The sequence below is a fragment of the Paenibacillus sp. J22P143 genome (assembly GCF_059692035.1).
Genome location: NZ_JCAUAQ010000006.1, coordinates 1 through 115,343, shown reverse-complemented (window position 1 = coordinate 115,343; position 115,343 = coordinate 1). Strand labels below are relative to the sequence as shown.

Here is a 115,343-nt window from a genome sequence, read left to right as displayed (position 1 = left end):
GAGTCGTTTGAAGGTGTTGAGAAATCATATGCCATTCAAGCAGGCCGTGAAGTACGCGTTATGGTGCAGCCAGAGAAAGTGGATGACACTGAAGCGTTCCGTTTAGCCCGTGATATTACGAAGAAAATCGAGGGCGAACTCGATTATCCAGGACATATTAAGGTTACGGTCATTCGTGAAACAAGAGCAGTTGAATACGCTAAATAAGAACCAAATGCGAAAAGTGGCTATCATAGCCACTTTTCCTTATTTTCAAGGCCGAATGTATACTGCAAGTACTGCTAGCCAGAACAATTTCGGTCATAAAGGAGCTAGTCTTACGTTATGAAAATTGTATTTATTGGTGACATCGTAGGTTCTGTTGGAAGAAAAGCATTGAAGAATATCATGCCAAGACTAAAGCAATTACATCCGCATGCCGTGTTCGTTGCTAATGGAGAAAATGCAGCCGCGGGCAAAGGAATTACAGCAGCCATTGCGAAAGAGATTTATGAAATGGGCATTCAGGCAATTACGATGGGAAATCACACATGGGATCAGAAAGAAATCTTTGATTTCATCGATCGTGATGATAAAATGGTCCGTCCTGCGAATTTTCCACCAGGGACTCCAGGGAGAGGCCATACGACAATTAAAGTGAAGGATCAAGAACTTCTTATCATTAATTTACAAGGACGAACATTCTTGCCACCGATCGATTGTCCATTCCGTAAAGTGGATGAAATTTTGGAAGGCGATAAGAAAAAACATAAATTTGTATTTGTCGATTTTCACGCGGAAGCGACTTCAGAGAAAATCGCAATGGGCTGGCATTTGGATGGAAGAGTTTCTGCGGTTGTTGGAACGCATACTCATGTACAAACGAATGATAACCGTGTATTGCCTCAAGGGACGGCATATGTGACGGATGTAGGGATGGTAGGGCCTCGTGATGGCATATTAGGGGTAGAACGTAACGCTGTGCTCCAGAAGTTCAAGACACAGCTTCCTGTTCGTTTCATAACGGATGAGGGGAAATGGCATTTCCATGCCGTTGTTATTGAACTAAACGATCAGACAGGATTAGCCAAAGGGATTAACTTGATTCGGTATGATGAAGATCAGGTATTCATGGACTAATGCGTAATCAGTAATAATGGGATGAGTTAGCATGTTTAATCAACCTTGCGAATATGATGGGTATTGGAAGCTATCCATCATTTCCGAGGAGGTACTATTCATGGATGTATTAAAAGTTTCAGCAAAATCCAATCCAAACTCCGTAGCAGGTGCATTGGCAGGCGTATTGCGTGAGCGTGGAGCCGCTGAGCTCCAAGCGATAGGTGCAGGCGCATTGAACCAAGCCATCAAAGCAGTAGCTATCGCAAGAGGATTTGTGGCGCCTAGTGGAGTCGACTTAATATGTGTACCAGCCTTCACGGATATCGTTATTGATGGGGAGGACCGGACAGCTATTAAATTGATTGTCGAGCCTCGGTAGACGGTAAGGCAACTGTATAAGTGTTGACTTTCATGACTGACAACCAGTTCAAACGAAATGTTATCACAGTACCTATGAAACCTCTGTATAGAGGTTTTTGTGCTGTTTAGATACCTGTTTACGAGGTCAGGAGGCGGAATTAAGATGGGAATTGTAGATGGGCATTGCGATGCACTAACGAAGCTATACAAGAATTCTAAGCTAGATTTCAACCAGGATGAGTTAGAGTTGGATGTAAGCTTTCCAAAGCTTCAGCAGGCAGGGGTTAAGGTACAATATTTTGCCATTTATCTTCCGGAATCCATTTCCAACCCAAGCTTTGATCATATTTTACAAATGATAGATGTTTTTCATCGGAAGATTATAAGTCACCCGCAAATGAGCTTTATTCAATCAGCAGCGGATTGGCTAGCATTGGAGCAGTCTCAGAAAGTTGGGGCCATTTTAACCTTGGAAGGTATGGATGCACTTGCTGGGAATTTGACCCACTTACGCATTCTATATCACTTAGGCGTTCGCTGTGCAGGACTGACCTGGAACTACGCGAATTGGGCGGCGGACGGTGTAATGGAGCCCAGGAATGGCGGGTTTACGAAAAAAGGGAAGCTCATGTTAAAAGAAATCGAAACTTTGGGTATAATAGTCGATGTGTCCCATCTTTCTGTAGCAGCATTCTGGGAGCTCGCCCAAGATTACAAAAAACCATTCATTGCTTCGCATTCAAACGCATATCACATTTGTCCCCATCCAAGAAATTTATCAGATGATCAAATTAAAGCTATCATAGAATGTAAAGGTTTGATGGGAATTACGTTTGTACCCTACTTTCTGGATAACTCAAAAACAACCATCCAGATCTCATCGATCCTGAAACATATTGATTATATCTGTGCATTAGGCGGAGAGGCCCATATTGGGTTTGGTTCGGATTTTGATGGCATCGAGCAGTGGGTGAAAGATTTAAGACATGTTGGACAATACGGAAATATTATAGAGGCTTTATGTAAAAACTATACGGAGTCGCAAGTAGAGGCATTCTTGTATGGCAATTGGCGGAATTTCATGTTGGCGAACCTTCCGCAATGATAGGAAGGAATCAATCTAATATTGATATGGATACAATCTAAAAACTCTATCTTTTAGAAACGGTTAAACCTCTTGCAATTTACTCTGCAAAGGCATAGAATTTGGATGACAAGTGAAAGAAATTTTTTATTGCATCATCTTAAAATACTATACAATTAGCTTATCAAATTTTCTTCATGCAGCTACAATTAAAAGGAGTGGACGTACGGTGATTAGTCAGTTATCTTGGAAAATCGGAGGTCAGCAGGGTGAAGGGGTCGAAAGTACAGACCGCATTTTCTCCACTGCATTGAACCGTCTCGGTTACTATTTGTATGGGTACCGTCATTTCTCTTCACGGATTAAGGGGGGGCATACAAATAACAAGATTCGCATCAGCACCAAGCCGATTCGCGCAATCTCAGACGATTTAGATATTCTTGTTGCTTTTGACCAAGAAAGTATCGATTTCAACGCACACGAACTTCGTGATAATGGTGTTATCGTTGCGGATGCTAAATTTAACCCTGTTTTACCTGAAGGAATCAAAGCTAGATTGTTTCCAGTACCGATCACTGCAATCGCAGAGGAATTAGGAACTTCCCTATTTAAGAACATGGCCGCGTCAGGCGCTTCATGGGCTCTACTTGGCTTGCCGATTGACGTGTTTAATAAAGCTGTTGAAGAAGAATTTGGCCGTAAAGGTGCCGCTGTCGTTGAGAAGAATATTGAAGCAGTTCGTAAAGGTGCGGAATCCGTTCTTGAACTCGCTGGCGGACCTATCGCTGACTTCCAACTAGAGCCTGCTGACGGACAACAAAAATTGTTCATGATCGGAAATGATGCAATCGCTCTTGGAGCTGTTGCTGCAGGTTGCCGCTTCATGCCAGCTTATCCAATTACACCAGCATCCGAAGTTATGGAATACTTGCAAAAGGTACTTCCTAAAATGGGTGGGACTGTTATCCAAACCGAAGATGAGATTGCAGCAGTAACAATGGCAATTGGCGCTAACTACGCTGGTGCTCGTGCATTGACAGCTTCTGCAGGTCCGGGACTTTCCTTGATGATGGAAGCTATTGGTCTAGCAGGTATGACAGAACAGCCTGTTGTTATCGTTGATACACAACGTGGTGGTCCAAGTACAGGACTTCCAACGAAACAAGAACAATCCGATTTGAACGCAATGGTATACGGTACTCACGGTGAAATCCCGAAAATCGTGCTTTCTCCAAGTACGATCGAAGAGTGCTTCTACGATACAATTGAAGCATTTAACCTTGCTGAGAAATATCAAGTGCCAGTTATCCTTATGACAGATCTTCAGCTTTCATTGGGTAAACAATCCGCAGAAATGCTAGATTATAATCGTATCGTGATTGACCGCGGTGCATTAGTAACAGAAGCGCCAGAACAAGAGGCTAACCAATTGTTCAAACGTTATGAGTTCACTGAAAATGGTGTATCTCCGCGTGTGATTCCAGGTGTTAAGCACGGTATCCACCATGTTACAGGTGTTGAGCATGACCAAACAGGTCGTCCTTCCGAGAGCACTGAAAACCGTCAACGCATGATGGATAAGCGTCTTGAGAAGTTGAAACACATTCAAGTGACTGATGCAATTAAATTCGATGCACCTCACGACAACCCAGATCTTCTAATTATCGGTATGGGTTCAACTGGCGGCACGATCGATGAAGCTAGACGTCGCGTTGAATTGGAAGGTATCAAAACTAACCATGCAACTGTACGTTTGATTCATCCATTCCCAGCTGACCAACTTCGCCCACTTATTGAAAAAGCGAAAACAGTTATCGTTGTTGAAAACAACGCTACAGGTCAATTGGCAGATCAAATTAAACTGCATGTTGGTCATGCAGATAAAATTAAAAATGTTCTTAAATACAATGGTAATCCATTCTTACCAGCAGAAATCGAACAAAAATGTAAGGAGTTGACTTTAGCATGGCAACATTAAAAGACTTTCGTAACAATGTAAAGCCTAACTGGTGTCCTGGTTGCGGAGATTTCTCCGTACAAGCAGCTATTCAACGTGCTGCAGCTAACGTTGGTCTAGAACCAGAAAACTTAGCAATCGTATCAGGTATCGGATGTTCTGGACGTATCTCCGGATACATCAATGCATATGGATTCCATGGTATCCACGGTAGATCTTTGCCAATCGCACAAGGCGTGAAAATGGCTAACCGCGATTTGACAGTTATCGCTTCTGGTGGAGACGGAGACGGTTTTGCAATTGGTATGGGGCATACTGTTCATGCTATTCGTCGTAACATAGATGTTACTTACATCGTAATGGATAACCAAATCTACGGTTTGACGAAAGGTCAAGCATCGCCACGTAGTGCGGAAGGCTTCAAGACGAAAAGCGTACCATCAGGTACGGTTGAGTCCGCGATCTCTCCATTGGAAATTGCAATGGCTGCAGGAGCTTCCTTCGTAGCACAATCGTTTTCCAGTAACTTGAAACAGTTAACTGCTGTTATCGAAGCTGGTCTGAACCACAAAGGTTTCTCCTTGATTAACGTATTCAGCCCATGCGTAACGTTCAACAAAGTGAACACGTATGACTGGTTCAAAGAGAACATCGTAGACTTGGATGAAATTCCAGACTACGATTACACAAACCGTGTAATGGCGATGACGAAAATCATGGAAACAAACTCCATGCTTACGGGTATCATCTACCAAAACAAAGACAAAAAGAGCTATGAAGATTCTCTTCCTACTTTTGCTAAAGAAGGTCTATCGAAACAAGATCTTAAGCTTTCCGAAGCTGACTTCAGTAAATTGCTTACTGAGTTCAAATAAACTATTACTTACAAAGGCATGCGGTGAAATTCCGTATGCCTTTTTTGCTAAGCGGTAATACTTACAGATATGATTTTAATGAGAGGATGATTTCCACAATGCACTTGATTCCAATTGGTGTTTCAGCAAGACACATACATCTTTCCCAAAAGCATGTAGTCGAGCTCTTCGGTGATGGATATGAGCTTTCGGTATTCAAAGTTCTTTCCCAGCCTGGGCAATACGCGGCACAGGAGACTGTTGCCATTGTAGGGCCTAAGGGTCAATTCGATAAAGTACGGATTCTGGGTCCGATAAGACCTCAAACACAAATTGAGGTATCACGCACAGATGCTTTTACGTTAGGAATTCAACCTCCAGTACGTGAATCGGGTCAAATTGAAAATACGCCTGGATTGCGTGTGATTGGCCCCAAAGGGGAAGTTACCTTAGAGAAAGGTGTCATTGTTGCGGTAAGACATATTCATCTGCATACTACCGAAGCCAATCAATGGGGGATACAAGATAAACAACGCCTTCGAGTTCAATTGCGTGGTGAAAGACCTTTAATTTTGGAAGATGTGATTGCACGAGTATCGGATCAATTTGCTTTGGATATGCATATTGATACAGACGAAGGAAATGCAGCAGGTGTTAAAACGGGAGACGAGGCGGAGCTTCTTCTCTAATGTTAATTGCATTAATTATTGTATGGACTAGTCATACGAATCAAAACCATCCTTTACACAAACAGGTGAAGGATGGTTTTGATTTGTATATTATACAAGAAAAATACGCGAATATGTAACTTTTGCATGTTTTCGAGTATTTTCGACATAAATGTATAGAGGCTCCATGTAAATCATGGAAAGATGGTTTTCAATATATTTAATATTTAAATGTAATGTTAGGCTTATTGAGCTGAACCAGTGACTCCTTCGGTTTGTAATTATCAATGCCTAAACTGAGGAGGCATCATTGTGGAAACTATCTCAAGTACGTATAACATCCCGCTCGTCATCTTTTCGATTCTCATTGCCATCATAGCATCATTTGCTGCATTGGATCTTGCAATCAGAATCCATAAGGCCAAAAGCTCTGCAAGGCAAGCCTGGTTAGCTGGAGGCGCTTTTGCGATGGGAATGGGCATATGGTCCATGCATTTTGTTGCGATGCTGGCATTTCATTTACCATTTTCCGTCACTTACCAATTGTCTATGGTGATTTACTCCATTATACCAGCGCTGCTTGCATCTTGGTTAGCCTTACATATCATTAGCCGATCCATTATGCACAAGTCTCACGTGTTTATCGGAGCTACTTTGATTGCCACAGGGATCGTTTCGATGCATTACATTGGCATGGAAGCAATGGTCATGGGCGCAACAATTGAATATAATCCCTTTCTATGGGCTCTTTCTGCCATCATTGCTTATGTTGTTTCATTAGTAGCACTCCAGTTGTTATTCTCAGTAAAACAGAATGCAAGCTCGCCTCGCATTTGGATGCGGAAGCTAGGTAGTTCGTTGATCATGGGGATCGCCATATGTGGTATGCATTATACAGGCATGGCGGCTGCAACCTTCAAGCATGATCATGCTCATTTGGTCTCAGAGCATACATTTGACACATCATTGTTAGCGTATTTGATAGGATTTGGCATTTTGTTTATTTTAGGGTTGACATTCATTAGCACATTTATTGATAGACGATTTGAATCGCAGCTGATGATGTCAGAGAAAAGATTTCGCTCTGTCGTGGAATCAGCCCATGATGCCATTATATTAGCAGATAGCAATGGGACTATTATATCTTGGAATAAAGGTGCCCAACTCATTTTTGGTTATGAAGAACAGGAGCTTCTCGGTGAAAAATTACATATTATTTTTCCAGATCGTTACTTAGCCTATCATCAAGAGCGTTTGGAGAGTCTCATTACCATAGCCGAGGAGAATGAGTTTGGTAAGGCGCATGAACTGCAAGGTTTAAGAAAAGATCAAAGCGAGTTGCCAGTTGAACTATCGTTAGCAGTTTGGAAAGAAGAAGGAAACACGTACATTAGCTGCATCATCCGAGATATTTCAGAACGAAAAAGGGCTGAAGAAAAAATCAATCAAATGGTATATCGCGATGCACTAACGGGGCTGCCGAATCGGCTTTTATTGAATGATCGACTCGAACTCGCTTTGGATCAAGCTCATGAAAACCAACAAAGCATAGGAATTATGTTTATTGATTTAGATCGTTTTAATATATTAATGACACGCTAGGTCATGCAATGGGCGATAAGTTATTGATAGAGGTTGCGAATCGATTCGAAACTTGCATTGGTAAAGGTGATACGGTTTCTCGGCAAGGCGGCGATGAATTTATTGTTCTTTGGGCGCACACAACCGCTGATGAAATGATAAAAAATGCTCAAAAAATTGTTCGTATATTCTCTCAGTCATTTAGCATTCTTGAACATGAGCTATTCGTTACACCTTCGATTGGTATTAGTCTCTACCCATCAGATGGTGGAGATATTGAGACATTAATTAAGAATGCAGACACTGCGATGTATCGTGTGAAAGAACAAGGTAAAAATAGTTTTCAGTTTTACACACCGGAGATGAACGAGGCAGTAACTAAAAAAATGCAGATGGAAATCGGATTGCGTAAAGCATTGGAACGAAAAGAATTTCGAGTCTTTTATCAGCCACAGGTTGATGTGAATTCGGGGAAGGTTATCGGTGCAGAAGCACTAATCCGTTGGCAACACCCGGAATGGGGACATATATCTCCGGCTGATTTCATTCCATTAGCAGAAGAAACTGGATTAATAATACCCATTGGTGAATGGGTGCTTAATGAAGCATGCCGCCAAAATAAAGAATGGCAGAACCAAGGATTTGTTCCATTGCGTATGGCAGTTAATATTTCATCAAAGCAATTTAAGCAAAGTAATTTAATTGAAATGGTGATTCATGCGTTAGACGTGACTGGGTTAGCCCCTCATTATCTTGAACTTGAGTTAACGGAAAGTATTATTCAAGATTCGAAGTACGCCATTGAGACCATGCATAAACTAAAAACGATGGGTATTTTTTTATCGATCGACGATTTTGGGACGGGCTATTCATCCTTAAATTATTTGAAGCTTTTTCCGATCGGCAGCTTAAAGATTGATCAATCTTTTACCCGAAATATGTTGAGGATGCTAAGGATGCTGCACTTGTACATACGATTATTACAATGGCGCATAATTTGGATCTGAAAGTTATTGCAGAAGGTGTGGAAACGAAGGAACAGCTTCAATTCTTATTACAACGTGAATGTAATGAAGCGCAAGGATATTTATTTAGCCGGCCTATACCTGCACAAGAGATGACAGACATTATCAAGCAGCAGTTTACCTATGGTTAAAGTAATTTCTTCAGCCTTCTCATCAGAGAAGGTTTTTTGTCCCCAAATAACGTGTTACTGAAGCCAATATGGATATACAGGTATCAGTTGTGCTATAATTTGATATTGGGTTAATACAAGTTAGAGCTATATTTATAGATAAAGGGAAGTGAATTCATCATGTCGAAGGAGAACCAAAATACATCGGATTTAAAATCCGACAAGGTTAAGGATTACTCCAAATACTTTGACTTCTCGGATGCGAAAGTGTTAAGCCAAGAAGAGGGCAAAACGACTTATCGAATTAAAGGTCGGAATATCCAAATCAATTCTGCACCCAATTATAAAGATGAGAAGCAACGTGGTAAAGAGGACATTCAGGTTCATTACGATTTTGCCATTCCGGAAGATATGCAGCAATTTGGTAAGGACAAATATTATCTAATAACAACTTATGGTTGCCAAATGAATGAACATGATACCGAGGTCATGAAGGGCCTTTTCGAACAAATGGGCTATACAGCTACGGAAGACAAGCAGATTGCAGACGTCATCTTGCTAAATACGTGTGCGATTCGTGAGAATGCCGAGGATAAAGTGTTCGGTGAGCTTGGTCATCTGAAAACATTGAAAGCGCAGAAGCCAGGACTTATTCTTGGTGTATGTGGATGTATGTCGCAGGAAGAATCCGTTGTCAATCGCATTATGCAAAAGCATGCCTTTGTCGATATGATTTTCGGAACTCATAATATTCATCGCCTGCCAAGCCTTTTGAAGGATGCCTTTTTCAACAAAGAAATGGTTGTGGAGGTATGGTCAAAGGAAGGCGATATCGTAGAAAATCTCCCGAAAAAGCGGGAAGGTATCCGTGCTTGGGTTAACATTATGTACGGCTGCGATAAGTTCTGTACCTACTGTATTGTTCCATATACACGGGGGAAAGAGCGAAGCCGTAGACCACAGGACGTTTTGGCTGAAGTCAGGGATTTGGCTCGTCAAGGCTTTCAGGAAATTACGCTACTTGGACAGAATGTCAATGCCTATGGCAAAGACTTTGAAGATATAACGTACACGTTCGCTGATTTGATGGACGATATTCGTAAAATTGATGTTCCACGTATACGTTTCACAACATCGCATCCGCGAGATTTCGATGACCGCTTGATCGAGGTTTTAGGCAAGCGTGGTAATCTCGTTGAGCACATTCATTTGCCAGTTCAAGCTGGGAATACAGAAGTCTTAAAACGGATGAGTCGGAAGTATTCGAGAGATCATTATTTGCAGCTAGCTGGTAAAATTAAGTCAACCATGCCTGATGTTGTGTTAACAACCGACATTATCGTTGGTTTTCCAGGCGAGACGGATGAGCAATTCGAGGATACGATGACACTGTACGAGGAAGTTGGTTTTGATTTTGCGTTTACCTTCATTTATTCTCCGAGAGTAGGTACGCCTGCAGCAGAGATGGAAGACAATGTTCCAATGGAAGTGAAAAAGCAACGATTATATCGTCTTAATGAGCTGGTCAATAAACTTAGCAAAGACAGCAATGAGCGATTGCTTAATCAAACCGTTGAAGTATTGGTTGAAGGTGAAAGTAAGAATAATGTGGATGTGCTTGCCGGCCGTACGCGGACGAATAAACTTATCCATTTCACAGGAGATCCATCCTTGATTGGCCAAATGGTTGAGGTTAAAGTCACTCATGCACAAACTTGGATTTTGAAAGGCGAGATTGTACATAAGCCTCTTCAAATGTCTGTATAAAATTTTGAATTGAATAAATAGGAGCGTGTTAAGATATGTCCCAATGTGATCATGCGCATGATGATAATCAGCCTCATGCATTTAAAGTAGAGGAATTTACGAATACAGAAATGATCGTCCGCGAAGATATTTTGGCGAAAGCGAAGGAACTTGCTACTTTACTTACAACTTCCAATGAAGTTCAGTTCTATCAAAAGGCTGAAAAGCAAATCGCAACAAATCCCGATATTCAAGGGTTGATTAGTGCTATAAAGAAAAAGCAAAAAGAGATTGTTGCTTTTGAAACGTTCCAAAACAAGAAAATGGTGGAAAAAATCGAGAATGAGATCGAAGTCCTGCAGGATGAATTAGATGGGATACCTATCGTTAACGAGTTCAAGCAAACTCAAGAAGATATTAACTATTTGCTTCAACTTGTCATGTCGGTAGTCAGAGATACGATTTCGGATAAAATTAATGTTGAAGCTGGCGCGGCTGAAGCACCGACTTCTTGCGATTAAGGATTACATGTAGAAGAGAAGGAAATCGCCCTCAACGAGCCGAGTAACAGCTTGACTTGAGTGGCGATTTTTTCCGAAACATAAGAATGACTAGGCTTACGTGAAGGAGAGTTGTCATGCTGACAGTTCGAAATTTAAGTAAAGTATTTCCCCCGGACAATCAGGTTCTATCGCAAATTAGCTTTCAGGTAGATGCAGGTGAATTTATCGCGGTAATCGGGAGCAGTGGAAGCGGGAAAACAACGCTGCTTAAGTGTATTAGTCACCAAGAGAAATGGACAAGTGGTCAGCTCATTTATAACTCGAATGATATTACGAAGCCAGGTCCATGGGACCGTTTTAAATTAGGTAAGGATTTCGCATACCTGGAAGAGAAGCCTTTTCTAAATCGGAATAAAAGCGCTGTCAAGAATGTGTTGATGGGGAGGGTGTATCAAGCACCGCTACGAATGATTACAGGCTTGTCGTCGAGAAATGAGAAGATCGATAGCATGGATTTCTTAGAGAAGGTTGGACTTCTGGATAAAGGTGACAAGAAGGTTGGTCAGCTTAGCGGTGGCGAACAGCAACGTGTCGCGATTGCTAAAGCGTTGATTCTTGGACCCAAGGTACTCGTCGCAGATGAGCCTGTATCCGGGCTTGATCCCAAGTCCACGGAGTACATTCTGCAAGATTTGAAGTCCCTGTGCAAAGAGCGGAACATGAGTGTCATCGCCACGCTGCATAAGGTTGAATTAGCGGAACGATTTGCAACGCGTATTTGGGGTGTCTCGGAAGGTAGAATTGTATTAGATATTCCAGCTAGACCACTTACACTCAATGAAAAAATGCTCGTTTTTGGACAAATATGATTAGGGTCTTATTCGTCTGTTTAGGTAACATTTGTCGTTCGCCCATGGCGGAAGCTGTGTTTCGGCATCAAGTGAAGGAAGCGGGACTTGAAGGAGTCATTTCTATAGATTCTGCCGGCACAGGGGATTGGCATATCGGTCATCCTCCACATCAAGGAACACGGGATATTCTTGACCGTCATCATATTGGTTATGAAGGCTTGAAAGCTAGGCAAGTACGTCCAGATGATTTCAACCAATTTACATATATCATCGCGATGGATGAAAGTAATGTTGTTAATCTCGCCTCGTTTGCTCCTGAATTGGCGGGGGTTGTGAAGAACGCTTCGATACATAAGTTGTTGGATTTCTCAAGTAATCCGGGACATTCCGACGTGCCAGATCCGTATTATACCGGGAAGTTTCAAGAAGTGTTTGAGATGGTGGAGGAAAGCTGCAGTCAATTTCTCGCATTTATCGTGGAGAAGGAAAAATTAGCTAATTAAGTGTATTGAAATTTATAAGCAAGCTGGACAAGAGTGCGCTCTTAACTAGCTTGCTTATTTGGTATGTTCAGTTTTGTTGGAAAATGATCGAACATTGCGTGCCGCGATTGAGGCTGCTTGAAAATGAAATTTTGCCGTTCATTTTCTGTATAAGACTCATGACTACGACAAGTCCAATTCCTGTTCCATGTTCTTTGGTCGTATAGAAGGGCTTACCCAACGAATTCAATTGCGTATCCGTCATTCCAACACCCGTGTCTGAAATCGAGATCTGGACAGTGCTAGGATGCTTCCAAGTGCGTAAGGACAACCGTCCACCATTAGGCATGGATTCGATTGCGTTTTTAATGAGATTGAGTAAGCATTGGCGGAGCTTTTGGGACTCGCCAAGAATATATAAGGGAGCTTCACATTCATGTGAAATATCAATTGCAACTTGAAAGTCAATCGCATAGGGTGAAATAAAACGAACGGTTTGTTCTAGCTCCTCTTTGATATCTAGTTGTTCCTCTAAGTCCGCAGAAGGCTTCGCATAGTTAAGGAAATCAGTCAATATGGTGATGGCCTGGTCTACACCTGACAGTGCAAGATCGGCATAACGTCTACGATCCAAATTCGACAGATCTGATTTTTGCATTAATTGCAGAAAACCGCGTGTCGAGGTAAGCGGATTACGGATTTCATGAGAGATTGTTGCGGATAATTCAGCGAGCATGCGATTCTTCTCTAAATGAGCGATATGTTTTCGCTGAATTTCATATTTGTTAATAAAGAAAAGTAAAGTGATCATGATCCATAGTGAGATGAAGGCAAACACAATTACGTAGCCTGTATATAAGGAAAATGGCGCTAAGACATAAGGCGCAAGTGGCGCATACAATAGTTCATACACGATGAGAATACCAGTTGCATAAGTTAGTTTTATCTTCAATGAAGCTTGGGATACGCGATTTCGAGCTAGAAAGCCAAGAATAAGCACGAATGTGCTGCTTAGCAGGGCTGGTTCCCAATAATAGTGCAGAACGAACATACAACCGATATTGAAAATGATCCATGTTAAGATGGAAGGCGCAATGCCAAGGCCTAGCGTCACGAAAAGCAAACAGACAGGTACTAATTGCAAGGAGTAAATCAAAGGGTCTATGTCGGCAAAGTTCCAATAAAGGAGGATAAAGACACCTAGAATTAATGAGAAAATGAGATATAAATGCTGTTCTTTATGAATGAAATGGTTAACAAGAATAAGATGGAGCAGCGCAGCGCTCATGAGATAGAAAAGGTTATGTAGTTCGTTGGAAATAATGAAATGAAGCAATCCCAAGCATCCTTTCCATAATTCGACAATTTGGTACTTATTTCTACATTATCTCACAAATGCGATTTGAATCAAGTGAAACAGGTTGTTTAGAATGCTAAAGATTTCATAAAGACTTATGGTCAGTGGCGTATAAAGCACTGTATAATAAAGAGAACATGATTGCAAGCGTTTACAATATTGGGGGATTTAAAGCCGAGGAGAGATGTGAATGCGGACGTGCTCACAGGTTTGCGGTGTTGTGTTTAATCCAATTGATGACGATTATGTAGACGTGTGTGAGGATTGTGAGGAAAGAAATTTGGATGCAGATGTGAATCCGGAGTCGCTCAGTTTTTATATGGGGAAATGCGGACTAATCATTGATTATTTGCTTTAAATGGCTGTGAGAAAAAAAGGTTGATTACCAGCCATTTCTTGTTACAATAATAGTAGATTTACTATTCATACTATTCACTCTTTATGCAGTTCATTTTTGAAAGGAGACCAAGCATGGTAACTTTACCTAAATTGAACGATCTCGGCTTTTTCGAGATAAGACTGGAATCCATCGGCGGTCTAGGCGCGAATCTGGCGGGCAAGATGCTGGCAGAAGCAGGAGTCGTTGGCGTTGGTTTGAACGGTGTCAGTTTCTCATCCTACGGGTCAGAGAAGAAAGGGTCTGCAGTAAAAGCACATATTCGATTTTGTGACATGGAAACGAAGATTCGGGATACATCGCCCGTTGAACGACCGCATGTTGTAGGTGTTTTTCATGAATCACTTTCCAAAACTGTAAACGTTATCAGTGGCATCTATGAGGATAGTACCGTGTTAGTAAATTCAACCAAAACACCGGATGAATTGAAGGAAAAGATGAAGCTCAGAGGTGGAACGATTGCCGTCATTGACGCAATAGGTATTTCACTCGAAGAGAAAAATCGCGTGAATATGGCGATGTTAGGAGCGATGTTCCGATTGTGTGAATTTCTGGATCCAGATGTCATGCGAGGCGTCATTCGGAAGTCGTTAGAAAAGAAATATCCGCTTGCAGTTGCTCCGGCATTACGTACTTTCGACCGCGGCTATAACGAGGTGGTTTTTCAGACGTATGTGCTTCCAGAAGGGGAATCCATGCCTGATTTTGTACGGTATGATACACCAGTTCTGGGCTTTGCTACGCAACCTATCGGGGGTGTCGTTACGAATCCCGGTAATAGTATTCTCAAAGATTTGAGCATTTCCCGTGCTGGGATGATGCCACATTTTCATGAAGATTCATGCATTCACTGCGCTTCTTGTGATAATGTGTGTCCTGACTTTTGTTTTGTATGGGATGAGCTCCCCGACAAGAAAGGCCGTCCCCAAATGTTCCTGCAAGGCATAGACTATCAATACTGTAAAGGTTGCCTTAAATGTGTACAGGCTTGTCCAACCGATGCGCTCTCCAGTGAGCGTGAAGAAGATGGCTATGCAGATCTAAATCGCATGCCGCATCGATTCAATCTAGCTATAAACTCTTAGAGAGTATTTATGGGAGAAGGGTGGAACTACTCGCATGTCCATTGATATCAAGCAGGAATTAGGGCAAGCTAAGGTCGAGCAGCGCATCGTGTATGAATCAGGGAATGAAATGGCGGCCTATGCGGCGCATCAAATTAATTATCATGTCATGGGGTACTTTCCGATATCACCATCAACGGAGGTAGCTCAGTTTCTAGATCTCATGAAATCCAATGGACAGCATGATATTGTTTTAATCCCTGCAGACGGTGAACATGGTTCAGCAGGTATATGTTATGGCGCATCAACTGCTGGCGGCCGCGTATTTAACGCGACGAGCGCCAACGGTTATTTGTATATGTTGGAACAAATGCCGGTCCAATCCGGAACCCGCTTTCCGATGGTTATGAATTTGGTTTGCCGCTCCGTTTCAGGACCACTCAATATTCATGGTGATCATTCAGACCTTTATTATGCCTTAAATACCGGATGGCCGATCGTGATGTGCCGTGACCCGCAAGCCGTATATGATATGAATATTATGGCATTAAAATTAGCCGAGGATCCTGAGGTGCGGTTGCCAGTCATGGTCGCTTCAGATGGCTATTTCACCTCTCACCAAAAGCGCAGAGTGCAAACCTTCGCACATCGGGCTGATGTGCAAGCATTCGTAGGTGAGAAGCCACAGGGCTTCCCAGATACTTTAGATCGCAATAATCCGATTACGGTAGGACCGTATATGAATGAACCGGATTATATTAATAACTGCTATCAGCAGTCGATGGCCATGTATAACGCTGAGGGTGTGTATGATCGCATTCGGCAGGAATATGCCGATCTGACGGGCCGTGACTATCCGATTCTGGAGCTATATCGGATGGAGGACGCGGAAGTCGCGGTATTCTTGATGAATTCGGCCTCCGAAATCATCAAGGATGTCGTCGACCAGCTCCGCGAGAAGGGCATTAAAGCAGGTTCGATCGCACCGAACCTGATCCGACCTTTCCCAGCGAAGCAGATCGCAGAGGCGCTGAAGAATGTGAAAGCGATCACCGTAGGCGATCGCGCAGATTCTTACGGTGGACATGGCGGCAACATGGTCAATGAAATCAAAGCGGCGCTGTTCACCAACGGGAACAGAGATACGCTTGTCATAAGCCGGATCTATGGCTTAGGTGGTAAAGACTTTTATGCCGAGGATGGGCATAATCTGTTCCAATTCGCCATTGACGCGATGGAGAGCGGCAAGGTGGACGTGCCTTTCGATTACTACGGCCACACGCCGGGGGATCCTTCGAAAGCACCGAAGCGGGTTTTGACGCCAATGAAGTATGAAGATTTGAAGACAGGTCTCATCACCGTTTCACCAGATGAGAATACAGGGAAGTTGAATGTTCGCATTCCTCCTCTACGTTCCTTAACGAAGAAGCCGAAGCGGATAGCTCCAGGTCATGGCGCGTGTCCTGGCTGTGGTATTTTCTCAGGGCTCGAGCTGTTCTTTAAGGGAATAGAAGGCGATATTGTTTCCATTTTCCACACAGGCTGTGCGATGGTTGTAACAACGGGGTATCCGTATTCAGCGCATAAAGCCACCTATATCCATAATCTGTTCCAGAATGGCGCAGCAACGCTGTCAGGCGTTGTGGAGATGTTCTGGGAGCGTAAGCGTCGCGGAGAACTCGATCATCTGGGGTTGCAGGACGATTTCACCTTCGTCATGATCACAGGTGATGGCGGTATGGATATTGGGATGGGGCCTGCCATTGGAGCTGCACTACGGAATCATAAAATGATTATTCTCGAGTATGATAATGAAGGTTACATGAACACAGGTGCACAGCTTTCTTATTCAACACCGATGGGACATCGGACATCCACGTCTAATGTTGGAAAGCATCAGGGTGGTAAAGTGTTCCATCACAAGGATACTGCGCAAATTATGGCCGCGACTCACATCCCTTATGTATTTACAGGTTCAGAGGCGTACCCGCAGGATCTGGTTAAGAAAGCAGCGAAAGCACAGTGGTATGCGCAGCATGAAGGATTAGTCTACGGTAAAATTCTCATTGCTTGTCCGCTGAATTGGCTGTCGGATGACCAAGAAGGCTCTAACATCGTTGGCGCTGCGGTTGACTCTTGTTTCTTTCCTCTCTATGAGGTAGAACATGGCGTAACATCCATCACTTATAATCCCGAGGATAAGAGTAAGAAGATTCCGTTATCCGATTGGTTGAAAACGATGGGTAAAACGAAGCATCTCACGAAACCGGAGTATGAGGGCTCGCTGAAGTCCTTTGAGACGGAAGTAGAACGTCGTTGGAACATGTTGAAAGCCAAGCATGAAAATGCGTATTTGTAACTAGCAATCATACAAACGAAGGCACATTCCCCTCGTGGTGAATGTGCCTTTCTCATTGGAGGTAGTGGAAGATGCCCTTTGTTTTGCAGCACAAAGAAACCGATCAAATTTACACATGCACGCTCATTAATCATTATGGACTCGCCTATTATGGCGTGAAATTTTGGAATGAGCTCGAGGAAGCGAATGAGGGGGCGGCGATTCTCTATTTGGAATCACAATCCGTCCATGATCCGAGTCATTGGCAGGTAATCGAACTGGGAGAAAATGAAATGAAAATAGGCAATGTAAAGCTCAAGAATTCCTCGCAGTGGCAGCTATTTTGGTCATCTTTAACAAGAAAGGCTGAAGTGCGTAAATTGGAAAATTAAACCGTGTCGTCAATAGGCTACTCGCCGTACACCATTAGGCAATAATCGCTACCTTTCACCTATATTCGTGCTTGACCCCCTCAAACTATAATAAGGGTTAGAACGAATAATCTAACATCATACCCAGTGGAGGGAAAGAATATGAGAAAGTGGACGATGGTTATTGCGGTATTAATGGTAGCTTTCATGGCTCTACTACCCATAAATACACAAGCTGAAGATGGAGTCACGACAAAGGCGCAGATTGTTGCTGGTGTAAGTTTTCGAGATCAACCTAGTACTTCGAGCAACGTGCTTCGCATGTTGAAAGCAAATGAAATCGTAACGGTGACGGACTATACAACTGTGAATTGGTTTCGAATTAAGGATGCCCAAGGTGTAAGCGGATATGTATCCACAAATAGTAAATACATTACGATTGTCAGTAATGCTCAAATCTTGTATGGCGTTAATTTCCGTACGCTGCCGTCTTCAGACGCTAGTTCAGGTTCGAAGGTGATTCGAATGCTGGGCAAAGGCGAAGAAGTTCTTGTTACCGACAAAGTGAATGATGGCTGGTATAAAGTGAAAGATGCTAACGGTATTAGTGGATATATGAGCAGCAGCAGTAAATATATAACAACGGATTTCTCGGTGATAAAGCCCAATATGCCAGTAGCCGATGAAATCGAAGCGGTGATTAACGCGGGAGAAGTGTACCTGGGGACTCCTTATGAATTTGGTTCGGAACGTAATGATCCTTCTACTTTCGATTGCTCTGACTTTGTTCAAACGATGTTCTGGGATGCGCTTCGTCTGTCCTTGCCAAGTGATTCTGCTGCGCAAGGCAGCTATGTAAAAGCATTGGGGCCAATTGTGAAGGATTGGACGAAGTTGAAACGCGGGGATCTCCTATTTTTCAGCAACTATAAAGGATCGAAGGCTTCTGATTACGATGGTATCAATGTACTGACAGAGCCGATCACTCACGTTGGTTTATACTTAGGCAACGGTCAAATGCTGCACACGTATTCCATTGAATCTGGTGGCGTTCGCGTGGATACGATTGATGGCAAGCAGTGGGAAAATCGATTTTTGTACGGCGGCCCTGTTTTAAAGTAAGTTGATGGTTCGAACAGGCAAGGATTGCCATATACTATAGAAGAGGCGGGTGCTGCCCCCAGCATCCGCCTTTTTCTATAGTTTATGGAGAAAGGGAGAGCCTTATCTTTGAAACCTTCGACGACGAACCAACCACTGGAATTTAGGAACACAACGGAAAGAGGACTTAACCTGGATACCGTGCACGAGCGTATTCTTCATTTCATGCGACTTGACCCCGTGGCCACCTATAAATTCATTATAGGCACGGATTGTCAGGTGCACACAGGTCATACGAAATTCATTACCGGCGTAGTTATCCAGCGGCTAGGGAAAGGAGCGTGGGCATGTTATCGTCAAGTGATCGTACCAAGAGCCCTTCACTCAATCAAAGAAAAACTTTCCATGGAAACCACATTAAGTGAAGAGATTGCGATGTATTTTGACGAAAACAAGCGATTAGATATGGAAAATATTATTCTTCCTCATCTGTATCAAGGTGCCACTTTCGATATGTTCATTCATATCGATGCGGGGGATGACGAGAATAGAAATCGGACGGCAAAATTCGTCCAAGAGATGGTGCGACGTGTGGAATCTGTGGGCATGGTTCCGGTCATTAAGCCTGATTGTTATGTCGCATCCGCATATGCGAATCGCTACTCCAAGAAACCATTTCGCCCCCTTTACGAGGACAACGAGGTGTTTGATGGCAGTTTATAAGCAGCGTAAAGAACCGTTAGCTCGAATGGTCAAAACGATCTAGGAGCTAACGGTTTTTATTTAATAAAGGATTTCCGATCTTTCTATCGAAATATTGCTGAATGAGGATTGTAGCATAAGGGGGGAATTCCATGAGCAAAACGTTTATTATCGAAGCTGTGATGTTAGCCGTGCATGGCCAGCTCATGCTGCCATCAAAGCCTGTGACTTATTTAATTCCTTATACGAGCATTCAAGAGCTATATGAGCTGCAGATCAGTCCTGAACCCATTATGTTAGAGCAAGATGATGATGGTTTTGTCAAACAAATGATTGGTGAGCTCATTGCCTTCTTTGAGGAATCTTTTAATAAGAAAAAAATAGAAAAAGCATTATCCATGCCATGGGGCAAAAGCCCTCCGTTACCGATTAATGAGCATGTGACATTGAAGATCGTTTATGCAATAGATAATGAAGCCTATGGTGATCAATTTGACCCGATAGAAACGGAATTAATTTTGACCGCGATCAAAGAGCAAGCCGTTTTATTAACGGATCAATTCGATTTTATTGAGCGATTAGTGGAGTCAGCTATACCCGTAGAGGCTTTTGATGTTGAGGATTTTGAGTTCGCGGTAGAAGGCGACAATCAAGTTTAAGAAGAGGAGCTGAACTTGAGCATTATGCGAGTCATTGAACAAGAGGAACAACTAGCGTTACTTCCCGCTAATTGGTTTGGGGCTCAGACATGGACGCTTCGTGTTGGTGCTGGGGGAATGAATAATACAACACGATTCGTCGAAGTCGAGGGTCGTACATATGTTCTGCGTCTCTACGAAACGCACCGTGACCAGAACAAAATTAAGTTTGAACATAGCGTTTTACTTCGATTAGCTGAAATGAAAGAGGAATTTCCTTTTGAAATTCCTATGCCTTTAGAGCTGCCAACGGGAGGAACCGTGGTGACACTTGGGAATGATGATGGGAAGCTAGCGGCCTTATTTACATTTACGGAGGGTCATAATCCAATCGAATTAACCTTGAGTCAGCTGCAAGACATGGGGAAAGCGGCAGGTCAACTATCTGCTTCCTTAGCTAGGATCACAATTGAAGGTAAGCCGGAGTATGCCCCTTATTATGAAATTGAACATATTCATCCTAGCTGTAAGCCGGATGCAATTCGAGCGTTTTCGCTGCAACCGCCCGAACCATTCATGGCCCAGAAGGAAGAACTTGCTTATATATTTGATCGCTATATGGCCTTATATGCCGCGATTCCAACCATTCGTCAGCTGCCACATCAGCTCGTACATGGGGATATTAATGGATCTAATGTGCTGGTTGATGATGAGGGGCGACTTGCCGCCATTCTTGATTTTGAATTTGTAACGATCGATGCGCGTGTTATGGAACTAGCCGTGTGTTTGTCTGATCTCATCGATCCAATGCTGTCTGAAGATAGACTCCGCGCGAATTGTAGCGCTTTCTATGAAGGGTACCGTAAGTTTGTTCAATTAGCTGAAAAAGAAATCAGCATGATACCGTTATTGGTTGAGCTTCGCAGGCTGGACGTTTTTATACATTTTCTTGGACGGTACTTAGATGGCGTGGATCCACAGGGTGTGCTGGTCGACATTATTCGAAATACGTATGAGAAAACTAAATGGCTGCAAGCGCACGATGCCTTGCTGCGCTTTGATCTGAAATAGGTTAAATTAGCGTGCTTACTAACCTTAAGGTTAGTAAGACACGTTTTTTTCAGTTCTTTTTTTGTTGTTAGGCTTCAACTATACTAGTACATAGGAAAGAGGAAACTTGTGAAAACTTTAGTGAAAACTTAGTGAAAACTTAGTGAATACATAAGTTACTTTTATCTAAGAAGGTTTTCTCAGAAATTTGAAGGAGGACAATCATGGTCTATCAAGCTAGTTCAACACGCTATGCAGAAATGAAATATAATCGTACAGGGAAATCAGGGCTTAAGCTTCCAGCTATTTCGCTCGGCATGTGGCACAATTTTGGGGGTTTAGATCTACATGAGAACGGACGTGCCATGCTACTTCGTTCATTTGATTTGGGGATTACGCATTTTGATTTAGCGAACAATTACGGACCACCACCAGGCTCCGCAGAGGAATTAATGGGACGTGTACTTAAAAGTGATCTAGGCGCTTATCGTGATGAACTCATCATCTCGACGAAATCGGGCTATCACATGTGGGAAGGTCCTTACGGCGAGTGGGGCTCCAAGAAAAACATGGTGTCCAGCTTAGACCAAAGCTTAAAAAGAATGGGACTCGACTATGTTGATATTTTCTACTCTCACAGACCAGATCCGAACACGCCGTTCGAAGAAACCATGGCGACGTTGGATTTAATCGTGCGTCAAGGTAAAGCTCTATATGTCGGTCTTTCCAACTATACAGCTGAGCAAACGAAAGAAGCAGCTTCCATTCTCAAAGGTCTGGGTACGCCGCTTCTTATTCACCAACCATCCTACAGCATGATGAACCGTTGGATCGAAGATGGCTTGCAGGATGTATTGTATGAAGTCGGCGCTGGAAGTATTGCGTTCTGTCCACTTGCGCAAGGTTTACTGACAAATAAATATATCAATGGCATACCCGCGGATTCAAGAGCAGGCGGTAAGAGCCAATTCCTGAAAGAGAAAGATATAACGGAAGAGAAGTTGAACCAAATTATTCAACTGAATGAATTGGCTAGCTCACGTGGTCAAAGCTTGGCGCAAATGTCGCTGGCATGGGCACTTCGTGGCGAGCGTCTCACATCCGCTTTGATTGGTGCTAGCCGCGTATCGCAAATCGAGGAGAATGTTGCAGCATTGAAAAACCTGGCGTTTGCTCCGGAAGAGTTGGCTGCAATCGAAAAAATCCTGAAGTAATCTTCAGGATTCCAATCGTTTATCAATCGCTTCGGACATCGTTCGATCCGTGAGATGCGCATAGATTTGCGTGGTTTCAGGGGAGGCGTGGCCGAGCTGCTCTTGCGTTTTGTATAAGTCGTTCTGTAAGTAATAATCTGTGGCAAAGGAATGTCGCAGCTTATGTACGGATAAGTATGGCTTGCCAAAACGTTTGGCATATTTGATTACTAGTTCTTGAATAGCTCGTTTGGTCATACGTTCGCCTTCTTTTTTGCCATTTGCCATGGCAATGAAGAGGGCTTTTTCTTTTTTAGTCGGCTTGTACCGGGAAGAGCGAATGGCCAAGTAGTCCGTGAGGGCTTGGATCGCTTCGAAACGGAAATACACTGGCGTTTTGAACGTGTCGTCATTTTTACCCTTACGATACACATGTGCGAGCTTCATTTTCAGATCAATATCATCGACGTTCAGGTTAAACACCTCAGAAACACGAAGCCCTGAGTTAAGGATGAGCGTTACGATGCAGGTATCTCTGATTTTATTTAACTCGTAGGCGTATAGCGCTTGTTTGTTCGTCGCAACATCATGCTCGTAGCCTTCCTTTACATAAGCAATGAACTCCACGATTTCCTCTTCCTGCAACAGTTTACCTTCGAGTTTCGCTGCACTGTCCTTCGCCTTATGGGAGCGCTTAATTTCAACCTTGGCCATCACATTCCGCTTTAGAAGCGGGTAGAAGTTATCATCCTCAGCAATTTGACTCAAATAATGAAATAAGGAACGAAGTGCGGATAGCTTACGATTAATTGTTGTTTTACCATTTGCTTGTACTTTACGGGTGGCGAGGAACATGCGAAAATTATTAATGCTGTCCATATGCAGCTTCTCTAAATCCTCAAGTGGAACCTGATTCATTATGGTCGCTGTGCTTAATCCCTCCGCAAGCAGCCAAGATAGGAAAATCTCATAATCACGTACATATTCAAGGAGCGATGAGGGTGAGAGATCAGGGAGCTTATAATTAATAAATTTCTCAATATACCACGGCATTGAAGGTACGCGACGATCTAACTCATGGCGATCTTTGATTTTAATAATATTCATATCAGTACACCTCATTAGCGTCTTGCTGTTAGTATACCAGTGGATAAGCGAAATTGGTAGGCATTGAAATCAAACTATTCAGCACCCTGAGACGTCTTAGCTACAACAAGATTCATCTCTTAATAACCGCGCGGTAAAAGGAGCGTCATCAACGACATGGCTATAAATAGGAAGCTAGAAAATGAATTAATAACCTGCATAACAGAGCACAAGGAGAACGTATATCGTCTTGCTTACAGTTATGTGAAAAATCAAGAGGATGCACTCGACATTGTGCAAGAGGCGATTCAGAAGGCTTTTGCAGCCTCTGATTCATTGAAAAGTAACGCGTCCATCAAAAGCTGGTTTTACCGAATTGTCGTCAACACCTCGCTAGATTTCTTGAGAAAGCATAAGAAGCTTACCGTCATGGATGATGTATCGATGGAAGCGATAACGCCTGGCAGTGAAGATGCCTATACGAATATTGATTTGGAAAGAGCGCTGGAGGATTTGCCGACGATGTATCGTAGTGTCATAACGCTACGGTATTTCGAAGATTTGAAGATCGATGAAATCGCGGATGTGTTAAAAGAAAATACGAGCACAATCAAGACGCGGCTCTACCAAGCACTTAAGCTTTTACGGATAAAAATGAACGATGATAATCTAGTGGAGGTAAACTAACCATGGACGAGAAGTTAGAACGAATGAAACAAACCTATATGGACATTCCTATCCCTACTGAACTCGATTTCATTGTAAATCAAGCCATTAAACAAAATAGAAAAAAGCCGAGAACGAATTTGAAATGGTCATCAGCGGCTGTTGCTGCCGCGGCTATTGTACTGGTTGCAGGACTTAATACGAGCCCAGCGTTGGCCCAAACCTTATCCGAGATGCCCGTCGTTGGCAAATGGATGAAAGTCCTGACTTTTCGAGAATATCAGTATGATGATGGTGCGCACCAAGCGAAAATTGAAGTTCCTATAATTACGAATATGGAAAATAAAGTGCTTGAAGAATCCTTAAATGCGAAGTATTTGGAGGAAAGTAAAAAGCTCTACACGGATTTCATGGTAGACATGGAGAAAATGAAAGCAAGTGGCATAGAGGGTCACCTCGGGGTAGCTAGCGGTTATGTCGTTAAAACGGACAATGATCAAATCCTCGCAGTGGGGAGATATGTCGTTAATACAGTAGGATCTTCGTCGACGACTTTCCAATACGATACGATTGATAAAAAGAATCAACTGCTCATCACCTTGCCAAGTTTGTTTAAGGATGAGGGTTATATTCAAGTCATAAGTGAGTACATTAAGTCACAAATGATACAACAGATGAAGGAGGACCCTTCCAAAATCTATTGGGTGGAGGGTGTTCCGAATAGCGTGAATTTTTTCTTTTCATCGATCAAAAAGGATCAAAGCTTCTATATCAATAAGGATGGCAAACTTGTTATTGTGTTTCAAAAATATGAGGTTACGCCTGGCTATATGGGTGGACCTGAATTCATCATTCCCACCAATCTTCTACATGATCTGTTAAGTACACATGCTTATCTTTTGCCCGAATAAAATGGGACTGTGTTGCCTACATTAATTGGGTATGCAAAACATCAGCTGGGGGTATTACCATGCCGCAACAAAAGGAACTTGGTTTAGCGCAAATCAAAGAAGTTGCCCACAAGGCAGAGCAAGCCGCAGAGCAAACGCTGCAAGTTGCACAGCAAATCTATTCACAAGCTACAGCAGCAGCCCTTACGGAGGCTGAGCAGCAGCTAGAGGATCTTCAAACCCAAATCAAGCAAGCGCAGCAAAAGACAGAAGATCTGAAGCAGGAGATCCAAACGCAGAGTGAGTCTTCGCAGTCATAGAAGTTGAAACCCCACTTTCAGTGGGGGAGTACTAAAATTGGAGTAGAACAGGAGGAAATCTATATGCCGCGACGTCAAAGTGGTCCACATACGATTGATCCGAATAAAGCGATGATCCAATCGGTGCATTATGAAGATGGGAGTATCCAAGCTGTTCAATTTCAAAATGGTCAAGTGGTGGATGTTCAGACTGCGATTGAAATGACCGAAGCTGATTTAATCGAAGATGCGAATACGGGTGTGAATCGAAAGGGCGAGAAAACCTTGCGTTCGTATCCAGATGGTGATCCAAGCAATAATCTATCGAATTTACCTCGGTTTTAAAGGTGATTGATTCAAAAGCTGTTTACCTTTCGGTGAGCAGCTTTTTTGGCATTAAAAAAGCTGCTGAGTGGTCTCAGCAGCTGTGAATGCGGTTACAGGTTTACTTTTTAAAATAGCCTCCGACATAATGGTAGACAACGCCAAGAGCACCGAGATAGTACGCAATTTTGAGAATGAAATCGGTATGATCTAGCGGCATCATGTTGGAAAGCAAGAATAAAGGGAACACAAAGTACAATAGGTCTTTCAAGTAAGACGTAACCGAAGAGCTGGAGAAAGTTCCTGCTGCAAACGATTTGAACAAATCTACTACAAAGCTAAGACCCATGACCCCTAAGACAATCCACATTGCATAAAGCATTAAACCCGATAGTGTAAGTGCCATGTCTGATTCACCTCCACATACGAAGATTTGCTTTCAATCTATCATATGCAGCAATGTGACAAGTCGTGCTAAGTAGGCGAAAATTTTTGCAGCTAAGTATGCATCGTATTTCGAAAGATGAGTGGAGAAACGCCTACATATTTCTTGAAAATCCGTGAGAAGTAGAAAACATCCTTGTAACCTAGTGAATCGGCAATTTCCTTTACGGAATTCGTCGTGTTTAATAAAATATTTTTGGCTTCTGCCATTTTCATTCTGTGCATGTACGTATTTAGTGGATAGCCGGAATATTCACTGACGATTCTGCGAAGGGTAGAAAGTGAGATATGATGCCGTTTAGCGATACTTTGTGCGTCAAACGGTTGATATAACGAATCGCTGAGTTCGTCAATAAGATGGATGAATTGCTGTGTCTTCGTCGTTTCCGTTGTAGTTTCAGCACGTTGGATGAACTCAAATAGTAATGACTCCACAAGCAAGGCTGCCCGATCAATATTGGCGGGAATGCCACTTTCCATCCCAATGAATATGCGCTCAATCCGATTATGCTGTGCAGCATCTTCATAGCCCACTTGCTTCACTTGATCTAGCTCCGTGAGCCAGCTGTTTTGCCATTCCTTTACGCGGCTGCCTTTAAGAGTGAAATAATACTCATCCCAGTAACCTCCGGGATCGGGACCAAATTGATAGACCTGATTCGGACGAAAGAAGAAGAGGCTGCCGCTTTCAACCTTTTGAACAGGTCCGTCATTGACTCGGTATGTTCCCTTGCCTCCAGCGATATAGACAATAGCAAAGTTCTCGAACGTGGCATGTTCCCGATACATAATCCGACCAGGTAAATGTCCAACATGGAGAATTCGAAGGGATTGCAGTTTTAATTTACTGGCATCGATGGGTAAAGTGATGATTCGAAGAGGATAGGGACTTATCGTATCGTCCATGAACCTAGGCATAACATACATTCCTTCCGAGCTAACTCCGTGGTATGATATTGAAAGTTAAACCGCATAAACTTTCGTCTATTTTCATTATAAGTGAGAATCCATGCCCACGTAACCTAGTTTACCAAAATTTTGTTCAGAAAGTGAGTACAACATGACGACCGCGCTAAAACGATTATTACTGATGAGTGTAAGTTCTGGGATTATCTTTAACTATATGGGGATATTTATAAACCTTTTTATTTGGGAAAAAGGAAATCAAATCTTCGACGTTGCGTGGTTCAACCTCATTATGTTTCTTGCATGGGGAGTTGCTTTTATGTTCGGTGCGAATCTCTTATCCAAGTTCACGATTGGCTCCGTGATGCGAGTTGCTGCTATTGGTGCGGGTATCACCTTCGTCCTTCTTTCTTGGGTGCATTTTGAGCCGAAAATCCTATACATTACATTAATCGCAATTCCCGTTGGACTTACGAATGGCCTATACGGAGCTGCACAAAATATGGGGATCTCCCTTTTCGGAAAAGGGAAGGAGTTTACCGCTTTTTTCTCGGCTACGAATGTGATCGGTCAAGCGATTTCTTTCCTAAATCCATTGCTATTCGCGGTTATTATTAAGTGGTTGGGCTTTACTGCTTCCTTCTTTATCATGTTCATCTTCATCGCACTTATGATTTTCACTTCCTATTTCGTACCACCAATTTCCTTGAAAGATGCGAAAGAGCCTGTGTTTCGTAAGTTCGGCATGGGCCAAATATTCACAACACCGCAGCTGAAATGGATGATTCCATCGCTTGTTGCTGGCGGGTTTTTTATACAGTTTCAAGGCATTTTCTCGCTGATTTTCACCTTTTCGGTCACGCAAGATAAGCTCAACATCGCCTTACTGCAAATCATGTATACGACATTCACCGTTGCATGTGTATTCATTTATCGCCGGTTTAGTCGTACTCGTCAGATAAGTGACAACAATTGGTTAACCTTTGGCATGGGAGCCGCGGCAGTTGGTTTCCTATTAGCCTTATTCCCAACACCGTTGATTCTCATTCTATCCAACATTTTAACGACGATCGGATTGTTTTTCTTCTTTACGATTTGGAGCGCTAGGCAATTTCTTGCGACCTATCAATTAGAGCCGGTTCATCAAACGCGCGTGATGGTATGGCGGGAGCTCATCCTTGTTATTTCACGAATGTTCCTGCTGGCGTTGATCCTCGGGATTCAGGACTTTGATGGATACGTATTTAAGGCTGTGATGATCTTTAGTTTCTCAAGTGCCTTGTTAATCCCCTATTTTTCAAAAAAAAGCGTTGAATCAGCAGAGAAGAATGTCATTAAACGTGTGGATGTCCAATGACACAAAAGTGCCTACATAAAGCAGGCGCTACCCCGGTGGATAAAAAAAGGTATTCAAGAAAATTATAAGAAATACTTGAAAACTAGGAGGTTAGAAATATGCTAAGAACAAGGTATTAGCCATACTTCTACTTATATTGATATCGGTAATCGTATGTGGCTGCCATTCTGAAGCTGTGCCAAGGACGAATTCGAGCACATCAAACCATAATGGATCGATAAAGGAGTCCGCCGTCTCTTCCCCAAGTCCCACTTCATAGATAAAAGAAGCGTTACCCATCGCAACTCTAAGGCCACAGTCGTCCACGTCTAGTAAAAATGAAGCGGTACCCGTCGCAACTCCACGGCCACAGTCGTCCATGTCCAGTAAAAAAGAAGCGTACCTGACTTTTGATGACGGCCCCTCAACGAATACTGAACCGATTTTGGAAACGTTGAAAGAATATGGTATCAAAGCAACATTTTTTGTGAACGGAATGAAAAAAAAGAAGAGATCGCACTTTGCAAACGGATCGCTAAGGAAGGTCATGTCATCGGATTGCATGGGTTTTCGCATGATAATGCGCATGTTTACGACTCCGTCGCTGCTTACCAGGCGGATTTGAATAAACTCTCGAATCAACTCGAGAGGACAATTGGAAATATGTCGGAAATTCTTCGTTTTCCAGGTGGATCAAACAATACGGTCAGCCGCAAATCGGGTGGGTTAGGCATCATGGACAAACTTATCGAGGAAGTTACTCGACAGGGCTACGCATACTTCGACTGGAACGTCGACGGGAAAGATGCAGAGGAGTCAGTGCAAGACAAGAGCACGTACAGTGCTCAAAGAAAGCGAAGGGAAGAAGGACATCATCGTCCTCCTGCACGATGTGGGCAATAAGAAAACCACTGTACAGGCGCTACCCGAAATAATCGAGGGACTGCAGAAGAAAGGATTTACGTTTAAGACGCTGAACAAACAGTCTTTTACGGTGCACTTGAATTAATTGTCCTCAGACGAAGAAAACACTTGGATCAACACCAATAAAGGCAACCAGTTTCTTTGTGTGATCAAAACGATGATTTCCCGTGCCAATACCGGGTAATGATTGGATTAGATCAAACGCGTTCCAAGCACCATGAGACTGATTTGCTACGTCCAGTAAGACGCCCGATTGCAGTTGTAATCTCCGTGTCGGACATTTCTAGGACCTCTCTAGACGTTGGATGTAAAACCAGAAATTGCAGGGACATTTTTGAATAAAGGTCACCAAACAGACCGTGATATTCAAGGGAAACTTGATCTAAAATAGACTGAAACTGCAGGTTTACTTGGACATACATGCCCGTTAAAGATTCATGTTGTCGTGTTAGATTGCCTAAATTCAGTGATGATGTTCAGATAGTGGTGTCATCCAAAAACTGATTATTAGGTACTCCACGCTCTAAAAAATCTCGTGCATGGCTCTTTCCCTTTGAAATATCAAAAACCAATGACTGGATTCATGACATCACTCCTCTATTATTTTCACCGGCTACCCATAACCTTCTTGTCTTGTACACTATCGAATGTGATACGGGATATCTACAAGGAATCTGGTTTTCAATCGTTATCGGATTTTACTACATATCCGCTTTTTACTCAAAGATGATCCCCTTCGTTTTTATTCAGGCCATTACAGGCAATTATCCAGCGCTGTCTCCAGATCTATATTTTGGTAGACATCATCTTTGGGTAGTGATACGAATCCTCTACATCTACAACCTGAATCTTTTTCTGTTTTCTTAGATAATCAAATGCGGTATTTATCATTTAATTAATATCCCCTTCTTGATGTAGCGCGTCTACAACAGTAAGACGATTAAGTTTAACAAAAAGTTTGTGGTGCTAGTAAAACTGATTCGAACTAATTTAGACATAAATGTAGTGAAATTTACATGCAAACTTTTTAAACTAATCGTTCGTCTTATCGATATTAAAATAAATTAAGGCGAGGGATTGAGGACAATGAAAGGCACCTTGGGAACATTTCATCATAACAACAAAAGAAGACAGCGTATGGTTAAGCATAGTTCTAGAGTTAAACGTTACATGCCGGGATTGGATGGACTTAGAGCACTTTCTGTAATGGCAGTAATTGCTTATCATTTCAACTTTAAATGGGCTTCTGGGGGGCTCTTGGGGGTCGGGATTTTCTTTGTTCTGTCCGGTTACCTGATCACGGATCAACTCATCACGCAGTGGAAACGAAACAAAAGTCTTGATCTGAAAGAATTCTGGATTAGACGAGCGCGTCGATTGCTGCCAGCTATGTTCACAATGTTAGCCTTTGTTGCCATTTGGTTGATCCTGGTTGACAAATCCCGATTAATCGCATTGAAAATCGACTTTCTTTCAGCAACGCTTTATTTCAATAACTGGTGGCTTATTTTCCATAAGGTATCGTATTTTGAAAGTTTTGGCCCTCCTTCTCCTATCGGACATCTTTGGTCTTTAGCAGTTGAGGAGCAGTTTTACATTATATGGCCATTAGTTCTTATCATTCTGTTGCGTACTGTACCTCAAAGAGGCAAAGTTTTCTTACTCACACTTGTTGGTGCAGCTGTTTCGGTACTAGTTATGGCGATGATCTACGTACCGGGAATGGATCCAAGTCGAGTTTACTACGGCACTGACACCAGAATATTTGCTCTGCTTATTGGCGCCGCTCTTGCCATCGTCTGGCCAAGTCAGAATATAGCTGCTAATATATCTCGTAGATCTCGAAATCTCTTGGATTTGACTGGAGGAATTGGATTATTCATCATCATTCTTATGATTTGGCGAACCAATGAATACGGAGACTATCTCTACTATGGCGGACTTATGTTTTTCTCTATCATATCTGCGATTGTAGTCGCAGTACTCGCCCATCCGGCAAGCCGCCTTGCAAAGCACATGGGATGTGGTCTTTTGCGCTGGATCGGCGTTCGCTCCTATAGTCTTTATATTTGGCATTACCCTGTCATCATTCTAACTAGTCCTACTATTGAGACCGGTTCCTCGGGCATTATTCGTATTTTTTTTCAAATAGTGGCTAGTCTACTTCTTGCATCATTATCATGGAGATACATCGAGGAACCTATACGCAATGGTTTAATAGGAAAAATATGGGGGAAAATGAATATGAATCCGAAGCTAATATATCGTCAACTGTTATTTATTATCACAGTAAGTCCACTCCTATTTTTATCTGTATCCTGCAGCAACAAAGTGGATTCGTCCATTTCAGTCAAAGCAACTTCAGAAACTGCTATTCAAAATATGAAAGATCAATCCGATACTTCGTCACATTCTAAAAATGAGGAATCAATAAATGCACTAGCTGAATTACCTAATACTCCTAATCCTAAAGATCAGATAATGAACACCCCAATCACCAAGAAAGAGTCCAATACTGGGGTTACAGCTATTGGCGATTCAGTTATCCTTGATGCCGCTCCCTTCCTGGAAAAAAGTCTGCCAGGCATCGTGATCGATGGCAAGGTTGGCAGGCAAATGTCACAAGCTCAAGAAGTAGTCGATCAGCTCAAAGCGAACGGAAAACTTGGCAGTCGGGTTATTATTGAGCTAGGTACCAACGGGCCGTTTAACAGCAAAGAACTACGAAAATTACTTACATCACTCGGTGAAGTTCAGCAAATCGTACTTGTGAATACTCGTGTTCCGAAAAAATGGCAAGACACAGTCAATTCAGCACTAAAGGAAGTCTCTGCAGATTATCAGAATGCTACACTTGTAGACTGGTATTCATCAAGTCAAGGAAAGGATAATTACTTCAGTGAAGACGGCGTTCACCTTAAACAGGAGGGGGCGAAGTTCTACGCCGAACTTGTCACGAAAGCCATTCAGCAGTAAGAGTATTGCAGTATTGCAATAGACTACAAGTGGCAAGCAAAGGGCGTTGGAAAGATTAGATCTAGAAAATGAACAGACTTAGTTGGGCAAGTAATATTGATGATCCAACTAGAATTTGGCTCGATTATGTTTTTAAACAAGCAACCACTAAGTGCTACTGATGAGTAAAATAATGACTTGGTTGAAAAATGGAGCTGGGTTACGTAAACAAGGAAAGAATTTACCACATACGATAAGCTAAGACCTCAATTTTGAAGAATAATTTGTAAAGGAAAAGCATCATTGATGGATGGACAACATCGGCTTGGTGAGATATACGATACATTCAAGAGACAAATCCCGACATTTATGTGCAATTTTTTAATTTAATGAGATAAATTATTAATGTCATTAATTAAATATTCGTGGTAAAATCCTTGATCGGGATGGGGTAGATGAGGAAACTATGGTATAATAAATCACACTATGGCATGAAAGCAGGCGACATAAGCAGCATGAATGGACAAAATCGGAAAGATGTTGTACCTGGCAGAGAAGTGAACATTGTGTTAAAGCAAGACCAACGAAGCGGGAAACTTACACGCGGGATCGTGAAGGATTTATTAACGAACTCAACTACACATCCCCATGGTATAAAAGTAAGACTCACGGATGGCCAAGTAGGTCGCGTGAAGGAGATCATTACGCCGTCTACCTGACGGATCATGGAGGAGAACAGAGCATGGCAAAAGCAAAAGTAGCGAAGCGGCCTACGCGAGATGAATTCGTACTAGAAGAAATCGGGAACCAACTGTCCGAAGCGAAGATGGAAAATTCCGAGATTGTGCTGACCGTGTGGGGACGCGAAGAAACGGTGCGCGGCACGATCGCGACGATGGATTCACGTACGGGCAGAGTACATATGGATTGTAAAGGCGAGTTGGATAAGGTGCCTTTTATGGATATTATGAAGGTGGAGTATCCGAGGGATTGACCGAAAGAATCGGGGGGGGGGGCTATAAGGTCTAAAAAGACTTTACAAGCCTCTTTTTTCAAATACTTTGAAAAAAGGAAACTTCGAGATTACTAATTATGTAAACACCTTAAAACCACTAATGAATTATAATGGAGTCAACAAAACTAATTAAACTGAGGTGACCTAATGATGAGCATCAAAGGAGATGTCATAAAATTGATTCAGGAACTACCAGACAATGCCACGATTGAGGATATATTATATAAGCTTTATGTTCGGGCACGGATCGAAGAAGGAGTAAGGGAATTAGATGAAGGAAAAGGAATAAAGCATGAAGAAGCGATGGAGAGAATTAGTAAATGGCTCAATTAATCTGGTCTCCTAGGGCTATTGCAGATTTGGAGATAATATATGAGTATATTCAACAAGATTCAATTGATCATGCTCGAAAGTTTATTAAAGAATTAATTGAAGAAGTGACCACGATACTCGAATTTCCACTATCTGGAAGGGTTGTTCCTGAATTTAAAGATCAAAAGACGCGAGAAAAAAATTTATAAGAATTATCGAATGATATATAGATTACAATCACAAGACGTGGAAATAATTACGATAGTACATCAAGCTAGACGATTAAATAAACAAGATTATTAAAAGACATCATGTATACTTTGAGTGTGCAACTCACCCATGATGTTTTTATTTTTTGTTTATAAAAATTGCACTAAATCTATATTTAACGCAATTTAGTTTGTAACGGACGGAGATTGACAGCATGGACACTAATCTAGCCTATGATGATGAGTATTTGGAGCTTTTTGACTCCTGGATGAAGGATCAGGGGTTTACGAAACGAACACAGCAAGCGTACCTTGGGGATGTGCGTTTATTTTTATCGAGCCTCGGAGAGAAAGCTTTGCCGACGATCGAGGCAATTGATATTATGCGTTTCTTGACGAGGATGCGTCAGGGTGGCGCAGGGGATGCAGCGAGGAATCGGTACCTCTCCTCGATACGCACATTTTTCGCAGCGCTTGTTGAGCTGCAGATTGTCGTTCACAATCCTTCCATGACAGTTAAGAAATCGAAGGTGGAGAAAAATCCAGTTCCGACCTTTCTAAGTGAGGAGCTGCTATCTGTCTTTTTGCAATCCATCGAAGGGAAATACCAGATTCGCAATGTGGCGATGTTCCTATTGATGAGCTATGCAGGCTTGCGGGTCAGTGAGCTCCACCGATTGAATATCTCGGACTTCAACCGAGGAACGAATTCGTTGATGGTCCTAGGTAAAGGGCGGAAGTGGCGTGTAATCCCGCTTCCGAACGAAATCGTTCACGTGCTCCAACGTGCACTTGTTGAACGTATGGAAGCGAAGAGCGGGGCGGAGCAGCCTTTCTTTGTATCCCAATTCGGTCGACGCATTAGCATCCGAATGATTCAAACAATTGCCGAAAAGCATTTCGGCCAATTGAAAGTGCAGTACATCGAGCTGCAAGGCAAGTCATTTTCCAGCCATAAGCTAAGGCATACGTTCGCCACGATGCAAGTGCTTGCCGGGACGGATATCCGGACGCTGCAAGAGCTGCTCGGACATGCGAGCATTCAAACAACGCAGATTTATACGCATGTAGGGGATAAACAAAAACAGGATGCGATGAATCGGGTATCTGCATTTATTCCAGTTGGTATGGGGATTTAGGTGTCATATTTCGATAAAACGGTGCATATAAGGCAAAGATGAGGTTTTCCATTTCTAGACGATGGTTTGGGTAGGAGGTATACGTATGGCAATACGCCCCCCCATATTACAAAGTGGAGCTACGATTGGTATTGTTACGTTAGGAAGTCCACTTGACGCAAGCACGATTGATGCAAGGATTCAGACGCTTGAACAAATGGGTTACAAAGTTATTGTGGGTAAATACGCCTACGTTTATGGGGGGATCGTTGCGGCTACAGCACAGCAGCGAGCGGATGATCTTATGAACATGTTTGTCAATCCGAATGTGAGTATGATTCTGCCTTCAAGAGGAGGTACGGGGGTTAAGGATATTTTGCCCTATCTGGATTACACCATCATAAATAGCAATCCTAAAATCGTAACGGGATATAGTGATATTACGATCTTATTAAATATCCTTTATCAATTTGCCAATTTAATTACGTTTCAAAGCCTATTATTGATTGATTTTAATTCAAGTACACCGGCTTATAACTTCGATCAATTTTATGCTGCAACATCAACGCTTGTGAGTCCCAGAGTCATTCAAAATCCAACAGGCATGCAAATGCATAGCCTTGTGAAAGGTATAGTAAGAGGGCCAATCGTTGGCGGCAACCTTACATCGTTTGTAGGAACACTAGGAACTCCGTTCGAAGTAAATACAAAAGGGAAGATAATCGTTATTGAAGAGACTCATGAACCAACGAATGCGATCTACCGCTATCTAACGCAGTTGATTATGGCGGGGAAATTTCGAGATTGCGTCGGGATCGTGATGGGACAATGTACGGATTGTTCTGTTTCGTATTCTACGACTTATAATGATCTATTTGTCGGTTTAATTGCTCCATTAGGCAAGCCTCTAATGACTAATTTGAGTACAGCTCACGGCATTTACAAAGCAGCGATTCCCATTGGGGCCATGGTTGAACTGGATACGTATACAAACAAACTTACGGTACTTGAACCTACTGTCACAGCCTGACAGCGCTTGAAAATGATTAAAACAAAGAAAGCCGACGGCAGTCACCGCGGCTATTTTTCATTTCTAGTTGATTGAGCGACGTTCTCCCCAATAGTGCGCATCATTTAAGTGGTGTCTTAACAGGAATAGTAATGATAACGCCTTCTTAAATACTTAGCGAATTCACGTTTGGATTGCTTGCGAAATTTGGCTATAGAAGAGAGGACGGAAAAATTGTTTACATAATATTAGTTATGTATTCAATTATCCTTTTATGAATAGAGGTATAGGTTTCCAATTTTACACTATGTCAAATGAAGAAGATGATTTAGGAACACTTTGTATAGTGAAAATTCATAAAATCGTTATATAATATAACATATAAGGTTATCAATACTGACAGACATATAACGCATATGCAAGCGTAAATAAGGAGGAGCCCGATGAATTCAGACTTTTCCGGTCAGAAAGTGGAAATTTCGTTAGAATGCGTCGGTATGGTTTTCGGTAAAAAAGGAAGGCAAGTGACTGTCCTTCAGGATATCACCTTCGATGTAGGCCAGAATGAATTCGTCTCCTTATTTGGGCCTTCAGGCTGTGGCAAATCTACGTTACTTCGACTTATGGCTGATCTGCTTCAGCCGTCCAGTGGTCAGATTACGATTCAAAAGGAACATCCCAAAGAGGTGCGGTTGCGCCGAAAGTTTGGTATTATTTTTCGAACCCCCAACTTGTTTGAATGGCGAACTGTGCGAGAGAATATCGAGCTTCCGCTTGAAGTTCTCGAACAATCTCGCCACACGTATCGAGAAAGAGTAGACCAGCTGCTAGACACAGTAGGTTTAACGAAGTTTAAAGACTATTACCCATGGCAGCTCAGTCTCGGTATGCAGATGAGAGTAGCCATGGCACGAGCGTTATCCCTCGATCCACCCATTCTGTTCATGGATGAACCATTCTCCGCGTTAGACGAATTTACGAAGGACAAATTACAATTGGATTTACTAGAAATGAAGAAAAAAATGAACAAAACCATCGTTTTCGTCACTCGCAGCATTACCGAAGCCGTATTCCTCTCTAATCGGATCATCGTATTATCCGCAAATCCAGGTCGTGTGCATGCGATCCACCAAGTCCCATTAGGTGAACCTCGTACCCTGCAAACGCGAGAATCCCCACTTTTTCATGAATTAAAAGGTGCTATTCGAAAGTCTGTTTACGAGGGTAATGAACCCTCAGAGGATTAACATTCTTTTAATAAGCTAAAGTTTCAATTCACCTTCTAACCCCAACAAACCACTCTGGCAAAACCTAATCTACCAATGAAAAATAACAACAAAAGCTAGGGATGACATCCTCTGTTCGGACATAGAAATATAATAAGAGAAAACGGATATAAGACGAACTGATAAATTCATGGATCGTGGAGGTTATCTGTTTTTTGTGATCCTTGTTTTATCAACTGGAGGGGACTACGTATGAGTGCTCAGGGAGACGTTGATCCATTGAATAAGGAGGAGTTGCTCCAGAAAGATCGCAAATATGTGTGGCACCATATGTCGGCGCATAATGAGAATCCCATGATCGTCGCTTCCGGCGAGGGCAGCTGGGTGACAGATATCGATGGCAATCGTTATTTAGATGGCATGTCGGGATTATGGTGTGTGAATGTCGGTCATGGCAGGAGAGAGATTGCTGAAGCAGCCGCTGAGCAAATGATGAAGATCGCTTATGCGACGCTGATACAATCCCACATCCCCGCCATTGAGTTAGCGGCCAAATTAAATGAGTGGCTCGAAGGGGAGTATCGCATTTTTTACTCCAATTCGGGGTCAGACGCCAATGAAGTCGCGTTCAAAATTGCTCGTCAATATCACCATCAGAATGGAAAACCGAGTAAACATAAGTTCATCGCCCGCCATCGTGCCTATCATGGGAATTCCATGGGTGCCTTGGGCGCAACGGGCCAAGCCCAGCGTAAGTTGAAATACGAACCGCTTGGTGTTGGCTTCCAGCATGTACCTCCTCCATATTGTTATCGGTGTCCTTTCGGACAGACGAAAGATACCTGCAGCTTAGAGTGTGCCAAAGCGATTGAGAATGCCATCGTTTGGGAGGGCGCGGATTCCGTTGCCGGAGTGATCCTGGAGCCCGTTATTACAGGCGGGGGAATGCTTGTTCCACCCGATGCGTATTTACCTATGGTTAGGAGCATTTGTGATAAATATGATGTTTTGCTTATCGTAGATGAAGTCATATGCGGTTTTGGTCGATCGGGCAAGCCCTTCGGGCATCAGAATTACAAGGTGATACCGGACATCGTCACGATGGCCAAAGGCTTAACAAGCGCATATTCACCGCTTTCTGCAACAGCTGTATCGGCCGAATTATATGCCTCTTTCAAAGAGAAAGAGGCAACGAGCCATTTTAGACATATCAATACGTTTGGTGGAAATCCCGTTTCCTGTAAGGTGGCATTAACGAATCTTGAGATTATCGAGCGTGAGGGTCTGGTTCAACGATCGGCTGACATCGGGAATGCGTTCAGAGTTCGGTTAGAGCCGTTGCAACAGCATCCGCACGTTGGGGAAATTCGCATTTTCGGATCAGCCATGGGCATTGAGTTGGTGGAGGATCGTGAATCGAAGCTTCCCGCTTCAGTAGAACGAGTAACGAACATTATTCTAGCATGCAAAAGCAAGGGACTTCTCGTCGGTAAAAATGGGGATACCGTGCCTGGCTACGCCAATATTGTTACGCTAAGTCCTCCATTATCCTCTACGGATGAGGATGTGAATTTTATCATCGAAACCTTACTCACGGTGTTTGGTAACGAGCTAGAGAAAGGATGATCGGACTTGTCGACAAAGCCACAGATCCAAATCAATGCAGAACGTCTAGGGCAACACATTCATGATCTGGCGCAAATTGGGAAAATAGGTGAAACGGGCGTTTGCAGACTTGCCCTATCTAAGGAAGATCGAGCTGGCGTAGAGCTAGTGAAATCTTGGATGGAGGAAGCAGGGATGGAAACGTATATCGATCCCTTCGCTAACTTGATCGGCGTATGGAGCGGGAGTGATCCGCAGGCACCTGTACTTATGCTTGGTTCACATGTCGATTCGCAGCCCTATGGGGGGCGCTTCGATGGCGCAATCGGTGTGCTTGGCGCGATCGAAGCGGTGCAAACCATGATAGAGGAAGGTGTGACTCCAGCTTGCAATATCGAAGTTGTCGCATTCTGTGATGAAGAAGGCAGCCGCTTCAACAAAGGATTGTTCGGGGTTAGGGGCATGACCGGTAAGCTGGAAGTGGATGAATTGGAACGGACGGACAAAAACGGTATCACCCGCCGTGAAGCACTGCTGGAATTCGGCTGTGATCCGGTGGATTTTGAAGGATATACGTTCCAAGAAGGCCGAATCGGAGCTTTTCTAGAGCTGCATATCGAGCAGGGACCTGTCTTGGAGTCGATGAATGAGCCAATTGGTATCGTTAGCGGGATTTCTGGTCCATTATGGCTCACCGTGGAAATGACGGGCTTCGCTGGCCATGCAGGCTCCGTACCGATGTCGATGCGCCATGATGCACTGCTCGGCAGTGCCAAAATCATCGTCGCACTTAATGAACTTGTACGTCGGGAACTAGGGACGCCTACTGTCGGGACGGTCGGATCTATACAGGTATTTCCGGATTCCCGTAACATCATCCCTGAGAAGGTCAGCTTCACGATTGATCTACGAGACATCGACATCTGTCGGCGTAACGCGCTAGAAGCTGAGCTTCTCAGTGTCATCGAGAACGTAGCGTGTGAGCATGGGCTCAGCTATACGATTCGAGAGGATACGAACAGTGAACCTCGCTACTGTGCGAATTGGATCAAACAGACGCTTCACCAGGAAGCGGGTCTGATGGGGATGAAGCCGCCAGAGCTCATGAGCGGCCCTTTCCATGATTCGCTAACGATGTCCTACGTGTGCGACTATGGCATGATTTTCGTTCGCTGCCTCGAGGGCATTAGTCACAATCCCAAGGAATATGCTAGCCCAGAGGATATTACATTGGGAACGGAACTTCTTTATCGGACGGCCCGCCAGATCGCAGTTTTATCGGGATCGCAGACCGGAAACTTATGATCAAATCACGCAACTGTAAATGAGGGAGGAGGAGCGAAGATGAGTACGACATTTATTTCGCTAACGGATTTGAAGCGTAATTTTGCCGAAGTGAAGGCGGGTATGAAGCCCAAAGAGGCGATCGAAGAATCTAACCGCTGCTTGTTCTGTTATGACGCTCCTTGCATGCACGCCTGTCCGACAGGCATTGATATCCCTTCTTTTATAAAAAAGATTGCCTCTGGTAATCTGAAAGGCTCCGCCCGAACGATTATGGATGCCAATCCGGTTGGCGCCTCTTGTTCGAGGGTATGTCCCACAGAGGAATTGTGCGAAGGGGCTTGTGTACTCAATCATTCGTCCAAGCCTATCCTGATTGGTCAATTACAACGTTACGCGACCGATTGGGCGATTAAGAATGAGCAAATTTTATTTAAAGCGGGTGCAAGTAACGGCAAAACAGTCGCTATCGTAGGAAGCGGACCTGCGGGACTTTCCGCAGCTCGTGAGCTAGCCCGCTTCGGTTTTAAGGTCACGGTGTTCGAAGCGAAGGAACAAGCAGGTGGCTTGGATACGTACGGCATCGTGTCGTTCCGGCTGCCGCAGGAAATCTCGCTATGGGAGGTTGAACAAGTACGGCAGCTAGGTGTGGAGTTTCGCATGAACACACGAGTCGGTGTTGATGTAAGCCCTGCGGAGCTGTTAAGTGATTACGATGCTGTTGTGTTAGCAGTTGGGATGTCCAAGGTACCGATGCTTGGCATTGATGGAGAAGAATTGACCGGCGTCTATGATGCCATTGATTTCGTGGAATCAACGAAAAACGCTCCAGATCTCGATGAGTCTCTCATCGGGAAGCGGGTGGCTGTGATTGGTGCGGGAAATACCGCGATTGATGCGGCGACTTGTTCAGTTAGGCTTGGCGCCGAACAGGTGCAGATCGTTTACCGACGAACGCAACAGGAAATGACGGCGTATGATTTTGAATACGAGTTTGCGAAGCTCGATGGCGTTGCTTTTCAGTGGCTAACGGCGCCGAAACGGATCATCGGTGATGCGCAGGGGAACGTCGTTGGCATCGAATGTGTGAGGATGGAACTCGTGGAGTCTGATGAGGGTGGGCGCAAACGACCGGTACCTATTGCAGACTCCGAATTCATCATCGACGTGGAGGCGGTGATCAAAGCGATCGGCCAAACGAAGCATCTTTCGCTCATAGAGCAGCTCGGGCTGGCACATTCACGTGGCACGGTGACATTGGTTGATTCAGCCACAGGGATGACGTCAAATCCGAAAGTGTACGCGGCAGGCGATGTGATCTTCGGCGATGGACATGGCGAAGCGATGGTGGTATCGGCTGCCCAGCAAGGTAAGCTAACGGCGTATGCGATTTATAAGCAGCTAGTGAAAGGGCAAGAGGCGTCAGCTTGAGGTAGGGTTACTACAGAATCAGGAGGGATTCACCATGGCTGATTTACGAACGAATCTGGCTGGAATTGTGTCACCCAACCCGTTCTGGTTGGCATCGGCTCCACCGACGAACACGGGGTATCAGGTTCAGCGGGCTTTTGAAGCGGGATGGGGAGGCGCGGTGTGGAAAACGCTTGGCGATCCGATTATCAATACGTCCTCACGTTTTGCTGCCGTGCATTTTAATGGGCAACGTGTGGCGGGCTTCAACAATATCGAGCTGATTACCGACCGTCCGCTTGAGGTCAATCTCAAAGAAATATATGAAACGAAGAAGCGTTTTCCGAATCATGCGCTGGTTGTGTCACTAATGGTCGAGCCCAAGCGAGAGAAATGGCACGAGATCGTTAAAAAGGTCGAAGCCGTAGGCGTGGACGGACTTGAGCTGAACTTCGGCTGTCCGCACGGGATGGCAGAGCGCGGCATGGGCGCGGCATCTGGGCAGCAGCCAGACCTTGTTGAGGCGCAAACGATGTGGGCGAAGGAAGCTGCACAAACACCTGTGATTGTGAAGCTGACGCCGAACATCACCGATATCACAAGCACGGCTCTAGCAGCAGTACGTGGCGGGGCAGATGCGATTTCGCTCATCAACACGATTAACTCGCTAGCTGGTGTTGATATCGACTCGTGGAACACCATTCCACATGTTGGCGGCAAAGGTTCCCACGGCGGCTATTGCGGTCCTGCTGTGAAGCCGATCGCTCTCCACATGGTCGCGGATTGTGCGCGCAATCCAGGGGTGAATATTCCGATTTCCGGCATTGGCGGCATTTCCAATTGGCGTGATGCGGTTGAATTTATGCTGATGGGTGCAACTGGCGTACAGGTTTGTACTGCCGCCATGCACCATGGCTTCCGGATTGTAGAGGACATGATTGATGGGCTGAACAACTATTTGGATGAAAAAGGCCTTGCCAGTGTCTCCGAGCTCATCGGAAAATCCGTTCCGCGCTACTCCGATTGGGGAAATTTGGATTTGAATTATGCCGTGGTTGCCAAGATCGACACAGAAACGTGTATTAACTGCAATAAGTGCCATATTGCCTGCGAGGATACCTCGCATCAATGTATTGAGAGACATACGGATGATCAAGGGAAGTCCTTTTTGCAAGTGAGGGAAGAGGACTGTGTAGGATGTAACTTATGCGCGATTGTGTGTCCTGTTGATGGTGCGATCACAATGGTTGAGGTGACAGGAACTGAGGAGCCAATGACATGGAACGAGCGTCAAGAGGCCGTTGGCAGGCTGTCAGAGGGTAAAAATGCCGATAAGAAGGAGGCTGTGTAGCCATGGCCAAGCTCATTAAGAATGGAACAATTGTCACGGCATCAGATCAGTATCACGGGGATATTCTCATCGAGAATGGGATCATCACGGGGATCGGACTTAACCTCACACGCAAGGATGCTGAAATTGTTGATGCCACTGGGAAATATGTATTTCCTGGCGGTATTGATCCGCATACCCATCTGGATATGCCTTTTGGCGGGACAGTTACAGCTGATGATTTCGAGACGGGCACACGGGCTGCGGCATTCGGTGGAACGACGACAGTGATCGATTTTTGCTTGACGAATAAGGGGGAACCGCTAAGTCAGTCTGTTCAGACGTGGCATCAGAAAGCGAAAGGCAAAGCCGTCATTGATTATAGTTTTCATCTGATGATTGCGGAAATCAACGATGAGGTGCTTGCGGAGCTGCCGGCCATGATTCATGACGAGGGCATCACTTCTCTGAAGGTTTTTATGGCTTACAAGAACGTCTTCCAAGCGGATGACGGGACGCTCTATCGTACTTTGCTTGAGGCGAAAAAGCATGGTGCTCTTGTGATGGTGCATGCAGAAAACGGCGATGTGATTGAGTATTTAATCAAGGAAGCGCTCGAAGCGGGACAGACTGATCCGATTTATCACGCGTTGACTCGGCCATCCTTGATCGAAGGAGAAGCGACAGGACGCGCTGCCAAGCTCACGGATTTGGCCAACTCTCAGCTCTATGTGGTTCATGTGACGTGCGAAGAGGCTGTGCAACAGATTACCGAGGCTCGTAATCGCGGTGTTGATATCTGGGGTGAAACGTGCCCGCAGTATTTGATGCTTGATCAAACGTATCTGGAAAAGCCTGATTTCGAAGGCGCGAAATACGTGTGGTCTCCGCCGTTACGGCCGAAGTTTCACCAAGACGTGCTGTGGAATGCGTTGAAAACAGGCCAGCTGCAGACGGTAGGCTCGGACCAGTGCTCGTTTAATTTTAACGGTCAAAAAGACTTAGGGCTCGGGAACTTTAGTAAAATTCCCAACGGTGGGCCATGCATCGAGGACCGATTCTCCATCTTGTTTTCTGAAGGGGTAGGGAAAGGTCGAATCACGCTGAATCAGTTCGTAGATATCGTGTCGACACGAAGCGCGAAGCTATTTGGTTTGTTTCCGAAAAAGGGGACGATTGCGGTTGGCGGGGACGCGGATATTGTGATTTTTGACCCGCATGCAAAGCGTACGATTTCGGTCGAAACCCACCATATGAACGTGGATTATAATCCCTTTGAGGGGCTTGAAATAACGGGGGAGCCTGTGACGGTTCTATCTCGTGGAGAGTTCGTTATTCGGGATAAACAATTCGTAGGTGAGGCAGGAAAGGGTCAATTCATCAAGAGGGGAACATATGTTTCGTCGTCGTCCAAAGTGAGTAAAGCGGAGAAGGAAACTGTCCAGGGAGGTGCCCCCTATGTCTGAATTTGAGCTCTTTCAAGCGGAAAAAAATAAACTTGACGGCTTCGTCGCACAGAAATTCAAAATAGTCGGCGTGCTCGAGGATCTAGAAGGGGCGTGGCTAGATCTCGAGCACCCCGGCGGGGAAACGGCTAGGCTTCATTTGACGACAGCCAACGCTAGAAAGTATTACGTCAACGTACTATTGTCGCAAGGCAAATCCAAAGCTTAACGGATGGCTCCGTTCAGATACGCATAGCCATGCATCGCGAGCTCCAACGCGATTCGCTTCTGCGGTAGCATGAAATCTTCCCCGAGAATCGCGGCGATTTTGTCTAGCCGATGGTATAGCGTTTGCCGAACAATAAACAGCTCCTTCGCTGTTTCCTGTTTCGAGCCGGAAAGCGTTAAATACACGTGCAACGTTCTCAAAAGCTGACCATTCTTCTCGCGATCATACGTAAGAATATCTCCGAGATACTCATCAATGAACGCGGTCAGTTGACCGGATTGCTTCATGAGCAAGATCACCTTGTAGACGTGCAGTTCGTGATAGAAGGGCTTCGTGAGCACGCCGATATCCTTTTGGATTTCTAACGTCTCTAAGGCGGATTCATAGCTGGCATGAAGTTGAAGCGGGTCGCTGACGGCTTTGCCAATGCCCAAAAGTGTTGGTAGTAGATTCGTATCTAGCGTTTTTTGGAAGCGTTGGATCGTTCGCAGGATACGCTCATGACTAGTTCCTGTGGGCATTTGATCTATGAGGATGAAGACAATACGCTGCTCATAAACCGTAGGTAGCAAATAAAAGCCTTCTCTCTCAAACAGGGAGCGGGCGATCATTTGTTTTTGAAATAGCAGTGTTTCTTGCGATTTGAAACCATCGCTTCCTGCGGTCTTATCGAACACGCAAACGATAACTGGGCCTAGCTTCACGGCAGGCTTGACGTTCATGACATAATCGCGAATATCCTGAAGTGAATGCTTACCGCTTAACCAGTCGGTTATCCATTGATCCTGTTTGAAGCGGGTTTTCTCCTCGATATAGGTGGTACGCATCATTTCTTGCGCAATGGCGGTCGCGCATCGATCCAAAGCCAGAATTTGAAACTCGCTCAGCTCTTGTTCGGCATATAAAAGTAGATCGGCGAACAAATGTTCTAGTGCGAGGATGGGGCGATGGGCTAGCTTGTTTTTGACATCAGATAAGTGAAATATTTCGCCGAATATCCATTTTTCATAAAAGGCAGCACCCTCATCTTTTGGTAAGGAGGGAACGAAAACCGCGACATCCGTATCGAACGGGAAAAAGGCGACCTGCGCTTGTGTCGTCTCCTGCAATAGCTTAAGTAGCGGCCGCAAACCTTTGCCAGATAGGAGCAGTTGATTAAGCTTCGTTGAGAGCGATTCAAGATCGGATACCATTTTGTGATGCTGATGTATGAAATGCGTATGTAAATCCTGTGTGATATCAATATAACGAACTTCCTCATGGAAAAAAATGAGTGGGAAATTCGCTTGAAGGGCAAGCGTCTTCATGCATTCAACCGGCTGTTTCGTATAGGTACCTAACTCGATACACAATCCTGAAGCTCCGCTGTCAATCAGTTGCCGAAGGAACGAAAGACTCGTTTCCTCGTTGTCTTGCCAACCAATCCCCGTGCTAAGAATAAGTTCATTTCCATTCAAAAGGTGACCAACTTGTGTAACTTCCATGATGTGAACCCAGCGAACTTTACGAGCCAATGCTTCTTCGGTAGCAATCGCCTCTGCCTTTTGAAAGAGAGGGCGCTGCAAAATATCGTGCACGGTTAATTGTAAAAGTGTCTGTACCAGGCGAAATCACCACTTTCATGTTAGGAAAGTTAACGAAATTGCGAAAAGTAAGGGAATGAACCCTATTATACAATGTGTCCAATGACATGTGGAGAAAATTTATGGCCCCAGGAGATGATCGATGATGACGGACCTGCAAAATTTGATCAATGGCGTATGGGTGGATGCAATCGGTGGTGAAATGAGTGATGTGCTCAATCCTGCAACGGGTAAAGTGATTGCGCGTGTGCCGCTATCGACCGCCGAGGATGTTGAGCGTGCAGTTAGTGCTGCCCAAAATGCGTATGAATCATGGAGTAGAACGCCTGTTCCTAAACGAGCTCGTGTGTTGTTTCATTATTGGCAGTTGCTTCAGGCCCATGAGCATGAACTTGCCGAATTGATCACAAAAGAGAACGGGAAGAGTTATAAGGAAGCGCTTGGTGAAGTGCTGCGCGGCATCGAATGCGTAGAGTTTGCTGCCGGAGCACCTTCTCATATGATGGGGTCTACGCTCGCTAACATTTCTGCTGAAATGGACTCCGAGTTATTTCGTGTGCCGCTAGGCGTTGTCGGGGGTATAACCCCTTTTAACTTCCCCATGATGGTGCCATGCTGGATGTTCCCACTTGCGATTGCTTGTGGGAACACCTTTGTCTTAAAGCCATCGGAGCGTACACCGCTGACGGCGATGAAATTAGCTGCGCTGCTGCAAGAAGCAGGACTTCCTGATGGCGTGCTGAATGTCGTCCATGGCGCACATGATGTGGTTAACGCGCTAACGACGTCACCTTCGGTTAAAGCCGTATCCTTTGTAGGCTCGCAACCTGTGGCCAAGTATGTGTATGAAAGAGCCTCAGCTGCAGGTAAAAGGGTGCAAGCGTTAGCAGGCGCCAAAAACTATCACATTGTGATGCCTGATGCACATCAAGAGAAAACAATCGAGAACATCGTCATGTCATCGTTCGGTTCTGCAGGTGAACGCTGTATGGCGTGTTCAGCTGTCGTTGTTGTGGGGGACGGAGAGTCGTTTGTGCGCGGGCTTTCGGAGGCTGCTGCTCAGTTGGTGCTTGGCAGTGGGATGGAGGAGCGGGTCACGATGACTCCGATTATTCGTGATGAGCAGCGAACACGAATCGCAGGCTATATCGAGAAAGGGATCGCGGAAGGAGCCGAGTTGCTGATCGATGGGCGAACAGTGGAAGCGTGTGAGGGGGAGGGATTTTTCCTCGGAGCAACGATATTCGATCATGTGAAGCCAGAGATGACGATTGCCAAAGAGGAGATTTTTGGGCCGGTCTTATCGTTATTCCGTGCGGCGGATCTGAATGACGCGTTAGATTTAGTGAATCAATCGCGCTTCGGGAACTCAGCGGTCATTTACACAGAGAATGCGAAGGCCGTGCGCCAATTCCGCGAGGAAGTTGAAGCTGGCATGCTCGGCGTCAATGTTGGCGTGCCAGCGCCGATGGCCTTTTTCCCATTCTCAGGCTGGAAGGATTCTTTCTATGGCGATTTGCATGCGAATGGCAAAGACGGCGTCGAATTTTACACGAAGAAGAAAATGATTACTTCGCGGTATTTTTGAGTTTAGATGGAGGTTCGGGTGTCTTCAGAGCTACTCACGGTTTCAAGACGCTCTGGAATGATGAAAAACATCACTACAGAGCCACTCAATGGCTCCAATCACACTGAAATGATGAAATCCATCACTACAGCTCGTGAAATTGCCATATATCCAGGATGTAGATGCTGAAATGATGAAAAACATCACTACAGCGTCATTCACAGTTTCCAGACGCGCTGAAATGATTAAAAACATGACTACAGGTCAAGGACGCTCATCCTGCCAGTAGCGGTGGTTGCGAAAAGACATAAACCGCCGTTGAGGCGGTTTTTTTCGTTATATCAAAAGAGTCCGTTGTCGAGAAGGAGTCAATTTAGTATGATGGAGTGTACGTCAAGAGGAATACGGAGGACTCCATTACTATGAAAAAGAAACGAAAAAACAGCAACTCCATGGGGCAATACCGCGAGCTGCTGGGCCGCTATTTGTTTCCTCAGAAGGGGACACTGATCGGACTGACACTGTTGTTGTTCGCATCCATTGGACTGCAGCTGATTAATCCGCAAATCATCCGCTATTTTATTGATACAGCTCAGTCGCAGGGGGCGATGCAGCCACTTTTTACAGCGGCGTTCCTATTTATTGGCTTTGCGCTGGTGCAGCAGCTTGTGTCCGTGATTGCGACCTATTTTAGTGAAAATGTCGGTTGGAAAACAACGAATAAGCTGCGCGTTGATTTAGCGGCACATTGTTTATCGCTGGATATGTCCTTTCATAAAAGTCATACGTCCGGTTCGCTAATTGAGCGTGTGGATGGGGATGTGAATGCGCTAGCGAATTTCTTCTCCAGCATGATCATTCATTTATTTGGCAATGTGCTGTTGATGGCTGGTATTCTCGTGCTATTATTCCGTGAAAATTGGATAATTGGCGTGGGCATGGCTGTTTTCGTCGTGTTCGCGATATATATGATTGGGTGGATTCGTCAATTTGCAGTGCCCGTTTGGGCAGGGTGGCGGCAGGCGAACGCTGAGTTTTATGGTTTTATCGGTGAGCATTTGGAAGGTACGGAAGATATTCGCGCCAATGGTGCGGTGAGCTTTGTGATGAATCGCTTCTATACCATGCTTAGAAAAATGCTGCCGCTGCGCGTCAAAGCCTTCCTCGGTTTCTGTGCGATGTGGAACATGTCGATCTTCGTTTTTGCGTTAGGAAATGCGATGGCGTTTGGGATCAGCGCCTACTTATGGCATAGCAATCAGATTTCACTTGGCACTGTGTATTTAATTTTCTTCTATACGGAGTTATTGGCAAAGCCCATTGAAAAGATTCGGACGCAAATGGAAGATTTGCAAAAAGCAGACGCAAGTATTTCCCGCATTCGAGAGCTATTCGCGATTCAGTCCAAGATTCAAGATGGGCGAGGGGCCAAGCTTCCGGATGGACCGCTCGGGGTTGATTTCAAGGATGTCGTATTTAGCTATGATGAGGATCAGCCGACGATTGATAACCTGACGATGACTTTGAAGCCCGGCGAAGTGCTTGGTTTGCTTGGGCGCACAGGGAGCGGGAAGTCCACGATTGCCAGATTATTATTGCGATTCTATGATCCGCAAAGCGGAGTGATTGCACTTAGCGGCACTGATATTCGCGATTGTAAACTAGCGGATCTGAGGAAACGTGTCGCTCTCGTTACGCAAAACATTGAAATCATCCAAGGGACAATTCGTGATAATTTAACCTTTTATAATGAGAAGATTCGGGATGTACAGATTATTGAGGTGCTTCATGAACTTGGATTAGGCGCTTGGTATGAAGCGATGCCAGAGGGACTGGATACAGTACTTGCTTCGGGCGGAAGCAGCTTGTCTGCGGGAGAGGCACAGTTGTTGGCTTTTGCACGTGTATTCTTAACGAATCCAGGATTGGTCATTATGGATGAAGCTTCATCGCGACTGGATCCACTCACGGAGCAGCGGATGGAGAAGGCTGTTTCCAAATTGTTAAATGAACGCTCCTGCATCATGATCGCCCATCGACTATCCACCGTTCAGCGTGCAGATCATATCGTCATTTTGGATAGAGGGCGTGTGCTGGAATCAGGCCTGCGAGAGGTTTTGGCCGCTGACCCTAACTCCCGCTTCAGCCAATTACTCGCGACAGGGTTAGAGGAGGTGTTGGCATGACGACGTTTCAATATTTAAAAGGACTTATCATGTATAAGCCATTCCGGTATTTTATTAATGCCTTCGCATGGACAGTCATTTATTTGGCGCCGATCGCACCGGGTCTTATTACAAAAGCTTTCTTTGACACATTGACGGGGAATACCACACTAAAGTTTGGCGTGTGGGGCTTGATTGCGTTACTGATCGGGGCAGCCCTTGGACGGATCCTGCTGATCATCATTGGATTCATTACGGATGTGCATTTCCGCTTCCGCATGGGGATGCTGCTTCGCCGCAATTTGCTTGAGCATGTCTTAAAGCAACCTGGCGCACAAGCGATTCCCGTATCACCTGGGGAAGCGATCAGTCATTTCCGGGACGATGTGGATCAATCGGAGGAAGCGGCGAGCTGGTCGGTTGACGTGTTTGGGATGACGTGTTTCGCTCTCGTGTCAGGATACATATTGATTCGAATCGATGCACAAATGACACTGCTCGTGTTTATGCCAATCGTTGTCGTCATCACGGCGGCTCAACTAGCAACCGTACGTTTGCAAAAATACCGCGCCGCTAGCCGTGAATCTACCTCCAAAGTAACTGGTGAAATCAGCGAGATGTTCGGCAATGTGCAAGCCATTCAAGTGGCTGGCGCGGAGAAGCGAGTTATAGAGCGGTTTGGCAGCTTCGGTGATCAACGTAGAAAAGCGATGCTTAAAGATCGGCTGATGAGTGAATTGCTCGATTCTGTCTTCTCCAATTCGGTCAATTTGGGAACGGGACTCCTGCTTTTATTAGCGGGGACGAAAATGCGAGCAGGGACGTTCACGGTCGGTGACCTCGCGTTGTTTGTTTACTATTTGACGTTCGTGACTCAGTTTATTACGAATGTTGGGAAGTTTATCACTTATTTTAAGCAAATGAGTGTTTCACTGGAGCGGTTGACGTTTCTCTTGCAGGGGGCGTCAGCGAAGGTGTTGACGATGGTGAAGCCTTTGTATTTGAAGAAGGAGCGGGTCGGGAAGGATGATCAAGACCAAGACCAAGCGACTGACAGCGTGGTTGCACCCCCGCTGCAACGGTTGGAAGTGAATGGGCTCAGCTACACCTACCCGGATACGGGTAGAGGCATCGCTGACATTCATTTCTCTATGCGAAGAGGATCGTTCACCGTTATCACGGGAACGATCGGTTCTGGCAAAACCACGCTGGTTCGTTCCCTTCTTGGGCTGTTGCCCAAGGAGAAAGGAACGATTGCGTGGAATGGTGTGCCCGTCGAAGACCCGGGCACCTTCTTTACACCGCCGCAGAGCGCGTATACCGCGCAGGTGCCGCGGCTATACAGCGATACGCTGCGCAATAATATTTTGCTCGGGCAAGCGGAGCAAGGCGACAGCTTGCAGCAGTCACTGAACGCGGCGGTGCTCGAGTACGACGTCGCGCAGCTGCCTGGCGGGCTGGACACGGTCATCGGCCCGCGCGGGGTGAAGCTCTCTGGCGGCCAAGCGCAGCGGACGGCCGCAGCTCGCATGCTCGTGCGGGACTCCGAGCTGTATGTCTTCGACGACCTGTCGAGCGCACTCGACGTTGAGACGGAGCAAAAGCTCTGGGAGCGGATGTTCCAGCGCCGCAGTGATGCGACGTGTCTGGTCGTCTCGCGCCGCAAAACCGCGTTGACGCGTGCCGACCACATCATCGTGATGATGGATGGCCGCATCGAAGCGGAAGGCACGTCGGAGGAACTGCTGCGCCACAGCTCCACGTTCCGCGAGCTGTGGTATGGGGACGACCGCGAAGCGTAGCATAATCGACGAGCGGAGCTGTCATTGTTTACAATAAAAAAGGGGATTTGAAAGTCGTCACGAATAAATTTACATCATCAGTCAGGCTTATAGCTCTTTGAAGCATTTAGTTAGAAAAAATCGTTACTACTTAGGTAATGGTTTTATGGTTTCATGATTTCTCAACAAGGGATAGATTCTAGCGATGAATAGCATTTTAAATTATTGTAAAAGCTTTTGCAGGATTAGTAGTCGGATGGACTGATTTTCGTGTAATTTGATGTACTTTTGCAGGAATGATACCATCCGAGACTGTGAAGCTTTGCGTGATAACCTTCTTTTGAGCACTTTGAACACTGGAAGTACCTAAGTAGTTCCGAAAAATCAAACTAAAATGAATTAAATCAATCCCATTGATGATTTAATTCGATTTCGCCGAACTATTTTATCAACTTTCAGTGTGATAGCTGATTTAAGGCATTTTAAGTGCAGAATTCGAACTAATATTTACACAGATAACATTGAAAAGTCAGTAGAGTTTTATCAATCGTTAGGTTTGACGAAGGCTGGGGAAGCCTTTCAAGACAAAGAGGAGAAATGGGAATTTGTGGGGATCTTAACGATACGAACGGACAGTATAGCGTAGAAATTGCTATCCAGAAAATCACAGATGAATTATATTAAGTGTGATAGGGTCGGTCTCTTTTTCGGTAACAATCATTTTATGTAGGCGTGGTGGTTGAATATAATGAAACTTTCTTCGATATCGAGCAAGAACGAGTCTAATGACGTCGATTTAGTCATGTTCATGGGGCAATCCAATATGGCTGGCCGGGGAATCGCTGCCGAGGCTCCTAATGTGCCGAACGGCTACGGTTACGAGTTTAGGGCCGTATCTGACCCGACTAAGCTTTACCCCATTACGGAACCGTTCGGAGTGAACGAAAACAATGCTTTAAGCGGAATCACGGAATCATCGAAAACTGGCTCGATGGTTTCGGCCTTCGCTATAGAGTATTACACAATCACGAGTCGTCCAATTGTTGGCGTATCATGTTCCAAAGGGGGAACGTCAATCAACTTATGGCAGCCGAATGGGGCATTTCTGAACGATGCCATTGCCCGTTTTAATACGGCCAAGTCCTGGCTAACAGCAAACGGCTATACGATCAAGAATAAATTCATGGTTTGGTGTCAAGGTGAGACGGACGGCGATAACTTGATGACGTCGACGGATTATACAATCAAAATTAAGGCGATTATCGATGTCATGGTAGCAGCTGGTCTCGATCGCTGCTACATCGTTCGAATCGGGAATCATCGAGACCATGCAACGCTTTATGACCCGATCATTCAAGCACAAACCGAGCTTTGCAATACATACGCGACAGCGGTTCTTGTCTCGACCAAATTTTCAGGAATGGCTGCTGCGGGGTTGATGAAGGACCAGTTCCACTATACTCAAGCTGGCTATAATACAGTCGGTGCCGACGCTGGCATTAACACAGCGCTTCATATCGTCTCAATGAAATAATTGAAAATCCAGGATTCAACTAACGGAAAAGTATGAGTGAGAATGTTCAAATAAATTGAAAACCGCACTTGCAAGCCACCTATCACCTTATCTCGCAGAAACCCACCCGATGCTGCCAACAGAAGGTGGGTTTTCTATCTCAAGCGCAAAGGATGAGAATTTCGTATGATCAACACGCTCATTTTGGTTTTCGTATTAACGATGATTATTCACACGGCGGAGACGCTGTCTTACTCGATTCGCTATGCGGGTGTGCGGGTGAATAAGCTCGCAGTGGCGCTTTCGTTGGTTGGCATTGTCGTGCTCGTTTCGCGCACAGCGAACCTGATCCAGGCGCCGATGACGGCGAATTTTGTGGATTTTGCCAAGCATGAGCCCACCTTTGATTTGGTGCGATATTTGCGGATCTCTTTATTGGCATCGTCCATTGGGACGGTCATCGCCATCGCGTTATTTCCTACTTTTATCAACATTAGTGCTAGAGTCATTGCTCGTCTCGAAATTGCAGGATCGCTACCGAAGATGCTCACGAATGTCACCATTTCACAGCTAAAAAACACAACGAAATACATCAAAAAGCCCAATGTGAAGCTAAGTCAGTTCCGGTACCTCGGCATTTCCAAACGGTTTCTGTTCATTAATATCGTGGTTACAGCGTTTTATTCCGTAGGTGTTCTAGCCTCGCTGTATGCGGCTCATTTATGGCCCGATCATGCGACGACTGCTTCACAAGCTTCCGGTCTGATCAACGGGATTGCCACCATTTTGCTAACGATATTCATTGATCCGCAATTAGGTCTCATCACCGATAAGGCTCTGCATGACGAAGCTCAGCGCAAACAATTGGGCAAAATTTACGCCCTGTTGATGACAACACGATTCCTAGGTACGTTATTGGCGCAAGTTTTTCTCGTTCCGTCCGCCTATTTTATTGGATGGTGTGTTCAACTGTTTTTCTAATTGAGCCCAAATCCTTTCATTCAGCCCGCTTGCTTGGTATAATAGCCACTATCATAGTAGCGCAAAATAGAAACGGAGTCCGACCATGAAGAAGTTTAAGAAATTTTATATTGAAATTACGAGCGTATGCAATTTGGCATGCACGTTTTGTCCGCAGACGAAGCGTCAAGCGAATTTCATCAAAATAGATACGTTTACGAATATCCTTGACCAAATCAAGCCGCACACAGATCACATTTACTTGCATGTGAAGGGGGAGCCGTTGCTTCATCCCAAAATCGATGAACTGCTCGATATCAGCCATGAAAAGGGCTTTAAGGTTAATATCACAACGAACGGCACGCTCATTACCAAAAACAGGCACAAGCTGCTGGATAAACCCGCGCTGCGCCAAATGAATTTCTCTTTGCACAGCTTTGACGGCCATGAGGGCTCCGAGGACAAAGAGGGTTATGTGACCACTGTTCTACGGTTTGCCAAGGAGATCGTTGCCAAATCCAACGTCATTATTTCCTTCCGTTTATGGAATCTGGATACAGATAATCAAACGAATTTGGAACGGAATCGGAATCGTGAAGTGCTGGAATTGCTGGAGAAAGAGTTTGAGCTCGATTATAAAATTGATGAAAAATTCGTCCGCGGAACCGGTGTTAAGCTTGCCGAACGCGTCTATCTGAATCAGGATCACGAATTTCAGTGGCCTGATTTGAAGGCGGAGGAGATTGAGGGACCTGGTTTCTGCCACGCCTTGCGCAATCAAGCGGGTATTCTCGTAGACGGAACCGTTATTCCTTGTTGTTTAGATGGGGAAGGGGTCATCAACCTAGGAAACATTAACCATACGCCTTTCTCCGAAATCGTAGAGGGTGAAAGAGCGAATCGCTTATTCGAAGGCTTTTCCAGACGAGAAGTAGTCGAGGAATTATGCCGGAAATGCGGATATCGCGAACGGTTTAGTATGTAAAATGATAGCTCATTCCTAACAACGGTTATGCTGTTAGGAGTGGGCTTTTCATTTACTGCTCGAATTTTTGCTTTTACGAAACATTCATGAGATAATACAAGTTTGATTCAAACTATGGGTTGGGGGCACAAACGTGGGACGTTATCCATTTGCATATGATCATGCTCAGCCATTTATGCAGCAGGTGTCCGACTGGATTGCGGATATCTTCTATGACATATTACCTGAAGCAGGTTTTGAGGTTCGGGATGAACAGATTTACATGGCTTTTCAGCTAGAGCGGGCTTATGCTGAGAAACAGACGATTTTTGCGGAAGCTGGCGTTGGCACAGGGAAGACGTTGGTGTATTTATTATATGCGATTTGTTATTCACGCTTCATGAAGAAGCCAGCTATCATTGCCTGTGCGGATGAATCGTTAATTGAGCAGCTGGTTAAGCCTGGTGGGGATATTGATAAAATTTCTCGCCATTTGAATTTGGTAATTGATGCACGACTCGCGAAGTCCCCGGATCAATATGCCTGCTTGGTTAAGTTGGATGAGGCTAGATTTGGCCACGAGGATACAGGGTTGTATCGTGAGGTGTATGAGGGTTTACCAGATTTTGTGCATACGCGTGAAGCGCTGCAAACCTTCCATGCCTATGGTGATCGCAAAAACTACCCGCAACTGAACGATGAGCAGTGGCACCGCATGAACTGGGATGCCTACCAAGACTGTTTTGTGTGTGATAAACGGCATCGGTGTGGACAAACCTTATCCCGTGAATCGTATCGGAAGTCAGCAGATTTAATTATTTGTTCACATGATTTCTACATGGAGCATGTGTGGACATATGACGGTAGAAAGCGCGAAGGACAGTTACCGTTGCTGCCAGATCACTGCACCGTAGTGTTTGATGAAGGACATCTAATGGAATCCGCTGCCCAAAAAGCGTTGACCTATAAGCTAAAGCATATGGTTTTCGAGGAATTGGTCATTCGTCTGTTAAAAGGGGAAGTTCGTGAAACCTTAGCCGTCTGTATTGATCGCGCGATTGAGCAGAGCGAACGCATGTTTGAGGTGTTAGAACGCTGTTGTCGGCCGATTGCAGGATCGGAACGTAAGATGATCGTGATGAGTGATCTCTTGAAAAGAGAGATTCATACGCTTTGTGATATTTTATCCGAAATTGAAGAGGAACTTGTCTTTGAAGGGGAAATGTTTACCCTCAATGATTATCAGCTGAAGATTGTCGAGGAGCATCTGGAGATGATGCAGAAGGCGCTCGCGTTATTCCGCAACGATCATTCTTTCATTTGCTGGGCGACGGAGAGTATCACGGGACTCAGTCTTGTCATTATGCCAAGAACGGTGAAGGAAGTGCTGAAGGAGCATGTTTTTTCTTCTAAAATGCCGATTGTCTTCTCCTCGGCGACACTTTCGGTGGAAGGCAGCTTCGACTATGTGGCGAACAGCTTAGGTTTGGAGAAATATCTCTCATTCTCGGTAGATTCACCCTATGACTATGCGGAACGGATGGAAGTCATTGCTCCGCGCTTCACGGAAGGCGGAACATTCCAAGAGAAGATGACTTCTGCCGTTAGCTTGTTGAAAAGGACGGAAGGCAGAGCGCTTGTTCTGTTCCCAACACATCAAGAATTACAACGCTTCAAATCGGAAATGTCATCTCGAACGGATTGTAAGGATCTAACCTTCTTCTATGAAGGAGATCAAGAAATCTCGCATGTGATCGCAGCATTCCAAGGGGATGAACACAGCGTGTTGGCTGCTGTTAGCCTGTGGGAAGGACTCGATATTCCAGGTCCATCACTTTCGAATGTGATCGTCTGGGCGCTTCCGTTTCCTCCGCCAGATCCGGTGTTTAACGCGAAACGTGAAGCGGCAGTTTCACCGTATGAAGAAGTCGATATTCCTTACATGCTGCTGCGGTTGCGACAAGGGATGGGGCGGTTGATTCGGACGCGCGAGGATAGCGGGATTATTGCGATTTTTAGCGATGAGCTGTATACGAATGCTTCGCTTCGAGACCATGTGGAGCGGGTTTTACCAGCGGGCGTTGTGATGAAGTCAGAATTGTAGATAGTGAAAACCAAAAAACAGGATACCCTACACTCATTTTGAGTAAGGGTATCCTGTTTACCTTTAGTAAATTAATCTAATGGATAATCGTAAAATTTGATAATACCATGTGATTCAGTGAAAAGATCCCATGTATCAAACTTGAAAGGAAAAGTAATATTTTGACCTATATGTGTACCTAAGGTACCCACTGAATCGTTCTGGATGATATAGTTACTAATCCTAGTATTGAACTCACCGTTTTTATTAGCTTTCCACTGCGTAGTTGTCATGTAAGACTTATCAATAAGACGTACTAATAGATCGGGTTCAAAAAAGCCTGGTGCATTAAACGTTTCGGCTTTAGCAAAGTTTGGGATTTTTACAATGTTTTGATCCATGTCTAAAATGATTTTTTGAACAAGCCAACCATCAAGCGAATGGCCAGATAAATAAATATGTGAGTTGGGATAAGTTGTCGTAACACGATCAATTAATTTTCGAGCAATAATAATTTGATCAGGTACAATTCCGCGAGTGAGTGATAAATCGGCATCCGCATCAAGACCATTTGTAAAATCGGTTCCTCTAAAAGAGATAACGATTTGATCATCTTTTTTAAAGGCTGCTCCATAAAACCCGGAATAACCTATCGCGACCGTATCTCCGTTGTCATTCTCGTAATCAATGATTTCCCAATCTACTGGTAAATCAGGATTCTTAATAGCTACGAGCGTTTTGTGTAAATCTTCCATTGTGCTTGTTGTCATGGGCGAATAATTCGTATTCTCCTTTGGGTGGTTGACTTCATCAATGAATTGTCCAACCATTTTACCAACAAAATTATCAACATTTGCATATACGAGATGACTGAAGCGATGGAGAATTTTGTTTGAAACCGTAGTTGTAGATTCGACCTTTTGCGGTGCATTATGCATTCTTTTCATGCTAAAGTTGTCTAAGTAATCTCTACCTTGAAAAATAACAGCACCATTCATATATTCACCTGAAACACTACCCACAAAATCAACAAATAAATAATTATTGGGTCGATTAACCCAATCTAGACCAGTCAACTTGATGGCTTGCGTTTTCGTATTGTACGTGACGGTCATTGTGAATTTACCTTTTGGAATTTTTGGATTTTTCTCCCATGGCCCAAACTCAAAAGTTGCTGTTTCTCCGTCAATTCCAATTGTGACCTTCGTTTCGCCTTGTCCAGCAAAATAAGTGCCTTCCCATGTACTATGAAGTACACTATCTGCAGTAGAACTGTTAGTTCTAGAATTGATATTAATAGTTTGATCTTTCTCATCCCAAATAACGTCCGCACCCTGTGCTTCGGAACTAGAGCGAACGGGGAGATAACTACTTCCGTTAATCAGAACAACCTCTTTGTCAATCTTTTGTGAGTCAACGAACAGCTTAATGTTTGATTGTACAACCTCCAATCCATCGGCGAAAACTCTACCCCCTAAGTTTAAAAAAAGTATGACTGCGAAAAATGAAATAAGAATTAAAATTTTGTTCCGTTTCATCATGCGATTTTCCCCTTCCTATACAAGTTTTCTGATTTATTATAAAGAAAATTGTTAAATATTTCCTTACAATATTGAAAGATTAATATCCGATTTGGCCAGAAAAGTGAATTATTTAATGCTGTTCTTTTTTTACCTGTTAACAGTCTATTGGCTAACAAAAGCGTGTATATATAACATATAATTGAAAGCGTTTACAACTTGTCCAAAGAATTACGATCGACCCAATCAACCTCGGCCAATCAGGAGTGAGCACCATGAACACGTCGAAGGAGGTCGTCGCATGCAATTCTCTTATACCCAAGATCAGCAAGATATTCGAATGAAAGTTCGTGAGTTCGCGCTCGCGAACATGGAGCCTACTTCAGAAGAAAGGGATGAATTTGAACGGTTTGATCGTGTGATATTCGACAGCCTAGGTGAGCTTGGTTGGTCTGGGATACCATGGCCAAAAGCATACGGCGGCGGTGGATCCGATTTTCTAACCTATGCAATGGTGATTGAGGAGCTTTCGCGCGTGTGTGCTTCTACAGGTGTCATGCTTTCCGTACATACGTCGCTGGCCAGTTGGGCGATTCATACGTATGGCACGGAGGCTCAGAAACAAACCTATCTACTCCCAATGGCGCTAGGTAAAAAGCTTGGCGCCTACTGTCTGACGGAGAGCGAATCCGGCTCAGATGCCGGAGCCATGCGAACGACGGCAACGAAAGAGGGAGATGCGTACGTACTTAACGGCTCGAAGCTGTTCGTTACGAATGGCGGGGAGGCGGAGGTGTATATTGTTTTCGCCTTAACGGATGCGCAAAACAAGCAAAGGGGCACAACAGCCTTTATCGTGGAAAAAGGGACTGCTGGGCTTATTTTCGGCACCAAAGAAAAGAAGCTCGGCATTCGTTCATCCACCACGATGGAGCTGAGGTTTGAGGAATGCAGCGTGCCCGCAGAGAACCGATTGGGTCCTGAAGGCGAAGGCTTCCGCATCGCGATGCGAAGTTTGGATGGCGGACGGATCGGGATTGCCGCACAAGCAACGGGTATAGGCCAAGGAGCCTTGGACGCTGTCATTGCTTATGGAGCGGGGCCCGGAGCGCTCAGCGGCGAGCTATTCGATGCTCATATTTCCGAGATGGCCACGCACATTGAGGCCGCGAGACTGCTGACCTATCAAGCCGCTTGGCGTAAAAGCCAAGGGCTCTCGTATGGGAAACAGGCTGCCATAGCGAAGCTTTTTGCCAGTGATACGGCTGTAAAGGTTTGTTTGCGGGCAGTTCAAGTATGCGGTGTTTGGGGGTGTTTGAAGGAATCGAAGGTAGATCGTTATCTGCGCGATGCCAAAGTGACGCAAATTTATGAAGGGACGAATGAAATACAGCGTATTGTGATTTCGCGTTTGCTACTTTCTGAAAGCTCGTAGGAAGGGAGAGCGAAAACATGAGTGATCACTATTTGCCTGGACTTGAGCATGTGATTGCCAGTGAGACCAGTATTTCATTTCTTGATGTGGAGAAGGAAGAAATCGTTATTCGTGGGTATGATCTGATGGAGCTTGCTGAGCAAATGACCTATTTGGATGTTGTTGGTCTTTTGCTAGAAGGTGAGTTACCGAATGAACAGAGGCGATTAGCGATTGAGTCACAAATTCAATCTGTCTATGGATTACCGCCGAATGTGCGAGCGATGCTCCATCTGATGCCGGATCGAGCAGATATGATGGATGTGCTGCGAACGAGTATTTCCGCGCTAGCGAGCTTTGATGATGAGCTTGATGATCGATCACTTGAGGCTAATCGACGGAAAGCGATACGCCTGTTGGCCAAAGTGCCGCAAATTGTGGCATATGGTTATCGTGCAATCACTACGCAGCCGCTCGTTGAGCCTGATCCCAAGCTATCCTTTACGGCTAACTTCCTGTATATGATTACAGGAACGATTCCGTCGCAGGTGGAGGAAGCGATTTTTGATCAATCTCTCATTGTGTACAGTGAACATGAATTGCCGAATTCGACATTTGCGGCTCGTGTAATTGCTTCAACACAGTCTGATATATATGGCGCTCTGGTTGGCGCTGTTGCTTCACTCAAAGGTACGTTGCACGGCGGCGCGAATGAAGCGGTCATGCACATGCTGCTTGAAGCGGGTTCCGAAGATGATCTCGAAGCGTTGATTCGTTCGAAGCTAGCACGGAAGGAGCGCATTATGGGCTTTGGGCATCGCGTGTATATGCGAAAACCTGATCCTCGCGCACTGCTGATGAAGGAAGCCTTAGCACAGCTTGCACCCGCATGCAATCAACAGGAACTGTATGACATGTGCGTACGCGGGGAAGATGTGATGAGGACTGAGAAGGGGCTGCATCCCAATTTGGATTACTATGCTGCGCCTGTCTATTACTTGCTTGGCATTCCGATTGAGCTGTTTACGCCCGTTTTCCTTGCAGCACGCACGCTGGGCATCAGTGCACATGTGATGGAGCAGCATGCGAACAATCGACTCTTTAGGCCTCGTGTCCGTTATACCGGAGCGAGAGATTTACACCCCCCTCAGGGGCAAAGTCTCCCAGAAAGTGAGGACGAGATCGTATGAGTACGTCAAGTGAATCGAATCAGAGGGAGATGATTTTTGACCCGCTAATTGTAGAGATCGCTGACTACGCCTTGCATGCCGAGATTGAGAGTGCGGAAGCGTATCAGATTGCCCAGCATGTCCTGCTGGACTCTCTAGGAACAGGATTGCTTGCACTGCGTTTTCCCGCATGTACGAAGCATCTCGGTCCGATTGTTCCGGGTGCAGAGGTGATCGGCGGGGCTCGTGTACCTGGCACTAGATATGAGCTAGACCCCGTTCAAGCTGCCTTCAATATCGGGTGCATGATTCGGTGGCTCGATTATAATGACACGTGGCTAGCCGCAGAATGGGGGCATCCATCTGATAATTTAGGCAGTATCCTAGCCGTTGCCGACTATGTGAGCCGAAGGCGTATCGCAGACGGGCAAGCGCCTTTCACGATGAAGGATGTCTTAACGATGGCGATCAAAGCTCATGAAATACAAGGCGTGCTCGCTTTGGAAAATAGTTTGAATGCTGTTGGCTTGGATCATGTACATCTCGTGAAAATTGCCTCAACCGCAGTGGCGACAGTCATGCTGGGAGGTACGAAGGAGGAGGTTTGCAGCGCCGTATCCAATGCTTGGATTGATGGTGCGAGCTTACGAACGTATCGGCATGCGCCGAACACAGGCTCAAGGAAATCATGGGCAGCGGGTGACGCAACTAGTCGAGCGGTACGATTAGCCTTAATGGCAGTAGGCGGGGAGATGGGATATGCATCTGCTTTGACTGCTCCAAATTGGGGCTTTCAGGACGTTCTATTCGAAGGCAAAACGCTAACGCTTGCAAGACCACTCAGCTCCTATGTCATGGAGCATATTTTATTCAAAATTTCATTTCCTGCAGAATTTCATGCCCAAACAGCTGTTGAGTGTGCGCTCACCCTACATGAGCATATCAAAGATCATTTAGTTGACATAACTAAAATTATGTTAACTACACATAAATCAGCGCTGCGCATTATTGACAAGAAAGGCCCTCTGCATAATCCAGCAGATCGCGATCATTGCCTACAGTACATGGTTGCTATAGGTCTCCTATATGGAACATTGACTGCCGAGCATTACGAAGATGATATTGCTGCCGACCCACGAATTGATGCGCTTCGGGAGCGTATGGTTGTTGTCGAGAACGAGCAATACAGTAAGGACTATTTAGATCCAGATAAGCGTTCCATTGCGAACAGCATTCAAATTTATTTTAAGGACGGTACATCTACGGAGAAAATGGTTTGTGAATACCCGATTGGACATCGCAGGCGGCGTGCTGAGGGGCTGCCGAAGGTGATCGATAAGTTTAAAGCGAATGTGCAAACGCGTTTTCCGCGGAAACAGACGGAGGAAATTATGAAGCTATCGCTCGATTTCGAGAAGCTGATTCAGACAACCGTATCTGCGTATATGTCGCTATTCGTGATTTAATTGGTCTGCAGATCGGCTGTATGAGGTAGGAGGTTAACGATGTCATGGCTGATTGAGGAGGAGCCGAGTCAAGAGCAGTTAGCTGCGGAATGGCGGCGTTTAGTCGAAGCGGGTCCAATTCTCCAGATAATTGGTACCCATGATGGCATGGCAGCAAGAATCGCGAAGCAAGCAGGGTTTCAAGCCCTTTACTTATCGGGTGCCGCTTATACGGCCAGCAGAGGGTTGCCAGATTTGGGGCTTATTTATTCCAACGAGGTTGCAGAACGAGCTAGGGAGCTCGTTCGAGCAACAGGACTTCCGTTATTGGTCGATATCGATACGGGTTATGGCGGCATCTTAAATGTCGCTCGGACAGCGAAGGAGATGGTTGAGGCGAAGGTCGCCGCTGTGCAAATTGAGGACCAAGATATGCCGAAGAAATGCGGCCATCTCAGTGGTAAAAAACTCATTTCCACCGAAGAAATGTGTCAAAAAATTCGCACGCTCAAAGCCGTAAGCCCGACGTTGTATGTTATTGCACGGACAGATGCGAAAGGGGTCGAAGGCATGGCTGAGGCCATTACCCGTGCAAAGCACTATATCGCCGCTGGGGCGGATGCGATTTTTCCTGAAGCTCTTGAGAGTGAGGAGGACTTTCAGTATCTTCGAAGGGAAGTGGACGCACCTCTATTAGCTAATATGACAGAGTTTGGTCGTACACCTTACTTTACGGCAGCACAATTTGAAAGCTGGGGCTTCCGCATGGTTCTCTATCCCGTTACGTCGCTGCGTGTTGCAGCTAAGGCTTATGAGCGAGTATTTGAGGAGATTCGTCAGAAAGGGACGCAGTCCGGATCGCTAAATGGCATGCAAACACGCAGCGAGTTATATAAGGCAATTCGCTATGAAGATTATGAAGCTTTAGACGGTTCAATTGCGCGATCAACATGGGAGGATAAGAGTTAGGTGCATGCGGCTTGAGGGAGGGCTCCACATGGATTATAGCCTTTCAGAGGAATTGGAAATGATTCGCAGTATGGTCCGCGATTTTGCGACGGGGGAGGTTGCGCCGAAGGCGGCGCTGCGTGATGAAGAGGAGCGGTTCGATCGCTCGTTATTTGAGACCATGGGGGAACTGGGCTTAACAGGGATTCTAGTTCCTGAAGCTTATGGCGGGCTTGGCTCGGATGCGTTAACGCATTGCTTGGTTTTGGAGGAGTTAGCACGTGCCTGTACCTCGACGGGATATGCACTTTTTGTGCATAGTGCGTTGGCAGGTGCTGCGATTTCGATGTTTGGTACCGAGGCGCAGAAGAAGGTATACCTTGGCCCGATGGGTGAGGGACGAAAGCTTGGGGCATTTGCAGGGGCAGAAATGGAGCGTATGGCGGGTTCTTCTGGCGTAGAACTGCATACGAGAGCTATGCGGGACGGAGACGAATACGTTCTGCAGGGCGGAAAGTTTTTCGTTACTAATGCGGGTGAAGCGGATGTGTTTGTGGTGTTTGCAGCGACTGGGGACGATCCTGCAGCGCACTTGAGCAGTGCTTTTATGATCGAGAAAGGCACACCTGGGTTCATTTTAGGCAAAAAGGAAAGAAAGCTCGGCACGCGTGGCTCACCAAGCATGTCATTTGAATTGATGGACTGCCGTATTCCATTGGCAAATCGTCTTGGCGAGGAGGGTGACGGGCATCGGATTGCTTTGCGAACGCTGGAGAGTGCTCGAAGTGGTGTCGCAGCACTTGCGGTAGGGCTCGCACAAGCAGCCATAGATGAGGCTATTGCGTATGCGAAGACTCGCAAGCAGTTCGGTAAGCCGATTGCGCAGCAGCAGGCCATCGCCTTTAAGCTTGCAAACATGGCAACGCAAATCGAAGCAGCTAGGCTGCTCACGTATCAAGCGGCATGGCGAGAGAGTCAAGGCATGGAGAGTAGAGAAGAAGGAGCATATGCAAACTTGTTCGCTGGGGATACGGTGATGGCGGTAGCCATTGAAGCCGTTCAAATCTTTGGCGGCTATGGGTATACGAAAGAATACCCAGTTGAACGGTATATGCGCGATGCGAAAATGCTCCAAATGGTTGAAGCAACAATGGATGAGCAGCGTAGAGTGATTGCGCGTTATTCAAGGGTGTAGTGAGAGGAAAGACTGGAGGGCGAGGTGTATGCGAGAAAGTGTCATTGTGGGCGGTGCGAGAACCCCATTCGGTAAGTTCGGTGGCGCGCTGAAGGATGTTCCGGCTGTCGAGTTGGGCGGGATCGTCATCAAGGAAGCCATACGACGCGCATCTCTGGATCCTTCGTCGATCGAGGAAGTCATCATGGGCATGGTGCTGCAAGGAGGTGCAGGACAGATCCCTTCCCGTCAGGCGGCGCGTAAGGCGGGACTGGATTGGAATGTGACGTCAGAGACGATCAACAAAGTATGCGCGTCAGGACTCCGTAGTGTAACCATGGCGGACCAAATTATCCGCGCAGGGGATGCTTCGACACTCGTGGTCGGCGGCATGGAAAGCATGAGCTCCGCTCCGTATCTGGCGACGGATGCGCGTTGGGGAGCACGAATGGGCGAACAGCGACTTATCGATCTTATGATTCATGATGGTCTCACTTGTCCCTTCGAACGTGTGCATATGGTGGTTCATGGCAGTCGTGTTGCTGCTGAGTTCAATATTGGACGTCAGGAGCAGGACGAGTGGGCTTTGCGCAGTCATCAACTAGCGTTACAAGCGATATCCAAGGGATATTTTGCAGAGGAAATTGTAGCTATCCAAGTCGGTGCGAACGTGGTTGATCGCGATGAGGGACCGCGTATGGATACGAGTATGGCTAAGCTTGCCGCATTAGCTCCGGTATTCGATAAGCAAGGCAGCATTACAGCGGGGAATGCGCCTGGTGTGAATGATGGCGCAGCTGCTTTGGTTGTTATGGCGTGGGAAGCTGCCTTAGATCAGGGTGTAACGCCGCTCGCTACGATAATTGGGCATGCCAGTGTTGGTGAGCGTGCGCCTTATATCGCGACAGCACCTGCTTTGGCAATACGGAAGCTGCTGCAGCAAACGGGAATGACACTGGATCAGATCGATCGATTCGAGGTGAATGAAGCTTTTGCCGCTGTCGTACTCACGAGCGAGAGTATGCTGGGGTGGGATGTGCAGCGCGTCAATGTCAACGGCGGAGCAATTGCGCTCGGTCATCCGATTGGTGCGAGCGGCACGCGGATTATTCTTACTTTAATTCATGAGCTTCGTAGAATTGGCGGTGGTTACGGGATTGCAGCGATATGCAGCGGGACGGCGCAGGGTGATGCGATCCTGCTTCATGTGGAGTAACAGCATGGAGAGTAAGCAGTTAGTGCAAGTAGATGTCGACTAATACGGAAGGAAAGCAACGATGGATGAATCCCAGTTGATTCAATGAAGCAGTAGGAGCGATGTAAGATGTCTATACAAACCATCATGGTAGTAGGGGCAGGGCAGATGGGGAGTGGAATTGCTCAAGTGGCTGCATCTGCTGACCGAAGGGTGCTTTGGCACGATCTTTCTATGCCTTTGATCGACAAAGGTATGTTGAACATCCGCAAACATTTAGATCGGAGTGTAGCGAAAGGAAGGTTGGCGGAGGAAGCAAAAGCAGAAATTCTTAGCAGGATTCAGCCGACGGTAGCAATTGAAGAGGCTGCGCATGTTGATCTCGTGATTGAGGCGATTTCCGAAAATATGGCTTGGAAATCGGTGCTTTTTCAAAAGTTGGACGGAATCTGTCCGCCTAATGTGATTTTGGCAACGAATACATCCTCTTTGCCGATTACTGAAATCGCCTCTGCGACCACACGCCCCTCGCAGGTCATCGGGATGCATTTCATGAACCCAGTTCCTGTGATGCCGCTTATTGAAATCATTCGTGGTCTTGAAACGTCACAGACCGTATTTGAAGCGATCTATGAGCTTAGTAAGGAACTTGGCAAAACACCTGTTGAGGTGCAGGATTTTCCCGGATTCGTTTCGAATCGCATTCTGATGCCGATGATTAACGAAGCTGTTTTTACGGTATATGAAGGTGTAGCCACGGTGGAAGCTGTAGATACGGTGATGAAGCTTGGGATGAACCATCCTATGGGGCCGCTAGAGCTAGCTGATTTAATTGGCTTGGACACTTGTTTATCGATCATGGAGATTCTCTATGAGGGTTTCAAGGATTCGAAATATCGACCCTGTCCGCTGCTCCGGAAATATGTGAAGGCTGGGCGCCTCGGACGTAAGTCAGGGCAAGGATTTTATGTATATTCAAATTGATCGCTAAGCTAGGTTGTTGGGGATGTGCAGTCACTCAGATGAGGGGCTGTTTTTTTTGTTTTGGAAGGTAATTTAAGGCATGGAATGGAATAGATAAGTAGCGTATGAGGTTAGCATGTAATAAGGATGTACTTCTACTTCCAAAGCGACATGTTGCTGACATGGAAGGTATGGACGAAGAGACGTCAGTAGCTTTACTAAAGGCTTCAATGAAAATGTCCCGTTTGATTAAAAAGCTCTATCAACCTGATGGTATCACGATTCTCCAAAATGGCGGTGCATTCAATGATTTGGGCCATGTACACGTACATGTTTTCCCGAGATATGTCGGGGATGGCTTTGGTTGGTTGGAGCCTGAGGATCATAATGAAAATCGAAATCGGCTGGCAGAAACTAAATTGAAGATGATTAATGACATTAATAATTCATGCGATTAATAATAAAAAGTTGGCATTGCGTTAGCAACATGATAAACTGCTAAAGGCGACACCGCAGCGGATTGATCCGATTTACTAGGACAAGCAGATCAGGCTGTGTCCAACAAAGGAGGCAATCTCAGTGAAATTTCGAGCCGTATCGAACGAGACCAAGATGAATTATTTGCTCTGGCGTATACAGAATGAAATTAGGGAAGAAGATAAATACTTGGCGTCTTTACCGTTTGATCCTTCACCCGTCATTGGCGTAGTAAAGTATCATCTGGATCAGTGGGATCCAATTCAACTGCTTGAGAGTGGAAGTCTTGACGACGAATATGATGGTGAGGCTCGCAGCGTAGCCATTTATATAATTAAACATATGGATGATATAAGTGTTGCTGGACTAGGACAAGCAATCCATCGAATTTTCAAAAAATCCTTTCTGGATGAATTTCAGTCTGATGAGGTGACATTTGAAATCGCAATTGCTATCCTGGGTGAGCTGACTAATGGAAATGAGGAAGAATCGTGAGTGAATTGGTTGGGAAATACTGTGCCAAGTTTTTTGGCAAAACAGGTGTCATTCTTGAAATTGGAGTTGTGAAAAAGGTAGCAAGTCGTACCATTCATGTGGACTGGGGTACGAAAACATGGGTGTATCAGAACCGTGATTTCAACTGGACGCCTCTAACTAAGGAAGAGTTCGAAGTCAAATACAAAAAGCCGAAATTCTCAGACGCAGCGCTAGTGCGTGCCGCAGAATTGGGCTTGAAAATTACGTATAATTAAGTTGCGGCTGCCTTAGGGCGGCCGTTTCTTTTTGTTCCGGCGAAAATCTACCGTTAAAAGCGGCTGCTCATCGACTAGCTAGGAAAAATTGAATACTACTTATTTTTTCCAAATAAATGGGCTGTGAGCATGATAAAATAAGTAATGAGGGATGAATATTAGTGAGGTGCAGACATGAAATTTGTACTTATATTCGGTCCGCAAGCTGTAGGCAAAATGACAGTGGGCCACGAACTTGAAAAAATAACCGAGTTGAAGCTCTTTCATAATCATATGACGATTGATCTTGTTCATCCTTTTTTCGGGTATTCCGCAGAAACTTGGCGGTTAGTTGATTTATTTCGGTTTGAGATTTTTGAGGCTGTTGCGAGAAATGAGCTTCATGGATTAATTTTCACGTACGTATGGGCTTTGGACGTGCAGGCCGATTGGGATTTTGTGCAAAAAACCATCTCGATTTTCGAATCCAAGGGTGGCGAGGTCTATTTCGTTGAACTTGAAGCGCCTGTAGATGAACGAATTGAAAGGAACAAAACACCACATAGACTTGAACATAAGCCTACCAAACGTGATCTCGAACAATCGGAACAGAATTTACTCACAAGTATGGAGAAGCATCGATTGAACTCGCTCGAAGGTGAAATCATTAGGGAGAATTATATCCGAATCAACAATGCAGGTATAAGTCCAGAGGATGTTGCCGCGATGATCAAAGAAAAGTTTGATTTCTGAATCCCTTCACGAAAAGAATGGAGGAATAGCGGATGTTACACATTAGAGAACTGCAGCTTTCCGAGGAATATCCGATTCACTTGTTTCTATTAGCTGATCCAGAACTAGCGATGGTTGAATCTTATGTCTATCAAAGCAAATGTTTCGTGCTAGAAGAAAATCATGAAATTATGGGTTCGTATTTGCTGCTTCCAACGAGACCGAAGACGATTGAATTGGTGAACATCGCGGTGATTACGAAGAAACAAGGCAGGGGCTATGGAAAGGAACTCGTCAAGCACGCGGTGATGACAGCGAGAGCGTTGAACTATCAGACGATTGAGGTAGGCACGGGGAATTCAGGGGTTCAGCAGCTAAGTCTGTATCAGAAGTGCGGATTTCGCATCTATGGTGTGGATCTCGATTTCTTCACAAGGCATTATAAGGAGCCAATTTTTGAAAATGGCATTCAATGTCGAGACATGATTCGGTTAAGTCAGGACTTATAAATAGAGTAGGAAAAACTCCCGCAAACTGTGCTATAAAGGCGCCTAATGCAGGAGTTTTTCTGTATGGGGAACGCCGTTCGCGTCTCTTCATTATTTCCAAAATAGCTTATACGCATACACTTAGGTGACGTGTCCGTCCATTGACTTGAAAAAGAAGCTGAGGTATACTCATTTCACTGGTTAACCATTTAGTAAATTAGTAAATTACTAACTCGGAAAGCTATGCAAAATTATCACATGGAGGAATCACAATGAAAATACCTACAACACTCAAACATAAACCTGTCATCGTTGCTGAGAATTATGCCAATATTGACGGTAGATATACGCAAAACACCGATACACAAGGTCTTTCGTTAGGTCTAGCGCAGTGGAATGACAGAGGCAAGGTTGATATTTCTGCGAAAGTATGGCGTTACACCGGGGAGAAATGGTCTCGTCAATCTGAGGAGCTGCCATTGCATCGCGTGTTAGATCTGGCTATTCTTGTGTGCCGCACGAAGCTGCATTTCCAAGAGGATGCGTATCGCTATGAGAATGCGTATAATCCTGAGAATCCTGTTATCGACAGAATCGGGTTGCAAGGAGATGCCATGACGGTTGGTATATGTACGGATAATGAGAAAATTAACGAAGATATCAAGCTCTTCAGCCAAGCGCTAAGTGATGACGGAGAGTTGATTGGGGAGCGGTTACGAACGCTTTCGAGGATTTTAAAAGAAATGGGGTATTGATCAACATGCTAGACAAACAGAAGAAAAAGGAGCTTGCCACCAACTATAAGCAAACCTTTCGTGCCATGGGTGTATATCAAATTCGAAATACGCAGAACGATAAAATATTTGTAAACAGCAGCATGGATCTAGATGGCATGAAGAATAGGCTTGAATTTTGTAAGCAGATGAATACGAATACCTTCAATGAGCTTCAGAAGGATTGGGCGACGTTCGGAGGCAATTGCTTCGTATTTGAAGTGTTGGATCGCATCGAGCCACGGGATGAAATCATGTTGGATGCTGCAGATCTGAAAAGCTATCGAGCTGAAGTGGATGCGCTGCTTGAATTATGGCTAGAGAAGTTGGAGCCGTATGACGAGAAGGGCTATAACAAACGTAAGCGTTAATTTTTATCCATCTTTCAAGGGGATCCGTATTGAGCGGATACCCTTTTTTTGCATAAATCGGAAGGTTTCCTCTTAACCTATGGCGAAGTGGTGGTAGATGAAATCTTTGGAAGTAACTTATTGAGACCTACATAGAAGGAGTGGAAGACATGAAATACCGTCAACTTGGAGATACAGAGCTTCGAATAAGTGAAGTGAGCTTCGGTACTTGGGCCATCGGTGGTGGCTGGGGAGAAGCGAATGACGATGAATCCATACGAGGATTGCACCGTGCGATGGACGAAGGCGTTAACTTTTTTGATACGGCTGATGTATATGGCTCAGGACATGCGGAAGAGCTTCTTGCAAAAGCAACGAAGGGTAAAGAAGATGAGGTACATATCGCAACGAAGTTTTGCCGCTCTGGCGATATCCATGATCTCGCTACGTATTCCGAGGAAGCTGTTCGTCAATTTGCTGAAAATAGCTTGAAACGATTGAATCGTGAACGAATTGACCTCTATCAAATTCATTGTCCACCACTTTCGATCTTGAAAAATGGTTCCGTCTTTGAGGTGCTAGAGAAATTGAAGTCAGAAGGCAAGATTCGCCATTATGGTGTAAGCGTTGAAACTGTGGAAGAAGGCTTGTTCTGTCTCACTATTCCAGGTGTCAAAGCCTTGCAAGTGATCTTTAACTTGTTCCGTCAAAAGCCTGCTGAAGCGCTATTCCCGCAAGCGAACGCTGCTGGAGTTGGCATCCTTGTTCGGCTTCCGCTTGCAAGCGGACTTTTAACTGGGAAATTCACGGCTGCTAGCACATTTGCTGCGGATGATCACCGGAATTTCAATGCCAATGGTGACCAGTTTAACGTGGGTGAAACATTCGCAGGTCTGCCGTTTACAAAAGGCGTTGAGCTCGCGAAGGAGCTGGCTTGGATCGGCGAGGGTCGTGGCAACATGGCACGTGCTTCGATGCGTTGGATTTTGGAGAATCCGAACATTACTTGTATTATCCCTGGTTTTAAGAACGTCAAGCAGATTGAAGATAATCTGGGTACGCTTGAAGTGCCGGCTTTTAGTTCGGAAGAGCAAGCACGACTGCAAAGCTTCTATGCAACTCTGGTACACGAGCATATTCGTGGTGCCTACTAGCCTATTTTGAAGGGGAGAAGGTTTCAGGGGGAAGCGAAATGGATATAATAACACCACAACGTTTATATCATGGGACGACGGACAATCTCGTCAACCTTTTTCAAGATAAATTATTGGATAGCAGATATTGGCGTCCAGGCCGCGATTTCGGCGAAGGATTTTATACGACGATTTCAGCCGCGCAGGCGCGGAATTGGGCACGAAAAGCAGCGACACGATCGATCACAGGCAACGAACTTCCTTGTGTGCTTGAAATTGAGCTCATTGCCATTCCTGCGAAGATGGAGCCTCTTATTTTTCTAAGTGATTCCTTGGCATGGGCTGAATTTGTGATGGGGCATCGCAGTGTTATGAAAAAGGGCGAAACGGATCCATGTCACAAGCATCCAGATTTTATTATTGGTCCTATGGCGGATGGTGATACTGGACGAATTATTGAAGAAGCAGTACAATTAAATAAAGATGTTCATTGGTTTTATGATCAAATTTTACGTACCACACGCGGTCGGAAATTAGATGCGTTGCGTCTTGGAAATCAAGTGGTTTTTTCCTCTGAAAAGTGGGAATCCTCACTTCGTTTTGTTGGTTATAACATTTTTACGGGAGGCAGGTGGATCTACTATGAAAACACAAGTTCGGCTGAATCTGTATGAACGCGGGATCGTTGATGCACTTGTTCAGAGTTTCGGTTACACCCCGCAAGGTGCTCGGAAGCTTGTTGTCGATTATGTGGAGGTCATTCGTAAATTGGGTGGATACGACACCTGTTATGATCATGCGGAGCGGTTAGTTCAGGCCACAACTATCAACTGTAAGCCGGAAGATTGGCTGAAGAGGATTAATGTAATTGCGAAGGAAGCCGTCCAGGATAAAGGCATTCTTCATCTTGAGGGACGATTACACTTGAATGTTCGTTAAATAATTGGATTAGAAGCTCATCCTATGGTTGAGCTTTTTTTGCGACCAAACAGGGGTGGGAAACGTATGATCGAACATATTCGCACGAGCAAGCGCACAAATGGCATAAGGAAGCGCATTTGCAGCAAATCCTATCATCTGGTATTGGAAAGAAGGTTACGCCTACGAAACTATATGCATTTCTATTATTTTATGTTGTCATTTACATGGGAAACGCGGTCTATGGGACTTTCATGCCAGTATATCTCAACAACGCGAAATTCTCTCAAGAGGAGATTGGGCTCTTATTGAGTCTTGGACCCTTGATTGCAATGATTGGCCAACCGGTGTGGGGAGCACTCGGTGACCGTGCCAAATCGAAGAACCAAGTCCTGCGACTATTAATTATTGGTAGCGGAATTTCGATTCTATTTTTCCCGATCTCGCAGCATTTCATCTATATTCTCGTGTTTATTTGCATCTTCACCTTTTTTCAGACCTCTATATTTGCGCTTAGCGATGCGATTACCTTGGAGGAATTAGATCGACATCCCACTTGGAGCTTTGGCTGGATCCGCCTAGGAGGGACTATAGGATTTGCTGTGATGTCACTCCTTTTTGGGTTCATTGCCAAATCGTACATAGGCTCGATGTTCCCCGTTTATGCGTGTACAATGGTTGCCGCGTTGCTTTGTCTGTGGCGGTTTCCGGCTGCAGTTGGGCGCCCGGCACATGTAATGGGGCGAAAATTCCGTGAGCTTTTCAAAAACGGTAAACTCATGTTTTATCTAAGCATAAATTTCGTCATTCAAATCACGCTAGGCTATTATTACGCCTTCTTCCCAATCTACTTCAAGGAAATGGGTGGGGATAGTGTGTTGTTAGGCTGGTCGATGGTCATATCGTCCTTGAGTGAGCTGCCCTTCCTCTTATTTTCGGCAAAAATATTTAAGCGGATCCCGATCTCGATTATTTTACTCATTGCAGCCTTGGCGTCATCCTTGAGATGGTTCTTATTCTCCCAGATTGAAGTAGCGCACTGGATGCTACCTGTACAAGTATTGCATGGACTCATCTTTATTGTACTATCTGTTACGATTGCCACGATTATCAACCGCGAGGTACCAGCTGAATGGAAGGCAAGCGGGCAAACCCTCAATGGCTTACTCAGCCTTGGGGCCGCACGCATTATCGGCAGCTTCTTGGGTGGCATTATGAGCGCAGCTTATGGAATGAGACAAGTTTTCCTTTATAGTTCTTGGGTATCTATGGCGTGTGTGGTTGTGTTTGGAGCTGTTATCTTTTTCCGGAGAAAGCAGCATGAACTAGGCACTTAAACTGTTTAATTTGAAGCAATTGGAGGAGGGGAAGTTATGATTACGCTTCGAAATCTAACGAAATCTAATGCTGATGAATTCTGGAAATTGCGATTGGAAGGGCTGCTCACTCATCCTGAAGCATTCTCGGCTTCCTATGAAGAGTCTGTCATGATGCCTGTTGAGGGCGTACAAGAACGTATTTCGGAGAGCGAAGATCAATTCATTGTAGGTGCTTTTCATGAGGAGGATGGGCTTGTTGGAGTTGCTGGATTCCGAAGAGAAAAGACGTTGAAACTGAAGCATAAGGGATCGATCTGGGGAGTTTATGTCACAGCAGCCTATCGAAAACAAGGTATTGCGAAGCAAATCATTCAAACGATCATCCATCGCGCAAAGCAATTAGAGGGTCTTCGGTTGATTCTATTGACAACTGGCGTGACGAATGTCGCATCGAAGAAGCTCTATCATTCGCTTGGTTTTACAACCTTTGGGATTGAGCCGCAATCGATGTATGTGAATGGTACCTTTTGGGATGAGGAATTTATGGTCTTGGCGTTGGATGATGGGCGGAAGAAATGATGATGTTGAGTGAAAGCGTATGATTTGTTGGATTATAAGGTGAATTCGATTATGATAATAGACAGGTTATTGGATGAAAGGAAGTGCTGGGTTATGATCAAAAATGAAGCGATTCTTACCTATGAACCTGGAGGTCAGCAAATTTGTATGACACGCGTGTTCGATGCTCCACGAGAACTGGTGTTTAAAGCGTTCACGGATGCAAAGCTTATCGTAGAATGGCTTGGGCCTCGAGCACTGACGATGCAGCTGGAAACATTTGAACCGAGGAATGGCGGAAGCTGGCGTTATATCCATAAGGATAGCAACGGGAACGAGTATGCGTTTCGCGGCGTGTATCATGAAGTCACGGCCCCTGAACGGATTATTCAAACCTTTGAGTTTGAAGGACTCCCGGAAAAGGGACATGTTATCCTTGAAACGGCTAGATTTGAAGAACTAGAAGGCGGTCAGACCAAGCTGGTAATGGAATCTGTGTTCCAATCGGTCGCTGATCGAGATGGCATGCTGCACTCCGGCATGGAGCAGGGGATGCAGGATTCCTATGAGCGTTTAGCGGAGCTTCTGGATAGAATTAATTAGTTGGGAAGTGAGCAGGAGCTGAGGCGACCTGCTTTTTTATATTGCGGGAATGTTGCGTTAGAAGGACACATTATTTATTACTAAGGAGATATATAAATGCTTCTGTCAAAAGGACAAAAGATTGATGTAACAAAGGGAAAAGACCTGTCAAACATAAGTTTGCAATTCGGTTGGACTGCAGATTCAAAATTGAGCATAGATGCTTCCTGTTTTGTATTATCGCATACAAACCGTTGCGAAAAGGATGAAGACTTTATATTTTATGGTAATTCCAACGCGATGGGTGGGACAATAACTCATATTCAAGGTACGGGGTTAGAAAAAGAGACGATAAAAATAGCTCTTTCAAAACTTCCTGATCATGCTGCAAAAATTGCGTTCTCTCTCACTATTCATGAAGGTGAAAAGTACGGATATAGCATTAAGGATGTCTCTACTATGTATGTAAGACTATTGGATACCGATCGTAACGAAGAACTATTTCGTTTTGATTATGGATCAGATCTGTCGAAAGAAACGGCAATCGTCGTTGGTGAGATATACAGGCACAATGGGGAATGGAAATTTAACGCGATTGGCAGCGGTTTTTTTGGTGGATTAGCGGCGTTATGTACGAACTTTGGCTTAGTGATCGAACAGGATGTTACGCAAGAAATTGTTGAAATTGTGGAGAAGCCAGTCCTTTCCACTATCGATCTGCGCAAAAAGATCGTTCAGATTACTTTAGAAAAGAAAAAAATAAATCATGTAGCAGCAAGAGTCGGTTTAGTGCTGGATATCTCCGGATCTATGCAACTCTTGTACAAGAACGGAACAGTTCAGGAGGTTGTGGAACGGATACTGGCTGTTGCGTGTAAGTTTGACGATAATGCGACGTTGGATGTTTGGATTTATGATAACGAATTCAGTCGTCTTCCTGCGGCAACGGAGAGAGATTTTGATCAATATGTGGTGAAACATATATTAAACAATAAGGATATACATAAGTTTGGTCGTAATAACGAACCACCTGTAATGGAGGACGTAATTCGTAAATACACGTTGGAAGAGGACTCACCTCTACCGGCTTTTGTTATTTTTATCAATGATGGTGGAGTTGTAAAATCGATTAAAAAAGTAATCGTGGAATCCTCTTTAAAACCCCTCTTTTGGCAGTTCGTCGGAATTGGAGATTCTGACTTTGAGGTCCTCAAGAAACTGGACACGATGGAAGGTCGCATCGTAGACAATGCTAATTTTATTCACATCGAGGATATTGCTTCTATTTCCGATGAAACGCTATATAATCAGCTTCTAAATGAATTTCCGTTGTGGCTTAAAGCTGCGACGGACAAAAGGATTATTCGTAAATGAAGCGAGATGGTAATTAATTAATTAATTATATTAATAATTAATGTAGTGTATTGTTTCTAGAGTTGCTTTCGTTACTTGAGTTACCGACTGTATAAGCAGGGAAAGGGTTTTCGTCACTTGAGTGAAGTGTATCTGCTGACATTAAAGAACGCATTTGCTGAAGCGGGGCTGCGTTTCTATACGCTGTTGCTTGAATACGGAGATATCTCCAGCGCGGACGAGATCCGTAGACAATCAAACATTGGATGGATTAAAGGTTGGATTGATATCGCGGCACGAGTCAGAGCTGAAAAGGTGCGCGTTGTCACAGAGAATTTCAAATCCCTTTCCTCAACAGGGGACAATTGCCAAAGCGCAAACGAATGCCGAGGGATTTCCAGATGAAGCTGAGTTTATACGCTGTTTAGATATCGCCAAGCAGGCAGGCTATGAAGGACTGCTGACACTCGTTTACGATGGCCCAGGGGATATGTGGGACGGGATCGAACGTGTGAGGAAGCTGGCGGAGCTATATTGTTAAGTTAGGAGCTGGTCCTATATGTCTGAGTATGAATCTCATTTCAGAGAAAGAGATGTCGAACTTCCAAAACATCGAAATATCCTACTACATGCCATCGAAAAGGATTTACTTCAGGATGAACATGTTTTGGCTGTGTTTTATGGAGGATCTGTTGGAAATCAGATGACCGATCTTTACTCGGATATTGATCTTCGAGTTGTTGTGAATGAAGAAGTTTTTGAAACGTATCGATTGGATAAAAAACGGAGAGCCGCGAATTGGGGCGATGTTTTATTCTATGAAGACCTACCTTGGGCATCGTACAGCACTGCTCACTTTCGCAGCTTTATTAAAGTCGATACCTTTTATTATAGAGTGAAGGACATACAAGCATCCGTTTGGTTGCAGGACATTCAAATTGTTCATGATACGAATGACTTGATGAAAAACATTGTAATGCAATCGGTGAAACTCTCCTATAAACCATCATTGATAGAAATCGAAATGTGGAGAACCAAATTTTTTGCACATATGCATGAAGCATATCGAAGAGTTAAGAGAAATGAAATCTATTACGCGTTACATTGTTTAGATCAACTTCGCTTGTTAATGACGACGGCTTGGTACATGGAATTAGGCATTCAACCGAATAACTATGGGGATTGGGCAAAAATAGAAGGAAAGAGAAGTAAGTTACATCTTTGGCAGTTAGAACTTCTTGAAAATTGGTTTAGTTCGAGAGAACCTGAACAGATTATGCAAGTGATCAAACGTATGTTTCCAGCATTCAAAAGCGTACATAAAAGCTTATGTGAAACCTATGGCATAGATGAAGATTGAAGTTGGATGGATGAAGTGCTAAGTATGATTTAAACCAAGCCGGAAACGATTATTTACAAATTCAACTGATCCACTGGACATGCAAAAGATGTTAAATAGCGACAGTCTAGGACTTTATTTCCTCGTCCTTGGCTGTCGCTATTTCAATTTCTAGAGTCTGTCTAATACTTAATTTATAGAGTTTGTCTAATACTTAATTTATAGAGTTTGGCTGATTGACAATTCCTATCAGCTTTTTTAAGGCTATAGGAACCTTTTGGAAAATTATTCGTCTAATCAAAGCGACAGGAGAATAATTCTGAACAAGTGAAAGCGAAGTGATGGATGAGGTGAATGTAGCTGTGGCAAATCTTAATTTTACAACCACGGATGGGAATGACGGAGCTGATTTTACCGCCTTTTCAAGTTTTGAAAACCAAATTTATAAATGAAGAAAACAATCGCAGTTGATATACAAAGGGATACTAACCACACAATAATTTTTTGAGGAGTAATCCCAGACGGGGAAGAACCGAATTCAACCTTTGATTGGAGAGATTCTACATTAGTTGATTCATGGGCGTTTATAATATTGGGTTCATATTTTTTTGTCATATACATTCCGAGACCAACTTGAATACTGGTTTGAATTAGAAAAAAACAAACAACGAAGATTAAAGGTAAAGCCATATACTTCAACATTTTTTATATCCTCCGAAATCTTGTGGTTACATTTTACCACATTATTACATATTGGTCTTGTTAAGCTATCGGCGATCGATAATTAACATAAATCCTATGAGTAATATAACCGCTGATGTTAAGAGGATTAAACGAGGAAGTATGACAAGTTCTGCTATAAGCGCCTAACAGCGTGAAAACAGGAGATTACATGGAGTAATCTTAACTTTACAACCGAGGATATCGCCTCTTTGTAGGCGATGGTTTTTTTGTATTTTAAAAATGGGAGGGAATGCGAATGAAGAATGTGATCGATTACTATGCCAAGTTCGATGAATGGGGAAGATTAGATCGCGAGCCTATTGAGTTTACGGTAAATTGGCACTACATGAAGAAGTATCTTCCTAACGCTGGTCATGTCCTAGATAATGGCGCTGGGCCGGGTAAATACGCAATGGAATTAGCCAAATTCGGCTATAATGTGACCCTATCAGATCTTACGCCTAATCTTGTCGAGCTCGCGAGAGATAAGGCAATTGAGTTGGGTTTATCAGATAGGTTTAGTGGCTTTCATTCGCTGAACGCAACGCATTTGCACGGCATTTCAGATGAAACCTTCGATGCTTCGTTGATGTTAGGACCTCTTTATCATTTGCAGGAAGAAGAAGATCGAATAGCAGCCGCTAAGGAATTGTACCGTGTAACGAAGAACAATGGTATCGTGTTTGTCGCTTTTCAAAGCCGGATGCGGATGCTCCTGACATCGCTGCTATACCCAAATGCTTGGAAACCGAATGACAATATGGCTACAATTGAGCAGTTTATTGAGGATGGCATTTTTAATCATACAGATGCAGGTCGATTTACAGGCGCTTACTATTACAATGTCGACGAGATTAAACCTTTTATGGAAAGCCAAGGATTTGAGACGTTAGATCTGATTGGTTCATCCAATCTTGCAGCTATGTTATCGAATGAACAGAAACAATATTGGACGGATCGTGGGGAAAAGGATGAGTTCGTTGAGCTTCTTATTCGACTAGCGCGTGATCCATCGATTCTTGGGGTATCTTCCCATTTGTTATATATCGGGAGAAAAGTAGGAGAGTGAAGAGATGACGGAACGTGATTTGAGCCATAAATGGCTGGACTGGGCCAAGCAAATCCAATCGATCGCACAGCTTTTGAAGGGAAGGAGATGGTTTTTGGCGAAAGGGAATGATTCATGGAAATCAAAAGCATGTTAGGGAGGTACGATGAGAATTTTTTTGAAAACGAATGTCAAGATAGCCGCTGTCATAACCTCATTATCCATTGTAATTGGGAGTCCAAGCATGCTGGCAGCAGAGAGTGCTGAACATAGCGCATCTGCAGCATTAAATTATCTGAATAACGTAAGGTCAAATATCGGAATTCAATCGATGAAATTAGATCCATCACTTACCAAAGCAGCAGAAAATCATGCGAATTATCTGCTCATCAATCAAGAGAATGGACATACAGAAACACCAAATAAACAAGGTTACTCTGGGGAACTTCCGTGGGATCGGGCTGCCGCTTCAGGTTTTGATACGGAAAAATTCGGTGTATTTGAGGGATACAATGAACATGCCATTGTTCTAAACCCAGCAAAAGCTTGGTTTAGCAACTCAGGAATAGGCGTATATCCCTATGATGGGCAGATGGATGTACCTGTAAGTTTCGATAGGAATGAAATACCTAACCCTTTGGATGAATTTGAGTTGGAGAGATCGGGATATTTTATCACCTATGCAGGGGTCGCGCAGGATATATCCGATGTATCAGCATCTTTGGTGAATCATGCGGGCCAACCTGTAGAATTCTTGAAAATAAAGCAAGAGCTTGGTGATACGAATGCTTGGCACCTCATTCCTACCAAAGTTTTAGCTTATGGTGAAAAGTATTCGGTAACCATCGAGGACAAGACGTGGTCATTCACGACTGTAGCTATTCCGGACGGTTCTTCACCAATAGGTAAGGAAAATCCAACCAAGCCAAATAGTACCAGCAATGTTGGGATTCGTATCTATGGCAAGTATGTAGACGTTTCTCCAAAGGCGAAAATTATCGGCGAAAGTACATTTATTCCGCTTCGCGGGGTTTTTGAGGCAATGGGAGCTAAAGTCCTTTGGGAGGGAACACGTCAAGAGGTTACCATTGTAAAAGACACAATAACGATCGTGCTGACAATTGGTAAAAAACAAGCACTAGTGAATTGGAATTGGCAGACACTTTCGATTGCTCCGTTCATTTCGGCTGAAGGCTCCACTTATGTACCACTTCGGTTCGTTACCGAGGCTCTTGGTGCGCAAGTCGCATGGGAAAGTGATAACTGGACGGCTGTTATCAATTAGCTCGTTAGATGAAAGGTGTGTTATCCATGAAAAAATTTATTCTAGGCGTAAGTTGCGGTCTACTTATTGCTGGTTCATCCGTAGCCTTCGCTTCGGACACGATTCAAGCGTTATTGTTTCCGGCGAGTTTTGAGATAAATGGTAACCCAGTTGCCTTGAACAGTGAGTATCAGATCCTGAATGTAGATGGACACGCGTATGTTCCGGTTCGCTTTGTGGCTGAAAATCTAGGAGCAACGATTGATTACGACACAGAGTCTCAAAAAATTATGATTAAGAATAAACCGTTAGACGTGAAGGATCCAGATTACCCAAGAATCTCGGTTGGGAATTTAATCCTTACGAAATCGGGAAATAAAACAAATGTTACAGGGCAATTGAAATTTGAAGGCGTAGGGAACTCTCGTAATATGATTGGAGCCGGCTTGTCATTCTACAACGAGGATAATCAGAAAATTGGCGAAGCGGTTATAGCGGGGAATGATTTCGGTGTGGAGACACAAACCTTTGTCACAGAGGGGGTGGGGGATTTCAAGAATTACGATGCCGTCTACCTTCATGTTGGTGCTGTCAATCATCGAATCATAAGTGATGCGCCTCAAACACTTTATCAAAACTCGAAATATCATTTCACGCTGAATATCCCTTCTAGCTGGGAAGGGAAATATGAGGTCGAAGAGCGGGTAAATGAAGCCACGCAACTTGCGAGCTATCTATTTATCGATAAGGCAAATAAAGCGTATGGTGGTGTCATATTTAGCATTTCGATATGGACAAAGGAAGATTGGCTTGCAAATGGTCCAACGGCGAAAGGAGTCACCCGACTTTACAAGGTTGGAGAAAACGCAGATCACGTGTTCATTTTATTTCCTCCAGGAGATGTGGAATACAATCCCGCTGACGAAGTACTCACTGCTGAATTTACTTCGATGGCCGACCAGATCAGTAAAATTGGAACGAGTTTTAAATTCGAGCACTAGTTTAAAAGCGAGCAAGCACCGTGTGAAAATCGGTGCTTGTTTTTTTGCTCAAGAATAACTTGATTTAAATCATCCTAGTTACCATCCCCAACTCATGTAATCTCAATCTTCCTCTACCGTAAAAGGAAACGTAATCTCAACCTCGGTCCCCACACCCGGGACGCTTCGATAAGTTAGCTTGGCAGGATCCCCGAAATAATGGCGAATACGTTCGCCCACGTTTTTGACGCCGAAGCTGCTGCCGCCAATCCGACTGCGGCTAATACCCGCCGTCATATCCTCGATCAGGTTAGGACTCATGCCCACACCGTCATCCTTGTTGAGTAGGTGCATCGTTTGATCTTCCAGATACATCCGAATTGAGATGCTGCCTTCACGCTGCGTTCGCCCCAAAATACCGTGGAGAATGGCATTCTCGACAAGCTGGCCAAATGTAATGTCATGGCGATCGGCATTTTCGCATGGTCCGCACTTGAACCAGTCGAAGGTACGTATACCTTCGACTGGTTAGATCGCGGCTCGATAGCTTCGCCGCGAATGGGATCTATGCTTGGCTTGCGACACCGAGTGGCGCAAGACCCGCTTGGATGGCGGAGCAGTACCCGGAGGTACTGCTTGTTGGTGCGAATCGCGTGCGCAATTTATTCGGCGCGCGTCACAATCATTGCTACACATCCCCTGTTTACAGGGAGAAGGTAGCGTTGATGAACACACGGTTAGCTGAGCGCTATGCGCAGCATCCTGCTGTTGTTGGTTGGCATATTTCCAACGAATATGGCGTGGTGGACTTCAACTTAGTTCATGGCATGAATTTGGACTGGAAACGCTTCGTGACGGATCAAACCGTAGATTTCTGCCGCCATGAAATCGCCCCGTTGAAAGCTGCGAATGCGCAGCTGCCTGTCACAACGAATCTGATGGACGCATATGAAGGCCTTAATTACTGGAAATTCGCGGACATTCTTGATGTGATCTCATGGGATGCGTACCCGACGTGGTATGATGCAAAGGATCAACGTAACCTGGCTGCTTGGTTTGCACTCAATCATGATATGTTCCGATCGCTTAAGGGCGGGCAACCATTTCTATTGATGGAAAGCACGCCGAGCTTAACGAATTGGCAGGCTGTATCCAAATTGAAGAAGCCAGGCATGCATTTGTTATCCTCCTTGCAGGCCGTAGCACACGGCTCAGATTCCGTGCAATACTTCCAATAGCGGAAGAGTCGTGGTGCTAGTGAGAAGCTGCATGGTGCGGTTATTGATCATGTCGGACATGAGCATACACGCGTTTTCCGTGATGTGGCAGAGCTTGGCGGCGCATTAGAGAAGCTGTCTGAGGTGATTGGGACTTCGGTACCAGCGGAGACGGCTGTGATTTTCGACTGGGAGAACCGCTGGGCTGTGAAGAATTCGCAAGGACCTCGTAATATGGGAATAAAATATGAACAAACGGTTCACAGTCACTATCGTGCATTCTGGGATAGCGGGGTTCCCGTCGATGTGATCGATATGGATTGCGATTTCAGTAAAGATAAGCTTATCGTGGCTCCGATGCTGTATTTGGTTCGACCAGGTGTTGGCGAGCGTATCGAAAAGTTTGTTGTAGATGGCGGAACCTTCGTTACGACCTATTGGTCGGGTATCGTTGACGAGAATGATCTGTGCTTCCAAGGTGGATTCCCTGGCCCGCTTCGCAAAACATTGGGGATTTGGTCCGAGGAGATTGACGCGCTTTATGATAATGAGAAGAATCAGTTGAACTTTCTTGATGGGAATGAGCTTGAATTAGCAGGCGAATACGAGACTCGTGAGCTCTGTGAGTTAATTCATACAGAGGGTGCTGAGACGCTTGCTATCTATGGGGAAGATTTCTACGAAGGTCGTTCTGCATTGACCGTGAATTCATTTGGCAAGGGTAAAGCCTACTATATCGCAACGCGAACAGATGAAGAGTTTTTGAAGCAATTGTATAAGCAGGTGCTTGCACAGGCTGGGATTGAAGCCGTGCTGCAAACCGAGTTACCGGCTGAAGTAACAGCACAAGTTCGGACGGATGGGGAGAATGCGTATGTTTTCCTAATGAATTTCGGTCAGCAGGCGCAGACGGTTGAATTAGATGGGGACAAGTATTGTGACATGCTGCTGCAGGAAAACGTGGAAACAACAAGCTTACGCCTTGAGGCTTATGGGGTAAGCGTATTGAGGAGATCGAAGTAGGAGAAAGCATTTGTGATCGTGAGAAGTGGTGGAAAGGCTGGATTGGGGAAACCTGATTCAGCCTTCTTTATTTAAAATACATAATATATGTTATGTAAACAAAATAAATAGATAAAGGAATTTATATATGATTTATGGAATATATATACAAATATTTGTGGAGATGAGGAGGGAAGATGGCAATTAGTAACTCTAAATCAGTTAGGCTCATTCTTTTGATAACTATGCTAGCGTGGTTAATATCAGGTTGTTCAACCTTGTTTGAACCTAAGGAAAGCACCAAGGAAACAGAAATAACACTAACACCCGTAGATTTGTTCAAGGGTGACGGTGCCAAGTTTCGACCGTTTATGGGCAACATGTCGGGTGCATTTAAATTACGATATAAAGGAATGAAACCCCATGCGATACTGAGTATTGATACTTGGCAAAATGGAAAGAAAGTAGCGACGGTCGGTTCCTTTGGTGATATGTTTTTTAGCCCGGGGGCTTCCGATTCGAAGGAGTTCGAAGTCATTATCTCCATTGATAAAGTATCTCTGGAGGGACAACAAGCATTTAACACGATAAAAGTCGGTATCCAACAAAAGTCAGGCTCCAATTTAGCTACTTTTACTGTTCCATGGGATAACAAATTAACCGCTTTTGGATTGATTAACTATAGCGAACCTATTACCTTTCATACGGATGAAACTGTTCATGTGTGGGGGATGCAAGCAACGAGTACGAATGCAATTAGTAGCTTAGATTTTTCTCCTGAAGCGCTTAGTAGGCTTGAATGGGCGATCATCTTTACTTTAACTTTTGATGAAAATGAAAGAAGCTGAATTAGGAGAACCCTAAATCAGCTTTTTGTTTTATACATTGTAATAGTAGGTCTTAACGCAAAGATTTTAAAGCCCCGCTCCAAGCAATAACTTGATCAAACATGGTGTTAGCGGCGGTTTCCTGACGTGGATTAGGTTTGAGCACTGTGAAATTCTCAAAATCAGTAAAGAGAGACAATGTGACCTGGGCTCGAACATCGGCTACATGTAATTCACCTAAGATGAGCCTGAGGTTCTCAGCAGCACGCGCACCGCCTGTACCACCGCCATAGCTGACGATCCCAGCGGCTTTATCTTTCCATTCATTGAAAAGGAAGTCAATCGCATTCTTGAGCGCACCTGAAATGGCATGATTATATTCGGGAGTCACGAAAATATAGCCATCGTACGCATTGATCGCGTTCGACCAAGCGATTGTATGTTCTTTCGTGTATTTTTTCAACATGGGTGGATGGGGCTCATCATAAAGTGGCAAATTGAAATCTGCGAGATCAACAATGTCAAATATCGCGTCCGTACGTTTACTTGCAACTTCGTATACCCACTGAGCGACGACTTCTCCTCTGCGACCTGGGCGAGTGCTGCCGAGAATAATTCCGATTTTGAGCATGGTTATTAGGACCTCCGATAAGTTGAGTTTATATGAGAAGCATAACGGTTGGAATGAACAGAGTGCAATTGAAAATACGGTTATAATGATTGTTTCCGAACAAGGAATTGACAAGAGGGATTTTAGTTAACATAACTAATGTTATGTTATCATCACTTCTTTGAAGTGACAATTTCGCGTCATAAATAGCATGAATAATTGAAATTTGTATGAACATGGCAGGTAAAGTATATGATTTATCATACAAGCTCCTATATAATTTAGTAGATAAAAGTGTAGATACACAAAAGAAAGGTGGTTGGTTTTCTTATGAATACGTCCATATATTTTGTGATATTTTCTATCATATTATTATTTGGCTTACTATCGACGTTTATCATCGGCTTTTCCCGTAAGAATCGTGAAGGTGACCAGTCCTATTTTCAAAAAACAGGAACGAAGTGGGTCAGACTTACCTCTCTATACGTAATCTCTATTGCAGCAGGGTTATTAGCATTGCTAGCCTTCATTAGGTACTCAATTGAATAGATCATACAGGAAAGATCTCCATTCGTTGGAGATCTTTTTCTATTCATGTATATTTCCCCTCAGCGAATGCTGCTGGGGGGGGGTATGTCATGATAGGCGGGAATAGGACAAGAATTTTCGCTATATGATGTAGGAAAACGCTCCACTCTGGGAAATCGTTTAGGACTTGTAGGTGCCTGTCAGTTTGATGAGGGGAGCGTGAGGAGATTGTCCACGATTGGAAAGGCCATTCCGCGAATTGAATCGAAAGATAAAGTAAGCGGATTTGCCAAATATACGAATGATACGCTTTCCCCAAGTCAATTGCATGGCTGGTTGGTTATTAGCCCCTATGCGCATGCAGAAATTGTGTCTATTGATAGTTCTAGATCATTAGCCGTAAGCGGTGTCCATGCGGTAATCACAGGTGAGGATTGTCCTGTTCTAACTGGTGGACTTCTCGCCGATCGTCCGCCGCTTGCCATCCAGAAGGTTCGCTATTACGGAGAGCCCATCGCTGTCGTCGTGGCAGAGACGGAACAAATTGCTAAGCAGGCAGCCGAGTATATCCGTGTGGAATTCATCCAGTTGCCCGTTGTTAATTCTCCAAGCAGTGCCCTTCAGCCGAATGCGCCTTTGGTACATAAGAATCTGGGGAACTACCAGAAATCTGGAAGCATCTTTCCCGTACCTAATACGAACATTGCTAGTCATGTTAAAATCCGAAAAGGGAACATGCATGAAGGATGGGCATCGAGTGAGGTTGTAGTTGAACATTCATTTGCATTCAATACATCGGATCATAGCGCAATGGAACCCCGCTGTTCCATCGTTGAAGTCATGCCCAGCGGATTGATTCATATCCAAACCTCGACACAGGACCCCTACATGATCAAACGTTCGTTTGAGCGATTCTTTCAGGTTGATCAGTCCAAAGTCATTGTCCACGTGCCATTCGTAGGGGGAGGATTTGGCGGCAAGGGCTCCATTCAATTGGAGTATATCGCCTACTTGGCCTCGAAAGGTTGTGGAGGTAGGCCAGTCAAAATCAATAATACACGTGAGTCGGACATGATTAGTTCACCCTGTCATATTGGCTTGGAAGCCAAAGTGAAGATTGGTGCAACCAGCAAAGGGAAATTGATGGCCGCTGAAATCACTTTTTTGTTTGATACTGGCGGCTATACGGATGAGGGACCAGCTGTAGTGCAGGCAGCTGCCGTTGATTGCACAGGACCATACAAGATAGACTGTGTTTGGTGCGATGCATTATCTATCTATACAAATCATCCTTACGCGAACGCTTTTCGTGGTTTCGGACATACGGAAGCGGCTTTTTGCGTGGAGCGAACGATGGATATACTTGCGAAGAAGCTGCACATGGACCCGATGGAACTACGGCTTCAGAACGCTGTTAAGCCTGGTGATACGACACCTACGCAAGCACCTCTCAACCGGAGTAATATTGGAGATTTGACGGCATGTATAGCTAAATTAAAAAAGCTAATCAAGTGGGATGAAGGCCAGTGGGCTGAGGTTGATCCATTTAAAGTTAGGACCAAAGGAATGGCTTGTGTTTGGAAAACCTCAGGCTCTTCGATTGATACTGGTTCTGGTGCAACGATTACGTGCAATCACGATGGCAGCTTAAATCTCAGCGTGGGCTCCATCGAACTGGGCCAAGGCAATCGAACGATTATGGCGCAAATTCTCGCTGAACGGATGCAAATGCCAGTTGATCAAATTCACATTAAAATGGATGTCGACACCCAGATCAGCCCTGAACATTGGAAAACGGTGGCAAGCAGCAGTACGATGATGGTCGGCCGTGCTGTACTCGACGCGGCAGATGATGTTATCGCTCAACTAAAGATAAACGCTAGTCTGGTTCTTAATTATAATCCAGATCTCCTGGAGGTCAGCCAAGGTAAAGTTTTCGTGAAAACTCATCCGAACATCAGTTTGCAGATCAAGCAGCTTGTCAGTGGTTACATGTATCCGGATGGGAGCGCTTCTGGCGAGCCGGTTATCGGCCGCGGGCGATATAGGGTGCATCACCTGACCAATCTAGATCCTGAAACAGGAAAGGGCATACCTGGTCAGCAATGGACCGTTGGAGCGCAAGCCGTTGAAGTTGAATTCGATATTCGTGAGTGTACATATCGCATACTTAAAGCTGCATCCGTATTCGACGCCGGCAAAGTCATTAACGAAGCCACGGCAAGAGGTCAAGTCATGGGCGGAATGAATATGGGACTTAGCTTTGCCAGTCGAGAGGGTTTTCTCTTCAATGATTCGGGGATTGTATTGAATCCCCAGCTACGCTCATATAAATTGACGCGTTTCGGCGAGAATCCAGTCTATCTCGTTGACTTTGTGGAAACGCCGTTCTTGGAAGGCCCTTATGGCGCACGTGGTGTTGGTGAACACGGTACAATCGGAATGGCGCCGTGTCTAGCTAACGCGCTATCGCTCGCTGCTAGATGTGAGCTGAATAGGCTTCCCCTCATACCGGAGCTAATTTGGAGATGTAAGGGGGGGAACGGATGATTTCGTTTGATTTCGAATACTTCAAGCCATCTACCTATAGCGAGGCGGCTCATCTTTATCAGGAAGCGGAAGCGAATGGTCAAGATCCACTGTATTACTCCGGAGGTACAGAGATTATCTCTATGGCTCGTCTAAATCAGCTTCGAACAGGTGCTGTTATTGATATAAAAGCGATTTCCGAATGCAATATATTGCAGATGTATCGTGATCAGCTTGTCGTGGGTTCGGCTATAACGCTTACTCAATTATCGGAATCATCTTTGTTTCCTCTTTTAGGTGAGACAGTTCGACATATTGCAGATCATACAAATCGTAATAAAATAACCATTGGCGGCAACCTTTGCGGGAAATTCTTTTACCGGGAAGCTGTTCTGCCATTTCTACTAGCTGATAGTCAGGTTGTGCTGATGGGAACCAATGGGATACGTCATGTCTCGATCCACCAGATCTTTAATGGTGAACCCCGAATTGAAAATGGGGATCTGCTTCTTCAGATTGTAACGGAAAAACGATATATGGAGCTGCCCTTTATTACTGTGAAAAAGACGAAAATGGAAAGGATTGATTATCCGATTGTCCGAATCTCTGCGTTACAGACCAACGATGGGATTCGAATTGCATTTAGCGGCGTTAGTAGCTTTCCATTTCGATCAAGGAAGATCGAAATGGTTCTGAACGATATCTCGCTATCCTTGGAGGAGCGTATCGAGCGGGTGATTCGTATTTGGCCTTTACCGATCTTGAGTGATATGTTAAGTTCAGCCGCCTATAGGACATTTGTTCTGCGTAATACGTTGTCAGACGTTATGACTGCTCTTGAAGGAGGTGTAAGTAACCTTGCATGGCATAGTCAAATGTGAAATAGAGCTGCAGGTTAATGAGAAACGCCAACACGCCGCAATTCGTTCAGCGGATACGTTGTTGCGTGTACTTCGTGAACATATGGGACTCACAGGAGTCAAGGCTGGATGCGAAAATGGAGATTGCGGCGCATGTACGGTTCTTGTAGATGGGATCCCAATCAAATCATGTTTAATGCTTGCTATAGAAGCACATGGGTGCAGGATTACAACAATTGAGGGTTTGGGGGGAGACGCGCCCATTCAAAGAGCATTCGTCGATAACTTCGCATTTCAATGCGGATTTTGTACGCCAGGTTTTATTATGGTTTGTCATGCATTGGTTACTAAGCAGCCGAATGCGGATGAAAATGTGATTCAGGAGTGGCTGCAATCCAATATTTGTCGCTGCACAAGCTATGCAGAAATAGAGGCAGCAGTCCGTTCGGTTATTTCAAATGAAACAACGAAGTGAAAGAGAAGCCCTTCCCACGAATGGGAGGGGTTGTCTGTATTCATACGGCAGCCTTTTTACTCCCCGAAAATTAGATTTTAGGAAGTTGAATAGGTTATTATTAGTCTGATAGAAGCAATATTCACAAACCTACTTTCAGCTGAACAAAGGAAGGAAGACGATCATGTCGACAACAGATAAAATTAAACTAACCTCCTATTCAACCAAGGGTGGCTGTGGCTGCAAAATTGGTCCAGCTGATCTGTCTGAAGTGATTAAGAAATTGCCGCCGGCACTCCCCAATCCGAACCTACTTGTAGGTATTGACACAAGTGATGATGCGGGTGTTTATAAACTAAGCGATGAGCTTGCGCTCGTACAAACGGTAGACTTCTTTACCCCGATTGTAGATGATCCGTATTCGTTCGGACAAGTAGCTGCAGCGAATGCAATTAGTGACATTTATGCCATGGGCGGCAAGCCGCTGACTGCACTAAATATCGTTGCTTTTCCGATTCGTACGTTGGATAAAGATGTGCTTGCTGACATATTACGTGGTGCTGGTGATAAAATGAGAGAAGCAGGCATTACACTTGTCGGTGGACACTCCATCGATGATAACGAGCCTAAATTCGGTCTTGCAGTTACGGGTGTAGTACATCCTCAGAAGATCCGCACCAATGCAGGAGCGATTCCAGGTGATAAATTGATTTTGACGAAGCCAATTGGTGTAGGGATTTTGACGACTTCCATCAAGAAGGATCGGTTAAATGAGGAAGAAGTCGCGCGGGTAACACAGGTTATGGCTACCTTGAACAAAACGGCTGCAGAAACTATGGAGCCATACGATGTACATGCTTGCACCGATGTAACTGGGTTTGGTTTGATCGGGCACACGCTTGAGATGGCAAAAGGTAGTCAAGTCGGCATTCGAATCACTTCAAACGATGTGCCTCTATTACCGAGGGTAAGGGAATTGGCTGAAGAAGGATTCGTTCCTGGTGGCACAAAGAATAACTTCGCCCATGTACAAGATTCGGTTACTTACCCAGACACGTTGGATCAAATAGGTCAATGGATTTTATGCGATGCTATCACTTCAGGCGGACTGTTAATCTCTGTGTCTGGTGACCAGGCAGAGGACTTACTCGGTCAACTGAAACTTGCTGGTGTGGAAGCTAGTATAATTGGAGAAACAACTGAAGAACATCCAGGCCGTATTGTCGTCATTTAAGCCATAAGGAGCGATACCATTGTTTCAAGACATCAGCATAGATGAGCTATTAGCGCTCAAAGACAAGAAAGAATTTGTTATGATCGATGTTCGTTCGCCTTCTGAGTTTCAGGATGCCACGATTCCCGGCAGTATTAATATCCCATTTTTTGATGATAACGAACGGGCAGAAATTGGCACCATTTATAAGCAAGTAAGTGTACAAGCGGCTAAAGATCGCGGACTTGAGATCATTTCTGCGAAGTTGCCAGCATTTGTCAAAACATTTGAAGGGATCAAGGGCCAAAAGGCTGTTTTTTGTTGGCGCGGCGGCATGCGTAGTCATTCGTCAGCTACTGTACTCTCTTTAATGGGCATCCGAACGTATCGATTAGCAGGGGGATTCCGTTCTTATCGTAGATGGGTGGTCGAAACCCTAGAGAAGATGGATTTCAAACCTCGTGTATGTGTGATATCGGGGAATACGGGCGCTGGCAAAACAGCGATTCTAAGGCGTCTACAGGCGGAAGGCTATCCAGTTTTGGATTTAGAAGCTTTGGCAGGACATCGAGGATCTATCTTTGGACATGTCGGGCTTCGATCCAACAATCAGAAGACTTTCGAAGCACATCTCGTTACGAACCTTCTTAGATTGAAGGATTCTCCTTATATTCTGATCGAGGGCGAAAGCAAACGTATCGGAAAAACGGTGATCCCTGAGTTCATTTATAGTAAAAAGGAATCCGCAACACACCTTTATATTCAAATGCCAATTCGCGAACGCGCTCGACATATTATTGAGGATTATCGGCCTTGGGAAAATAAAGATCAGTTGATTACAGCTTATAGTCACATCAAGGACCGGATCCACACCCCAATCGCGAAAGAAATTGAATTAGCTTTACATGAAGATCAATATGAAAAGGCTGTAAGCCTTCTGTTAGCGCATTATTATGATCCACGGTATGAACATGCGATGAGCAAATACGAACAAGAGATTCAAGAAATTCGTACGTTGGATGTAAAGACCCTTGATGAGGCTGTTGAAGCTGTTAAAGCCTATGTAGAAACAGAAGATTTTAAGTGTTTATATCCTACGTTATTATGAGGATGAGTGTAGGTATGGAAACAACAGCGAGAAATGAGATTGAACATCAGCGTATTTACCTCGACTATAATGCGAGCACACCGATTGATCCAGCAGTGTTAGATGAGATGCTGCCATTTCTATATGGACATTATGGTAACCCTTCGTCTTCTCATTGGGCTTCCGAGAAGATTGATGAAGCTGTTCAACTTGCTAGACGTCGTATAGCAACATTGATCGGTTGTAAATCAACTGAAATTGTCTTCACCAGTGGTGGTAGTGAGTCGAATAATCATGCCGTCAAGGGAATTTATTTGGCTAATAAACATCGAGGCAATCATATCATCACGACGAAAATTGAGCATCCCTCTGTTATAAATCCATGTGTGTTTCTTGAATCTATCGGTGCAAAGGTTACTTATTTAGATGTGGATGTGTTCGGGCTAGTAAACCCCAAAGATCTAACAGCAGCAATAACCGAAGATACGATTCTTGTGACAATCATGCATGCAAACAATGAGACCGGAACCGTTCAGCCGATCCAGGAAATTGCTGAAATCACGAAGAGTCGAGGGATCATGTTCCACACCGATGCAGCACAATCTGTAGGGAAAATTGATGTGGATTGGTGTGATATGCAGGTGGATCTGCTTACAATTGCAGGTCATAAGCTGTATGCCCCCAAAGGTGTAGGCGCATTAATTATCAGAGAAGGTACGGTCATCACATCACATAACCACGGAGCCAGTCATGAATCTGGCCGTAGGGCGGGGACAGAGAATGTACCATACATTGTAGGTTTAGGAAAAGCGGCAGAGCTTGCGTATTTACGTAACGATCAGTTGGATATCCTGGCATTAACTAACGTACTTTGGGAGAGATTATCCGATGCTTTTAAAGATCGTATCGTTAGGAACGGGCATCCAGATCAACGCTTACCTAATACGTTAAATGTTAGTTTTCTTGATCAGATTGGACAAGAGATTTTAGCTCAAATCCCAGAAATTGCTGCTACTACGGGTTCGGCATGCCATACGGGAAGCAGCGCTATGTCACCGGTGTTAAAAGCGATGCAATTGTCTCCGGAAGTTGCGGCAGGGACGGTACGATTTTCTGTGGGTCGCTACACAACGATGAACGAGATTGAAGATGCATGTTCACTGATCATAAACCGAATTGGGAAGATGCAGGGCTAATTTTATACATAGAAAAAGGACAGTCCCGTTCCGAAATGGGTCTGTCCTTTTTCTTATTTGTTTATCTATGTTCAAGTGCGAAGAATTACAAACACCTAATCTATGATCTCAGAGCAACTTTCTCATTTAAATCGAATCTGAAAAAGGTCTACTTATAACGATATGCGGGTCTTTTATGCATGAACATTGAATAAATTTAATAATACAGGCAAGAATTCTAATAAATACTACTATAAAGAGGTGACTAGAGTTATGGGTGTCGGTGAAAAGAAACGTGAGGACTCTTGGAATGATGAACATGATCAATTATTAGCTGAAGCCGTACTATCTCATATTCGTACTGGCAGCACACAATTGGCTGCATTCGAGGAAGCCGCATCTAAAATTAATCGTACAGCAGCAGCTTGTGGATTCAGGTGGAATAAAGATATTAGGAAAAAGTATGAAAATGACATTCAGCTAGCCAAACAAAATCGTTTACCTAAGCAGAAGCCAACACAAAAAGCAATACAACAAGCAGTTACTATATCTAGTGTTAGTGCTAGTCTATCCGCGGATAGAGCAATTGAACAGTCTATTTCTTACAATGATGCCTTGCATCAGATCATTAAATTAGCCAATGAACAATTGCAAAAGTATGATGAGTTGCTTCAAGAAAACATAAAGCTTAGGGAAGAAAACAATGAATTAAAAGCTCAAAAACAACAAGCGTCTCCTGAAGTTTTAGCCCAAGAGGATCTTGATGCCTTCCTTCAAATAATGAAAAGAGCAAAAAGTTTAACTCATGTATAATATTCCTTAAACTCCACATGATAATAACACACCAAGAAAAGGAGTGAATTACATTATGGCTAACAACACATTGGCAGTTCCACAAGCAAAAGCAGCAATGGATCAACTAAAGTTTGAGGTTGCACAAGAGTTAGGGATTCAACTTCAAGCATACAATGGAAATCTTGCTTCACGAGATGCTGGTTCCATTGGTGGCAACATCACAAAACGGTTAGTGCAAATCGCGGAACAACAACTTTCAGGCGGCTCCGCAGGAAGCTTCAGACGTTAATTTGACGTTAGTTGTACGCATTGCCAAAAGACTACAAGCACCTATTCCTCCTGGGTGAATGCAGTCTTTTTTTATTTGTTCGATGACTACGCTTTTATGGTTTTGCAGGACGACTTCAGAAAATGATGTTATAATATACCTTTAACAAGGCAACCCATGAGGCGTTTCATTAAGTGAAGTGGAAGCGTATACATTTGAGATTGGTCGCCTATATAACGATATTTCCTACATAATCAAACTTTTAAAGACTAAAAATACTACTGCCTTAGGAAGGAATTCAGAGGATGAAGGGAACTTACGAGTATTATAAGCAGATTTTCGAACATGTACCGAAGCCTTTTGCTTTCGTGGATTTGGACATGCTGGATGACAATGCAAGGGCAATCGCTCGGGCGGCCGGCAGCAAGAAAGTTAGAATAGCGAGTAAGTCCATCCGTTGTATGGATGTGATGCGCCGAATATTGGCCATGGATGATGTCTTCCAGGGCGTCATGTGTTATACCGCTGCCGAAGCCGCATTCTTGGCGCGTCATGGTTTCGACGATCTGCTGATTGGCTATCCGCAGTGGCAGCCAAAAGCAATCGCCGAATTGATCGAGCTTATTGGTGAAGGGCGCACGATCACCTTGATGGTCGATTCCGTGGAACAAATCGAACACATTGAACGACTTGCGATTGCGCGGCAAGTATCCGTTCCGTTATGTATCGATATCGACATGTCGGCGGATTATCCTGGCTTGCATTTCGGCGTATGGCGGTCGCCGCTTACTTCGTGGCATCACGTACGTCCCGTGGCACAACGGATTATCGAGTCTTCGTGGTTGAAGCTTGAAGGAATCATGGGATATGAAGCGCAAATTGCAGGCGTAGGTGATAATGTTCCTGGGAAGCACTTGAAAAACGCCATCATACGATTATTGAAAAAGCGTTCTATAACCGAAGCAGCTAAGCGGAGAAAAGAAGTCGTGGAAGGGCTTCAGGATATGAACGTAAAGCTTCGCTTCGTTAATGCGGGTGGAACGGGCAGTATGGACAGCTCACGAGAAGAAGCGTGTGTGACGGAAATTACAGCGGGGTCCGGGTTCTATGCACCTGTCTTATTCGACAATTATTCGTCGTTCCGTTATCAACCATCGGTTGGTTATGCGATAGAGGTGGTACGGCGTCCGAAGCCAGATGTAGTGACGTGCTTGGGCGGTGGGTATACCGCATCGGGAGCCGTTGGCATAGACAAACAAGCGAAGCCGTATTTACCGGAAGGTTTGGAGCTATTCCCACTAGAAGGGGCTGGCGAAGTCCAAACACCGTTGCGTCTCCAAGGTGGCGTTCAACTCGCGATCGGTGATCCGGTATTTTTCCGACATGCGAAAGCAGGGGAGATCTGCGAGCGATTCCTTACTTTATATGCCGTTTCGCAAGGCAGCATCGTAGCTGAATATCTGACATACCGCGGAATGGGGGAATGCTTTCTATGAAACAAGATTCGTTGACATGGTCAAACTGGTCAGGCAATGTTCAGGCATCACCACAAACTGTGCGCTATCCAGATTCGATCGAAGCAGTTGTTGAAGTGGTTCGCATGTGCAGACAAGAAGGTCGAAAGCTGAGAGTGGTTGGAACGGGACATTCCTTTACGCCGATCGCGGCATCGAATGATGTGTTGGTTTCGCTTGATCAGATGCAGGGGCTTGTCCAAGTAGACCCTGAAGCTAGAACAGCAACGGTCTGGGCAGGTACGAAGTTGAAGCTGCTCGGGGAGAAATTGTTCGAACATGGATTGGCTCAGGAAAATATGGGGGACATCAATGTTCAGTCCATTGCAGGAGCGATCAGCACAGGAACACACGGCACTGGCCGCGAATTCGGTAATATGGCTACACAAGTGGTAGGCCTGACAATCGTCACAGGTACGGGGGAAGTTCTCGCATGTACGGAGGAATCGCACCCTGAATGGTTTAAAGCGATGCAGGTATCGCTTGGCGTGCTCGGCATTATTGTGCAAGTTACACTCAGGCTTCAGCCAGCATTTAAGTTGGCGTATGAAAGCAAAAGAATCCCGCTGAAAAATTGTTTGCAGCAGCTGTCCGTTTTGGCTGACGAAAACCGCCATTTCGAATTTTATTGGTTTCCATATGCAGATCCGTGCCAGGTGAAATTGATGAACGAGACGAACGCGGAGGTAACGAATCGAAAGGTTCGGGATTATATAAGTGACGTAATGCTGGAAAATACAGCTTTCCATCTGCTTTCGGAAGTGTGCCGTAAGCTACCGCGGATGAGTCCGTCCGTGAGTCGTCTTTCGGCATCTCAAGTTCCGGTGAGCCGGAAAGTCGATTACAGTCACCAGATGTTCGCAACCCAAAGGCTTGTTCGTTTCAATGAGATGGAATATAATATCCCCGCAGCAGCCATGTCCGCAGTTATTGAAGAAATGCGTGAGACAATGGCGCGCGAGAAGTTTAATGTTCATTTTCCAATTGAGTGTCGGTATGCGAAAGGTGATGACATCTGGCTAAGTCCGGCTTACGAGCGTGATTCAGCGTATATTGCCGTCCATATGTATAAAGGTATGCCGTACGAGGACTATTTCAAAGCCATGGAGCGCATTTTCCTCCGTCATGGCGGAAGACCGCATTGGGGGAAAATGCATTCTCTACAGGCTGCACAGTTGAAGGAAATCTATCCGATGTGGGAGCGTTTCTGTGCGATCAGGGAAACATTGGATCCTGACCGTATTTTGCTGAACGATTATTTGTTGAAGCTTTTTGCACCGCGAGCGATAATGAACTGAGCGCTGTAATAGGTTGTCATGATCAAGATATCCGCATATGAGATTGGTGTGACGAACAAGTCCCATGACAGAATGGAATCTGAAATCATGAACAGGACGCTGCCGAGGATAGCTAATTTATTACCCGTCATAATGGCAGACCAGCCCATAAGCGAGATAACGATAATGTAGAACAACACAGGTACCACGAGTCCAGCATTATCTTGCTCCGTTAGGGAGATCAACAGCTCTCTGCCCATTAAGCAAGAAAAGATGGAGATCGGTACGATCGAGGAGAAGCGTAACCAAGAAAACCGCCATTGAACGAGAAAACCAGCTGTATAGAACAAATGACCGATAAGAAATGCGGCAAGCCCGAAAACGAACCAAAACATAATCAATGCATCGCCAAGCATGCCGAAGAATAAGCCGATTAACATCAACCAATGAACGATTTTTTTGGCTGAGGGCATATGCGAGTAAGCGTAGTAAAAAATCAGACACATCGGAAGTAATTTGAATAAGAATTTAAATGCTTCATGATCAGGTCGAAGCTCAAAAATGTAAAGCACGCTTGTAAGTAGTATCGCAATCGGTAACCACCGTTTCATCATCGTACATCTCTCTCTTTCATATTGGAATAACGCTGTAATAGACGTATTATAGTGGCACAGCGAACATTTGTAAACGCTTTATTGTGGGACATTGAAGTACTATGAAGGAGAACGAAATTATGCACAAAGTGGGAAACAAACTGTCCAAGGCTGAAATTTTTACATTTGCTTCGGGTGATATATTTGGCGGGGGAGCCCAGCTCATCATCTCTTTTTTCTATTTGATCTTTTTAACCGATGTGGTTGGAATAAGACCAGTGATGGCTGGAACGCTAATCTTAGTTAGTAAAGTATGGGATGCCGTTAATGATCCCTTAATGGGTTTTATAACAGACAATACTAGGACAAAATGGGGTAGAAGGAAGCCTTATTTTTTCATAGGATTTTTCGGTATCATCATCTCGTATTTCCTATTGTGGTATCCGATCTCAGGCAACAACGAAATGGTCAAGTTTTGCTATGTATTGTTTGCCTATCTCCTATACTCAACCATTTCAACCATGGTGATGATCCCCTATGCGGCTATGTGTAGTGAGATCACCACTGATTATAAGGAAAGAAATACGGTTAATGGCACGCGGCTCTTCTTATCGCAATGCTCCTCTCTGTTATGCGCGGTGCTGCCACTCGAAATTGTAAAAATGTTTGGAAATGAAGACACGGGATATATGGTGATGGCGCTCTGTTTTGGTGTTTTCTTTGCGATTCCTTTCCTGCTTATCTTCTTCTTTACCAAAGAGAGGGTGATGGTGCATACGGAAAAATCAAGATTTACTATTGCGGCTTTAACTGCGCCTTTTAAAGTTAGATCGTTTCGAATTCTGATTATCATTTATCTGTTTTCGTTTCTATCTATGGATGTGATATCTACCGTTTTTGCCTATTTTATGAATTATTATCTGAAAAGACCTGATGAACTGAACTATGTACTCGGAGCCATGCTGATTACACAAATTGCGATGGTCCCCGTTATTGTGAAATTAGCGAACACGATTGGCAAGGCGAAAACCTTTATGCTGTCCACCCTGATATGGGGTGTTGGTATTCTCTTCATTGCGCTTCTTGGGCCCACATGGCCAACATGGTCGATTTACGTTGATGCCGTATGCATGGGATTGGGTATCGTTGGATGTATTATGATTCCCTGGATGATGTACCCGGATGTAACGGATGTAGGGGAACTGGCTTTTGGCAAACGAAATGCAGGTTCATTTGGCGGAATTATGACCTTTCTGCGGAATTTTTCTGCAGCTGTCGGCATTTTTATCATATCTAGTATGTTGGATTTTGCAGGGTATTTGAAACCCGAGGAACAAGTGGTAGCAGGTGTTACGAAGAAAATCATGCTAGACCAACCGGATGCGGTACTTATATGTTTGAAATTAATAGTTACTGTGATTCCTTTTGCCTTGCTGTTCATTACATTTAGTATGGCGAGAAAATACCCTTTGACTCAAAACATGCACGAGAAGCTCAATCATTATTTGGAATTTAAACGCGGTAATATCCAAGAAAGTCCTTTATCCGAGGATGAGGTAGAGGAAATGAAGCGTACACTGATTGGCGTTCGGACAGATAATTAGGGAGGCACCCAAGATGGACGAAGTAAATATGACGATTAAAATGGGGCCTAAGTGCTTTCCCGGTATAAAAGACCTTCATGAGGGGAGATCCATCGATGAAGAGCAAATTCATCACATTTGCGAATATATCGATAGCAGGTATGACTGTGCGGATTTCAGAATGGTCTCGATCATCCGGACCCTATACAGCTATAAGCATTTATTAAGTGAATCAACGTTGGAGCGGATACGGAAGACGATTCTAAGCTTTAAGTACTGGATGGACGAACCAGGCGTTGATAGCATGTGCTATTGGTCTGAAAATCATCAAATTCTATTTGCCTCGGTTGAATATTTAGCTGGACAGCTGTTTCCCAATGACATTTTTACGAATGCGAGCATGTCAGGACAGGAACATCTGGAAAAAGCAAAGATCCGCATTTTGCGTTGGCTGAAATATCGCTTTACCTATGGATTCACAGAATGGCACTCCAATACTTACTATGAAGAGGATATAGCGCCACTGGCTATTATGATCGATTTCTGCAGGGATGGAGAAATTGTGATTAGATCTAAAATGATCATGGATCTGCTGCTGCTTGATATGGGCATGCATTCCTATAAAGGTCTCTTCGGCGCAACTAGCGGACGCTGTTATGAAGCGCAGAAGAAAAATCCTATGGCTCAGGATACCTTAGAAATCAGCGAGTATGTTTGGGGATTTGGTCATTGTGAAACCTATGATTATACCAGAATCTCTTCTAACTTTATCTTAATGGAGCACTATGATTTGCCTAACGTAATCCGGAAAATTGGGCAAGATCCTGGAGACGTTATCATTAAGGATTCCATGGGGCTCGATTTAAAGGAGATCAAAGAGGAGTTTGCTGATTTAACGGACATCGATACGACAGGGATGTTTTTATGGGCGATGGAGAGCTTTACGAATCCGGAGTCTGTGAATATGGCGTTAAAAGTTTTCAATGAATGGAAGCTGCATCAGAATCCATTTTTACAAGATTTTAAAATGATCAACCACCCTTTATTAATCAAGCTTGGCCTGCTGCCATCCCTCGTTAAAATTCTTAATCCAGTGACTCAAGGGATCGCGATTCAACGGGCTAATTCATATACATACAAAACCAAGGATTATATGCTTTCAACTGTTCAAAATTATCATCCTGGTGAATTCGGTGACCAGCAGCATGTGTGGCAGGCGACCTTGTCGAATGAAGTAACGGTTTTTACAACCCATCCGGGGGCACCTGCGTTTGATGACGTCAACCGAAATTTTTCACCTGACTATTGGGTAGGAAGCGGTATTTTCCCACATTCCGTACAGGATAAAAATGTGCACCTTAGCATTTATAAAGTTGATCAACGAAAAGGCTTTATGGAAGGAAAAAGAGCTGAATTTACTCATGCGCACTTTCCTCAGGATAAATTTGATCAGGTCGTGCTGGAGAACAACTATTTGTTTGGTAAATTAGGTGATTCCTATATCGCTCTTATCGGGAAAAATGACTTCAAAGTTAACCCGGTTGATCCTTCAGACATGATTCAAGAAGGAGTTATCACCTACTGGATTTGTGAGTTAGGGTGCCAAGAGACCTTCGGCAGCTTTCATTCTTTTAGGGAGGCCATTCGCTCACGGAGCGTAAGTTTCGTCAATAATACCTTAAGGTACAAGGGAAGCCGTGAGATCGCTCTAACCTATAAAGGGGACTTTGTTATCGACGATGAGAAAGTCGCAACAGACTATGGCAGGCTGGACACCCCTTACGTAATGGCAGATAGAAAACCTGATGAGATCCGGATTGCCTTTGAGGGCAGCAGCTTGTATTTAAACTTTGATCGATGTGAAAGGACCCATGCATGATGGCGAGAGATGTTTATTTTCATAAGGCGCTTGCGTTAGCTGACAGTGTCGTAAAGCAATTTGAACCCAAAATGAAATGGATGTGGGGAGAGGCCCTCTTCGGATATGCCTTGACGGAGTTGGATGCGTTTATGGAGGAAGACAGGTATTTCCTTTTTACAAAAGCTTATTGTGATTACTATGTTGCTCATGAACCCCGTGTCGATCAAGCGGACACAAGTGCACCGGCGCTCATTACCTATGCCATGCAGAAGAGGACTGGGAATGCAGGGTATACCTATTTAACGGATAAAGTACTTAACTACATTAAATATGAACCCCGAATACTGGATGATGCCGTCAATCATTTGGGGAACTCTCCGGAAGGTAAGTTGTATCCCAAGTCCATCTGGGTGGATTCCTTGATGATGTTTAGTGTCTTTCCAATGCGATATGCTGTGGAAAATGGGGACAAGGAGCTGATGGACTTTGCAGCAAGGCAACCGAGACTCTATGCAGGTTATATGCAGGATGCCGAAGACAAGCTCTGGTATCACAGTTACTGGGTGAAGGCCAAAACACATTTCCCGAAAAGCAAAATTTTCTGGGGTCGGGGAAATGGTTGGGTTATTTGCTCGCTGCCTATGATCCTTGAAAATTTGCCTACCGAGCATCCGGAAAGAGATCGAATCATAGAGATACTACGGGAAACCTCCGAGGCTTTGCTGCCCTACCAGCGACCGGACGGGTATTTCGAAACGGTCTTCAATAAAGTTGGCAAAACCTATCGTGAATCCAGCGCGACAGCTCTTATTGCCGCTGGCTGGCTACATAGTGTTCGTAGAGGTTGGCTGGATCTGAAATATAAAGAGCTTGCCATTAAGGCTTTTCAAAGTGTAGTGGACGATTTTGAATTAGAAGATGGATGCGTCTATATGCCGGAAATTTCAGGACCCACGATCCCCGTGCCCGTATTTCCCTATGCGGGTTATAAATGGATGCCACGGGGCAGAAATTGGTCATATGGGATAGCTGCTGTACTTTTTGCGGCCATAGCGTATCAAAAGCTGCTGGATGAAGGTGAATAGATGGCGCGATGTGAAAAGGAAAACCGGGTTTTGCCCGGTTTTTCTTTTTTTGGGTTATAGGTATAAGCCGTTATCAATGGGGAACTGACCGAATAAAATAAAAAAATTAAAATAAAAATGGGGGGAAGCGGATGAAAGTAGTAATCCTCTGCGGCGGTAAGGGTACGAGGATGAGCGAGCTGACAAATGAAGTCCCCAAACCTTTAGCCAAAGTAGGAGACAAACCTTTACTGTGGCATATCATGAAACGATATAACCAATATGGATTCGATGAATTTATTCTCCTGCTCGGCTATAAAGGAGAAATGATCAAAGAATACTTTATGAATTATAATTGGAAAACGCATAGTTTTACATTAGATACGTCTAATGGCAGCATTCAGTTGCTGCAGCAGCCAGAAAAGTGGAAAATTACCTTTCTGGATACAGGATTAGAGACGATGACGGGCGGAAGGATCAAGATAGCAGAAAAATATATAGGAAACGAAACATTTATGCTTACCTATGCTGACGGATTAGCAAATATCAATTTATTGGATTTACTGGAGTTTCATAAAAATACTGGGGCCATTGCGACAGTAACAGGCGTTAAAAAAATTAGCCAATTCGGTACATTAACCGTTAAAGACGGAATAGCCGAATCCTTTCATGAAAAATCACAGAGCGAAGGGATCATTAACGGTGGTTTTTTTGTTTTAGAACCTAAAGTTTTCGAATACTTGACAGATAGTCCCATGTGCATATTTGAAGATGAATCCTTAAAAAACTTGGCACTAGATCGTGAATTGGCCGTGTATCTTCATGAGGGATTCTGGATGGCAGCAGATACGTATAAAAACGTGTTAGAGCTGAATGAACTGTGGAAACAAGGTAAGAATCTCTGGCAAAGTACGTGATTAAGAATGATGATGAGTCATATGAGACCATTTTGGAAGGATCGAAATGTATTTATTACAGGATGTACAGGCTTTCTGGGCAGGCATTTGATAAAAGAATTGACAAAGTCAGGTGCCAATATTACAGGGCTTATGCGGGGAAAAGTGCTGGACTCTTCTACGTTTCAAGAGGACTTTTGTTCTGAAATCAACGTGGTTCACGGAAACTTAGAAGATCTCTCCATCATCCAAGAAGCTCTAGAAAAAAATGGCATCGATACCGTATTTCATGTAGCAGCACAATCTATCGCAGGGACAGCAAACCGGAATCCGGTTCAAACTTTTGAAACCAATATACGCGGCACATGGCATGTATTGGAAGCTTGCCGGCATCATCCAGTTAAAAGAATCATTATCGCATCCAGTGAAAAATCATATGGTGATCACGCTAGTCTTCCATTGGATGAAAGCTACTCCCTTCAAGGGAGACACCCCTATGACGTTTCAAAAAGCTGTGCAGATTTAATCGCCCAATCCTATTTTTACACGTACCAATTGCCTGTTTGTATTACACGATTTGGAAATGTCTTTGGGGGCGGGGATTTAAACTTCAATCGGATTATTCCTCAAACCATCAACTCTGTCATTCAACATGTATCGCCCGTAATAAGGAGCAACGGCACGTTGGTTCGTGACTACTTATATGTCGAAGATGCAGTACATGCCATGATGCGATTGGCGGAAAAAATGGAGGAATCAGGGATTGCTGGAGAACCGTTTAACTTCAGTAATGAAAATCCGTTAAGTGTCTCGGAAGTCGTCACCAAAATACTGAATGGCATGGATAGCGATTTGCAGCCAATCATTCTGAATGTAGTTACCAATGAAACGCAACGGCAATATCTTTCTGCCAAAAAAGCAAGAGATCTATTGGGCTGGAAACCAATCTTTGATTTTGAAACAGGATTAAAAAGAACGATTGACTGGTATAAAGAATACTTCACTAACTTAGGGGAATTATCCGACCGGAAATGAAGATTTGGAGGAGTAAAGAAGGTGCTAAGTGATGAATAAAGATTTTTGGAAAGGTAAAAAGGTACTTGTTACCGGTCATTCCGGATTTAAAGGTTCTTGGTTATGTCTGCTGCTTTCTTCATTAGGGGCGAATGTAGCCGGATACAGCTTAAAACCTCCCACTTTTCCCAGTTTATTTGAATTATGCCATATAGATCGACTTGTGCCCACCCAATATGCCGATATTCGCGATCTCAATACGTTACAAGCCACTATTTTAGAAGAAAAGCCTGAAATTATTATTCATATGGCCGCACAGCCGCTAGTCAGAGCCTCCTACTTAAACCCTGTTGAAACCTTTGAAATTAATATCATGGGAACCGTCAACCTATTAGAAGCCGTGCGAAATGCCGTCCATAAAGGCATTCCCATTAAAGCGGTGATCAACGTAACGACGGACAAATGCTATGAGAATAAGGAGTGGCTGTGGGGTTACCGGGAACAAGATGCGCTTGGCGGATACGATCCGTATTCCAATAGTAAAGCCTGTTCAGAGTTAGTAACAGATGCGTACCGCAAATCATTTTTCCATACAGAGAAGTATGAATCTCACGGCGTGGCCATTGCAACGGCAAGGGCCGGAAACGTCATTGGTGGCGGTGATTGGGCGGCTGATCGCTTAATCCCGGATTGCCTGAGAACTTTATCAGAAGGTAAAAAAATTAAAATTCGAAGTCCTTATGCCATTCGGCCGTGGCAGCATGTACTGGACCCTCTAAGTGGGTACCTGTTACTGGCGGAAAAATTAGTTGCGGATGGAACGCTGTTTAGCGAAGGTTGGAACTTTGGACCGGATGATGATGGAGGAAAAACGGTAGAGTGGGTTGTCAACCATCTTTGCGCTAAATGGGGAAATGGTGCTGCTTATGAAATAGAAAACGGCCATCAGCTGCACGAAGCCCATAATTTAAAGCTTGATTGTTCAAAAGCGAAATTCAAATTAGGCTGGCATCCTAAATGGAATGTCGAATCCGCTATTGACAAAGTCATGGAATGGTCACATGCCTATCAATCTAATGATGACTTAATGGCCATTTGCATGAAGCAGATTAACGAGTATCAAAACTTAAAAATGGATGTGTAAATGAAGTCGAAATGAGGTGGTTTCGTGGACAATGTATATGGTTCCATTTTATCGAAGGGGAGGGTATACCAATTCCTAGCCCAGCTTGGTTCGATGCAAAAGGTGTCAAAAGAGGATTTTGATCTATTTGTACTTTGTGTTGACGACGAGGCATATGACATATTAAAAAAAATAAATAGGAAGGAACTCCACGTAGTTCATGAAAAAGAACTCGAGGAAGATGTGTTAGCTTTAAAAAAAACAAGAAAGGTCCATGAATACTGTTGGACGTTAAAACCAATTTTTTTAGAACATCTTATGATGAAACATCCTACAGCTACTAGATTAACCTATCTGGATTGTGATTTGTATTTCTGGAATGACCCTTCCATTATTTTCAAGAATCAACCAGAGTGCTCGGTCTTATTGTCTCCGGAAGAAAAATACAACCCCTCTTGGAGTGACAATTTTACGCGGTATATGCAAAAAGTAACCGGATATTATAACTCTGGCTATATAAGCTTCAAAAAAGACGAAATGGGTCTAGCTAGTCTGAAATGGTGGAAAGAGAAATGCATTGAACGATGCGAAATTGTACCTACGGAGGGTTTTTTCGGTGATCAAAAATATTTAGATCAAATACCAAAGTTATTTTCCAGTAGTTGTGATATTACAACCCCCGGAGTCAATATCGGTATATGGAATGATTTGAAATTTCAATTCTCAGAAGATGAGGATTCGGTTTATGTAAATGATCATAGACTTATTTTTTATCATTTTTGTGGTTTAAGAATTGTGAATAAAAATAAAATCGAGTTACTATTTAACCAAAAACATATTCCATTCATCTTAGCGTATTATCAACAAATGCTCCAGGAGGCAATCGATTTGACAGAACAAATCGACCCAACTTTCAGCGGATATGCCTCTGAAGAAGATTTGAAACGATATTGGTAGGTGAGAAAATGAAAGCAAGTATTATTATCCCGTCCTATAATGCAAAACACCGGTTATATCTAAACCTGCTCTCCCTAACGTACCAAGATTACCTACATCAGGATTATGAAGTCATTGTGGTCGACAATGGTTCGACAGATGACACGACTGATATGCTTTCCAAATTCAAAGCGAACTTCCCACTAATAACCGTACGAATTGAACAGAATAAGGGAATTGCCTATGGAAGGAACCAAGGCATATTAAAGGCTGCCGGAGATATTTTGATATTCCATGATAGTGATATGATCGCGTCAAAAGACTATGTTAGAAAGCATATCGAGGCACATCAGATAAAAAACCAGGTGGTTTGTGGTTTATGTTGGCGAAGAATTTACAGCTTCTATTATAAAAGTTTTAAATCCTTTCACCAGCAGCTATTTAAAAAGTTAAACAATCCATATCCTGAGATTCAACGTGTAAACGAGCATATATATCAACTCATTTCTGAGAAGCAGATCAAAGATGGCTCGTTTATGAACTATACGTTCGATTTTGATAACCTTATGTTCTTTTCCTATTTAAAAGATACAGTTCAAACCTATGGGGAGAATTTAAAGGGTTACCATTTTCCATGGAGATATTTCCTAACTAATAACGCATCCGTTGAACGTAAAAGAGTTGTGGAACTGGGTTTATTTGATGAGAATAATCCGAATTGGGGATTTGAAGACTTTGATTTAGGCTATAGGCTCTACAAAATCGGAAGTGAATTTGCGGTCAGACACGATATCATTAGTGCCCATCAAGAACATGAACGAAATTATACAACCAAGGAAATTAAATTAAGTACCGACTATTGGTTTGAAAAATATAACGACATCCATTGTATAGATATGCTATTAAGCCTATTATTTGATATCGCAGCCATTTTTCCCCCCATGCAACCGATTATCGACCCCAGTCATTTAAACGAGTTAATGGAAGAAATAAATGAGATGCATACACAAGATGAACTCCAAGGTCTCTTGGAACTTTTTCGGGAAATGCTGCAACATGCAAAAAATAACTATTTGAACCATATGGAGCTGGAGCTTACGCCAATCCATTCGGATATATTTTATAACGTGGTTCTTGAACTTAATGAGAAATATGGCCTGATTCATTTTTCTAAAGCGCTAGTTATCTTGCATCAATATATTTCTAAGCCGTAAAATGGAGGTTTTTCAAAGCGAAGGGGGCTCTATATGGACTATCCATTAAATGATCTCCAATCGATCTGCAGTGAATTTGATATTGGAGACTTCATCTCCGTTGAAGGTAAACTTGGCGGATATGTCAATACGAATATAAAGATCAAAACGAAAAAAGGCTTTTTTGTCATTAGAATCTATCGAGAAAAAGTTGACCCCGAACGCATTCACTATGCACACGAGACTGTTTCGTTTCTACGTTCATCCGATCTGCCGGCATTGATGCCATTACAAAATAAACTTGGAAGCTATTTTTCAATGAGTAATGAGTATTTTATAGAAGTGACACCGTTCGTAGATGCGCATCATTTTCAGTGGCTTCCGACGCAAGCCTATTTCAGTGGGAACATGCTGCGAAACATGCACCAAACACTTATGCATGTTAAAAAAGATCCTCCACCAAGAGAGTCTATCTATCATTTTTATAATTGGAGCGTGTTAGAAGACACGCCAAAATTGCAGTCCCTTTACAAATGGACGCCTCACCATATAGCCCAAATTTATCAAATGAATGATTTGATCCTAAAATATGGCCAGAATTTAGAAGACGTTCCCGCAAATCTACCAACAACGATTTTACATGGAGATTGGAACCCAGGGAATCAACTTTACCAAGAAAACGGAGAAGTGTGCTGTATATTAGACTTCGATTCGATTCAGCGGGGGGAATGTGTCTTCGATGTGGCCTACGCCCTTTATTTTTTCTTATTAAAAGAGAAAGGCAAAGTGCTAGTGAAGCCTTTTATCCAAGGTTATGGAGGGTTATCTGAACAAGAAAAAAGGGTAATCCCTAGTATGATTGCTAAACTCGGATTGTTTTTTGGGAGTTTTATTAATAAAGGAGATCTTGTGTTTGCAAAGCAACAGAAATTGGTGGAATGGGTACTCTCTCCCGAAGGGGTAAACGTGTTGCAAGAACGTGGTTAGTGCTAGAATGATTAGTGAGGTGTAACCTTTGTGAAAGGAACCATTATTATTCCTTCCTACAACGCCTGTGAGCGTCTTTATTATAATCTGCTATCCCTAAATCTTCAGGACTATCCACATGACCAATTTGAAGTCATCGTGATCGATAATGGTTCTGCTGACAATACGGCGAATATGCTATCTGACTTTCCAGCGAGTTTCCAACTTAAAATTGTTCGAATAGATGAAAATAAAGGGATTGCACATGGAAGAAACCAGGGAATTTCGAAGGCGGCAGGAGACATCCTCATTTTTCATGACAGTGATATGATTGCGGAGAAAAGTTTTGTAAGAAAACATATCGAAGCACATCAAAATGAGAATACGGTCGTTTGCGGGATGATTTGGAAGGAGATTTTTACCTATTATTATAAAAAATTTGAGGATTTCAGAATCCCTGAATTTAATAAAGTGAAAGATCAATTTGACTTCCAAACCGAAGATTTGGAACTTGATGTGCGGCCATTAATACCTCGAGAAAAGATTATGGATGGCAGTTTCATAAACTATAGCTTTAAAAAAGACACGCCTTTTATCCATTCTCTAGAAAAAATAATTCAAGAATTTGGATCAGACCTAAAAGGATATCATTTACCCTGGAGGTTTTTTATCACCAATAATTCATCAGTACCTAGAAGTAAAGTAGTAGAAGTCGGCCTATTTGATGAAAAGATTGTGAATTGGGGTTTTGAGGACTATGATCTTGGGATTCGGTTATATAAGTCTGGATGTCATTATAAACTCCAGGATATTGTAAATGTCCATCAGGCACATCCAAGAAATTACGCGAGAGGGGAAGCCCTTAAAAGCTTTGATTATATTTGTAATAAGTATAACGATATTCCACATATTGATATTGTTATCGCTTGCATCACCACATTTTTGCGTGGTTCTCTATCCATTGACGAAAAAGGGCTAAACGATATTGTGGAAGATCTTTATATTCTTCAAACGATGGGTAACTACAATAGACTATTGAGTTATTTTCTTGAACTACTCCAGATCAAAAAAGAGTCAGTCCTGAATAGGGTAAAGAATCAAGTAAGAGAAATGCCAATCGTGAGCATGTTGGACAGTGAACTAGAGCTGCAGTTAAATGAATTAGTGGGAAAAAATGGAGCATTAAATTTTGTGCATGCTTTTTTAGATTTGCAAAAAGGAAGTTAACAACCTTGCGCTAATAAAGTCCTTGAAAATAATGAGGGCTTTTTGTGTTTTTCGTAAGAAAGTTATCACAAATATCGTTTATATAGATGAGGAGCTCCTGAAAATAATGAAAGGAGGTAGTAAATATGATAATAACTGAAGCCAACATAGTTGAGCAGTTAAAACACAAGAATTCTAAGGCCTTAGATTTCTTAGTCGATAATTATGGCAATGTTCTATATAAAGTTGTATACAATGTTCTAAATACTTATGGGGATAAAGGAAGAATGCAAGAGTGCTTAAATGATGTTTTTTTGAGTATCTGGGAGAACATAAACATGCGTACCCGGTAGGTATCTTGAGTTCTTTTACAATCGGACAAGGTCGAACAGAACAATTGGGTTACATGTCTCCAGCGCACTTTTGAGCAACTGTACTGTATAAATTTTCCTTTAGTATCAGACGACGTACAGTTTTTTAAAACGAAGGGGGCTTTGTTAAGCTCTTAACTACTTCACAAAATCCGTATTTTATACATATGTATACAACACGGATAATCGCCTTTGTCGTCGTCGTGTCTAATGACACAAATGTGCCTACATAAATGACACAAATGTGGATCCGACCTCTAGCTTTTGTATTAATTGGTACGGGACAACTCTTTACCATACGACCTTACATTTGACCAATTCAATTCTTCGCTGTAAATACTAACCCATCCATCGCTGCAATAGTCAAAAATGTAGTACGCTCACTGTTATAAAAAAATGGATAAATCCCTTTATCGTTAGCTCTGTCATCTACCCAGATTTCACCATATGACAAACCATTCACAACTAGGTTAATTGACACACCACAACCATAGTCACTGATTCGTAAAAGCCCGGCAGATTTGTCAGTATTGAAATAATTCTTTTCCCAATCGGCATAATTTAAGTTCTTTTCATTCCAGTCGAATACTTCATTCCAAGCGTCAGTATAAGGAAACAATCCAGAAACATGATTTAGTTCATCTTTATGGTAGAGATCTGTATATACTCCATCATCTGGCCGTTCCAGCCCGTAAATGGGACCAGCTCCATTGCTTCCCACAAGAAGTAAAAAAGCTTTGTACTCGGCTGGCAACGTGACTTTCCACTTCCGCTCAAACCTCATTACTTCCTCATGGGTCCATGGAGGAGCAAGTAAATATCGGTGTTTGTTCGAGCCGAAAATAAAAAATGTAGAATCCATATTTTTGAGCAATGTGAGTTTGGCCATTATACTCTGAATTTGTGGTTGATTCATGTTTACATCACTACCCTTATCATTGTTACAATCTATTTCTGGGTACGTTCGTATTATCCTGCCCTTAGCTCAATGAAAAAGTAGCCGATCATTTTGGCTGGTTGCTCCAATAATTGTATTCAACTAACGTTCTGCGTTAGTTGAACGGGCAGCTCATTCACTACTTCCTAAACATAGTTTATATGGCATGATGTTTATTTGTATGTAGTCGCATTGCTTCTCTTAATCCAGCAAAAACATAATGTAAAATTGCCCGAAAGCAGAAAGCACTATAAATGGGATTATTAGAAATAGTATGTTTCTGTAATAGTCATTAGCATATTTTTTAGATAGAAGATTTAGCATGGGACTTAGAATTACCAAATTTGCAATTAACATCCCTGCTGCAGCTACTAGCGCCCCCATACCTGCTAAAAATCCATGACTATAGTAATCCGGAAACCATCGTTCATATAGTTTAAAAAGTAAGATTGGAAGGCCAATCGAAACAATGACTTCGACGCACACGATAACTACTTTGTTTTCGCTCGTTGATATAGTTTTAGTTATTCCAGCAACTACTAGAGTAAATAAACTCAGGATAATAACAATAAATACAAACATGTACCATCACCTGTCTCCTAATAATAATCAATCATTAATAGGCTTAGTGTAGGCTACATTCAAAAAAATTCACAGTCATACTTTTTTATAGTACCACTCCACTTCGCTAATAACCGACTATTCGAGCGCTAGCTCAGCGAACAAAAAACGGATGCATCGGCATCCGCTGTTCCGCTATCGTTCTGCGTTAGCTTAATACGAATTGGGTTAATTCTCCTAAATTATCAATAATTACGTCGGCATCCGCTCGGCTCGCTCTTATATCGTTTTCAGGATGGTCACCCACAAATAGAGATTCTTCTGCTTCCACTCCGAGTTTAGACAATGCTCTAATAAAAATTGCTGGGTCAGGCTTACGTAAACCTTCCCATTCTGAAATAAGAACTTCATCGAATAAATGACCGATACCCAGTGATTTGAAATTATCATACTGAAATTGCCCATAACCGTTAGAAACAAGCGCTATCTTAACTCCGCTGTTCCTTAGCTCAGAAATCATATCCATCAAATTACTAAAGCCAACACAATGTCTTTGAAAACCATTCAAATAATCGTTTAGAAGCTCTGTCCATTCTACTCCCAGGATAGAAAATTCTTCAATAAGTTGTTGATAAACTTTATCTTTCCAAACGTATCCATGATTATCGAGCTCAATAAAGCGTTGCACAAAAACCTCTTTATCAACAACTTGAAATTGTGAATACCTTTCGTACTGGTCACGAACAAAAAAAGCAAGTGATGTAACACGGTCTAATAATGTACCGTCTAAATCAAAAAGCACCGCTTTAAATCTCACAATCATTCAACTCCCCATATAACTTTTTTATTTAATTATTCGCGGAAACGTCATTAGTACCTGCTCTCATTGAATTATTAACTAACCTGCCCGTTAGTTGAGCGCTTAGGGTTATTTTGTTGGCAAGTGGAGAATCTCTTGAGTGATTCGACCCGATCCAAAAATCGATCTCTTATAATGTAGGTGAATTTGTGTCGTCAGACTACAATGTTGGGACATTTGTGCATTTTTAGATGACACAAATCTTCCTACATAAAAATAAAAAAGCCTGATTCCTCAGGCATTTGGATTTGAAATTATGTAGGCACATTTGTGTCATTGGACATCATGCCTACATTTCTTTTCATCAAGAGTTCATCTAGTTTCGGGTCTCCCTAGTTCCAGATACAACTTTCTCTACATGCCGTTCCCCATACACCGGAGAGTTCTTCTGCGCTGCGGTTCCAAGATCTTCGCGCATTCTATGGCCTTCGCCGGGGCAAGACGTGGCTCGGCTCCCTCTTGTCCCTTACGGGTTCAGTTTCACGATGCGGTAGGATTCACTTCATTACGGCCTGCAGATTTGCTTCATCACGATATTTCGTGACTTTTCACAGGGCTTCAGCCGTTGGATTTCGCCAACGTCTGCCTGCTAGCTACGAGGCGGCTTGGTCCTTACCCCGACTGAACTTGCATCAGTTAGTTGTACCTAGCTTGGCTAGGCGCGCACTGCCCGTTACTTTAATAAAAAAAGGAGGAGTCTGCAGCGAAACAGACTCCTCAACTATCATTTCCCTTAAGTTCAACAAAACGAACAGGTTACCACGGCGAACTGCTCGTTAATGATTGTCTACATCGGGTAAATGGTTTTATTTAATATGAATGAATAAAAGTAACAGTATTACCGATTTGATATATATGGTTTTGATCTGCATGGATGATAAGATAGTAGTATTCATCTCCATTTATAGTTACTGGTGAAGGATATTTAATAATTAAACTCCGCAAGCGGAGTTTTACCGCCGCTTGCGGTTTTTAGCGGCGAGCAGACGGTTCATCGTCTGCTCGCCGGGCGCGGGCTGCGGCGGCTGCGTGCTGTAGGCCGCCTGCGAAGCTTGAGATGCCGTGCCCAACCCTCACAAGGATAAATGCATTTCGGCCAGTGCCTTATTGCGACCGTTTCGGGTAACAGCCCCTTGCAACGTCCCTTGCTTTCCAAGTCCCTTACAGCCTAGCTATCTTTTCTGAACTTAGGTGCTTCCTCTAAGCCTGTGAGATTGATGCCACCATAGTCCGGCATAGCGTATTTCATAGGAAAAAGTTTTACTTTACGCCACTCACCCCATCTTTTGATGGTACATACGTTTCCATATGCTCTAACTTTAGACCTGTACATTCGGAAGTTCGTCAGTTCGCTTCTATGCGAACATTCTCACCATATCCAGTTTTTCAGCCGCGCGACATATCTGTTGGCATACCTTTCAAAAAAAAAGATGGCTCTAGCCTTCGTTCTGTCGAATCTACCTGTACTTCACACCTCATGCTCTGTTAAACATGACGCGCGCAGGAGTATTGGCGGGATGGTTTCGGGATACATGGTTCCGTCATTCCCATCCTCGGTTGTAAAGTTGAGATCACTGCTGTAATCTCCTGCTTTTCACACTATGTGGTGCTTATAGCAGAACTTGTCGTACTTATCCGTTAGCGTAGTGATGCGATGCTGTTAGCTAGTGCAGGATTCTCTGCTGATTCCGCTTCATCGACAAGCCTCGGACAGACAAAGATGCGATAGCCCGCAACGTGAATATGGTGTTATCTCATTTTCTACGTTTAAATAATTTACTGAGTTTTCTGATTATTATTGCTTCAGTAAATGTATAGACGAAAGAAAAAACAAGCAATAATGTTAAATCTAACATCCAATTCAATTGAATGTAGTCTATAACCTTAAATACTATACTAAGATAAGTTATAAAAAGTATTGATTTAATAATAAACTCCTTATTCACTTTCTCACCTTCTAAGCAACTTAATTTTCCTAACGTATTGAAAAATATAACTCTTGGAAAATTTTCCATATACGTGGTATTCGTGAAATGATTCAATTATCCTGCCCGATAGTTGAGAAAAGGCAACCGATCCAATAAGTTCGGCTGCCTCTTGTTGTTATTGAACTCTCTTTTTCCGTTAGCGGAGTAGCTATTTTTCAATAATTACGAGGGAATAGACCGTATTAATTCCTCCGCCCCCCATAGAACTTTGACTAACTACTTTCCATCCCTGAGATAACAATTCATTTAGTTCCTCTAAATTATTCTTTTTCTCGGTCAAGTAACTAACAATTATTGCTTTTTGCATATAGTACAACTCCTTTTAAACTTGTCATTGTTAAGCTATCGTTTCCCGTTACTTCAATAGATCTTGGTAATTGGGGGGGAAGTCGTCCTTATTCGGTCCTCTAAGATGTTCGAAATTTTTCAGTTCGACTCCAGCAGGTGAGATCCTATATGTAAAAACATCTTCACCGATTGGGATATGAGGTCCAACTGTTGGGCGCGCATCAAGTGTAATTAAAAAATCAAAACCACGGAAACCATTTACCCTTTCGGTGTGCGTCACATCGACAAAATAAGGATAAATATCTGGTGAGCCTGGTGCTGAAAGTACATCTGAATATACCTCAGCAAGCTTCTCTCGCATTTGCGGTAGTAAAAGCAACACCAACATGTCTTGAAGTTGCAGCTCCCTTGAGTCCTCAATTGGCTTCTCAGCAACTGCATTACAAAAAGTGGTTTGTGTTCCGACCATTGAAAGAAGGATTACAAAGCAAATTAAAACCTTCAAGATAATTTCTCCTTCCTATACCTAAATCCACCAATCACAACTTAATCTGTCCAGGTAAGGGAAGAGTATTCATTTGCGTAATTTGCCCGTTAGCTCAACGCCTAGCAGGACATATGTACAAAAACCATTATTTTGTGATCATGTAACCAGAAAATGTCTTGTAGAGTCCTTTGTGTTCTTCTGAGAAGGTTTTGTTTAGGGACATGGACACAAAATTGGGTGTTTTGTTCAGATGTCCTTTATTGAGCAACCACTAACTGCTCATGCTGCTCGATT

At 43.9% G+C, this 115,343-nt stretch carries 114 protein-coding genes and 5 pseudogenes (1 of these 119 running past the window's edge); 101 read left to right on the top strand and 18 right to left on the bottom strand.

Features of this window, described 5'->3' with window-relative positions; all coding sequences use genetic code 11:
• From rny to AC58PQ_RS12710, 13 genes and pseudogenes are all read left to right on the top strand, one after another.
• Window positions 1–207: the 3' portion of a ribonuclease Y gene (rny, locus tag AC58PQ_RS12770; RefSeq protein WP_497242314.1), read on the top strand. It extends 1,332 nt beyond the left edge of the window; only the last 207 of its 1,539 coding nucleotides appear in the window; the start codon falls outside the window, past its left edge; the stop codon is at window positions 205–207.
• 117 nt (window positions 208–324) lie between these two features.
• Window positions 325–1,119 (top strand): TIGR00282 family metallophosphoesterase, encoded by a 795-nt coding sequence (locus AC58PQ_RS12765; RefSeq protein ID WP_497242313.1) that lies wholly within the window; start codon window positions 325–327, stop codon window positions 1,117–1,119.
• 100 nt (window positions 1,120–1,219) lie between these two features.
• Window positions 1,220–1,480, top strand: a complete 261-nt coding sequence (locus AC58PQ_RS12760; RefSeq protein WP_028558349.1) for a stage V sporulation protein S — start codon at window positions 1,220–1,222, stop codon at window positions 1,478–1,480.
• 144 nt (window positions 1,481–1,624) lie between these two features.
• The gene (locus AC58PQ_RS12755; protein ID WP_497242312.1) at window positions 1,625–2,566 is read left to right on the top strand and encodes a dipeptidase; all 942 of its coding nucleotides are present in this window, start codon (window positions 1,625–1,627) and stop codon (window positions 2,564–2,566) included.
• Between the two features lie 208 nt (window positions 2,567–2,774).
• The gene (locus tag AC58PQ_RS12750; protein WP_497242311.1) at window positions 2,775–4,523 is read left to right on the top strand and encodes a 2-oxoacid:acceptor oxidoreductase subunit alpha; all 1,749 of its coding nucleotides are present in this window, start codon (window positions 2,775–2,777) and stop codon (window positions 4,521–4,523) included.
• The gene (locus AC58PQ_RS12745; protein ID WP_497242310.1) at window positions 4,511–5,377 is read left to right on the top strand and encodes a 2-oxoacid:ferredoxin oxidoreductase subunit beta; all 867 of its coding nucleotides are present in this window, start codon (window positions 4,511–4,513) and stop codon (window positions 5,375–5,377) included. The genes AC58PQ_RS12750 and AC58PQ_RS12745 overlap by 13 nt, the downstream gene beginning before the upstream one ends.
• 98 nt (window positions 5,378–5,475) lie before the next feature.
• Window positions 5,476–6,045, top strand: a complete 570-nt coding sequence (gene pduL, locus AC58PQ_RS12740; protein WP_497242309.1) for a phosphate propanoyltransferase — start codon at window positions 5,476–5,478, stop codon at window positions 6,043–6,045.
• A gap of 291 nt (window positions 6,046–6,336) precedes the next feature.
• On the top strand, window positions 6,337–7,626 hold the full coding sequence (locus AC58PQ_RS12735; protein WP_497242308.1) for an MHYT domain-containing protein: 1,290 nt from the start codon (window positions 6,337–6,339) through the stop codon (window positions 7,624–7,626).
• 8 nt (window positions 7,627–7,634) lie between these two features.
• Window positions 7,635–8,761: pseudogene (locus AC58PQ_RS12730) on the top strand (putative bifunctional diguanylate cyclase/phosphodiesterase).
• Window positions 8,762–8,920: 159 nt separating this feature from the next.
• Window positions 8,921–10,507, top strand: a complete 1,587-nt coding sequence (miaB, locus tag AC58PQ_RS12725) for a tRNA (N6-isopentenyl adenosine(37)-C2)-methylthiotransferase MiaB (RefSeq protein WP_497242307.1) — start codon at window positions 8,921–8,923, stop codon at window positions 10,505–10,507.
• Between the two features lie 35 nt (window positions 10,508–10,542).
• A complete protein-coding gene (locus AC58PQ_RS12720) occupies window positions 10,543–11,007 on the top strand; it encodes a YlbF/YmcA family competence regulator (RefSeq protein WP_497242306.1) in 465 nt (154 codons plus the stop codon).
• A gap of 116 nt (window positions 11,008–11,123) precedes the next feature.
• The gene (locus AC58PQ_RS12715; RefSeq protein ID WP_497242305.1) at window positions 11,124–11,858 is read left to right on the top strand and encodes a phosphonate ABC transporter ATP-binding protein; all 735 of its coding nucleotides are present in this window, start codon (window positions 11,124–11,126) and stop codon (window positions 11,856–11,858) included.
• The gene (locus tag AC58PQ_RS12710; protein WP_497242304.1) at window positions 11,855–12,343 is read left to right on the top strand and encodes a low molecular weight protein-tyrosine-phosphatase; all 489 of its coding nucleotides are present in this window, start codon (window positions 11,855–11,857) and stop codon (window positions 12,341–12,343) included. The genes AC58PQ_RS12715 and AC58PQ_RS12710 overlap by 4 nt, the downstream gene beginning before the upstream one ends.
• 67 nt (window positions 12,344–12,410) lie before the next feature.
• Here the strand turns inward: AC58PQ_RS12710 and AC58PQ_RS12705 are convergent, their stop codons facing one another.
• Window positions 12,411–13,658, bottom strand: coding sequence for an ATP-binding protein (locus AC58PQ_RS12705; RefSeq protein ID WP_497242303.1), 1,248 nt, complete (start codon window positions 13,656–13,658; stop codon window positions 12,411–12,413).
• A 211-nt stretch (window positions 13,659–13,869) separates the two neighbouring features.
• On the opposite strand from AC58PQ_RS12705, the gene AC58PQ_RS12700 reads away from it, so the two are divergent.
• From AC58PQ_RS12700 to mgrA, 9 genes are all read left to right on the top strand, one after another.
• Window positions 13,870–14,037, top strand: a complete 168-nt coding sequence (locus AC58PQ_RS12700) for a hypothetical protein (protein ID WP_497242302.1) — start codon at window positions 13,870–13,872, stop codon at window positions 14,035–14,037.
• A 113-nt stretch (window positions 14,038–14,150) separates the two neighbouring features.
• Window positions 14,151–15,161 (top strand): 2-oxoacid:acceptor oxidoreductase family protein, encoded by a 1,011-nt coding sequence (locus AC58PQ_RS12695; RefSeq protein ID WP_497242301.1) that lies wholly within the window; start codon window positions 14,151–14,153, stop codon window positions 15,159–15,161.
• A 34-nt stretch (window positions 15,162–15,195) separates the two neighbouring features.
• Window positions 15,196–17,499, top strand: coding sequence for a thiamine pyrophosphate-dependent enzyme (locus AC58PQ_RS12690; RefSeq protein ID WP_497242300.1), 2,304 nt, complete (start codon window positions 15,196–15,198; stop codon window positions 17,497–17,499).
• 71 nt (window positions 17,500–17,570) lie between these two features.
• Window positions 17,571–17,870, top strand: a complete 300-nt coding sequence (locus tag AC58PQ_RS12685; RefSeq protein ID WP_497242299.1) for a hypothetical protein — start codon at window positions 17,571–17,573, stop codon at window positions 17,868–17,870.
• Between the two features lie 141 nt (window positions 17,871–18,011).
• Entirely contained in the window at window positions 18,012–18,971 is a 960-nt protein-coding gene (locus AC58PQ_RS12680) for a C40 family peptidase (protein WP_497242298.1), read from the top strand.
• Between the two features lie 108 nt (window positions 18,972–19,079).
• A complete protein-coding gene (locus tag AC58PQ_RS12675) occupies window positions 19,080–19,673 on the top strand; it encodes a ribonuclease H-like YkuK family protein (protein ID WP_497242297.1) in 594 nt (197 codons plus the stop codon).
• 131 nt (window positions 19,674–19,804) lie between these two features.
• A complete protein-coding gene (locus AC58PQ_RS12670) occupies window positions 19,805–20,311 on the top strand; it encodes an ADP-heptose synthase (protein ID WP_477596250.1) in 507 nt (168 codons plus the stop codon).
• Between the two features lie 24 nt (window positions 20,312–20,335).
• Window positions 20,336–21,361, top strand: coding sequence for a phosphotransferase enzyme family protein (locus AC58PQ_RS12665; protein ID WP_497242436.1), 1,026 nt, complete (start codon window positions 20,336–20,338; stop codon window positions 21,359–21,361).
• Between the two features lie 203 nt (window positions 21,362–21,564).
• A complete protein-coding gene (gene mgrA, locus AC58PQ_RS12660; RefSeq protein WP_497242296.1) occupies window positions 21,565–22,554 on the top strand; it encodes an L-glyceraldehyde 3-phosphate reductase in 990 nt (329 codons plus the stop codon).
• Window positions 22,555–22,557: 3 nt separating this feature from the next.
• On the opposite strand, the gene xerS is transcribed toward mgrA, so the two are convergent.
• Window positions 22,558–23,640 (bottom strand): tyrosine recombinase XerS, encoded by a 1,083-nt coding sequence (xerS, locus tag AC58PQ_RS12655; RefSeq protein ID WP_497242295.1) that lies wholly within the window; start codon window positions 23,638–23,640, stop codon window positions 22,558–22,560.
• A 156-nt stretch (window positions 23,641–23,796) separates the two neighbouring features.
• Here xerS and sigV point away from each other — a divergent pair, with 156 nt between their 5' ends.
• From sigV to AC58PQ_RS12635, 4 genes are all read left to right on the top strand, one after another.
• Window positions 23,797–24,306: an RNA polymerase sigma factor SigV gene (gene sigV / locus AC58PQ_RS12650; RefSeq protein WP_497242294.1), complete on the top strand. Its 510-nt coding sequence runs from the start codon at window positions 23,797–23,799 to the stop codon at window positions 24,304–24,306.
• 2 nt (window positions 24,307–24,308) lie between these two features.
• Window positions 24,309–25,196 carry an anti-sigma-V factor RsiV gene (gene rsiV, locus AC58PQ_RS12645; RefSeq protein ID WP_497242293.1) on the top strand — a complete coding sequence of 296 codons (888 nt, stop codon included), beginning with the start codon at window positions 24,309–24,311 and terminating at the stop codon, window positions 25,194–25,196.
• A 59-nt stretch (window positions 25,197–25,255) separates the two neighbouring features.
• Window positions 25,256–25,495, top strand: a complete 240-nt coding sequence (locus tag AC58PQ_RS12640) for a hypothetical protein (protein ID WP_497242292.1) — start codon at window positions 25,256–25,258, stop codon at window positions 25,493–25,495.
• Window positions 25,496–25,558: 63 nt separating this feature from the next.
• A complete protein-coding gene (locus AC58PQ_RS12635) occupies window positions 25,559–25,819 on the top strand; it encodes a DUF3892 domain-containing protein (RefSeq protein ID WP_477596236.1) in 261 nt (86 codons plus the stop codon).
• A 100-nt stretch (window positions 25,820–25,919) separates the two neighbouring features.
• Here AC58PQ_RS12635 and AC58PQ_RS12630 read toward each other — a convergent pair whose 3' ends face one another.
• Together AC58PQ_RS12630 and AC58PQ_RS12625 are read right to left on the bottom strand one after the other, a co-directional pair.
• A complete protein-coding gene (locus tag AC58PQ_RS12630) occupies window positions 25,920–26,204 on the bottom strand; it encodes a hypothetical protein (protein ID WP_497242291.1) in 285 nt (94 codons plus the stop codon).
• 92 nt (window positions 26,205–26,296) lie between these two features.
• Window positions 26,297–27,160, bottom strand: coding sequence for an AraC family transcriptional regulator (locus AC58PQ_RS12625; RefSeq protein WP_497242290.1), 864 nt, complete (start codon window positions 27,158–27,160; stop codon window positions 26,297–26,299).
• A gap of 142 nt (window positions 27,161–27,302) precedes the next feature.
• Between AC58PQ_RS12625 and AC58PQ_RS12620 the strand changes: the two genes are divergently transcribed.
• Window positions 27,303–28,505: an MFS transporter gene (locus AC58PQ_RS12620; RefSeq protein WP_497242289.1), complete on the top strand. Its 1,203-nt coding sequence runs from the start codon at window positions 27,303–27,305 to the stop codon at window positions 28,503–28,505.
• 90 nt (window positions 28,506–28,595) lie between these two features.
• On the opposite strand, the gene AC58PQ_RS12615 is transcribed toward AC58PQ_RS12620, so the two are convergent.
• Window positions 28,596–28,784 (bottom strand): hypothetical protein, encoded by a 189-nt coding sequence (locus AC58PQ_RS12615; protein ID WP_497242288.1) that lies wholly within the window; start codon window positions 28,782–28,784, stop codon window positions 28,596–28,598.
• 79 nt (window positions 28,785–28,863) lie between these two features.
• On the opposite strand from AC58PQ_RS12615, the pseudogene AC58PQ_RS12610 reads away from it, so the two are divergent.
• Together AC58PQ_RS12610 and AC58PQ_RS12605 are read left to right on the top strand one after the other, a co-directional pair.
• Window positions 28,864–29,141, top strand: a pseudogene (locus AC58PQ_RS12610) (polysaccharide deacetylase family protein); the annotation flags it as partial.
• A gap of 6 nt (window positions 29,142–29,147) precedes the next feature.
• Window positions 29,148–29,387, top strand: a complete 240-nt coding sequence (locus AC58PQ_RS12605; RefSeq protein ID WP_497242440.1) for a hypothetical protein — start codon at window positions 29,148–29,150, stop codon at window positions 29,385–29,387.
• A gap of 334 nt (window positions 29,388–29,721) precedes the next feature.
• Here AC58PQ_RS12605 and AC58PQ_RS12600 read toward each other — a convergent pair.
• Window positions 29,722–29,884: pseudogene (locus tag AC58PQ_RS12600) on the bottom strand (IS110 family transposase); the annotation flags it as partial.
• 610 nt (window positions 29,885–30,494) lie between these two features.
• On the opposite strand from AC58PQ_RS12600, the gene AC58PQ_RS12595 reads away from it, so the two are divergent.
• From AC58PQ_RS12595 to AC58PQ_RS12530, 14 genes are all read left to right on the top strand, one after another.
• The gene (locus tag AC58PQ_RS12595) at window positions 30,495–32,384 is read left to right on the top strand and encodes an acyltransferase family protein (protein WP_497242287.1); all 1,890 of its coding nucleotides are present in this window, start codon (window positions 30,495–30,497) and stop codon (window positions 32,382–32,384) included.
• Window positions 32,385–32,878: 494 nt separating this feature from the next.
• Window positions 32,879–33,082: a YwbE family protein gene (locus AC58PQ_RS12590; RefSeq protein ID WP_497242435.1), complete on the top strand. Its 204-nt coding sequence runs from the start codon at window positions 32,879–32,881 to the stop codon at window positions 33,080–33,082.
• 23 nt (window positions 33,083–33,105) lie between these two features.
• Window positions 33,106–33,357 carry a YolD-like family protein gene (locus AC58PQ_RS12585; protein WP_173108267.1) on the top strand — a complete coding sequence of 84 codons (252 nt, stop codon included), beginning with the start codon at window positions 33,106–33,108 and terminating at the stop codon, window positions 33,355–33,357.
• 168 nt (window positions 33,358–33,525) lie between these two features.
• Entirely contained in the window at window positions 33,526–33,711 is a 186-nt protein-coding gene (locus AC58PQ_RS12580; protein ID WP_497242286.1) for a hypothetical protein, read from the top strand.
• Complete coding sequence (locus tag AC58PQ_RS12575) at window positions 33,699–33,899, top strand: type II toxin-antitoxin system RelE/ParE family toxin (protein ID WP_497242285.1); 201 nt, start codon at window positions 33,699–33,701, stop codon at window positions 33,897–33,899. The genes AC58PQ_RS12580 and AC58PQ_RS12575 overlap by 13 nt, the downstream gene beginning before the upstream one ends.
• A gap of 215 nt (window positions 33,900–34,114) precedes the next feature.
• Complete coding sequence (locus AC58PQ_RS12570) at window positions 34,115–35,038, top strand: tyrosine-type recombinase/integrase (protein WP_497242284.1); 924 nt, start codon at window positions 34,115–34,117, stop codon at window positions 35,036–35,038.
• 85 nt (window positions 35,039–35,123) lie between these two features.
• Window positions 35,124–36,047, top strand: coding sequence for a S66 peptidase family protein (locus tag AC58PQ_RS12565; protein WP_497242283.1), 924 nt, complete (start codon window positions 35,124–35,126; stop codon window positions 36,045–36,047).
• A gap of 422 nt (window positions 36,048–36,469) precedes the next feature.
• The gene (locus tag AC58PQ_RS12560) at window positions 36,470–37,273 is read left to right on the top strand and encodes an ABC transporter ATP-binding protein (protein ID WP_497242282.1); all 804 of its coding nucleotides are present in this window, start codon (window positions 36,470–36,472) and stop codon (window positions 37,271–37,273) included.
• Window positions 37,274–37,504: 231 nt separating this feature from the next.
• Window positions 37,505–38,878 (top strand): aspartate aminotransferase family protein, encoded by a 1,374-nt coding sequence (locus AC58PQ_RS12555; RefSeq protein WP_497242281.1) that lies wholly within the window; start codon window positions 37,505–37,507, stop codon window positions 38,876–38,878.
• Window positions 38,879–38,884: 6 nt separating this feature from the next.
• The gene (locus tag AC58PQ_RS12550; protein WP_497242280.1) at window positions 38,885–40,162 is read left to right on the top strand and encodes a M20 family metallo-hydrolase; all 1,278 of its coding nucleotides are present in this window, start codon (window positions 38,885–38,887) and stop codon (window positions 40,160–40,162) included.
• A gap of 39 nt (window positions 40,163–40,201) precedes the next feature.
• Window positions 40,202–41,572: an NAD(P)-dependent oxidoreductase gene (locus AC58PQ_RS12545; protein WP_497242279.1), complete on the top strand. Its 1,371-nt coding sequence runs from the start codon at window positions 40,202–40,204 to the stop codon at window positions 41,570–41,572.
• A gap of 34 nt (window positions 41,573–41,606) precedes the next feature.
• Entirely contained in the window at window positions 41,607–42,902 is a 1,296-nt protein-coding gene (gene preA / locus AC58PQ_RS12540) for an NAD-dependent dihydropyrimidine dehydrogenase subunit PreA (RefSeq protein WP_497242278.1), read from the top strand.
• Between the two features lie 2 nt (window positions 42,903–42,904).
• Window positions 42,905–44,347 (top strand): dihydropyrimidinase, encoded by a 1,443-nt coding sequence (hydA, locus tag AC58PQ_RS12535; protein WP_497242277.1) that lies wholly within the window; start codon window positions 42,905–42,907, stop codon window positions 44,345–44,347.
• Complete coding sequence (locus AC58PQ_RS12530; RefSeq protein ID WP_497242276.1) at window positions 44,340–44,555, top strand: hypothetical protein; 216 nt, start codon at window positions 44,340–44,342, stop codon at window positions 44,553–44,555. The genes hydA and AC58PQ_RS12530 overlap by 8 nt, the downstream gene beginning before the upstream one ends.
• On the opposite strand, the gene AC58PQ_RS12525 is transcribed toward AC58PQ_RS12530, so the two are convergent.
• On the bottom strand, window positions 44,552–46,132 hold the full coding sequence (locus tag AC58PQ_RS12525; RefSeq protein ID WP_497242275.1) for a PucR family transcriptional regulator: 1,581 nt from the start codon (window positions 46,130–46,132) through the stop codon (window positions 44,552–44,554). The genes AC58PQ_RS12530 and AC58PQ_RS12525 overlap by 4 nt on opposite strands.
• 148 nt (window positions 46,133–46,280) lie before the next feature.
• Here AC58PQ_RS12525 and AC58PQ_RS12520 point away from each other — a divergent pair, with 148 nt between their 5' ends.
• The 7 genes from AC58PQ_RS12520 (at window position 46,281) to AC58PQ_RS12490 (ending at window position 57,192) form a co-directional block, all read left to right on the top strand.
• A complete protein-coding gene (locus AC58PQ_RS12520; protein WP_497242274.1) occupies window positions 46,281–47,726 on the top strand; it encodes a CoA-acylating methylmalonate-semialdehyde dehydrogenase in 1,446 nt (481 codons plus the stop codon).
• A 401-nt stretch (window positions 47,727–48,127) separates the two neighbouring features.
• On the top strand, window positions 48,128–49,891 hold the full coding sequence (locus AC58PQ_RS12515) for an ABC transporter ATP-binding protein (RefSeq protein ID WP_497242273.1): 1,764 nt from the start codon (window positions 48,128–48,130) through the stop codon (window positions 49,889–49,891).
• Window positions 49,888–51,672 (top strand): ABC transporter ATP-binding protein, encoded by a 1,785-nt coding sequence (locus AC58PQ_RS12510; protein WP_497242272.1) that lies wholly within the window; start codon window positions 49,888–49,890, stop codon window positions 51,670–51,672. The genes AC58PQ_RS12515 and AC58PQ_RS12510 overlap by 4 nt, the downstream gene beginning before the upstream one ends.
• A gap of 727 nt (window positions 51,673–52,399) precedes the next feature.
• The gene (locus AC58PQ_RS12505; RefSeq protein WP_497242271.1) at window positions 52,400–53,185 is read left to right on the top strand and encodes a sialate O-acetylesterase; all 786 of its coding nucleotides are present in this window, start codon (window positions 52,400–52,402) and stop codon (window positions 53,183–53,185) included.
• 165 nt (window positions 53,186–53,350) lie between these two features.
• A complete protein-coding gene (locus AC58PQ_RS12500; RefSeq protein ID WP_497242270.1) occupies window positions 53,351–54,145 on the top strand; it encodes a lipid II flippase Amj family protein in 795 nt (264 codons plus the stop codon).
• Between the two features lie 85 nt (window positions 54,146–54,230).
• Window positions 54,231–55,109 carry a radical SAM/SPASM domain-containing protein gene (locus AC58PQ_RS12495; RefSeq protein WP_477593946.1) on the top strand — a complete coding sequence of 293 codons (879 nt, stop codon included), beginning with the start codon at window positions 54,231–54,233 and terminating at the stop codon, window positions 55,107–55,109.
• Window positions 55,110–55,242: 133 nt separating this feature from the next.
• Window positions 55,243–57,192, top strand: a complete 1,950-nt coding sequence (locus tag AC58PQ_RS12490; protein WP_497242269.1) for an ATP-dependent DNA helicase — start codon at window positions 55,243–55,245, stop codon at window positions 57,190–57,192.
• Between the two features lie 71 nt (window positions 57,193–57,263).
• On the opposite strand, the gene AC58PQ_RS12485 is transcribed toward AC58PQ_RS12490, so the two are convergent.
• Entirely contained in the window at window positions 57,264–58,712 is a 1,449-nt protein-coding gene (locus AC58PQ_RS12485; RefSeq protein ID WP_497242268.1) for a stalk domain-containing protein, read from the bottom strand.
• A 280-nt stretch (window positions 58,713–58,992) separates the two neighbouring features.
• Here AC58PQ_RS12485 and AC58PQ_RS12480 point away from each other — a divergent pair, with 280 nt between their 5' ends.
• The 24 genes and pseudogenes from AC58PQ_RS12480 to AC58PQ_RS12365 all read left to right on the top strand — a co-directional run bounded on the left by AC58PQ_RS12480 (window position 58,993) and on the right by AC58PQ_RS12365 (window position 77,773).
• The gene (locus tag AC58PQ_RS12480; RefSeq protein WP_497242267.1) at window positions 58,993–60,126 is read left to right on the top strand and encodes an acyl-CoA dehydrogenase family protein; all 1,134 of its coding nucleotides are present in this window, start codon (window positions 58,993–58,995) and stop codon (window positions 60,124–60,126) included.
• Window positions 60,127–60,143: 17 nt separating this feature from the next.
• Window positions 60,144–61,295: a citrate synthase gene (gene mmgD, locus AC58PQ_RS12475; protein ID WP_497242266.1), complete on the top strand. Its 1,152-nt coding sequence runs from the start codon at window positions 60,144–60,146 to the stop codon at window positions 61,293–61,295.
• Complete coding sequence (locus AC58PQ_RS12470) at window positions 61,292–62,740, top strand: bifunctional 2-methylcitrate dehydratase/aconitate hydratase (RefSeq protein WP_497242265.1); 1,449 nt, start codon at window positions 61,292–61,294, stop codon at window positions 62,738–62,740. The genes mmgD and AC58PQ_RS12470 overlap by 4 nt, the downstream gene beginning before the upstream one ends.
• Before the next feature lie 39 nt (window positions 62,741–62,779).
• Window positions 62,780–63,688 (top strand): methylisocitrate lyase, encoded by a 909-nt coding sequence (gene prpB / locus AC58PQ_RS12465; RefSeq protein WP_497242264.1) that lies wholly within the window; start codon window positions 62,780–62,782, stop codon window positions 63,686–63,688.
• A 28-nt stretch (window positions 63,689–63,716) separates the two neighbouring features.
• Window positions 63,717–64,862, top strand: a complete 1,146-nt coding sequence (locus AC58PQ_RS12460) for an acyl-CoA dehydrogenase family protein (protein WP_497242263.1) — start codon at window positions 63,717–63,719, stop codon at window positions 64,860–64,862.
• A 28-nt stretch (window positions 64,863–64,890) separates the two neighbouring features.
• Complete coding sequence (locus AC58PQ_RS12455; RefSeq protein ID WP_497242262.1) at window positions 64,891–66,057, top strand: acetyl-CoA C-acetyltransferase; 1,167 nt, start codon at window positions 64,891–64,893, stop codon at window positions 66,055–66,057.
• 108 nt (window positions 66,058–66,165) lie between these two features.
• Window positions 66,166–67,020: a 3-hydroxybutyryl-CoA dehydrogenase gene (locus AC58PQ_RS12450; protein ID WP_497242261.1), complete on the top strand. Its 855-nt coding sequence runs from the start codon at window positions 66,166–66,168 to the stop codon at window positions 67,018–67,020.
• A gap of 104 nt (window positions 67,021–67,124) precedes the next feature.
• Window positions 67,125–67,457, top strand: coding sequence for an HIT family protein (locus AC58PQ_RS12445; protein WP_497242260.1), 333 nt, complete (start codon window positions 67,125–67,127; stop codon window positions 67,455–67,457).
• Window positions 67,458–67,578: 121 nt separating this feature from the next.
• Window positions 67,579–67,971 carry a hypothetical protein gene (locus AC58PQ_RS12440; protein ID WP_497242259.1) on the top strand — a complete coding sequence of 131 codons (393 nt, stop codon included), beginning with the start codon at window positions 67,579–67,581 and terminating at the stop codon, window positions 67,969–67,971.
• Window positions 67,968–68,228, top strand: coding sequence for a hypothetical protein (locus tag AC58PQ_RS12435; RefSeq protein ID WP_497242258.1), 261 nt, complete (start codon window positions 67,968–67,970; stop codon window positions 68,226–68,228). Before AC58PQ_RS12440 ends, AC58PQ_RS12435 begins: the two co-directional genes overlap by 4 nt.
• Window positions 68,229–68,402: 174 nt before the next feature.
• On the top strand, window positions 68,403–68,960 hold the full coding sequence (locus tag AC58PQ_RS12430; protein WP_497242257.1) for a DEAD/DEAH box helicase family protein: 558 nt from the start codon (window positions 68,403–68,405) through the stop codon (window positions 68,958–68,960).
• Between the two features lie 32 nt (window positions 68,961–68,992).
• Window positions 68,993–69,448 (top strand): GNAT family N-acetyltransferase, encoded by a 456-nt coding sequence (locus AC58PQ_RS12425; protein WP_497242256.1) that lies wholly within the window; start codon window positions 68,993–68,995, stop codon window positions 69,446–69,448.
• 251 nt (window positions 69,449–69,699) lie between these two features.
• On the top strand, window positions 69,700–70,182 hold the full coding sequence (locus tag AC58PQ_RS12420; RefSeq protein WP_497242255.1) for a DUF6530 family protein: 483 nt from the start codon (window positions 69,700–69,702) through the stop codon (window positions 70,180–70,182).
• 5 nt (window positions 70,183–70,187) lie between these two features.
• Window positions 70,188–70,571 carry a GIY-YIG nuclease family protein gene (locus tag AC58PQ_RS12415; RefSeq protein ID WP_497242254.1) on the top strand — a complete coding sequence of 128 codons (384 nt, stop codon included), beginning with the start codon at window positions 70,188–70,190 and terminating at the stop codon, window positions 70,569–70,571.
• A 149-nt stretch (window positions 70,572–70,720) separates the two neighbouring features.
• Window positions 70,721–71,704 (top strand): aldo/keto reductase, encoded by a 984-nt coding sequence (locus AC58PQ_RS12410; RefSeq protein ID WP_497242253.1) that lies wholly within the window; start codon window positions 70,721–70,723, stop codon window positions 71,702–71,704.
• Window positions 71,705–71,742: 38 nt separating this feature from the next.
• Entirely contained in the window at window positions 71,743–72,357 is a 615-nt protein-coding gene (locus tag AC58PQ_RS12405; protein WP_497242252.1) for a DUF3990 domain-containing protein, read from the top strand.
• Complete coding sequence (locus tag AC58PQ_RS12400) at window positions 72,326–72,622, top strand: hypothetical protein (RefSeq protein WP_497242251.1); 297 nt, start codon at window positions 72,326–72,328, stop codon at window positions 72,620–72,622. The genes AC58PQ_RS12405 and AC58PQ_RS12400 overlap by 32 nt, the downstream gene beginning before the upstream one ends.
• A gap of 119 nt (window positions 72,623–72,741) precedes the next feature.
• The gene (locus AC58PQ_RS12395; protein WP_497242250.1) at window positions 72,742–73,938 is read left to right on the top strand and encodes an MFS transporter; all 1,197 of its coding nucleotides are present in this window, start codon (window positions 72,742–72,744) and stop codon (window positions 73,936–73,938) included.
• A 36-nt stretch (window positions 73,939–73,974) separates the two neighbouring features.
• Window positions 73,975–74,499 carry a GNAT family N-acetyltransferase gene (locus AC58PQ_RS12390; protein WP_497242249.1) on the top strand — a complete coding sequence of 175 codons (525 nt, stop codon included), beginning with the start codon at window positions 73,975–73,977 and terminating at the stop codon, window positions 74,497–74,499.
• A gap of 93 nt (window positions 74,500–74,592) precedes the next feature.
• The gene (locus tag AC58PQ_RS12385) at window positions 74,593–75,081 is read left to right on the top strand and encodes an SRPBCC family protein (protein WP_497242248.1); all 489 of its coding nucleotides are present in this window, start codon (window positions 74,593–74,595) and stop codon (window positions 75,079–75,081) included.
• A gap of 96 nt (window positions 75,082–75,177) precedes the next feature.
• Window positions 75,178–75,690: pseudogene (locus AC58PQ_RS12380) on the top strand (TerD family protein); the annotation flags it as partial.
• Window positions 75,691–75,747: 57 nt separating this feature from the next.
• Window positions 75,748–76,434, top strand: a complete 687-nt coding sequence (locus tag AC58PQ_RS12375) for a vWA domain-containing protein (RefSeq protein ID WP_497242434.1) — start codon at window positions 75,748–75,750, stop codon at window positions 76,432–76,434.
• A 301-nt stretch (window positions 76,435–76,735) separates the two neighbouring features.
• Window positions 76,736–76,954, top strand: coding sequence for a hypothetical protein (locus tag AC58PQ_RS12370; RefSeq protein ID WP_497242247.1), 219 nt, complete (start codon window positions 76,736–76,738; stop codon window positions 76,952–76,954).
• Window positions 76,955–76,972: 18 nt separating this feature from the next.
• Complete coding sequence (locus AC58PQ_RS12365) at window positions 76,973–77,773, top strand: hypothetical protein (RefSeq protein WP_497242246.1); 801 nt, start codon at window positions 76,973–76,975, stop codon at window positions 77,771–77,773.
• 390 nt (window positions 77,774–78,163) lie between these two features.
• On the opposite strand, the gene AC58PQ_RS12360 is transcribed toward AC58PQ_RS12365, so the two are convergent.
• Complete coding sequence (locus AC58PQ_RS12360) at window positions 78,164–78,454, bottom strand: hypothetical protein (protein WP_497242245.1); 291 nt, start codon at window positions 78,452–78,454, stop codon at window positions 78,164–78,166.
• Window positions 78,455–78,731: 277 nt separating this feature from the next.
• Between AC58PQ_RS12360 and AC58PQ_RS12355 the strand changes: the two genes are divergently transcribed.
• From AC58PQ_RS12355 to AC58PQ_RS12340, 4 genes are read left to right on the top strand one after another with little or no spacing between them, the layout of a single operon-like run.
• Window positions 78,732–79,544 (top strand): class I SAM-dependent methyltransferase, encoded by an 813-nt coding sequence (locus AC58PQ_RS12355; protein WP_497242244.1) that lies wholly within the window; start codon window positions 78,732–78,734, stop codon window positions 79,542–79,544.
• A 4-nt stretch (window positions 79,545–79,548) separates the two neighbouring features.
• Complete coding sequence (locus AC58PQ_RS12350; RefSeq protein WP_497242243.1) at window positions 79,549–79,680, top strand: hypothetical protein; 132 nt, start codon at window positions 79,549–79,551, stop codon at window positions 79,678–79,680.
• Between the two features lie 9 nt (window positions 79,681–79,689).
• Window positions 79,690–80,808, top strand: coding sequence for a stalk domain-containing protein (locus AC58PQ_RS12345; protein WP_497242242.1), 1,119 nt, complete (start codon window positions 79,690–79,692; stop codon window positions 80,806–80,808).
• Between the two features lie 26 nt (window positions 80,809–80,834).
• The gene (locus AC58PQ_RS12340) at window positions 80,835–81,788 is read left to right on the top strand and encodes a stalk domain-containing protein (RefSeq protein ID WP_497242241.1); all 954 of its coding nucleotides are present in this window, start codon (window positions 80,835–80,837) and stop codon (window positions 81,786–81,788) included.
• A 102-nt stretch (window positions 81,789–81,890) separates the two neighbouring features.
• Here AC58PQ_RS12340 and AC58PQ_RS12335 read toward each other — a convergent pair whose 3' ends face one another.
• Window positions 81,891–82,181 (bottom strand): sensor histidine kinase, encoded by a 291-nt coding sequence (locus AC58PQ_RS12335; protein ID WP_497242240.1) that lies wholly within the window; start codon window positions 82,179–82,181, stop codon window positions 81,891–81,893.
• Between AC58PQ_RS12335 and AC58PQ_RS12330 the strand changes: the two are divergent.
• Together AC58PQ_RS12330 and AC58PQ_RS12325 are read left to right on the top strand one after the other, a co-directional pair.
• A pseudogene (locus tag AC58PQ_RS12330) lies at window positions 82,176–84,007 on the top strand (beta-galactosidase); the annotation flags it as partial. The gene AC58PQ_RS12335 and the pseudogene AC58PQ_RS12330 overlap by 6 nt on opposite strands.
• Before the next feature lie 176 nt (window positions 84,008–84,183).
• The gene (locus AC58PQ_RS12325; protein WP_497242239.1) at window positions 84,184–84,834 is read left to right on the top strand and encodes a hypothetical protein; all 651 of its coding nucleotides are present in this window, start codon (window positions 84,184–84,186) and stop codon (window positions 84,832–84,834) included.
• Window positions 84,835–84,886: 52 nt separating this feature from the next.
• Here the strand turns inward: AC58PQ_RS12325 and AC58PQ_RS12320 are convergent, their stop codons facing one another.
• Window positions 84,887–85,444: an NADPH-dependent FMN reductase gene (locus AC58PQ_RS12320; RefSeq protein WP_497242238.1), complete on the bottom strand. Its 558-nt coding sequence runs from the start codon at window positions 85,442–85,444 to the stop codon at window positions 84,887–84,889.
• Window positions 85,445–85,866: 422 nt separating this feature from the next.
• Window positions 85,867–86,019, bottom strand: coding sequence for a hypothetical protein (locus AC58PQ_RS12315; protein WP_497242237.1), 153 nt, complete (start codon window positions 86,017–86,019; stop codon window positions 85,867–85,869).
• Window positions 86,020–86,179: 160 nt separating this feature from the next.
• Between AC58PQ_RS12315 and AC58PQ_RS12310 the strand changes: the two genes are divergently transcribed.
• The 10 genes from AC58PQ_RS12310 (at window position 86,180) to AC58PQ_RS12265 (ending at window position 97,144) form a co-directional block, all read left to right on the top strand.
• Window positions 86,180–88,501, top strand: a complete 2,322-nt coding sequence (locus AC58PQ_RS12310) for a xanthine dehydrogenase family protein molybdopterin-binding subunit (RefSeq protein ID WP_497242236.1) — start codon at window positions 86,180–86,182, stop codon at window positions 88,499–88,501.
• On the top strand, window positions 88,498–89,361 hold the full coding sequence (locus AC58PQ_RS12305; RefSeq protein ID WP_497242235.1) for an FAD binding domain-containing protein: 864 nt from the start codon (window positions 88,498–88,500) through the stop codon (window positions 89,359–89,361). Before AC58PQ_RS12310 ends, AC58PQ_RS12305 begins: the two co-directional genes overlap by 4 nt.
• A complete protein-coding gene (locus AC58PQ_RS12300) occupies window positions 89,339–89,815 on the top strand; it encodes a (2Fe-2S)-binding protein (protein WP_497242234.1) in 477 nt (158 codons plus the stop codon). The genes AC58PQ_RS12305 and AC58PQ_RS12300 overlap by 23 nt, the downstream gene beginning before the upstream one ends.
• 163 nt (window positions 89,816–89,978) lie before the next feature.
• Entirely contained in the window at window positions 89,979–91,028 is a 1,050-nt protein-coding gene (gene selD / locus AC58PQ_RS12295; RefSeq protein ID WP_497242233.1) for a selenide, water dikinase SelD, read from the top strand.
• 19 nt (window positions 91,029–91,047) lie between these two features.
• Complete coding sequence (mnmH, locus tag AC58PQ_RS12290; RefSeq protein WP_497242232.1) at window positions 91,048–92,115, top strand: tRNA 2-selenouridine(34) synthase MnmH; 1,068 nt, start codon at window positions 91,048–91,050, stop codon at window positions 92,113–92,115.
• Window positions 92,116–92,129: 14 nt separating this feature from the next.
• A complete protein-coding gene (locus tag AC58PQ_RS12285; protein WP_497242231.1) occupies window positions 92,130–93,290 on the top strand; it encodes a cysteine desulfurase family protein in 1,161 nt (386 codons plus the stop codon).
• A 252-nt stretch (window positions 93,291–93,542) separates the two neighbouring features.
• Window positions 93,543–94,082, top strand: a complete 540-nt coding sequence (locus AC58PQ_RS12280; RefSeq protein ID WP_497242230.1) for an RsfA family transcriptional regulator — start codon at window positions 93,543–93,545, stop codon at window positions 94,080–94,082.
• 55 nt (window positions 94,083–94,137) lie between these two features.
• On the top strand, window positions 94,138–94,353 hold the full coding sequence (locus tag AC58PQ_RS12275; RefSeq protein WP_497242229.1) for an alpha/beta-type small acid-soluble spore protein: 216 nt from the start codon (window positions 94,138–94,140) through the stop codon (window positions 94,351–94,353).
• Window positions 94,354–94,637: 284 nt separating this feature from the next.
• A complete protein-coding gene (locus tag AC58PQ_RS12270) occupies window positions 94,638–95,828 on the top strand; it encodes an amino acid deaminase/aldolase (protein ID WP_497242228.1) in 1,191 nt (396 codons plus the stop codon).
• The gene (locus AC58PQ_RS12265) at window positions 95,825–97,144 is read left to right on the top strand and encodes a D-arabinono-1,4-lactone oxidase (protein ID WP_497242227.1); all 1,320 of its coding nucleotides are present in this window, start codon (window positions 95,825–95,827) and stop codon (window positions 97,142–97,144) included. The genes AC58PQ_RS12270 and AC58PQ_RS12265 overlap by 4 nt, the downstream gene beginning before the upstream one ends.
• Here the strand turns inward: AC58PQ_RS12265 and AC58PQ_RS12260 are convergent.
• Window positions 97,102–97,737, bottom strand: coding sequence for a lysoplasmalogenase (locus tag AC58PQ_RS12260; RefSeq protein WP_497242226.1), 636 nt, complete (start codon window positions 97,735–97,737; stop codon window positions 97,102–97,104). The genes AC58PQ_RS12265 and AC58PQ_RS12260 overlap by 43 nt on opposite strands.
• A 119-nt stretch (window positions 97,738–97,856) precedes the next feature.
• On the opposite strand from AC58PQ_RS12260, the gene AC58PQ_RS12255 reads away from it, so the two are divergent.
• The 11 genes from AC58PQ_RS12255 to AC58PQ_RS12205 all read left to right on the top strand — a co-directional run bounded on the left by AC58PQ_RS12255 (window position 97,857) and on the right by AC58PQ_RS12205 (window position 109,911).
• On the top strand, window positions 97,857–99,320 hold the full coding sequence (locus AC58PQ_RS12255; protein ID WP_497242225.1) for an MFS transporter: 1,464 nt from the start codon (window positions 97,857–97,859) through the stop codon (window positions 99,318–99,320).
• A 13-nt stretch (window positions 99,321–99,333) separates the two neighbouring features.
• Window positions 99,334–101,178 carry a hypothetical protein gene (locus AC58PQ_RS12250; protein ID WP_497242224.1) on the top strand — a complete coding sequence of 615 codons (1,845 nt, stop codon included), beginning with the start codon at window positions 99,334–99,336 and terminating at the stop codon, window positions 101,176–101,178.
• Window positions 101,175–102,245 (top strand): glycoside hydrolase family 88 protein, encoded by a 1,071-nt coding sequence (locus AC58PQ_RS12245; RefSeq protein WP_497242223.1) that lies wholly within the window; start codon window positions 101,175–101,177, stop codon window positions 102,243–102,245. The genes AC58PQ_RS12250 and AC58PQ_RS12245 overlap by 4 nt, the downstream gene beginning before the upstream one ends.
• A gap of 131 nt (window positions 102,246–102,376) precedes the next feature.
• Window positions 102,377–103,141: a sugar phosphate nucleotidyltransferase gene (locus AC58PQ_RS12240; protein WP_497242222.1), complete on the top strand. Its 765-nt coding sequence runs from the start codon at window positions 102,377–102,379 to the stop codon at window positions 103,139–103,141.
• A gap of 21 nt (window positions 103,142–103,162) precedes the next feature.
• Window positions 103,163–104,155, top strand: coding sequence for a GDP-mannose 4,6-dehydratase (locus AC58PQ_RS12235; RefSeq protein WP_497242221.1), 993 nt, complete (start codon window positions 103,163–103,165; stop codon window positions 104,153–104,155).
• A 28-nt stretch (window positions 104,156–104,183) separates the two neighbouring features.
• Window positions 104,184–105,278: a CDP-glucose 4,6-dehydratase gene (gene rfbG, locus AC58PQ_RS12230; RefSeq protein ID WP_497242220.1), complete on the top strand. Its 1,095-nt coding sequence runs from the start codon at window positions 104,184–104,186 to the stop codon at window positions 105,276–105,278.
• Between the two features lie 24 nt (window positions 105,279–105,302).
• Window positions 105,303–106,214 (top strand): glycosyltransferase, encoded by a 912-nt coding sequence (locus tag AC58PQ_RS12225; RefSeq protein WP_497242219.1) that lies wholly within the window; start codon window positions 105,303–105,305, stop codon window positions 106,212–106,214.
• Between the two features lie 8 nt (window positions 106,215–106,222).
• The gene (locus AC58PQ_RS12220; RefSeq protein ID WP_497242218.1) at window positions 106,223–107,407 is read left to right on the top strand and encodes a glycosyltransferase; all 1,185 of its coding nucleotides are present in this window, start codon (window positions 106,223–106,225) and stop codon (window positions 107,405–107,407) included.
• 33 nt (window positions 107,408–107,440) lie between these two features.
• Entirely contained in the window at window positions 107,441–108,373 is a 933-nt protein-coding gene (locus AC58PQ_RS12215) for a phosphotransferase (protein ID WP_497242217.1), read from the top strand.
• A gap of 30 nt (window positions 108,374–108,403) precedes the next feature.
• On the top strand, window positions 108,404–109,579 hold the full coding sequence (locus AC58PQ_RS12210) for a glycosyltransferase (protein ID WP_497242216.1): 1,176 nt from the start codon (window positions 108,404–108,406) through the stop codon (window positions 109,577–109,579).
• A 125-nt stretch (window positions 109,580–109,704) separates the two neighbouring features.
• The gene (locus AC58PQ_RS12205; RefSeq protein ID WP_497242215.1) at window positions 109,705–109,911 is read left to right on the top strand and encodes a hypothetical protein; all 207 of its coding nucleotides are present in this window, start codon (window positions 109,705–109,707) and stop codon (window positions 109,909–109,911) included.
• Window positions 109,912–110,248: 337 nt separating this feature from the next.
• Here the strand turns inward: AC58PQ_RS12205 and AC58PQ_RS12200 are convergent, their stop codons facing one another.
• The 5 genes from AC58PQ_RS12200 to AC58PQ_RS12180 all read right to left on the bottom strand — a co-directional run bounded on the left by AC58PQ_RS12200 (window position 110,249) and on the right by AC58PQ_RS12180 (window position 115,067).
• The gene (locus tag AC58PQ_RS12200) at window positions 110,249–110,845 is read right to left on the bottom strand and encodes an SMI1/KNR4 family protein (RefSeq protein ID WP_497242214.1); all 597 of its coding nucleotides are present in this window, start codon (window positions 110,843–110,845) and stop codon (window positions 110,249–110,251) included.
• A 222-nt stretch (window positions 110,846–111,067) separates the two neighbouring features.
• Window positions 111,068–111,448, bottom strand: a complete 381-nt coding sequence (locus AC58PQ_RS12195; protein WP_497242213.1) for a hypothetical protein — start codon at window positions 111,446–111,448, stop codon at window positions 111,068–111,070.
• 187 nt (window positions 111,449–111,635) lie between these two features.
• Window positions 111,636–112,244, bottom strand: a complete 609-nt coding sequence (locus AC58PQ_RS12190; RefSeq protein ID WP_497242212.1) for an HAD family hydrolase — start codon at window positions 112,242–112,244, stop codon at window positions 111,636–111,638.
• A gap of 2,178 nt (window positions 112,245–114,422) precedes the next feature.
• Window positions 114,423–114,581 carry a hypothetical protein gene (locus tag AC58PQ_RS12185; RefSeq protein ID WP_497242211.1) on the bottom strand — a complete coding sequence of 53 codons (159 nt, stop codon included), beginning with the start codon at window positions 114,579–114,581 and terminating at the stop codon, window positions 114,423–114,425.
• Window positions 114,582–114,629: 48 nt separating this feature from the next.
• Window positions 114,630–115,067 carry a DUF3888 domain-containing protein gene (locus AC58PQ_RS12180; protein WP_497242210.1) on the bottom strand — a complete coding sequence of 146 codons (438 nt, stop codon included), beginning with the start codon at window positions 115,065–115,067 and terminating at the stop codon, window positions 114,630–114,632.
• Window positions 115,068–115,343: the final 276 nt, after the last annotated feature.

What these genes read in the sequence shown, in the direction of transcription:
- AC58PQ_RS12365 (WP_497242246.1), top strand. Translation starts at nt 76,973, where the DNA reads ATGTCTGAGTATGAATCTCATTTCAGAGAAAGAGATGTCGAACTTCCA.
- AC58PQ_RS12355 (WP_497242244.1), top strand. Translation starts at nt 78,732, where the DNA reads ATGAAGAATGTGATCGATTACTATGCCAAGTTCGATGAATGGGGAAGA.
- AC58PQ_RS12665 (WP_497242436.1), top strand. Translation starts at nt 20,336, where the DNA reads ATGCGAGTCATTGAACAAGAGGAACAACTAGCGTTACTTCCCGCTAAT.
- AC58PQ_RS12195 (WP_497242213.1), bottom strand. Translation starts at nt 111,448, where the DNA reads ATGTTTGTATTTATTGTTATTATCCTGAGTTTATTTACTCTAGTAGTT.
- AC58PQ_RS12320 (WP_497242238.1), bottom strand. Translation starts at nt 85,444, where the DNA reads ATGCTCAAAATCGGAATTATTCTCGGCAGCACTCGCCCAGGTCGCAGA.
- AC58PQ_RS12360 (WP_497242245.1), bottom strand. Translation starts at nt 78,454, where the DNA reads ATGTTGAAGTATATGGCTTTACCTTTAATCTTCGTTGTTTGTTTTTTT.
- AC58PQ_RS12275 (WP_497242229.1), top strand. Translation starts at nt 94,138, where the DNA reads ATGGCTAACAACACATTGGCAGTTCCACAAGCAAAAGCAGCAATGGAT.
- AC58PQ_RS12185 (WP_497242211.1), bottom strand. Translation starts at nt 114,581, where the DNA reads ATGCAAAAAGCAATAATTGTTAGTTACTTGACCGAGAAAAAGAATAAT.
- AC58PQ_RS12260 (WP_497242226.1), bottom strand. Translation starts at nt 97,737, where the DNA reads ATGATGAAACGGTGGTTACCGATTGCGATACTACTTACAAGCGTGCTT.
- AC58PQ_RS12250 (WP_497242224.1), top strand. Translation starts at nt 99,334, where the DNA reads ATGGACGAAGTAAATATGACGATTAAAATGGGGCCTAAGTGCTTTCCC.
- AC58PQ_RS12200 (WP_497242214.1), bottom strand. Translation starts at nt 110,845, where the DNA reads ATGAATCAACCACAAATTCAGAGTATAATGGCCAAACTCACATTGCTC.
- AC58PQ_RS12280 (WP_497242230.1), top strand. Translation starts at nt 93,543, where the DNA reads ATGGGTGTCGGTGAAAAGAAACGTGAGGACTCTTGGAATGATGAACAT.
- mgrA (WP_497242296.1), top strand. Translation starts at nt 21,565, where the DNA reads ATGGTCTATCAAGCTAGTTCAACACGCTATGCAGAAATGAAATATAAT.
- AC58PQ_RS12545 (WP_497242279.1), top strand. Translation starts at nt 40,202, where the DNA reads ATGAGTACGACATTTATTTCGCTAACGGATTTGAAGCGTAATTTTGCC.
- selD (WP_497242233.1), top strand. Translation starts at nt 89,979, where the DNA reads ATGTCGACAACAGATAAAATTAAACTAACCTCCTATTCAACCAAGGGT.
- AC58PQ_RS12315 (WP_497242237.1), bottom strand. Translation starts at nt 86,019, where the DNA reads ATGAATAGAAAAAGATCTCCAACGAATGGAGATCTTTCCTGTATGATC.
- AC58PQ_RS12570 (WP_497242284.1), top strand. Translation starts at nt 34,115, where the DNA reads ATGGACACTAATCTAGCCTATGATGATGAGTATTTGGAGCTTTTTGAC.
- AC58PQ_RS12590 (WP_497242435.1), top strand. Translation starts at nt 32,879, where the DNA reads ATGAATGGACAAAATCGGAAAGATGTTGTACCTGGCAGAGAAGTGAAC.
- AC58PQ_RS12500 (WP_497242270.1), top strand. Translation starts at nt 53,351, where the DNA reads ATGATCAACACGCTCATTTTGGTTTTCGTATTAACGATGATTATTCAC.
- AC58PQ_RS12350 (WP_497242243.1), top strand. Translation starts at nt 79,549, where the DNA reads ATGACGGAACGTGATTTGAGCCATAAATGGCTGGACTGGGCCAAGCAA.
- AC58PQ_RS12715 (WP_497242305.1), top strand. Translation starts at nt 11,124, where the DNA reads ATGCTGACAGTTCGAAATTTAAGTAAAGTATTTCCCCCGGACAATCAG.
- AC58PQ_RS12430 (WP_497242257.1), top strand. Translation starts at nt 68,403, where the DNA reads ATGAAATTTGTACTTATATTCGGTCCGCAAGCTGTAGGCAAAATGACA.
- AC58PQ_RS12745 (WP_497242310.1), top strand. Translation starts at nt 4,511, where the DNA reads ATGGCAACATTAAAAGACTTTCGTAACAATGTAAAGCCTAACTGGTGT.
- AC58PQ_RS12460 (WP_497242263.1), top strand. Translation starts at nt 63,717, where the DNA reads ATGGATTATAGCCTTTCAGAGGAATTGGAAATGATTCGCAGTATGGTC.
- AC58PQ_RS12405 (WP_497242252.1), top strand. Translation starts at nt 71,743, where the DNA reads ATGGATATAATAACACCACAACGTTTATATCATGGGACGACGGACAAT.
- AC58PQ_RS12615 (WP_497242288.1), bottom strand. Translation starts at nt 28,784, where the DNA reads ATGGGTAACGCTTCTTTTATCTATGAAGTGGGACTTGGGGAAGAGACG.
- AC58PQ_RS12605 (WP_497242440.1), top strand. Translation starts at nt 29,148, where the DNA reads ATGTCGGAAATTCTTCGTTTTCCAGGTGGATCAAACAATACGGTCAGC.
- AC58PQ_RS12455 (WP_497242262.1), top strand. Translation starts at nt 64,891, where the DNA reads ATGCGAGAAAGTGTCATTGTGGGCGGTGCGAGAACCCCATTCGGTAAG.
- AC58PQ_RS12690 (WP_497242300.1), top strand. Translation starts at nt 15,196, where the DNA reads ATGTCCATTGATATCAAGCAGGAATTAGGGCAAGCTAAGGTCGAGCAG.
- AC58PQ_RS12385 (WP_497242248.1), top strand. Translation starts at nt 74,593, where the DNA reads ATGATCAAAAATGAAGCGATTCTTACCTATGAACCTGGAGGTCAGCAA.
- AC58PQ_RS12505 (WP_497242271.1), top strand. Translation starts at nt 52,400, where the DNA reads ATGAAACTTTCTTCGATATCGAGCAAGAACGAGTCTAATGACGTCGAT.
- AC58PQ_RS12700 (WP_497242302.1), top strand. Translation starts at nt 13,870, where the DNA reads ATGCGGACGTGCTCACAGGTTTGCGGTGTTGTGTTTAATCCAATTGAT.
- AC58PQ_RS12510 (WP_497242272.1), top strand. Translation starts at nt 49,888, where the DNA reads ATGACGACGTTTCAATATTTAAAAGGACTTATCATGTATAAGCCATTC.
- AC58PQ_RS12450 (WP_497242261.1), top strand. Translation starts at nt 66,166, where the DNA reads ATGTCTATACAAACCATCATGGTAGTAGGGGCAGGGCAGATGGGGAGT.
- sigV (WP_497242294.1), top strand. Translation starts at nt 23,797, where the DNA reads ATGGCTATAAATAGGAAGCTAGAAAATGAATTAATAACCTGCATAACA.
- AC58PQ_RS12215 (WP_497242217.1), top strand. Translation starts at nt 107,441, where the DNA reads ATGGACTATCCATTAAATGATCTCCAATCGATCTGCAGTGAATTTGAT.
- AC58PQ_RS12585 (WP_173108267.1), top strand. Translation starts at nt 33,106, where the DNA reads ATGGCAAAAGCAAAAGTAGCGAAGCGGCCTACGCGAGATGAATTCGTA.
- AC58PQ_RS12555 (WP_497242281.1), top strand. Translation starts at nt 37,505, where the DNA reads ATGAGTGCTCAGGGAGACGTTGATCCATTGAATAAGGAGGAGTTGCTC.
- AC58PQ_RS12640 (WP_497242292.1), top strand. Translation starts at nt 25,256, where the DNA reads ATGCCGCAACAAAAGGAACTTGGTTTAGCGCAAATCAAAGAAGTTGCC.
- hydA (WP_497242277.1), top strand. Translation starts at nt 42,905, where the DNA reads ATGGCCAAGCTCATTAAGAATGGAACAATTGTCACGGCATCAGATCAG.
- AC58PQ_RS12495 (WP_477593946.1), top strand. Translation starts at nt 54,231, where the DNA reads ATGAAGAAGTTTAAGAAATTTTATATTGAAATTACGAGCGTATGCAAT.
- AC58PQ_RS12710 (WP_497242304.1), top strand. Translation starts at nt 11,855, where the DNA reads ATGATTAGGGTCTTATTCGTCTGTTTAGGTAACATTTGTCGTTCGCCC.
- AC58PQ_RS12255 (WP_497242225.1), top strand. Translation starts at nt 97,857, where the DNA reads ATGCACAAAGTGGGAAACAAACTGTCCAAGGCTGAAATTTTTACATTT.
- AC58PQ_RS12205 (WP_497242215.1), top strand. Translation starts at nt 109,705, where the DNA reads ATGATAATAACTGAAGCCAACATAGTTGAGCAGTTAAAACACAAGAAT.
- AC58PQ_RS12390 (WP_497242249.1), top strand. Translation starts at nt 73,975, where the DNA reads ATGATTACGCTTCGAAATCTAACGAAATCTAATGCTGATGAATTCTGG.
- mmgD (WP_497242266.1), top strand. Translation starts at nt 60,144, where the DNA reads ATGAGTGATCACTATTTGCCTGGACTTGAGCATGTGATTGCCAGTGAG.
- AC58PQ_RS12755 (WP_497242312.1), top strand. Translation starts at nt 1,625, where the DNA reads ATGGGAATTGTAGATGGGCATTGCGATGCACTAACGAAGCTATACAAG.
- AC58PQ_RS12400 (WP_497242251.1), top strand. Translation starts at nt 72,326, where the DNA reads ATGAAAACACAAGTTCGGCTGAATCTGTATGAACGCGGGATCGTTGAT.
- AC58PQ_RS12670 (WP_477596250.1), top strand. Translation starts at nt 19,805, where the DNA reads ATGAGCAAAACGTTTATTATCGAAGCTGTGATGTTAGCCGTGCATGGC.
- AC58PQ_RS12520 (WP_497242274.1), top strand. Translation starts at nt 46,281, where the DNA reads ATGATGACGGACCTGCAAAATTTGATCAATGGCGTATGGGTGGATGCA.
- AC58PQ_RS12680 (WP_497242298.1), top strand. Translation starts at nt 18,012, where the DNA reads ATGAGAAAGTGGACGATGGTTATTGCGGTATTAATGGTAGCTTTCATG.
- AC58PQ_RS12285 (WP_497242231.1), top strand. Translation starts at nt 92,130, where the DNA reads ATGGAAACAACAGCGAGAAATGAGATTGAACATCAGCGTATTTACCTC.
- AC58PQ_RS12685 (WP_497242299.1), top strand. Translation starts at nt 17,571, where the DNA reads ATGCCCTTTGTTTTGCAGCACAAAGAAACCGATCAAATTTACACATGC.
- AC58PQ_RS12305 (WP_497242235.1), top strand. Translation starts at nt 88,498, where the DNA reads ATGATTTCGTTTGATTTCGAATACTTCAAGCCATCTACCTATAGCGAG.
- AC58PQ_RS12235 (WP_497242221.1), top strand. Translation starts at nt 103,163, where the DNA reads ATGAGACCATTTTGGAAGGATCGAAATGTATTTATTACAGGATGTACA.
- AC58PQ_RS12340 (WP_497242241.1), top strand. Translation starts at nt 80,835, where the DNA reads ATGAAAAAATTTATTCTAGGCGTAAGTTGCGGTCTACTTATTGCTGGT.
- AC58PQ_RS12410 (WP_497242253.1), top strand. Translation starts at nt 70,721, where the DNA reads ATGAAATACCGTCAACTTGGAGATACAGAGCTTCGAATAAGTGAAGTG.
- pduL (WP_497242309.1), top strand. Translation starts at nt 5,476, where the DNA reads ATGCACTTGATTCCAATTGGTGTTTCAGCAAGACACATACATCTTTCC.
- AC58PQ_RS12515 (WP_497242273.1), top strand. Translation starts at nt 48,128, where the DNA reads ATGAAAAAGAAACGAAAAAACAGCAACTCCATGGGGCAATACCGCGAG.
- rsiV (WP_497242293.1), top strand. Translation starts at nt 24,309, where the DNA reads ATGGACGAGAAGTTAGAACGAATGAAACAAACCTATATGGACATTCCT.
- AC58PQ_RS12620 (WP_497242289.1), top strand. Translation starts at nt 27,303, where the DNA reads ATGACGACCGCGCTAAAACGATTATTACTGATGAGTGTAAGTTCTGGG.
- AC58PQ_RS12220 (WP_497242218.1), top strand. Translation starts at nt 106,223, where the DNA reads ATGAAAGCAAGTATTATTATCCCGTCCTATAATGCAAAACACCGGTTA.
- AC58PQ_RS12240 (WP_497242222.1), top strand. Translation starts at nt 102,377, where the DNA reads ATGAAAGTAGTAATCCTCTGCGGCGGTAAGGGTACGAGGATGAGCGAG.
- AC58PQ_RS12595 (WP_497242287.1), top strand. Translation starts at nt 30,495, where the DNA reads ATGAAAGGCACCTTGGGAACATTTCATCATAACAACAAAAGAAGACAG.
- AC58PQ_RS12265 (WP_497242227.1), top strand. Translation starts at nt 95,825, where the DNA reads ATGAAACAAGATTCGTTGACATGGTCAAACTGGTCAGGCAATGTTCAG.
- AC58PQ_RS12270 (WP_497242228.1), top strand. Translation starts at nt 94,638, where the DNA reads ATGAAGGGAACTTACGAGTATTATAAGCAGATTTTCGAACATGTACCG.
- AC58PQ_RS12580 (WP_497242286.1), top strand. Translation starts at nt 33,526, where the DNA reads ATGATGAGCATCAAAGGAGATGTCATAAAATTGATTCAGGAACTACCA.
- AC58PQ_RS12575 (WP_497242285.1), top strand. Translation starts at nt 33,699, where the DNA reads ATGGCTCAATTAATCTGGTCTCCTAGGGCTATTGCAGATTTGGAGATA.
- miaB (WP_497242307.1), top strand. Translation starts at nt 8,921, where the DNA reads ATGTCGAAGGAGAACCAAAATACATCGGATTTAAAATCCGACAAGGTT.
- AC58PQ_RS12445 (WP_497242260.1), top strand. Translation starts at nt 67,125, where the DNA reads ATGAGGTTAGCATGTAATAAGGATGTACTTCTACTTCCAAAGCGACAT.
- AC58PQ_RS12530 (WP_497242276.1), top strand. Translation starts at nt 44,340, where the DNA reads ATGTCTGAATTTGAGCTCTTTCAAGCGGAAAAAAATAAACTTGACGGC.
- AC58PQ_RS12420 (WP_497242255.1), top strand. Translation starts at nt 69,700, where the DNA reads ATGAAAATACCTACAACACTCAAACATAAACCTGTCATCGTTGCTGAG.
- AC58PQ_RS12245 (WP_497242223.1), top strand. Translation starts at nt 101,175, where the DNA reads ATGATGGCGAGAGATGTTTATTTTCATAAGGCGCTTGCGTTAGCTGAC.
- AC58PQ_RS12695 (WP_497242301.1), top strand. Translation starts at nt 14,151, where the DNA reads ATGGTAACTTTACCTAAATTGAACGATCTCGGCTTTTTCGAGATAAGA.
- AC58PQ_RS12415 (WP_497242254.1), top strand. Translation starts at nt 70,188, where the DNA reads ATGCTAGACAAACAGAAGAAAAAGGAGCTTGCCACCAACTATAAGCAA.
- AC58PQ_RS12720 (WP_497242306.1), top strand. Translation starts at nt 10,543, where the DNA reads ATGTCCCAATGTGATCATGCGCATGATGATAATCAGCCTCATGCATTT.
- AC58PQ_RS12560 (WP_497242282.1), top strand. Translation starts at nt 36,470, where the DNA reads ATGAATTCAGACTTTTCCGGTCAGAAAGTGGAAATTTCGTTAGAATGC.
- prpB (WP_497242264.1), top strand. Translation starts at nt 62,780, where the DNA reads ATGTCATGGCTGATTGAGGAGGAGCCGAGTCAAGAGCAGTTAGCTGCG.
- preA (WP_497242278.1), top strand. Translation starts at nt 41,607, where the DNA reads ATGGCTGATTTACGAACGAATCTGGCTGGAATTGTGTCACCCAACCCG.
- AC58PQ_RS12565 (WP_497242283.1), top strand. Translation starts at nt 35,124, where the DNA reads ATGGCAATACGCCCCCCCATATTACAAAGTGGAGCTACGATTGGTATT.
- AC58PQ_RS12485 (WP_497242268.1), bottom strand. Translation starts at nt 58,712, where the DNA reads ATGATGAAACGGAACAAAATTTTAATTCTTATTTCATTTTTCGCAGTC.
- AC58PQ_RS12480 (WP_497242267.1), top strand. Translation starts at nt 58,993, where the DNA reads ATGCAATTCTCTTATACCCAAGATCAGCAAGATATTCGAATGAAAGTT.
- AC58PQ_RS12625 (WP_497242290.1), bottom strand. Translation starts at nt 27,160, where the DNA reads ATGCCTAGGTTCATGGACGATACGATAAGTCCCTATCCTCTTCGAATC.
- AC58PQ_RS12470 (WP_497242265.1), top strand. Translation starts at nt 61,292, where the DNA reads ATGAGTACGTCAAGTGAATCGAATCAGAGGGAGATGATTTTTGACCCG.
- xerS (WP_497242295.1), bottom strand. Translation starts at nt 23,640, where the DNA reads ATGAATATTATTAAAATCAAAGATCGCCATGAGTTAGATCGTCGCGTA.
- AC58PQ_RS12635 (WP_477596236.1), top strand. Translation starts at nt 25,559, where the DNA reads ATGCCGCGACGTCAAAGTGGTCCACATACGATTGATCCGAATAAAGCG.
- AC58PQ_RS12325 (WP_497242239.1), top strand. Translation starts at nt 84,184, where the DNA reads ATGGCAATTAGTAACTCTAAATCAGTTAGGCTCATTCTTTTGATAACT.
- AC58PQ_RS12630 (WP_497242291.1), bottom strand. Translation starts at nt 26,204, where the DNA reads ATGGCACTTACACTATCGGGTTTAATGCTTTATGCAATGTGGATTGTC.
- AC58PQ_RS12425 (WP_497242256.1), top strand. Translation starts at nt 68,993, where the DNA reads ATGTTACACATTAGAGAACTGCAGCTTTCCGAGGAATATCCGATTCAC.
- AC58PQ_RS12760 (WP_028558349.1), top strand. Translation starts at nt 1,220, where the DNA reads ATGGATGTATTAAAAGTTTCAGCAAAATCCAATCCAAACTCCGTAGCA.
- AC58PQ_RS12765 (WP_497242313.1), top strand. Translation starts at nt 325, where the DNA reads ATGAAAATTGTATTTATTGGTGACATCGTAGGTTCTGTTGGAAGAAAA.
- AC58PQ_RS12345 (WP_497242242.1), top strand. Translation starts at nt 79,690, where the DNA reads ATGAGAATTTTTTTGAAAACGAATGTCAAGATAGCCGCTGTCATAACC.